Origin of the sequence: Streptomyces fructofermentans (assembly GCF_014651055.1) — a bacterium.
Taxonomy (GTDB): Bacteria; Actinomycetota; Actinomycetes; order Streptomycetales; family Streptomycetaceae; genus Streptomyces; species Streptomyces fructofermentans.
In genome coordinates, this window is sequence record NZ_BMWD01000004.1 from 1 (window position 1) to 91,993 (window position 91,993).

A 91,993-nucleotide genomic window follows, 5' to 3' on the forward strand; every position below is an offset into this window, starting at 1 on the left:
CCCAGCGGGTGCTGGGGGCCCTCCGGCGTTCGTTTCTCGCGATCCCTCGGCGGGCCGTCCACGGCGGTCGCCGCGCGACTGCCGTGGCGGGTCCGCCCCGCCTGCCCCGTCAGGGGCCAGGGACCGCCACCCGGTGCTGCTCCGCCGCGGGGGCGGAAGCGGCCCACGACGCGCACGTCCGGGGCGTGGTCCCGGACGGCACGTTCACGCGTCGTCGCGGCGCAGCGTCGGCTTGAGGTCCTTGAAGCGGCCCAGCAGGCCGTTCACGAAGGCGGGCGACTCGTCCGTGGAGAACTCCTTGGCGAGCTGCACGGCCTCGTCGAGCACCACGGCGTCCGGGGTCGCGTCGACCCAGATCAGCTCGTAGGCGCCGAGACGCAGGATGTTCCGGTCGACGACCGGCATCCTGTCGAGCGTCCAGCCGACCGAGTACTGCGAGATGAGCTCGTCGATGCGCTTCGCGTACGTCGCGTAGCCCTCGACCAGCTCCATGGTGAACTCGCTCACCGGCGGCTGCCGGGTGTCGGACCGGGAGTGCCGGATCCAGTCCGCGAGGACCGTCGGGACGTCCACGCCGCGCTGGTCGCCCTCGAAGAGGATCTGGAAGGCGCGCTTGCGGGCCGTGTTGCGGGCAGCCACGGTTAGCTGTTCACCCGGCCGAGGTAGTCGCTCGTACGGGTGTCGACCTTGATCTTCTCGCCGGTGGTGATGAAGAGCGGCACGTTGATCTGGTGGCCGGTCTCCAGGGTGGCGGGCTTGGTGCCACCGGTGGAGCGGTCGCCCTGGACGCCCGGCTCCGTCTCCTGGATGACGAGCTCGACGGCGGCGGGCAGCTCGACGAAGAGCACCTCGCCCTCGTGCTGCGCGACCGTGGCGGTGAAGCCCTCGATCAGGAAGTTGGCGGCGTCGCCGACGGACTTCTTGTCGACCATGAGCTGGTCGTAGGTGTCCATGTCCATGAAGACGAAGTACTCGCCGTCCATGTACGAGAACTGCATGTCGCGCTTGTCGATCGTGGCCGTCTCGACCTTGACGCCGGCGTTGAACGTCTTGTCGACGACCTTGCCGGAGAGCACGTTCTTCAGCTTGGTGCGCACGAAGGCCGGGCCCTTGCCGGGCTTGACGTGCTGGAACTCGACGACGGACCAGAGCTGGCCTCCGTCGAGCTTGAGCACCAGGCCGTTCTTGAGGTCGTTCGTGGAAGCCACGGTTGCGGAATCTCCTGGACTGACGTGGACGACCCGGGCGCACGCGCGCCGCTCCATGAGCTAGAGCGCGAGCAGTTCCTTGGTCGTGATGGTGAGTAGCTCGGGTCCGCCGTCCGCCTCAGGGCGCACGACGAGCGTGTCATCGATCCTGACACCGCCCCGGCCCGGGAGGTGGACCCCCGGTTCGACGGTGACCGGCACGCAAGCGTCCAGTTTACCCATGGCCGCGGGGGCAAGCTGCGGGTCCTCGTCGATTTCGAGCCCGACACCGTGCCCGGTCAGTACGGGAAGGCCTTCCGCGTACCCCGCCGAGTCGAGGACCTGGCGGGCCGCGCGGTCCACGTCACGGCAGGCCGCACCGGGTACGAGCGCCTCGCGTCCGGCGCGCTGGGCGGCGAAGACGAGGTCGTACAGCTCGATCTGCCAGGCGGCCGGCGAGGTGCCGATGACGAAGGTGCGGCCGATCTCGCAGCGGTAGCCGTGGTACGAGGCGCCCAGGCAGACGGAGAGGAAGTCGCCCTCCTCCACCCGCCGGTCGGTGGGCCGGTGGCCGCGGCGCCCGGAGTGCGGGCCCGTACCGACCGAGGTGACGAAGGCCGGGCCGTCCGCGCCGTGGTCCACGAGCCGGCGTTCGAGTTCCAGCGCGAGGTGGCGTTCGGTGCGGCCGACGAGGATCGACTCCAGGAGTTCGCCGAGCGCCTGGTCGGCGATCTCCGCGCCGATGCGCAGGCAGGACACCTCCTCCTCGTCCTTGATCACACGCAACTGCTCGACGGCCGTCCCGAGGCTGCCGATCCGCAGTCCCGGCGCCACCGAGCCGATCGCCCGGTGCCGGGCCACGGTGAGGTGGTGCTCCTCCACGGCGAGCGAGTCGGCGCCCTGCCCCTCGGCGAGGTCCGCCGCGGCCACCGCGGGGTCGCCGCCGGGACTCGGCAGCTCGTGCACGCGCAGGCCGTCGTCGGGGCGGACCTCGGCGAACGGGTTCTCGGGGGGATTCCCGCAGACCAGCAGGTCCTCGCCGCTGCCCAGCAGGAGCACCGCGCCCAGCGGCGCGACGCCCGCGAGATAGCGGACGTTGGCGGGGCGGGACACCAGCGCTGTCGCGCTGCCTCCCGCGGTACACCGCTCCCTCAGCCGCTCCCGGCGGGCCGCGTACACCTCTGACATGACCCGAGCCTACGAGCGCGGGCCGGAAACCGCCGGTTCAGCGGGGCCGACCGGGCGGCGCGACGGCCCCCGGGGGCCCCGGCAGCACCCGTTCGAAGGCCGGACCGGTACCCGCGCGGCGGGCGCCGGGGCACGTCACCACTGCGGCGGGCTCGCGATCGACCGGGCCAGCACGTCGTCCAGCACGCGTGCCGTGGTCGGCACGTCGAGCTGCGAATTGTCGATGATGGGCAGGCCCGATCCGTACCAGCCGGCCATCCGGCCGTGGATGCGGGCGACTTCCTCGTCGCTGAGGCGACGGTTCCCGGAGCGCTCGGCGTTGCGCTCCAGGACTATCTCCAGGCCGGGCAGCAGGACGACCGGCAGGAGGCCGGGACCCACGTGCCGTTTCCAGCCACCGAGGCCCACCACGGGCCGGTCGGGGAAGACAGCGTCGTCGAGGATGCAGGAGATGTTGTTCGCCAGGAAGTTGCGGGCCGCGAAGCCGCACGTGCGGCGGGCGAGGCGGTACTGCGCCTCCGAGTGGTCGTTCCACCCCGACTGCGGGTCCGCGAAGCCCGAGCGCACCCATTCGCGTACGTCGTCCAGGCTGATGTGCGCCGTGGGCACCCGGCGGTGGTCGGCCCAGAACTTGGCGACGCTGGTCTTGCCGGCGCCGGCGGGGCCGATGAGCAGCACGGCGAGCGTCGTGGACGTCGGGTCGGGCGTGCCGGTCGCGGGCGGCGCGCTCGGCATCGGGACGGGCCCGCCCGGCGGCAGCTGCACATGGCCGGTGGTGTCCGGGGCGGGCGGCTGGGGGACGTGCTGCGGGACCGCGTGGTGGGGCGCCGGCGCGTGGCCCGGGGGGTGCGGGACGGCGGGCCCGACCCCGGCTCCCGCGAAGCCCGGCGGCGGGCCCGCGGGCTGATGCGGAGGGGGACCCGGGTGGGTGCCCGGGTGGTGCGGTCCCTGGTGTTGTGCGGCCGCCGGCCAACCTGCGGCCGGTCCGTGCCCCGGCTGATGGGGCGGCGGCAGCGGAGACCCCACTGCGTGCTGCATCCGGTGCCACTCCGTCTCGTACAGGCGATGGGCCTGGCAGCGGGCACCTGCCCCGCTCCCTACCGAACGGTACCGTCCCCGGCTGTCGTTTGGTGAACGGCCGGGGACGGCCCGAAGTGCCCGTCCGCGGGCGGCACATCGGCAGGAATGCGGGTTGTCGGGACTATTCGGCCACTTCGCCGTAGGCGGCGAGGAGCACCGCCGGGTCGGGCCCCTCCAGGACGGTGGGCTTGGCCAGTCCGTCGAGGACGATGAAGCGCAGGAGGTCGCCCCGGGACTTCTTGTCGACCTTCATGTTCTCCAGGAGCTTCGGCCACTGGTCGTAGCGGTAGCTCAGCGGCAGCCCCACGGACTCCAGGATCGTGCGGTGCCGGTCGGCGGTCGCGTCGTCCAGGCGGCCGGCCACGCGGCCCAGTTCGGCCGCGAAGTGCATGCCGACGGCGACCGCGGCGCCGTGCCGCCACTCGTAGCGCTCGTTCTTCTCGATGGCGTGCGCGAGGGTGTGCCCGTAGTTGAGGATCTCGCGGAGCCCGGCCTCCTTGAGGTCGGACGAGACGACCTCGGCCTTGACCCTGATGGAGCGCTCGATCAGCTCGGCGGTGTGCGGGCCGGCCGGTGTACGGGCGGCCTGCGGGTCGGCCTCGATGAGGTCGAGGATCGCGGGGTCGGCGATGAAGCCGGCCTTGATGATCTCGGCGAGGCCGGAGACGAAGTCGTTGACCGGCAGCGAGTCGAGCGCCGCCAGGTCGCAGAGCACCCCGGCGGGCGGGTGGAACGCGCCCACGAGGTTCTTGCCCTCGGCCGTGTTGATGCCGGTCTTGCCGCCGACCGCGGCGTCCACCATGGCCAGCACGGTCGTCGGGATGGCGATCCAGCGCACCCCGCGCAGCCAGCTGGCCGCGACGAAGCCCGCCAGGTCGGTGGTCGCCCCGCCGCCCACGCCGACGATCACGTCGGTGCGGGTGAAGCCGGACTGGCCGAGCGCCTTCCAGCAGTACGCGGCGACCTCCGCGGTCTTGGCCTCCTCGGCGTTGGGCACCTGGATGGCGACGGCGTCGTAGCCCTGCCCGGCGAGGTCGGCGCGCAGCGCGTCGCCCGTCTCGGCGAGGGCTTCCGGGTGGATCACCGCGACCCGCTTGGCCCGCTCGCCCACCAACGTGCCCAGTTCGCCGAGCAGTTGGCGACCGACGAGGACCTCGTACGGCTCGCTGCCCGCTGTGCCGCCGACGTGGATCCGCGTCACTGCCTCGCTCATGCTTCCTTCAACTCCAGTGCGTCGAGGACCGCCGCGGCGACCTCTTCGGGGGTGCGGCCGTCGGTGGGCACCACGGCCTGGGCGACTTCGGTGTAGAGGTGGCGGCGGGCCTCCATGAGGTCCCGCCACTGCCGGCGCGGGTTGACCGCGAGCAGCGGCCGGGCGGTGTTGAGCCCGGTGCGCTTGACCGCCTCCTCGACGTCCATGGAGAGGTAGACGACGGTGTGTCCCGCGAGGAGCGCGCGGGTGTCCGGGTCGAGGACCGAGCCGCCGCCGAGCGCGAGGACGCCGTCGTGCTCGGCCAGCGCGCGGCCGACCGCCCGCTTCTCGATCCCGCGGAAGGCGGGCTCGCCCTCGTCCACGAAGATGTCCGCGACGGTACGGCCCTGCTCGGCCACGATGTCCTCGTCGGTGTCCCGGTAGCCGCAGCCCAGGCGCTCGGCGAGCAGCGCGCCGACGGTGGACTTGCCGACGCCCATCGGGCCGACCAGCACCACCCTCGCGGGGCTCACCGGACGACCAGGTTGTCGAGGTACGAGCGCACGTTGCGCCGTGTCTCGGGCACGCTGTCGCCGCCGAACTTCTCCGCCACCGCGTCGGCCAGGACCAGCGCGACCATCGCCTCGGCGACGATGCCCGCGGCGGGCACCGCGCACACGTCGGAGCGCTGGTGGTGCGCCTTGGCCGCCTCGCCGGTCGCCACGTCGATGGTGGCCAGTGCGCGCGGCACGGTCGCGATCGGCTTCATCGCGGCACGCACCCGCAGGAGTTCACCGGTCGTCAGACCGCCCTCGGTGCCTCCGGAGCGGCCCGAGGAGCGCGTGATGCCGTCCTCGGTCCGCACGATCTCGTCGTGCGCCTGGGAACCGGGCACCCGGGCCAGTTCGAAGCCGTCTCCGACCTCGACTCCCTTGATCGCCTGGATGCCCATGAGCGCCGCCGCCAGCCGGGCGTCCAGCCGCCGGTCCCAGTGCACGTGGGAGCCGAGCCCGACCGGCACCCCGTACGCGAGGACCTCGACCACACCGCCCAGGGTGTCGCCGTCCTTGTGGGCCTGGTCGATCTCCGCGACCATCGCCTTCGACGCGTCCGCGTCCAGGCAGCGCACCGGGTCGGCGTCCAGCCTCTCGACGTCGGCGGGGACCGGAAGGACGCCGTACGGCGCCTTCGCGGCGGCCAGCTCGACGACGTGGCTGACGATCTCGACGCCGGCCGTCTCCTTGAGGTAGGAGCGGGCCACCGCGCCGAGCGCGACGCGCGCCGCCGTCTCCCGCGCGCTCGCGCGCTCCAGGATCGGCCGGGCCTCGTCGAATCCGTACTTCTGCATCCCCGCCAGGTCGGCGTGGCCGGGGCGCGGCCGGGTCAGCGGGGCGTTGCGCGCCTGCTCGGCCAGGATCTGCGGGTCCACCGGGTCGGCGGACATGACCTGCTCCCACTTGGGCCACTCGGTGTTGCCCACCATGACCGCGATCGGGGAGCCGAGCGTGAGACCGTGCCGGACGCCGCCCAGGAAGGTGACCTCGTCGCGCTCGAACTTCATGCGTGCGCCGCGTCCATAGCCGAGGCGCCGCCGGGCCAGGTGGTCCGCCACCATCTCCGTGGTGATCGGCACGCCGGCGGGAAGTCCCTCCAGCGTCGCGACAAGTGCGGGACCGTGGGACTCCCCCGCGGTCAGCCAGCGCAACCTGCTCAACGGTGCTCCTCATGCTCGCGCCCTGGTACTGCTGCCTTTGCGTACGCGAGTCCTCGCGTACGGCGACGGCGGTACCGGGTGCGCGGCCCTGGCCCGCCACTCCCGATCCTCCCACGTCCTCGCCCGTGGCCCGGCCGCCGGTCCATCAGACGGACGCGCCGGGCACGGACGGACCGGGCCGTCAGGTCGTGGCGTCGTCCCGGCGGGCAGCCTCAGGCGCGTACGCGCCCAGGTGGTCGGCGCCGCGGCCCTGTCCGTACTGCGCGGCGGCGTGGACGGGCCGTCCCTGGCGCACCGCCCGGCGGTACTCGAGTTTGCGCTTCAGCTTGAGCCCCCAGCCCGCGAGGACGGCGAGCACCACGAGAGCGAGGACGGTGAACTGCACCCAGTCCGGCAGGAACTTGAGCACTCCCTCGAATATCTCCGACTTCCACGACGCCAGCGTCACATGCATGGATCAGCCCCCCGGCTCTCCCCGCTCCGCTCCCTGCGGAACCGAAGCGGGATCCTAGCGTCCCGCCAGCGCCTTCTCGCCCGCGGTTCGCATGGCGAGCAGCGGGGCCGGGGACAGGCCCGTCATCTGCTCCACCTGGAGGACCGCCTGGTGCACGAGCAGGTCGAGACCGCTGACGACGGCGCCGCCGTACGCGGACCAGCGCGCCGCGAGCGTCGTGGGCCACGGGTCGTACAGGACGTCGAAGAGCGTGGCGGGCCGCTCGGGAACCGCCGGGGCGAGCGCGTCGGTGGCACCCGCGGGGGTCGTCGCGACGACCAGTGGGGCGGTGAGGGCGCGCTCCGCCCGCGACCAGTCCTCGGTGCGCACCTCGATGCCGAGCCGCTCGCCCCACTGCCGCATCTGCGCGGCCCGGGCCTCGCCGCGGACGTACGCGACGACCTCGCCGGTGCAGATCCTGGCGAGCGCGGCCAGCGCGGAGGAGGCGGTGGCTCCCGCACCGAGCACGGCGGCCGAGTCGACCTGCTCGATGCCCCGCTCGCGCAGGGCGGCGACCATGCCGGGGATGTCGGTGTTGTCGCCGAGGAGGCGGCCGTCCTCGGCCCGTACGACGGTGTTCACCGTCTCGACGGAGGCCGCGGTCCCGCTGATCCCGTCCAGCAGCGGCAGGACCGCCCGCTTCAACGGCATCGTGAGCGACAGCCCGGCCCATTCGGGGCCGAGTCGCGCGATGAACTCGGGGAGTGCCGCCTCGTCGACCTCGAACCGATCGTAGGACCAGTTCTCCAGACCGAGTTCGTCGTACGCGGCGCGGTGCAGCACCGGGGAGAGCGAATGCGCGATCGGTGATCCGAGTACGGCGGCTCGGCGGGCGTCAGCCCGAACTGTCATTGAACTTTTCCTTGAGCCTCAAGAATTCGTCGTGGGTCTTGGCGAATTCGGTCTTGTTCACACCGTCCGTCGCGACGAAGTAGATCCAGCCGTCCTTCGTCGGACTCAGCGCCGCGCGCAGGGCCTTCTCACCGGGATTGCCGATCGGCCCGGGGGGCAGACCGCGCTGGGTGTAGGTGTTGTACGGGTCCTGGTTGCTGTTGATCTCGGACTCGCTGATGTCGATGTTGCTCTTGCCCGTCAGATAATTGAAGGACGAGTCGAACTGGAGCTTCTGGTTCGTCTCCGTGTTCGTGGGCTTGAGGCGGTTGTAGACGACCTCGGACATCTTGCGGAAGTCCTCGTTGGTCTTCCCCTCGGCCTGGACGAGCGAGGCCACCGTCAGGAGCTCCAGGGGACCGTCGAGGTCGAGCCCCTTGGCCTTCTTCTCCAGCCCGAACTCCTCGTACTTCTGCTTGGAGAGGTCGACCATCTCCTTGAGGACGTCCTTGGGCTTCATGCCCTTGGCCGCGGGATAGCTGGAGGGGTAGAGGAATCCTTCCAGCGGATCCTTGATCTCCTTGTTGTCGTTGGCCCAGTCGGGCAGCCCGAGCGTCGGCCATTCCTTGTCCGCGACCTTCTTGGTCGTCCCGGACTTGAGGCCGAGCCGCTTGTCGATCTTCTTGTACACCGCGGCGTTGCGCTCGCCCTCGGCGATGATCAGGTTGTCGCGGCTCTTGGGGCTGAGCATGAGTTCGACCGCGCTCGCCGCCGACATCTCCTTCTTGAGGAGATAGGTCGCGGGCTGGATCGTGTCACCTTTGGGGTTCTGGGCCTGCGCGGCCACGAAGGCGTCCACGCTCTTGACGACCCCGGCCTCCTTCAGGAGCTGGCCGATCACATAACCGGTGGCGCCCTTGGGAACCGTGATGCTGACACTCGCGCTCGTGCCGTCGCCCGCGAAATCCGGCGCCGAGCCGAAACGATTCTGATAGAACTGGTAGCCGAAATAGCCGACCCCGCCGATGCCTCCCGCGAAGACGAGGGTCACGACCAGGCAGGCGCAGCCGCTGCGGCGCTTCTTCTCGCCCTTGCCGCCTTTGCCGCTCTTCCCGCTCTTTCCGTTCTTCCCGCCCTTGCCGCGCCGGCGGCTCTGCGGGTCGTCGTCATCGTCGAACTCGTCGTCGTCCTCGTCGCCACCCGCGAAGAAGGCGTGCTCGCCCTGGTCGGGACCCGGGTCCCAGTCCGGCTGCGGTTCGGGCTCGGCACGACGGCGGCTCGGCGGCTCGGGCGGCGGGTAGGCGTCGGGCGTCCGGTAGTAGTCGGGCTGCTGCTGCCCGTACGCGGCGGCCTGGCCCCCGTACGGGTCGTTCGGATCGACGCCGTACGGAACCTGGGGCTGCTGGGGCTGCTGCTGGTTCTGGTCCCAGCCGCCGTTGTACTGCTGGCCGCCCTGGCCGCCGTACTGCTGCGGATGCTGACCGCCGTACTGCTGCTGGTGCTGGCCGCCGTACTGCTGCTGGTCCTGGGTGTACTGCTGCTGCCCCTGGGCATACTGCTGCTGCGACGGGTCGTATCCGGACTGAGGGCCGGTGCTCCAGTCGTTGTACTGCTGCTGTTGCTGCTGCGAGGGGTCGTAGTTCTGCTGCGGCTGCTGCGGGTAGTGCTGCGGCTGGCCGCCGTAGGGGGACTGGGCCGCCTGGGCCTCCTGTCCTCCCCATCCGCCGTCCCCGTACAACGGGTCCTCGGGATGCCACGGTTCGGAGCCTGGGCCCCGGCCATACTCAGTCATCGATCCCCTAGAGCCGCGAGGCGGGCGGCCGCCGGTTCATGCGGCACGGCACCCGTCCGCCTCTCTCCTGTGCGGAGGCTATTCGAACACGACCGCATCGCGCGGAACGTTACCGTACCGCGATCAGATGACCACTTCGACGCCCTCGCCGGGAGAGGTGCCCGACGCCCGTTCGGACTCCAGTGCCTGCTGGAGGATGATCACGGCCGCGACCTGGTCGATGACCGACCGGCCCTTCTTGGACTTGACCCCCGAGGCCCGCAGTCCCTGGCCGGCCGTCACCGTGGTCATCCTCTCGTCCACGAGACGCACCGGAACCGGCGCGATCCCCCGGGCGAGCACCTGGGCGAATGCGCGGACCTTGACCGCCGCGGGGCCCTCGCCCCCCTTGAGGGAACGGGGAAGCCCCACGACGACCTCGATCGGTTCGTACTCCTCGACGAGCTGCCGCAGGCGCCGCTGGGCCGCCGGGACGTCCCGGCCGGGCACGGTCTCGACCGGGGTGGCGAGGATCCCGTCGGGGTCGCACGAGGCGACCCCGATACGGGCGTCCCCGACGTCGATGGCGAGCCGGCGGCCGCGGCGCATGACCCGCTCGCCCCCGCTCACTTGGCCGACTCGGCCACGAGGCGCTCGACGGCGTCGACGGCCTCGCCGATCGCGGCGGCGTTCTGACCGCCGCCCTGGGCCACGTCCGGCTTGCCGCCACCGCCGCCACCGAGGGTCTTGGCGGCCGTACGGACCAGTTCACCGGCCTTGAGCCCGCGCTCGCGGGCGGCCTCGTTGGTCGCGATGACCGTCAGCGGCTTGCCGCCCACCGTGGTGAACAGGGCGACCACGACGGCCCGCCCGCCCTGGATGCGGCCGCGCACGTCGAGGACCAGCTTGCGCAGGTCGTCGGCGCTCGTGCCGTCCGGGACCTGGCCGGTGACGAGGGCGACACCGTGCACGTCCTTGGCGGCACCCGCGAGACCGGCGGCGGCCTGCAGGACCTTCTCCGCGCGGAACTTCTCGATCTCCTTCTCGGCGTCCTTCAGCTTGCCGAGCATGGCGGAGATCTTCTCCGGGAGCTCCTCGGGACGGCCCTTGAGCAGTTCCTGGAGCTGGGCGACGACCGTGTGCTCACGGGCGAGGAAGTTGTAGGCGTCGACACCCACCAGGGCCTCGATGCGGCGCACGCCCGAACCGATCGACGACTCGCCGAGCAGCTTCACCAGGCCCAGCTGGGCGGTGTTGTGGACGTGCGTGCCGCCGCACAGCTCCTTGGAGAAGTCGCCGATGGTGACCACGCGGACCCGCTCGCCGTACTTCTCGCCGAACTCGGCGATGGCGCCCTGCTTCTTGGCCTCGTCGATCGACATGACCTCGGCCTGGACGTCCAGGTCGCGGGCGAGTACCTCGTTGATCTTCTGCTCGACGTCCGTCATCACGGCCGTGGGCACGGCGGCCGGGGAGCCGAAGTCGAAGCGGAAGCGGCCGGGCTGGTTCTCGGAACCGGCCTGGGCGGCCGTGGGGCCGAGGGCGTCGCGCAGGGCCTGGTGGGTGAGGTGCGTGGCCGAGTGCGCCCGGGCGATGGACGTACGGCGGCGCACGTCGATGACGGCCTGGGCGCCGGCTCCGACGGTCACCTCGCCCACCTGGACGACACCCTTGTGGACGTACACGCCCGGGACCGGCTTCTGGCAGTCGCGGATCTCGATCACGGCACCGGAGTCCACCTTGATGCGACCGGTGTCGCCGATCTGGCCGCCGCCCTCGGCGTAGAACGGCGTGCGGTCGAGGACGATCTCGACCTCGTCGCCCTCGGTGGCGGCGGGCGAGGACACACCGTCGACCAGGATGCCGACGATCGTCGACTCACCCTCGGTCTGCGTGTAGCCCACGAACTCCGTCTCACCGGCGGCGTCGGCGATCTCGCGGTAGGCGCCCATGTCGGCATGGCCGGTCTTCTTGGCCCGGGCGTCGGCCTTGGCCCGCTCCCGCTGCTCCTTCATCAGGCGCCGGAAGCCGTCCTCGTCCACGGACAGGCCCTGTTCGGCGGCCATCTCCAGGGTGAGGTCGATCGGGAAGCCCCAGGTGTCGTGGAGCAGGAAGGCCTTGTCGCCGGTGAGGACCGTGCCGCCGGCGGCCTTGGTGTCCGTGACGGCGGTGTCCAGGATGTTCGTGCCGGCCTTGAGCGTCTTGAGGAAGGCGTTCTCCTCGGCGACGGCCACGGTCTCGATGCGCTTGCGGTCGGAGACGAGCTCCGGGTACTGGCGCCCCATCATGTCGATCACGACGTCGATGAGGTCCTGGACGACCGGGCCGGTGGCGCCGAGCAGGCGCATGTTGCGGATGGCGCGGCGCATGATGCGGCGCAGCACGTAGCCGCGGCCCTCGTTGCCCGGGGTGACACCGTCGCCGATGAGCATCACGGAGGTGCGCATGTGGTCGGTGACCACGCGCAGCGCGACGTCGGAGTCCTTGGCGGCGCCGTACTCGACGCCCGTGAGCGCGGTGGCCTTCCGGATGACCGCCATGGAGGTGTCGATCTCGTACATGTTCTGCACGCCCTGCAGAATCATGGCGAGGCGTTCCAGGCCGAGGCCGGTGTCGATGTTCTGGCTCGGCAGGTCACCGAGGATCTCGAAGTCCTCCTTCGAGGTGCCCTCGCCCCGCTCGTACTGCATGAAGACGAGGTTCCAGATCTCCACGTACCGCTCGTCGTTGACGGCCGGGCCGCCCTCGGCGCCGAACTCGGGACCGCGGTCGTAGTTGATCTCGGAGCACGGCCCGCAGGGGCCGGGGACGCCCATGGACCAGTAGTTGTCCTTCTTGCCGAGCCGCTGGATGCGCTCCTTGGGGACGCCGACGACCTCGTGCCAGATGCGCTCGGCCTCGTCGTCCTCCAGGTACACGGTGATCCAGAGCTTCTCGGGCTCCAGGCCGTAACCACCCTTGTCCTGGGGGCTGGTCAGCAGCTCCCAGGCGTACTTGATGGCGCCTTCCTTGAAGTAGTCCCCGAAGGAGAAGTTGCCGCACATCTGGAAGAACGTGCCGTGCCGGGTGGTCTTGCCGACCTCCTCGATGTCCGGCGTGCGGACGCACTTCTGCACGCTGGTGGCGCGGGAGAACGGCGGCTTGACCTCACCCAGGAAGTAGGGCTTGAACGGCACCATGCCGGCCGGGACCAGGAGGAGAGTCGGGTCGTCCGCGATGAGCGACGCCGAAGGGACGACGGTGTGCCCGCGCTCCTCGAAGAAGCTCAACCAGCGGCGACGAATCTCGGCCGACTCCATCAGTGGTCCTCATTCCGGTTGTGCGAGTACGTCGACCTCTCGACGTACGTCGGGTTGGTGCGGTACTTCGGGTCGTTGCGGTTCTCGATGGCTGCGACGCGGCGGGGGGCCGGGAGTTCGGGGTTCTCGTTGATCCCGAGCGCCTCGCCCAGCTCCGCCTCGCGCTGCGCCATGCCGTCGCGGACGTCGAGTGCGAAGTCCTTGAGCCGGTGGCCCGCCTCGATCGCCTTCTCGGCGGCCTGTGCGGCGAGGCTCTCGGGCGTCAGCTTCCGGAGCTTGCGGTTGACCTTGGTGGTGGCCCACACGCCGGCGGCTGCGCCCGCGGTGAACCAGAACGTACGGCGGAACATCGCTGCGTCAGTCCTTCTTCCGCTTTCCCCGTCGCGCCGACGGGACGGTGCGGCCCACGATGACGGTACGCCGCGCGGGCCTTGCGGGCACGTCCTCCCGGCGGCCGCCGAGGGCCCGGCGCACGCCGTAGCCGAACGCCGCCACCTTCACGAGCGGGCCCCCGAAGGTGGAGGCGACGGTCGTGGAGAGGGCCGACGCGTTCGACGTGACCTCCTGGACGTCCGACGCGATGGCGTCGACCCGGTCGATCTGCGTCTGCGCGGACCGAACGGCCGAGGAGGCGTCCGCGAGGAGCGGGACCGCCTGTTCGGTCACGTCCGCCACGAGCTTGGTGGTCGCCCTGAGCGTCTGGGCCAGCCTCGCGAGAGCAACCGCGAGGAAGGAGACCAGGATCGCCCAGAAGACGGCCACCAGGATTCCGGCCACCTCGCCACCGGACACTGCGCACCCGCTCCCTGGATCGTGCCTCACCATCGAAAAGTCGTCCCCCGAGCCTATCGCGCCGGGGCCGCGGCTCCGTACCGGATTACCGCCCGCCCGCGGCCGGGCCGCGGGAGCCGATTGTACGGAGTGCTCACGGATAAGTACGCTCCGTTGCCCATGCGACGTTCTCAGCGCCCCGGCAGGGGGACGGGCGGCCACCGGGCCGGAAACCTGCCCCTGGAGCTCAACGCGTTCGTGGGCCGTTCCGCCGAACTCTCGCGGTTGGGCGCGGCGCTCGGCTCGGCGCGGCTGGTGACGGTGACCGGCACGGGCGGCGTCGGCAAGTCGCGGCTGGCCGTCCGGGCCGCCGCCCGGACCCGGCCGCGCGACGGCGTGTGGCACGTGGACCTGACCGCGGTCCGCGGGGAGGAACTCGTCGAGTACGAGGTCGCCGAGGCCCTGGGGCTCACGGACCACACGTCACGGCCACCGGGCCGGGTCCTGCTCGACCACCTCCGCGAACGTCAACTCCTGCTCGTGCTCGACGGGTTCGAACACCTGGTGGACGCCTGCGCACGGATGGTGGTCGAACTGCTGCGGCAGGCGCCGGGGCTGCGGGTGCTCGCCGTGGGCAGGCGGCCCCTCGCGGTGCAGGGCGAGCGGCTGTTCCCGCTGGCGCCGTTGAGCCCGCGCGAGTCGGCCGAGTTGTTCGCCGACCGCGCGGCCGCGAGCGTGCCGGGCTTCGCGCTCCACGAGGGCAACCGTGCGGACGTGTACGAGCTGTGCCGGCGGCTCGACGGGATCCCGCTCTCCGTCGAACTCGCGGCGGGGCGGCTGCGGGCCCTGTCCCCCGCACAGTTGCTGGCCAGGCTCGACGACCGCTTCCGGCTGCTCGTCGGCGGGGCGCGGGACGTCCCTCCCCGCCACCAGGCCCTGCGGACGGCGATCGGCTGGAGCCACGAGCTGTGCACGCCCGAGGAACGGCTGCTGTGGTCGCGGCTCTCGGTGTTCGCGGGGCAGTTCGACCTGGAGGCGGTCGAGTACGTGTGCGGCGGGGACGGTCTGCGCCCCGACAACACCCTCGACGTGCTGGGCGAGTTGATCACGCAGTCGGTGGTCACCCGGGCGGAGACCCCCGCCGGGGTGCGCTACCGCATGCTGGACACGGTCCGCGCCTACGGGGCCGAGTGGCTGGCGGCGGCCGGTGACTCGGGGCGGCTGCGGCGCAGGCACCGCGACTGGTACATGGGCCTGGCGACCTGGTGCGAGCTGGACTGGTTCTCGCCCAGGCAGCGCGAGGTGGCAGCGCGCGTGGACGCGGAACTGCCGAACCTGCGGTGCGCGCTGGAGCACTGCCTGACCGAGCCGGAGGGCGGGCATCTGGGCCAGCACCTGGCGGGCACGCTGTGGTTCTACTGGGTCGGCTGCGGCCGGCTGTCGGAGGGGCGGCACTGGCTGGAGCGGAGCGTGGCCCTCGACAGCGACCACGAGCGCTCGCGCCTGAAGGCCCTGTGGGTGCTGGGATACGTGTCGGTCCTCCAGGGCGACTCGTCGACCGCGCTCGGCGTGCTCGACGAGTGCCGGCAGGCCGCGGAACGCAGCGGCAACCCCACCGCGGTCGCCTACGCCGAGCACCGCACGGGCTGTCTCGCGCTGGTCACCGACGACATGCCCCGCGCCGAGGCGCTGCTGCGCTCGGCGCTCGACCGGTACCGCGACATCGGCGAACTCAACAGCAACGTCCTGATGGGGCAGGTCGAACTGGCGATGGCACTGGCCTTCCAGGGCGATCTGCCGGGCGCGGTGCGGCTGTGCGAGGACGTGCGGCGGGTGTGCGCGGACCACGGGGAGCGCTGGTCGCTGGCCTACGCGCTCTACGTCCTGGCGTACGCGGCCTGGAGCGAGGGCGATCCGGCGAGGGCGCGCGAGCTGCTCGTCGAGTGCCTGGACATCAACCACGTCTTCCACGACCTGCTCGGCACCGTGCTGGCGGTGGAGCTCCTGGCCCTGGTCACCGTCGCGGAGGGGGACGCCGCCGAGGCCGCCGTGCTCCAGGGGTCCGCGTCCCGCATGTGGCCCTCGGTCGGCCTGCCGCTCTTCGGCTCCGCGTACTACAACGCCCCGCACGAGCAGTGCGAGGCGACGGCCCGCCGGCAGTTGGGCGACGAGCGGTACGACGAGTGCGTCAGGGCGGGGGCCCGGCTCGGCCGGCAGGCGGCCGTGGGCCGGGCCCTGGGGCGTGCCGGGCCGCGGCCGCCCGGCGCGCTGCCGCCGCCGCGGACCCCGCCGGCTCCCCCCGGAACGCACGAACCCGCCGCCTCGCCCACCCGGAAGGGCGGCGAGACGGCGGGCTGACGCGCAGGTGGTGCTACGTCCGCCGGATGATCAGCGGGCGTAGTACTCGACGACGAGCTGCTCGTCGCAGATCACCGGGATCTCCTTGCGGTTCGGCTCACGGTCCAGGCGGAAGGCCAGGGCGCGGAGGTTCACCTGGAGGTAGCGCGGGGTCTCGCCGTCGGGGGCGAAGCCGCCCTCGCGGGCGACCTGGAACAGCGGCTTCTCGCGGCTGCGCTCGCGGACCATCACGACGTCGTCGGGACGGACACGGAACGACGGCTTGTCGACCTTGCCGCCGTTGACCTCGATGTGGCCGTGGACGACCATCTGGCGGGCCTGGTAGATCGTGCGGGCGATGCCCGAACGGAGCACCAGCGCGTCGAGACGACGCTCGAGCTCGATGACCAGGGCCTCACCGGTCTTGCCCTGCGTCTTGGCGGCACGCTCGTAGGCGCGGACGAGCTGGCGCTCGGACACGTCGTACTGCGCGCGCAGACGCTGCTTCTCGAGCAGACGGACCTTGTAGTCCGAGTTCTGCTTGCGGCCGCGGCCGTGCTCGCCCGGCGGGTAGGGGCGGGCCTCGAAGTACTTGACGGCCTTCGGGGTCAGCGCGATGCCGAGGGCACGCGACTTCTTGACCTTGGGGCGGGACTGGTTCGGCATGAACCAAACACCTCATGTTTCTGATGCGAATACGGCTTCACCAGGGTTAGAGGAGGTCGCATCCGCAGCCAGGGAAAACCCCGCGGGTCCGGTCGGTCGAACCCGCTGGGCAGCCGCCCCTGGTCTGGGCACTTACGTGCAGCACGCGAGTGGCCCACCGACCGTTTCCCGGAGGTCCGGGAGGGTGGTGGGCTGCCCGCGACACCTTCGACGGTGCGCGACGCTCCTGGAATCCTCGCCCGGGGGCGGGGCTTCCGGCTGGATGTCCCGTTCTGGTGGTGCCGACCGGAGCCGGACACGGGACGCAGCGCTTCGGGGAGTCTACAGGGTGGTCAGGACCCCCCACGACCGAGGCGCTTCCTGGTCCACTCCACCGCGTCCGCGTAGCGCGCCTCCGCGCCGTGCCGGGTCGGCGTGTAGTACTCGCGGTCCTTGAGCTCCTCGGGCGCGTACTGCTGGGCGGCGATGCCCTCCGGCAGGTCGTGCGGGTACACGTACCCCTGGGCGTGGCCGAGCTTGGCCGCGCCCTTGTAGTGGCCGTCGCGCAGATGGGTCGGCACCGGGCCCGCGTGGCCCTTGCGCACGTCCTCCATCGCGGCGCCGATGGCCGTGGTCGCGGCGTTGGACTTCGGAGCCAGGGCGAGGGCGATCGTGGCGTGGCTGAGGGTGAGCGCGGCCTCGGGGAAGCCGATCATGGCGACGGCCTGGGCGGCGGCGACGGCGATCGGCAGGGCGTTCGGATCGGCCAGGCCGATGTCCTCGCTGGCGGAGATCATCAGACGGCGGGCGATGAACCGGGGGTCCTCGCCGGCCTCGATCATCCGCGCCAGGTAGTGCAGCGCGGCGTCCACGTCGGAGCCGCGGATGGACTTGATGAGGGCGCTCGCGACGTCGTAGTGCTGGTCGCCGTCGCGGTCGTACTTCACCGCGGCGCGGTCGACGGTCTCCTCCAGGGTCCGGAGGGTGATCTCCGGTTCGCCCTTGTCGAGGGCGGAGCCCGCCGCGGCCTCCAGGGCGGTCAGGGCGCGCCGGGCGTCGCCGCCGGCGATCCGCAGCAGATGCTCCTCGGTGTCCTCGGGGAGGGTGACGGCGTCCTTGAGACCGCGCTCCCCGGCGAGCGCCCGGCGCAGCAGTGCCCGCAGGTCGTCGTCGGTGAGGGGTTCGAGGGTCAGCAGGAGCGAGCGGGACAGCAGCGGGGAGATCACCGAGAAGTACGGGTTCTCGGTGGTCGCCGCGATGAGCGTCACCCAGCGGTTCTCCACGGCCGGGAGCAGCGAGTCCTGCTGGGCCTTGCTGAAGCGGTGGATCTCGTCGAGGAAGAGGACGGTCTCCTTCCCGAAGCCGCCGGAGGCGCGGCGGGCGCCCTCGATGACCGCGCGGACCTCCTTGACGCCCGCGGTGATCGCGGACAGCTCCACGAAGCGCTTGTCCGTGGCCTTGGAGACCACGTAGGCGAGGGTCGTCTTGCCGGTTCCCGGCGGGCCCCAGAGGATCACCGACGACGGGCCGGCCGGGCCGCTCCCCGTCTCACCGACGAGCCGGCGCAGGGGTGAGCCGGGCTTCAGCAGATGCTGCTGGCCCACTACTTCGTCGAGGACGCGCGGACGCATCCGCACCGCCAGGGGGCTGCTGGACGGGTCCTTCTCCTGGCGTTCTTCTGCCGCGGCGGTGAACAGGTCGGGCTCCACCGGAAAAGCCTATGTCACGCCACTGACAGTGCCGCCGGCCCCGGGGTTCCCGGGGCCGGCGGCACTGTCAGTGGCGTGGTCGGGCTCGTGCTTCAGCTCGTCCAGAAGTCCCACCAGCGCGTCAGGATCAGCATGCCGATGATCCCGATGTGCAGGACCGGCGGGACCCAGGCGAACTCGTCCAGGAAGCCCTTCACCCAGCGGGGCGCGGGCAGATGGCCGTTGCGGACGTTGTACGCGGTGGCGTACCAGAACATGAGGATCGTGGCGACCCAGGCGAGGCAGCACCACAGGCACAGCGAGTTGATGTTGTAGAGCGACTGGTACTGGAGCCAGGTGACGAACCCCACACCGAACAGGGTGCCCGCGTTGAAGGTCAGCCAGTACCAGCGGGGGAAGCGGGCGCCGGCGAGCAGGCTCACGCCGACGCACACGACGACGGCGTAGGCCACGAGCCCGAGCATCGGGTTGGGGAACCCGAAGGCGGAGGCCTGCTCGCTCTTCATGATGTTGCCGCACGAGACGACCGGGTTCAGGCTGCAGCCGGGCGTGAAGTTCGGGTCCTCCAGCAGCTTGAACTTGTCCAGAGTGATCACCCAGGACGCCAGCACGCCCGCCGCTCCCGTGATCACCAGCAGCAGGGCGAACGCGCGGCCGCCGCCCGAGGCGCGCGGGACCGCGGAGCGGGCCTGGTCGGTGGGGACGCCTTCCCTGACTGTCGTCTTGCTCATCACGCCGTTTCCGTAGCTTGAGAGGGCTTTCCGGGCACGGTCATTGTGCCGCACACGCGCGCGTGTCCACCGTTCGATGGACATAAGGAAGTACGGAGCGGGCGCCCGGAGACGCCCGCTCCGGCGGGCGGCCGGCGGCGGTGTGCGCACGTCCGGCGCGACGCGCGGCACGTCGGACGCGTCCCGGCGGCCGGTGGACGCGGGCCCTGCCGTCACCGGCCGTCCCGCCGTTTCGCCCGAAAGGGGCGGACGCTCGAACGCCGGGCGGGCCCGGGACTCCGGGCCCGCCCGGCGTTCCGGGACCGGGGGGACGAGAGGACGAGAGGGCGACAGGCCGGCAGGCCGGCAATCCGGCAGGCCGACGATCCGAAAGGCCGCCGATCCGAGCAGGGGCGACCGGGAAGCCGGGGCGGCCCGGGGCGACGCTGCCCGCCGGGACCGGGAGGACCCGGCCGGCGGACGGCGGCGCGGGCCCGCCTCAGCCCAGGCGGACCTCGAGTTCGGCCACGATCTCGTTCGCGCCGACGGCGACCTGCTCGCCGGACTCCATGTCCTTGAGCTGGACGACGCCCTCGGCGAGGTCGCGCTCACCGGCGACGACGGTGTAGCGGGCACCGCTGCGGTTGGCGTTCTTCATGGCTCCCTTGAGCCCCTTCGCGCCGAAGGAGAAGTCCGCCGCGATGCCGAGCCTGCGCAGCTCGGTGACGACACCGAACAGCACGCGCCGGGCCTCCTCGCCGAGGGGCACCGCGAACACGCTGGTGGACGCGGGGAGTTCGAGCGAGACTCCCTCGGCCTCCAGCGCGAGGACCGTGCGGTCGACCCCGAGGGCCCAGCCGACGGACGGCAGCGCGGGGCCGCCGATCATCTCGGAGAGCCCGTCGTAGCGTCCGCCCCCGCCCACGGCGGACTGCGATCCCAGGCCGTCGTGGACGAACTCGAACGTCGTGCGCGTGTAGTAGTCGAGCCCCCGGACCAGCTTCGGGTCGTCCTCGAAGGAGACGCCCGCCGCGGTGATCAGCTCGCGGACCTCCTCGTGGTACGCCTTGCACGCGTCGCACAGGTAGTCCCGCAGCAGGGGTGCGCCCACGAGCTGCTTCTGGACGTCGTCCCGCTTGTCGTCGAGGACCCGCAGGGGGTTGATGTCGGCCCGCCGCAGCGTCTCCTCGTCCAGGTCCAGTCCGTGCAGGAACTCCTGGAGCGCGGCCCGGTACACGGGACGGCACTCCTTGTCCCCCAGCGAGTTCAGCAGGATGCGGAACTCGCGCAGCCCCAGCGACCGGTACGCCTGGTCGGCGAGGATGATCAACTCGGCGTCCAGCGCGGGGTCCTCGGCACCGATCGCCTCGGCGCCCACCTGGGAGAAGTGGCGGTAGCGGCCCTTCTGGGGGCGCTCGTAGCGGTAGTACGAGCCGGAGTACCAGAGCTTGACCGGGAGGTTGCCCGCCTTGTGCAGGTTGGCCTCCAGCGCCGCGCGCAGCACGGAGGCGGTGCCCTCGGGACGCAGGGCGAGCAGGTCGCCGCCCTTGGTCTCGAAGGCGTACATCTCCTTGGTCACGATGTCGGTGGACTCGCCGACCCCGCGCGCGAACAGCTCGACGTTCTCGAAGCCGGGCGTCTCGATGTAGCCGTAGCCGGAGTTGCGCAGCGGGGCGGCGATCGCCTCACGCACCGCGAGGTACTTCGCGCTGTCCGGCGGGATCAGGTCGTACGTGCCCTTGGGGGCCTTGAAGGTGCTCACGAAGATCTCTCGTCACATTCCTCGTCGAGGAGCCCCGGGGGCTCCGCGTCCTTGGCTGCCCGCCGCCACCTGCCGCAGGTACGGGTTGGCGGCGCGCTCCTGGCCGATGGTCGTCTGGGCGCCGTGGCCCGACAGCACCACGGTCGAGTCGTCGAGCGGCAGGCACACACGGGCCAGCGAGCCGAGCATCTCGTCCATGTCACCGCCGGGCAGGTCGGTGCGTCCGATGGAGCCGGCGAACAGCAGATCCCCGGAGAAGAACACGGACGGGATCTCCGCGGTCTCGGGCATCCGGAACGTCACCGACCCCTTGGTATGCCCGGGGGCGTGCGCGACGGAGAACTCCAGGCCGGCCAGTTCGAGTGCGGTGCCGTCGGCCAGCTCGCGGACGTCGTCCGGCTCACCGACCGTCAGCTCCCCCATCAGCGGCATCCCGATGGACCGGCCGAGCGCCCGCTCCGGGTCGCTCATCATGTAGCGGTCCTCGGGGTGGATCCACGCGGGCACGTCGTGCGCGCCGCACACGGGGACGACCGAGGCCACGTGGTCGATGTGGCCGTGGGTGAGGACGACCGCCACCGGCTTGAGCCGATGCTTCGCGAGTGCCTCCTCGACGCCTTGCGCGGCCTGGTGGCCGGGGTCGATGATCACGCACTCCTCGCCTGCGGCGGGGGCGACCAGGTAGCAGTTGGTGCCCCAAGCCCCGGCGGGGAACCCGGCAATGAGCACGTTCGTCCTTCGGTCTGTCGTCAGGGGGGAATGGTCGAGCTGCGGCTCAGAGCCTACCGGCGCTGCCGGAACCACAGCGAACCCATATACGGTACGGGGCACACGCAGGCGGTCGGCTCACAAGACGCACGCGTCCCTTCCGACGTACGAGACGCATGAGGAGATAACCCGGTGGTCACCCAGGAACAGCGGCGGCGTCAGCTCGCCCGGGAGAAGTTCTTGCGGCAGCAGCAGCGGCGTACCGCCGCTCGGCGCAAGGCACACACGCGCAACGCGGTGGTCGCGTCGGTCCTCGGCGTGGTCGTCGTCGGCAGCGTGGTGTCGTACGCGACCGGGGTCTTCAAGAACGACGACAACAAGTCCGACGCGGCGGCCCAGGCCTCCCCCAGCCCCTCCGCGCCCAGCAAGGCTCCGGACCCGTGCGAGAAGCCCGCCGCGGGCAAGGTGAAGTCGCTGAGCTACAAGAAGGAGCCGGCGATCACGATCGACAAGTCGGCCTCCTACACGATGAAGCTGCAGACGACCTGCGGCGCGATAGACATCGACATGCCGGCCGCGAAGGCCCCGCACACCGTCAACTCGTTCGGCTTCCTGGCGGGCAAGGGCTACCTCGACCACACCAAGTGCCACCGTCTGACGACGAACGGCATCTACGTGCTCCAGTGCGGCGACCCGAAGGGCACCGGCATGGGCGGGCCGGGCTACACGATCCCGGACGAGAACCTCAAGGACAAGCGCCTCAAGGGCGATGTGTACCCGGCGGGCACGGTGGCGATGGCCAACCAGTACAACGCGCAGACGAAGGAAGGCCGCGACAGCGGTGGCAGCCAGTTCTTCCTGGTCTACCAGGACAGCCCGCTGCCGCCCAACTACACGCCGTTCGGCACGATTTCCGACTCGGGCATGAAGGTGCTCAAGAAGATCGCGGGCGCCGGGGAGAACACCGGGCAGGGCGACGGAGCGCCCAACGCGACGGTCGTGATCGACAAGGCGACCGTGACGAAATCCTGACCCTCCGCGGACAAACTTCGGTCGCGCGGGATGCGGACAGCCGCCCCGCCGGTCGCCTATGTTGGCCGTGACGAAACTGTGGACGATGCCCGGGGGCAAAGCAGCCCCACGCAGGCATCATGTGGAGGAGGCGCTGTGAGCAGCGACCCGTGGGGCCGCGTCGACGAGACGGGGACCGTGTACGTGCGTACGGCCGACGGCGAGCAGGTCGTCGGTTCCTGGCAGGCCGGAACCCCCGATGAGGCACTGGCCTACTTCGAGCGCAAGTACGAGGGCCTGGTCGTGGAGATCGGCCTCCTCGAACGACGAGTGAAGACCACCGACCTGTCGGCGAAGGACGCCCAGGTCGCCATCGACCACATCCGCCAGCAGGTGGACGCGCACCACGTGGTCGGCGACCTGGAGTCGCTGCGGGGCCGGCTGGACAAGCTCGTCGAGACGGTCGACGCACGCCGTGAGGAGCGCAAGGCCCAGCGGGCGAAGCAGTCCGACGAGGCGCGGCACGCCAAGGAGGCGCTGGTCGTCGAGGCGGAGGAGCTGGCGCAGTCCGAGCAGTGGCGGGCGGCCGGCGAGCGGCTGCGCGCGCTGGTGGACACGTGGAAGGGCCTGCCGCGGCTCGACCGCAAGTCCGACGACGAGCTCTGGCACCGCTTCTCGCACGCGCGCTCGGCGTTCTCCAAGCGCCGCAAGGCGCACTTCGCGTCGCTGGACGCGCAGCGCGAGGAGGCCCGCAAGACCAAGGAGAAGCTGGTCGCCGAGGCGGAGTCGCTGTCCGGCTCCGCGGACTGGGGTCCGACGGCGGCGCGCTACCGCGAGCTGATGGCGGACTGGAAGGCCGCGGGCCGGGCCCAGCGCGAGCACGAGGACGATCTGTGGAACCGCTTCCGCGGCGCCCAGGACGTCTTCTTCGCGGCCCGCAGCTCGGTCTTCGCCGAGCGGGACGCGGAGCAGTCGGAGAACCTCAAGCTCAAGGAGGAGCTGGCCGAGGAGGCCGAGAAGCTCGTCCCGGTGCAGGACCTGAAGGCGGCCAGGGCCGCCTTCCGCTCGATCAACGAGCGCTGGGAGGCCATCGGCCACGTGCCGCGTGACGCGCGCCCGAAGGTCGAGGGCCGTATGCACGCGGTGGAGCGGGCCCTCCAGGAGTCCGAGGAGGCCGAGTGGCGCCGTACCAACCCTGAGGCGCGGGCGCGTGCCGAGGGGCTGACCGGTCAGCTGCAGGCGGCCGTGGACAAGCTCCGCGGCCAGATCGAGACGGCGCGCTCCGCGGGCAACACCGCGAAGGCCGACAAGCTCCAGCGGGAGCTCGACGGCCGTCAGGCGCTGCTGGACCAGGCCCTGAAGGGCCTGCACGAGTTCGGCGGCTAGTCCGGGCCGGTTGCACGCGATGGGGCTCCCGTACGGACCGTACGGGAGCCCCGTCGCGTGCGGGTCCGGTCGGCCGGACCGCCCGGCGACTCAGGCCTCGGACGGCCTGCGGGCCGAGGTGACGCGGTAGACGTCGTAGACGCCCTCCACTCCCCTGACCGCCTTCAGGACGTGGCCCAGGTGCTTCGGGTCGCCCATCTCGAAGGTGAAGCGGGACGTGGCCACCCGGTCGCGGGACGTCTGGACGGCCGCGGACAGGATGTTGACGTGCTGGTCCGACAGGACCCTGGTGACGTCGGACAGGAGCCGGGAGCGGTCCAGTGCCTCCACCTGGATGGCGACCAGGAACACCGAGGACTGGGTGGGCGCCCACTCGACGTCGAGGATGCGCTCCGGCTCGCGGGACAGGGAGTCGACGTTCACGCAGTCGCTGCGGTGCACCGACACCCCGCTGCCGCGCGTCACGAACCCGATGATCGGGTCACCCGGGACGGGCGTGCAGCAGCGGGCCAGTTTGACCCACACGTCGTCGACGCCCTTGACCACGACGCCCGGGTCGGCGTTCGACCGGCGCTTGCGGCTGCGGCCGCGCGCGGGCGGGATGCTCTCGTCGATCTCCTCGCTGGCGGCCTCCTCGCCGCCGAGGGCCTGGACGAGCTTCTGCACGACGTTCTGCGCGGCGACATGGCCCTCGCCGATCGCCGCGTAGAGCGACGAGATGTCGGGATAGCGCATCTCGTGGGCGAGCGTGACCAGCGAGTCGCCGGTGAGGATGCGCTGGATCGGCAGGTTCTGCTTGCGCATGGCGCGCGCGATGGCGTCCTTGCCCTGCTCGATCGCCTCGTCGCGGCGCTCCTTGGAGAACCAGGCCCGGATCTTGTTGCGGGCACGCGGGGACTTCACGAATCCCAGCCAGTCGCGGGAGGGGCCCGCACCGGCCGCCTTCGAGGTGAAGACCTCCACCAGGTCGCCGTTGTCGAGGGTCGATTCGAGCGGTACGAGCCGCCCGTTGACCCGAGCTCCTATCGTGCGGTGGCCGACCTCGGTGTGGACCGCGTAGGAGAAGTCGACCGGTGTCGCCCCCGCCGGGAGCGCTATGACGTCGCCCTTCGGCGTGAACACGAAGACCTCGTTGCGCGACAGGTCGAAGCGCAGCGACTCCAGGAACTCCCCCGGGTCCTCGGTCTCCTTCTGCCAGTCGAGGAGCTGGCGCAGCCACGCCATGTCGTTGAGGTGGTCGTCCTTGCCGGTGCTCCTCGGCGCGTCCGAGCGCACCTTGGAGGCGCCGGCGACGGCCTCCTGCTTGTACTTCCAGTGCGCGGCGATGCCGTACTCGGCGCGGCGGTGCATGTCGAACGTGCGGATCTGGAGCTCGACCGGCTTGCCGTTCGGACCGATCACCGTGGTGTGCAGCGACTGGTACATGTTGAACTTGGGCATCGCGATGTAGTCCTTGAACCGGCCGGGGACCGGGTTCCATCGCGCGTGCACGGTGCCGAGCGCCGCGTAGCAGTCGCGGACGGTGTCCACGAGGACGCGGATGCCCACCAGGTCGTAGATCTCCGCGAAGTCGCGGCCGCGGACGATCATCTTCTGGTAGACGCTGTAGTAGTGCTTCGGGCGTCCGGTGACGGTCGCCTTGATGCGGGCCGCGCGCAGGTCGGACTGGACCTCGTCGGTCACTATGGCGAGGTACTCGTCGCGCTTGGGGGCGCGCTCGGCGACCAGGCGCACGATCTCGTCGTACATCTTGGGGTAGAGGATCGCGAAGGCGAGGTCCTCCAGCTCCCACTTGATGGTGTTCATGCCCAGGCGGTGGGCGAGCGGCGCGTAGATCTCCAGGGTCTCGCGCGCCTTCTTCTCCTGCTTCTCGCGCTTGAGGTAGCGCATGGTGCGCATGTTGTGCAGCCGGTCGGCGAGCTTGATGACCAGGACGCGCGGGTCCTTGGCCATCGCCACGACCATCTTGCGCACGGTCTCGGCCTGCGCGGCCTCGCCGAACTTGACCTTGTCCAGCTTGGTGACGCCGTCGACCAGCAGGGCGACCTGGTCGCCGAAGTCGGTGCGGAGGGTGTCGAGGCCGTACTCGGTGTCCTCGACGGTGTCGTGCAGGAGTCCGGCCATCAGGGTGGCCGGGTCCATGCCCAGCTCCGCCAGGATGGTCGTCACGGCGAGGGGGTGCGTGATGTACGGGTCGCCGCTCTTGCGCTTCTGTCCGCGGTGCCAGCGCTCGGCGACCTGGTAGGCGCGCTCGACCTGCCGGAGCGTGGACGTCTCGATCTTCGGGTCGTTGCTGCGCACTATCCGCAGCAGGGGCTCCAGGACCGGGTTGTACGGGTTGGAGCGCTGGACTCCGAGCCGGGCCAGCCGGGCGCGCACACGGTTGGAGGAGCCGCCGCCGGAGCGGGGCGGCTGACCTGCCGCGGGGCGGGGGGCGGGCGAGGGCGCCGCGGCGGCCGCGGTCCGCTCGGGAGCGGCCGGCCCGGGGCGTGACTGCTCAGCCGCCTTGGCGCCGGCCGCGGCCTCGGGCGACCCGTTCTTCACGGGTGGCGCGGGCGTGCCCGCGGGCGGCGCGGGCTTGTCGGGCTTGGCGGCGATGAGTGGCTGGGCCTCGTCTGGCAAGAGGGCTCCTCGTGCGCGATCCGGGTCCTCGGTCGGGTGCCGGAGATCCCATGGTAGCGAGCCCGGGCTCGCGGCTCGCCTTCGGCTGCTGGGACCACCGTCCACAGGAGAAACGCGAGAGGCGGGCTCCGGATTCCTCCGGAGCCCGCCTGCGCGGTGTCCTACGGGTCCCGGGCGGCGCCGGGCGGGCGCCGCCGAGGGTGCTCAGAGAGCGAGCAGGGCCTCCAGCGGGGCGCCGTCGAGGCTCGGCTCCAGGCGGGCGCGGCCGCCCAGGAAACCGAGCTCCATGAGTACGGCCACACCGGCGACCTCGGCGCCCGCCCGGCGGATCAGCCGGAGCGAGGCCTCGGCGGTGCCGCCGGTGGCGAGGACGTCGTCGACGACCAGGACGCGGTCTCCCGCGTTCAGGTCCTCGGCGTGCACCTCGATCTCCGCGGAGCCGTACTCAAGGTCGTACGCCTGCGACAGGGTCGCGCCGGGGAGCTTGCCCGCCTTGCGCACGGGGATGAAGCCGAGCCCGGCGCGGACGGCGACCGGAGCGCCGAGGATGAAGCCCCGGGCCTCCAGGCCGACGATCTTCGTGGCGCCGGTGCGGACGCTGATCCCGGCGAGTGCGTCGGTCAGCGCGGCGAAGGCCGCCGGGTCCGCCAGGAGCGGCGTGATGTCCTTGAACACCACGCCCGGCTCCGGATGGTCGGGGACGTCGCGGATGCAGCTGAGCAGCAGCTCCTCGACGCCGCTCATCGGCGCCTGCCCCGGGTGCCCCGGCCCCGGCCGGACGGCTGGGCGCGCTGGCCGCGCGGTCCGACGACCGCGGGAGTCGCGTCCTGCGGGTCCTCGTCCTCGTCGTACGCGTCCTCGGTGTACGGGGTCTCCAGGGACTCGCCCTTGGCGGCCGCGGCGGCCCGCTTGGCGAGCACGCGCTTGCGCAGCGCCTTGATCTGCGGCTCGCGCTCCTTGAGGTCGGCGACGAGCGGCGTGGCGATGAAGATCGAGGAGTACGCACCGGCCGCGAGGCCGACGAACAGCGACAGCGAGATGTCGTTGAGCATGCCCGCGCCGAGGACACCGCCGCCGATGAACAGCAGGCCGGCGACCGGGAGCAGGGCGACCACCGTGGTGTTGATGGAGCGCACCAGGGTGCCGTTGATCGAACGGTCGGCGATCTCGCTGTACGTCCAGCGGGTCTGTTTGGTGATGTCCTTCGTCTGCTCCTTGAGGCTGTCGAAGACGACCACCGTGTCGTAGAGCGAGTAGCCGAGGATCGTGAGCAGGCCGATCACCGTGCCCGGGGTGACTTCGAAGCCGACCAGGGCGTAGATGCCGACCGTGATGGTGATGTCGTGGATCAGGGCCACGAGGGCCGCCGCGGCCATGCGCCACTCGAACGCGATGGCCAGGTAGATCACCACGAGGACCATGAAGATCGCCAGGCCCTGCCAGGCCTTGTTGGCGACCTGGTCACCCCAACTGGGACCGACCAGGTCGGCGTTGATCTTCTCCGCGTCGACCTTCAGGTCCTCGGAGAGGGCCTGCTTGATCTGGTCCGACTTGCCGGTGTCGATGCCGGCGATCTGGATGCGCAGTCCACCGTTGCCGAGCTTCTGGACGATCGCGTCGTGGCCGGAGGCCTCTTCCGCGTACTCCTCCGCCTGGCTCACCGAGATGCTGGTCTTCTCGGTGGTGAAGACGGCGCCGCCCTGGAACTCGATGCCCATGTTCAGACCGCGCACCGTCAGGCCGAGGATGGCCGTGATGGTGATCAGGATCGAGACGGCGTACCAGATCTTGCGCTTGCCGACGAAGTCGTAGCCGATCTCGCCGCTGTGGAGCCGGGCGCCGAGGGTGCCGAGTTTCGACATCTCACGCCTCCTTCGTGTCGACGGGGGCGGACACGCGACGGGTGCGGCGCAGAGGCGGCTTGGCGCCCAGTCGCTTCGGGTCGAGGCCGGACCAGCTGTGGCCCTCCGCGAAGAACTTCTTGCGGGCGAGGATCGTCATCAGCGGCTTGGTGAAGAAGAAGACGACGACCACGTCGAGCAGGGTGGTCAGACCCAGCGTGAAGGCGAAGCCCTGGACCTTGCCGACGGTGACGACGAACAGCACCGCGGCGGCGAGGAACGACACGAAGTCGGAGACCAGGATGGTGCGCCGGGCGCGGGGCCAGGCCCGCTCGACGGCGGGACGCAGGGTGCGGCCCTCGCGGATCTCGTCCCTGATGCGTTCGAAGAACACGATGAACGAGTCCGCCGTGATGCCGATCGCGACGATCGCGCCGCAGACGGCCGGCAGGTTCAGCGCGAAGCCGATGGTCGGGCCGAGCAGCGCCATGATCACGTAGGTCATGACCGCGGAGACCAGCAGCGAGGCGATGGCGACGATCGACAGGCCGCGGTAGTAGACCACCAGGTAGATGATGACCAGGGCCAGGCCGATGGCGCCGGCGATCAGACCGGCTTCGAGCTGCTCGCCGCCGAGGGCCGCGGTGACGGTGGTGACGCTCGCCTCGGTGAAGGTGAGCGGCAGCGCGCCGTACGACAGCATGTTGGCGAGGTCCTGCGACTCCTGCTGGTCGAAGCTGCCGGAGATCTCGGCGCTGCCGCCGGTCAGTGCCTGGCTGACGTACGGGTCGGAGACGACCTCACCGTCGAGCACGATGGCGAACTGGTTCTGCGGGGCCTGGTTCTGCGCGAGCTTGCCGGTGATGCTGGCGAACTTCTTGGACCCCTTGTCCGTGAAGTCCATGGTGACTTTCCAGCCCGCGGCACCCTGGGTGTCGAACAGGGCCGAGGCCTTGTCGACGTCGGTGCCCTCGACCTCGGCCGGGCCGAGGATGTACTTCTGCCACTGCCCCGAGCCGTTCTGGCCGCAGGCGACGGTCGGGTCCTCGGCCTTGGCGCCGTCACCGGCCTTCGCGCGCTCGGTCTTCTTGGTGCAGTCGAGAGCGGTGTACTCCGCCTGGAGCTTCGCGGTCGCCGGGTCCGCGCTCGCGGACGGCGCGGGGGCGGAGGCCGAGGCGTCCGGGGCGCTCGGCGTGGGCGTGGGGTCGGCCTTCAGCGCGTCGGTGACGGCACGGCCCTGGGAGGTGGCGCTCGCCGAGGGAGTCGCGGAGGAGGACGAGGTCGCCTTGTCCTTGTCGGCTTCCTTGCCGGTGTCCTTGTCGGAACCCGTGGAGGCGCTGCTGGAGGCACTGGGCGAGGGGGTGGCCGCCGGGTCGGCGCCCGACACCTCGGTCGCCAGGACGGGGCGGAAGTAGAGCTTGGCGGTGGTGCCGACCTGGTCCCGGGCCTGCTGGGAGTTCGTCCCCTTGGGGATGTTGACGATGATGTTGCTCTCGCCCTGGGTCTGCACCTCCGCCTCGGAGACGCCCAGACCGTTGACACGGCGGTTCATGATGTCGACCGCGGTGTTCATGTTGGTCTTGTTGATCGCGTTCTTCTGACCGGGCTCGTTCTTCGCCTGGAGCGTGATGCTCGTACCGCCGGCGAGGTCGATGCCGAGTCGCGGCGTCGTGTGCCCGGACGCGAACATGCCACCGGTGAGCGCCACAATGGCGATGAGCATCAGGGCCAAGGTGCGCCCCGGCCTGCTCTGGGCGCCCTGCTTTCGGCCCTTCTTGGGTGCTGCCACCTTCTCGTTCTCCCTCTTCGTCCGCCCGGTCTCTCACGTACCTGCGCGGACGGGCATGAATTGGTGTAGGGGAACCGCGCGGAGCCGCACGTACCGGGACCGCGGTGCGCGAGCGGCGCATCGCGCGGTCACCGGTCGTGGTTACTTCGCGTCGGCCTCGCCGTCGGACTTCTTCAGCTCCGCGCCTTCGACCTTCTTCGGCTCGGCGTCGGCGGCGTCGTCCGCCACGTCCTTCTTGCCGAGGTCGATGGGCTGGTCGTCGGAAGCGGCGGCGGGCGCGTCGGTCCCGGTGAGGGAGGAGGCGTCGTCCGGCACGATCGGCGCGTCCGAGGCCGGGACGACGGACTCGTCCGACTTCAGGTCGTGCTCGACGCCGTGGACGATGCGGTTGTACTCGTCGTCGCTGAGGACGGCGCCGATGGCGTTCTTCGCGAAGAGAAGGTCGACGCCCGGGCCTGCGTCAAGGAGGACCGTGTCCTCGTTGACCTCCTTCACCGTCGCGTACATGCCACCGATCGTGCGGACGCCGGAGCCGGGCTGCATGTCGTTGCGCATCTGCGCAGCCGCTTGCTGCTTCTTCTTGGCCGACCGGGTCATCAGGAACATGGCCCCGATGAGCACGATGAACGGGAGGAGGGTCACGAGACTCACGGGTCGGAACTTCCTTCATTCGACCGCGATGGTGAGCGGCCTGATGGATGGGGGTATGTGCGTCGCCGACAACGGCGGCATCGGCGGAGTCTAAGCGAGTCCGCACTCATGGAACAACGCTCAGCATCGCACCGGGGTTCCTGAGCTCGCGAGCCTCCTCGCCGTCACGCCCCGAACAGGTCCTGTTGTCCGTTTCCACCCGCCGGCCCGGGCGGCGGGGCGAGGCCGAGATGGGTCCACGCTGCCGGTGTGGCCACCCGGCCGCGCGGCGTACGGGCCAGCAGCCCCTCGCGGACGAGGAAGGGTTCGGCGACCTCCTCGACCGTCTCGCGCTCCTCCCCCACGGCGACGGCCAGGGTGGAGAGACCGACCGGACCTCCGCCGAAGAGCTTCAGCAGGGCCTCCAGGACACCCCGGTCGAGGCGGTCCAGACCCCGGCTGTCCACTTCGTACACCGCGAGGGCGGCCTCGGCGATGTCCCGGGTGATGACGCCGTCCGCCTTGACCTGCGCGTAGTCGCGCACACGGCGCAGCAGCCGGTTGGCGATGCGCGGGGTGCCCCGGGAGCGGCCGGCGATCTCGGCGGCTCCCCCGGTGTCGATCTCCACGTCGAGCAGGTGGGCGGAGCGGTGGATGACCCGCTCCAGCTCGGGGGGCTCGTAGAACTCCATGTGGGCGGTGAAGCCGAAGCGGTCCCTCAGCGGGGGCGGCAGCAGGCCCGCGCGCGTGGTGGCGCCGACGAGGGTGAAGGGCGGGAGTTCGAGCGGGATGGCGGTGGCGCCGGGGCCCTTGCCGACGATCACGTCGACCCGGAAGTCCTCCATCGCCATGTACAGCATCTCCTCGGCGGGCCGGGACATGCGGTGGATCTCGTCGAGGAAGAGCACCTCGCCCTCCTGGAGGGAGGAGAGGATCGCGGCGAGGTCGCCCGCGTGCTGGATGGCCGGGCCACTGGTGATCCTGATGGGCGCCTCCATCTCCGCGGCGATGATCATCGACAGCGTGGTCTTGCCCAGCCCGGGGGCGCCCGAGAGCAGCACGTGGTCGGCGGTGGCGCCCCGCGCGCGTGCGGCGCGCAGGACCAGGTCGAGCTGTTCGCGGACCTTCTCCTGGCCGATGAACTCGCCGAGGTCCTTCGGGCGCAGCGCCGCCTCGACGGCCTGCTCCTCACGCTCGGCGGACGCGCCGACGAGCCGCTCGGCGGTCGCTTCGTCGGTCGTGTCGTCCCAGTTCACTGTGCCTCTCCTCGCTGTGATGCTCTGCGTCGGCCGTGTCGGCCCTGTCGGCCGCACGGGCTCTCGTGGCTCTCGTGGCTCTCGTGTCGCTCTCGTAGATCTCGTAGATCCCGTGGATCTCGTGGCTCCGGTCGATCTCGTGGATCTCCGGCCGGCTCGACCTCGTCGGCGTCCGGGGTTCCGGGGGCCGCCCCGGGATGACACAGCATGCGGTGTGCCTCGCGGTGCGGCGGGTCCGGGTCGGACCGGGCAGACCGAGTGGGGGGCCGTCGGGGCCCGCACGGGCGCGGGGCGGCGCCCGGGCGGGTCCTCTAGCGCGCTCTGTTGAGGGTCTGGAGCGCGGCCTTCAGCAGGTGGCCCACCTGGGGTGCCCCTTCGGCGGCCTCGGCCTGCGGGGCGACCGCCGCGACCGCCTCATCGGCCTCCCGTGTCGCGTACCCGAGGCCGATGAGCGCGGCGTGCAGCTGGTCGCGCCAGCCTGCCGTGACGGAGGTGCCGATCGCGGGGCCGCCGGTGCCGAGGGGCTCGCCGAGCCGGTCCTTGAGCTCCAGGAGCAGCTTCTGGGCGCCCTTCTTGCCGATGCCGGGGACGGCCATCAGGGACTTCTCGTCGGCGGTGGCCACGGCCCGGCGCAGCGCGTCGGGGCTGTGCACGGCGAGCATGGCCTGCGCCAGCCGCGGGCCGACGCCGCTCGCGGTCTGCAGCAGCTCGAAGGTCTGCCGCTCGTCCTCGTCCGCGAAGCCGTAGAGCGTCAGCGAGTCCTCGCGCACGACGAGCGAGGTGGCGAGTCTGGCCTCCCGGCCGGCCCGCAGTCCGGAGAGCGTGTTGGGCGTGCACTGGACGGCGAAGCCGATGCCGCCCACCTCGACCACCGCGGAGTCGGGGGCGAGCGCGGCGACCTGGCCGCTGACGAAGGCGATCATCGGGTGACCTTCCGTACGGAGAGCTGGGCCTGGCGGTGCGCGGCGTGCGCCTGCTGGAGGCGGTTCAGCGCCGGGGCGCGCCAGATGTGGCAGATGGCGAGGGCGAGGGCGTCCGCCGCGTCGGCGGGCTTGGGGGGCGCGTCGAGCCGCAGCAGCCGCGTGACCATGGCACCGACCTGGGCCTTGTCGGCGCGGCCGCTGCCGGTGACGGCGGCCTTGACCTCACTGGGCGTGTGCAGGGCCACGGGCAGCCCGCGCCGGGACGCGCAGAGCATGGCGACGGCGCTGGCCTGGGCGGTGCCCATCACCGTGCGCACGTTGTGCTGGCTGAACACCCGCTCCACGGCCACGAATTCGGGCCGGTACTCGTCGAGCCACTGCTCGATGCCCTGTTCGATCGCGACGAGGCGGTGTCCGATCTCCGCGTCGGCGGGCGTCCTGACGACTCCGACGCCGATCATCGTCAGGGGCCGTCCCGCGACTCCCTCGACGACCCCGACACCGCACCGCGTCAGCCCCGGGTCCACGCCCAGTACGCGCATCCCGCCCCTCCTTCGCTCACCTGTTTGTGCAGGCTATCGGCTCGCACCGACAACGCGCGGACGGGCCGACGGGAGCGTGTCCCGTCGGCCCGTCCGTGGAGACCGGTATGAGCCCGCGTCAGGCGTCGACCTTCTCCATGACCTCGTCGCTCACGTCGAAGTTGGCGAAGACGTTCTGCACGTCGTCGCTGTCCTCGAGGGCGTCGATGAGCTTGAAGATCTTCCGGGCACCCTCCTCGTCGAGCTCGACCTGCATGGTCGGGACGAAGTTGGCGTCGGCCGAGTCGTAGTCGATCCCGGCCTCCTGGAGCGCGGTGCGCACCGCGACCAGGTCCGTGGCCTCGGACAGGACCTCGAAGGACTCGCCCAGGTCGTTGACCTCCTCGGCGCCCGCGTCGAGCACCGCGCCGAGGACGTCGTCCTCCGACAGCTCGCCCTTGGGGACGATGACGACGCCCTTGCGGTGGAAGAGGTACGACACCGAGCCGGGGTCGGCCATGTTCCCGCCGTTGCGGGTCATGGCGACGCGGACGTCGGAGGCGGCCCGGTTGCGGTTGTCGGTGAGGCACTCGATCAGGACCGCGACACCGTTGGGACCGTAGCCCTCGTACATGATCGTCTCGTAGTCGGCGCCACCGGCTTCGAGACCGGCTCCGCGCTTGACCGCGGAGTCGATGTTCTTGTTCGGGACCGAGCTCTTCTTGGCCTTCTGGATGGCGTCGAACAGCGTCGGGTTTCCGGCCGGGTCGGCCCCACCGGTACGGGCCGCGACCTCGATGTTCTTGATCATCTTCGCGAAGAGCTTGCCGCGCTTGGCGTCGATCACGGCCTTCTTGTGCTTCGTCGTAGCCCATTTAGAGTGGCCGGACATCTGCCTGTCTCCTTCGCGTTACCCAACTCTTTACGAACCCCAGAGATCCTACAAGGACTCCGGCGTCCGGTACGCGCGCACCATGTCGACGAAAAGCGCGTGCACCCGGTGGTCGCCCGTCAGCTCGGGGTGGAACGAGGTGGCGAGGGCGTTGCCCTGGCGTACGGCGACGATGTGGCCGCCGTGCTCCGCGAGCACCTCGGCCCGCGCTCCCACCGACTCGACCCAGGGGGCCCGGATGAAGACGCCCTCGACGGGCTCGCCCTCGACGCCGCGCACCGCGACCGACGCCTCGAAGGACTCGTTCTGACGTCCGAAGGCGTTGCGGCGCACGATCATGTCGATGCCCCCGACCGTCTCCTGGCCCGAACGCGGGTCGAGGATCTTGTCGGCGAGCATGATCATGCCGGCGCAGCTTCCGTACACGGGCATGCCGCCCCGCACGCGCGCGCGAAGGGGCTCCATCAGGCCGAAGAGGACGGCCAGCTTGGAGATGGTGGTGGACTCGCCGCCGGGGATGACGAGTCCGTCGACCTCGGCGAGTTCCTCGGGGCGCCGCACCGGCCTGGCCACGGCGTCCGCCGCGGCCAGGGCGATGAGGTGCTCCCGTACGTCGCCCTGGAGGGCCAGGACCCCGATCACAGGAGTGCTCATACGGCTACCAGCCGCGGTTGGCGTAGCGCTCGGTCTCGGGGAGGGTGTCGCAGTTGATGCCGACCATGGCCTCGCCGAGGTTGCGCGACGCGTCCGCGATGATCTTCGGGTCGTCGAAGAAGGTGGTGGCCTTCACGATGGCGGCGGCACGCTTGGCCGGGTCGCCCGACTTGAAGATGCCGGAGCCGACGAAGACGCCCTCGGCGCCGAGCTGACGCATCAGGGCGGCGTCGGCGGGGGTGGCGACACCGCCGGCGGAGAAGAGGACGACCGGCAGCTTGCCCAGCTCGGAGACCTCCTTCACCAGCTCGTACGGGGCGCGCAGCTCCTTGGCGGCGGCGTACAGCTCGTTGTTGTCGTAGCCGCGCAGCCGGGCGATCTCGTTCTTGATCTGGCGCAGGTGGCGGACGGCCTCGACGACGTTGCCGGTGCCGGCCTCGCCCTTGGAGCGGATCATCGCCGCGCCCTCGGCGATGCGGCGCAGGGCCTCGCCGAGGTTGGTGGCACCGCAGACGAAGGGGGTCGTGAAGGCGAACTTGTCGGAGTGGTTCACCTCGTCGGCGGGCGTGAGGACCTCGGACTCGTCGATGTAGTCGACTCCGAGGGACTGCAGGACCTGGGCCTCCACGAAGTGGCCGATGCGCGACTTGGCCATCACCGGGATGGAGACCGCCTCGATGATCTCCTCGATCATGTTCGGGTCCGACATCCGGGCCACGCCGCCGTCCTTGCGGATGTCCGCGGGCACCCGCTCCAGCGCCATGACGGCGACCGCGCCGGCGTCCTCGGCGATCTTCGCCTGCTCGGCGTTGACCACGTCCATGATCACGCCGCCCTTGAGCTGCTCGGCCATGCCGCGCTTCACGCGCGCGGTGCCGGTGGCAGGGGTGTCGGTGGGCTGGGCGGTGTGGGAGAGCGTGCTGGACACGGGTTGACCTCACTGGGTGGAAGAGGGTTTCTGCAGACACCGAGGAAACGCCCGCGGACCAGTCCACAGCAAGGGCCAATGGAGAGCCGGTGGCTCATTTTCCTCCGCGGTGGCCACGTTTGCCGTGGTCAGGGAGGTGTCACCGGTGCCGCGGGGCACGTCCGCGCGGTCGCAGGCGCGCGCGTGGATCCCCCGCGCGGCGGCGACGCCCCGGTGCGTGCGCCCGACGGGCGGTCCACGCCGGGCGGATCCGCGCGTACGCCCCGCGTCCACATGTCCGTACGCGCCCGTACGCGTTCCCGGTCGCGCGGCCCGGGCCCGCGCCGACCGGGCCCCGCCGGGCCGCCGTGAAGCTCAGCGTGCGGGGGTCACGTCCCCGGGCGGTCCGCCAGGGCCGTCGGCGGCTCGTCGTCCATCTCGAAGGCGAGCGGGAACGGCGCGTGCCCGGCCAGCCGGAACCAGCGCACCGTGCGGTGCCGGCGCAGGGCCCGGGCCGCGCGTACGGCGTCGTTGTGGAAGCGCCGTGCCATCGGCACCCTGCGGACGGCACGGGCGAGTTCGCCGGCGGCGTCCTCACCGCCCGGGGCCGCCCGGACCGCCTCCATCTGCTGGGCCTCACCGAACACGGCCCGCAGCGCCTGGCTGAGGTCGCTCTCGGCGACCTCCCTGTTGTCCTCCTCGGCCTGCCTGGCCGCGTGCGCCGCCTCGTAGAGCACGATCGAGGCGGCCGGATCGAGCACCCCCGCGGTGGCCAACTCCTGCGCGACCGAGGCCCGCCGGAGCAGTTGCGCGTCGAGTGCGGCCCGCGCGGCGTCGATCCGCGAGTGCAGCCGGTCGAGGCGCCCCGCCGTCCAGCTCAGGTAGAGGCCGATCGCCACGAGGGCGACCACGATCCAGATCAGTGTGGAGGTCACGGGCGCACAGGCTACCCGTGCGCTCCGGCGCGCCGCCGCGCCCGCCCGGGCGCCCGGGCTCTCCCGCGGTCCGCCGCGACGGCCGCCGTCGCACCCGCCGTCAGCGGCCCCGGCCACGCGGCACAGGCCCGCAGCATCCGCCCGCACACCCGCCGGGAAGCCCTCTCGCCCGTACGGGCAACCGCCCTCCCGCGCACCGGAACCAGGCGGGACGACCCGTCGCACCGGCCCGCCCGGACCGCGCGCACCCGTACGGGACCAGTCCTCGCTCCGTACGGGAGCCGCCCGGGCGCACCTGGCGACGGGGCCTTTCGTCAGGGCTCCGCAAGTCCTCGGCCGACGCCGGAATCGGCCCGCGCGCGTACGGCCGGGACGGCCCGGCGCAGGGCACCCGCCGCGGACCGCGCATCTGTCCGCGCGACGGCCTCAGGGCCCGGTCGGCGGCCCGGCGGCCGGGTCGGCACCCGCGTCCAGCACCGTGAACCTCATGGAGACGATGTCCACCGGTACGGCCTCGATCCGACGGCCCGTCCGTTCCTCGATCAGCCGTGCCACCGCGAAGAGCCTGACGCGCTCCTCGGGCGTGTGGGCGGGGAAGGTCGTCCGGCCGCTCCCGGCGAGGCGTGCCCCGATCTCGGCGGCGAACACCGCACGGCAGCGCCGCTCCTCCTCGTCCGTCAGCGGTGTCGTCCCGCCCTGGCCGGGAACATCGCCGATCACGTGTATTTCCCGCACGCCGTCGCCTCTCTCAGTCCCGGGCCAGCCCGAACCGGGCCAGCAGCCCGCCCGGCTCGTCGGGTTCGTCGGCGGCGACCGCCGCGGCGCCGTCGGTGACCGTCTCGTACACCGACAGGATGTCCGCGCCCACCGTCGACCAGTCGAAGCGGCGCACGTGCGCGCTGCCCCGCTCGCGCAGCTCCGCGCGGCGCTCCGGGTCGCCGAGGAGCCGTACCGCCGCCGCGGCCAGCGCGTCCGCGTCCTCGTTGGCGAACAGTTCGCCCGCCGCGCCCTGGTCGAGGACCTGGGTGAACGCGTCGAGGTCGGAGGCGAGCACGGGCGCACCCGCCGACATGGCCTCGACCAGGATGATCCCGAAGCTCTCGCCGCCGGTGTTGGGCGCCACGTACAGGTCGACGCTGCGCAGGAACCGCGCCTTGTCCTCGTCGCTCACCATGCCGAGGAACTCGACCCGCGGACGCAGTTCCGCGGGCAGCTTCTCGACGGCCTCCACCTCGTCGCCTCGCCCGGCGACCAGGAGCCGCGTGCCGGGCCGTTCGGCGAGGATCCTCGGGAGCGCCTTCATGAGCACCGGCAGGCCCTTGCGGGGCTCGTCGATGCGTCCGACGAAGCCGATCGTCCCGCCCTGCCACTCGGGCCTGGGCTCGGCCCGCGCGAAGAAGTCGACGTCGACGCCGTTCGGGATGACGACCGCGTCGCCGCCGAGGTGCTCCACGAGCGTGCGCCGCGCGTACTCGCTCACCGCGATCCGCGCGCTGATCTTCTCCAGCGCAGGCTGGAGGATCGGGTACGCGGCGATCATCGCCCGCGAGCGCGGGTTCGAGGTGTGGAACGTGGCGACGATGGGTCCCTGCGCCGCCCAGCAGGCCAGCAGGCCGAGCGACGGCGAGGCCGGCTCGTGGATGTGGATCACGTCGAAGGTGCCGTCGTGCAGCCAGCGCCGCACCCGCGCCGCCGAGAGGAACCCGAAGTTGAGGCGGGCGACGGACCCGTTGTAGGGCACCGGGACGGCCCGGCCGGCCGAGACGACGTACGGCGGGAGCGGTGTCTCGTCGTCGGCGGGGGCGAGCACGGAGACGTGGTGCCCGAGCCCGATGAGGTGGTCGGCCAGGTCCCGGATGTGGAACTGGACTCCCCCGGGGACGTCCCAGGAGTACGGGCAGACGATGCCGATCCTCACAGCCGCTCCCCGTCGGAGGTCGCGGCCGTCCCGGCGGTCGGCGCGGTGCCGTCCGGCTCCGGACGCGGCGGCGCCTGCGCGGTGTCGGGGCGGGGCTCCAGGTCGGAGAGCCACAGGCGCTGCAGCATGTGCCAGTCCTCCGGGTGGTCGGCGATTCCGGTGGCGAAGGCGTCGGCCAGCGCCTGTGTCATGACAGACGTCTTCTCGGCCCGGGTACCCGACTCGGGTACGTCGACGGGCGGGTGGACGCGGCCCCGCATGACGGGCGACTCGTCGTACCAGAGCGTCACCGGCAGCAGGACCGCGCCGGTCTGCTGCGCGAGCAGGGCGGGGCCGGCGGGCATCCGGGTCGCGCCGCCGAAGAACGAGACCTCGACGCCGGAGGCGGACAGGTCCCGCTCGGCCACCAGGCAGATCAGCCCGCCCGCGCGCAGCCGCCGGGCCAGCGTGCCGAACGCGGTGCCGCCGCTGTGGGGCAGCACCTCCATGCCGAGCCCCTCGCGGTAGGCGACGAACCGGTCGTACAGCTTCTCCGGCTTGAGGCGCTCGGCGACCGTGGTGAACGGCGTCTCCAGCGCGGTGGTGACCCACGCCCCCGCGAGGTCCCAGTTGCCCAGGTGCGGCAGCGCGATGATGACGCCCCTGCCGGTGGCGAGGCCGTCGGTCAGGTGGTGGATGTCGGCGGGTTCGAACCCGCCCCTGATGCGGTCCTCGCTCCACGCGGGGAGCCGGAACGACTCCATCCAGTAGCGCAGGTACGACCGCATGCCCGCCCTGGACAGCTCGGAGAGCCGCTCGGGCGTCGCGTCGGGCAGCACGCGCGCGTAGTTCGACTCCAGGCGGCGTACGCCCTTACCCCGCCGCTTCCAGGCGATGTCGGCGATCGTCCGGCCCAGACGCACCGCGACGGGCTCGGGAAGCTTCTTGACGGCTCCCCAGCCCGCGGCGTACGCCATGTAGGTCAGATGGTCCTTGAGACCGCTCACGACGTGGCCTCACTGCTGCGCGAGGCGTTACCCGAGGGGGTCCCGCCGGGCTGCGCGCCCTCCGGGGCGGCGTCGGCCTCGGCGGACTCGCGGCGGACCGTGACGACGCGCTGGACCAGCGTGACGACACTTCCGACGGCCACGATCCACAGCGCGATCGGCAGCAGGACGTCGATGCCGGGCACCCCGAACGCGTGGAGGCCCGCGAGGCCCGCCGCGACGAGCGAGATGACCAGCCGCTCGGCGCGCTCGACCAGGCCGTTGACGGCGACCGGCAGCCCGATCGACTCGCCGCGGGCCTTGGTGTACGACACCACCTGGCCGCTGGCCAGGCAGAAGATGGAGACGGCGCACAGGACGTTGTCGTCGCCGCCGCCCGCGTACCAGAGTGCGAAGCCGCCGAAGATCGCGCTGTCGGCGACCCGGTCGAGCGTCGAGTCCAGGAACGCGCCCCAGCGGCTGGTGCGGCCGAGCTGGCGCGCCATGTTGCCGTCGACGAGGTCCGAGAACACGAACAGCGTGATGACGATGGTGCCCCAGAAGAACTCGCCGCGGGGGAAGAAGACCAGCGCGCCCGCCATCACTCCGGCCGTGCCCAGGAGCGTGACCGTGTCGGGGCTGACCCCCCGACGGATGAGAAACGCGGCGAACGGTGTGAGGACACGCGTGAAGAATGCACGCGCGTACTTGTTCAGCATGGCCTTCCCGAGGGTCGGTGTGGCCGCGCGGCCCCTGCTGGCCACCGGCTGGCCCATCGTAGTCACGCGTGCGCGTGTGCGACGGTCGGGCACCCGCGCCCCGTGTCACGTCCTGGTGACATCCGGGGGACGGCGGGATCGCGTCCGTTGTATGGACGCGCCGTGACGCGAGTGCAAAGCTCGAAGGCACCGCGGGCGTCGCCGGAGCCGCCCCTGCGTGCGCCTCCGCGTGTCCGCGCCCACAGTGACCTCACCGTGTACGGGAGGCAAGTCCATGGGCGACAAGGCGAACGCACACCCCGGAGCCGCCGGCAGGGCTACGGCGGCCGACCACCCCGCGTCCGTACGGAATGTGGTGCTGGTCGGCCACAGCGGATCGGGCAAGACGACTCTGGTGGAGGCTCTCGCGCTGACGGCGGGAGCGGTGAACAGGGCGGGCCGCGTGGAGGACGGCGGCACCGTCTCCGACTACGACGAGATCGAGCACCGGCAGCAGCGCTCGGTGCAGCTCTCCCTCGTACCCCTCGAGTGGGACGGGTACAAGATCAATGTTCTGGACACTCCCGGATACGCCGATTTCGTCGGCGAGCTGAGGGCCGGTCTGCGCGCCGCGGACGCGGCCCTCTTCGTCGTCTCGGCCTCGGACGGCGTCGACGGCTCGACCCGCATGGTGTGGGAGGAGTGCGCGGCGGTCGGGATGCCACGGGCCATCGTGGTCACACACCTGGAGTCGGCGAGGGCCGACTTCGAGGAGATGACCCGCATCTGCGCGGAGGCGTTCGGCGGCGACGACCCCGACGCGGTACTGCCGCTCTACCTGCCGCTGCACGGCCCGCAGGCACCCGACGGGCACGCGCCCGTCACCGGGCTGACCGGACTGCTGTCGCGGAAGCTGTTCGACTACTCGACCGGTGAGCGCAAGGAGTCCAAGCCGGGCCCCGAGCAGCTCCCGCCGATCGAGGAGGCCCGCAACCGGCTGATCGAGGGGATCATCGCCGAGAGCGAGGACGAGGGACTGATGGACCGCTACCTCGGCGGCGAGGAGATCGATTTCAAGACACTCGTGGAGGATCTGGAGCGGGCCGTCGCGCGCGGGACCTTCTTCCCGGTGCTGGCCGCCGCGCCCGCGGCGGAGGGCGCCCGCCAAGGCCTGGGCACGGTGGAACTCCTCGAACTGATCACGGGCGGCTTCCCGACCCCGCTGGAGCGCGCGGCGCCGACCGTCACCACGCCGGACGGCCGCGCCCGCGAGGTGCGGGCCTGCGATCCCGACGGGCCGCTGGTCGCCGAGGTCGTGAAGACCGCGTCCGACCCCTACGTCGGCCGGGTGTCGATGGTCCGGGTGTTCTCCGGGACGCTGCGCCCCGACGCGACGGTGCACGTGTCCGGGCACGGGCTGGCCGACCGGGGCCACGAGGACCACGACGTCGACGAGCGGGTGGGTGCCCTGTCCGCGCCGTTCGGCAAGCAGCAGCGGCCCCTGACCCACTGCATCGCGGGAGACCTGGCGTGCGTGGCCAAGCTCGTCCGCGCCGAGACGGGCGACACCCTGTCCGCCAAGGACGATCCGCTGCTCATGAAGCCGTGGGAGATGCCCGACCCGCTGCTGCCGCTCGCCATCCAGGCGCACAGCAAGGCCGACGAGGACAAGCTCTCGCAGGGGCTGGGCCGGCTGGTGGCCGAGGACCCGACGATGCGGCTGGAGCAGAACCAGGACACCCACCAGGTCGTCCTGTGGTGCCTCGGCGAGGCCCACGCGGACGTCGCCCTCGAACGGCTGCGCAGCCGGTACGGGGTCCAGGTGGACGTGGTGCCCCACAAGGTGTCCCTGCGGGAGACGTTCGCCGCGGGGGCCGCGGGGCGCGGCCGCCACGTGAAGCAGTCCGGCGGCCACGGCCAGTACGCGATCTGCGAGATCGAGGTGGAACCGCTGCCCGGCGGCTCCGGCATCGAGTTCGTGGACAAGGTCGTCGGCGGGTCCGTGCCGCGCCAGTTCATCCCCTCCGTCGAGAAGGGCGTGCGGGCCCAGGCCGCCAAGGGCGTGGTCGCGGGGTACGCGCTCATCGACGTGCGGATCACGCTGGTCGACGGCAAGGCCCACTCGGTGGACTCGTCGGACGCCGCGTTCCAGACGGCCGGCGCGCTCGCCCTGCGGGAGGCGGCGACCGACGCGCGGATCCACCTCCTGGAGCCGGTCGCCGAGGTGACGGTCCTGGTCGGCGACGAGTACGTGGGCGCCGTGATGAGCGATCTGTCGGGCCGGCGCGGCCGGGTCGTGGGCACCGAGCAGGCGGGCGGCGGCCGGACCCTCGTACGGGCCGAGGTGCCGGAGATCGAGATCGGGCGGTACGCGGTCGACCTGCGCTCGCTCTCGCACGGCACCGCGCGCTTCGGCCGCACGTACGCGCGTCACGAGCCCATGCCCGCGCAGGTGGCCGAGAGGCTCCACGCCCGGACCGCGGGCACGAGGTAGGGCTCGGCCGCGCGGGCCACCGGTATGCGGTAGGGCGCCGCCCGGTCCCCGGGTACGCGGCAGGGAGCCGCCGCGCAAACCGCGGGACGCGGTAGGGCTCCGGGCCGGGCGGCCCGGAGCCCCGTACGGCGGCGAGACCCGGCACGTCCGGGGCCACCCGGCAGTCCGGGGCAGCCGGGCGCCGACGCCGGAGCCACAAGCCGTCGGGGCCGCCAGGGGCGTCGGGGTCACGGACGGTCGGGGCAGCCAGGGCCGTCAGGGCCGGAGCGGTCGCGGTCACGGGGCCCACCGGTCCCGTACGGCCCGACCGGTCCCTGCGGTGCCGGGTGGACCCACGGCCCGCACCGACCCCCGGGGGTCTCGCCGATCCCGTGGGGCCCGACTCTCCCGTGGGGCCCGCCGATCCCGTGGGGGCCCGCGGGTCCTGCGAGGCCCACGGGTCCCGCTGCGGAGCGCGGCCCCACCGGCACCACCGGCCACGGGACCCACCGCCGCGAGCGGACCTCCACGCCGGGGCAGGGGCAAGGGCAGGGGCCTCCTCGGCGGGGCCCGCACGACGGACAACCGCGAGGCGATCCGCCCGGCGCGGCGAACCCGGCGGGCCTCCGCGCGGCGGCCGACGGGTCGACGGCCCGCCGATTCTGGCGAGTTCGGCCCTCCGGCGACAAGGACCCGGCGAACGGGCCGTACGGCACCGGGCGGCGCCGTGACCACCGGGAGCGCCTTGGCCCGTCCGCCGACACACGGCGCTCCCGGCCGATACCCTGAGTACCTGATCAAGACGATGACCTGATCAACAGGTGTGCGGAGCACGGAAGTCGGGAAAAGCCGCAGCAGCGGAGCACGGCGGCGATGGGGGCGGCAGTGGCGGACGACGCATTCGATTTCAGGCCCGGGGCACAGGTCCCGCTCTCGGGCTCCGCGGGACAGACGGCGGCGACCTTCGCGCTGGCCTCGGCGGCGTACCGGGACAGTCCCGTCGACAAGATCCTCGAGGCCAACACCGAGTGGCACGAGTCGAAGGTCGCTCCGGGCCGCGCCTGGGCGACGATCTTCAAGCCGAACCTGGGCGAGGCCTTCTCGCGCGCGGTGCAGCTGCGGATGCTGGGCGGCGGCCGGAAACCGCTCATCCAGTCGTTCGGCACCGATCCGCAGGCCGTGGTCGAGCACTGCCTCGCGGCGAACCGCATCCGCAAGGAACGCGACAGCTGGCTGACGGCCGTGATGGCGCTGACCGGCATCATCTTCCTGCCGGGCCTGATCGTCTGGCTGCTGGTCTTCCAGATCCGCCGGACGGTCGCGAAGTCCGAGGACAAGCGGGCCGGCGCCCTCGCCACCACGCTCCTGATCGGGGTGGCCGCGCTGGCGGTGCTTTTCCTGGTCAAGATGCCGTTCACCGGGTTCTGGGCCTGGTACGCCCGCGCGGCCGTCGTCGCGCCCGTGCTCGGCTGGCTCTGGGCGAAGCAGATCTGCGAGCGCACCGCGGGCGACCTGCGGGAGCGCTGGAGCAGCCTGCTGGCGGGCGGCGGCATCGGAGCCAAGATCCCCGAGGCGGTGCCGGGCAGCCCCGGCGAGACGGCGGCGGAACGGCTCCGCCAGGGCCTGGCCCGGCTCGGCGCCGAGCAGCAGTCCAACTCGGTCTTCTACGCGGGCCCCAAGGGAATCCTCGGGATGGGCACGCGCTGGGGGAGCTGGCAGCTCGCCGAGGAGCTGACGCAGGCCGATCCGGGCAAGGAGATCCACCCGTTCCGCAGCTGGGACGTGATCCGGTCGATCCACGACAAGCTGCGCATGCTGGAGCGCGGCCCGCTCAACACCGGCGGTTTCCCCGCGCCTTCGATCAAGCACTGGGTGGTCACCCCCGTCGGCGAGAACGCCAAGGCGGTGTCCAGGCCGGGCGGTACGGACGTGGACGCGTACCAGGTCAAGTCCCACGCCATACAGGAGATCTGCAACAAACAGCAGTTCGGCAGCGGTGACCGCCACTACCTGGGTGTCCAGTGGACGCTCTGGGACGGCCAGTTGGTCATCACGATGCTGATCACGGTGACCGTGCTCCACGAGACCCTCCGCATCGAGGTCACCGGCCACGCGCTGGGGCCCGTGCACTCGCTCTTCACCAGCGCGCCCGAGGCCAAGGTGAAGGAGGTCGCCAAGACCGTCAGGTTCTGGGAGACCCGTGAGCAGAAGCTGCCGCTGGTCGACGCCGACGAGGTCGTACGGCTCGCCGTGCGCGCCCCGTTCACCTGGTATCCGCCGGTCCTCGACTGGCTCGGCGGCAAGCTGGTCCTGCCGGAGCCCTTCGGTCTGCGCCATGCCTGGGCGGCCCAGCCGTGGCGGCACCGCTTCATGGCCGACGACGCCCTGCGGGCCGCGACGCCGGTGCTGCGGGTCGTGCACGCCGCCGCGATCCGTGTCCTCGACGACAACGGCGTGGACACCGAGAAGTTCGGCAACCGCTCGTCGTTCCTGAGCACGTCCGTCCAGGACGCCTCACCGAGGAAGGCCGACGTGTACGACGCCTGAGGCACTCGCGCGAGGGGGGCGCCCGCGTGGTCTCCCCCTTGCGCCCGGGCCGGGGTGCCGGGACGGGCCCGGGCCGTGCGGGCGCGCACGAGGGAGGCCCGGACGGACGGCGGGAACCCGGCCGCGGACTCAGTCGGAGGCGCTCAGGCGGAGGGCCACGCGTCCGCGAGCATCTTGCGGGTGTCGGCGAGCAGTTGGGGCAGCACCCGCGTGTGTCCGACGACCGGCATGAAGTTCGTGTCGCCGCCCCAGCGCGGGACGACGTGCTGGTGGAGGTGCGCGGCGATGCCCGCTCCCGCGACGGAACCCTGGTTCATGCCGATGTTGAAGCCGTGCGCCCCGGAGGCGGCGCGCAGGGCGGTCATCGCCTGCTGCGTCAGCGCGCCGAGTTCGGCGGTCTCCGGGACGGTGAGGTCGGTGTAGTCCGCGACGTGGCGGTAGGGCACGACCATCAGGTGCCCGCCGTTGTACGGGTACAGGTTGAGCACCGCGTAGACCTGCTCGCCGCGCTTGATGACGAGGCCGTCCTCGTCGGATTTCGCCGGGATCGAGCAGAAGGGGCAGCCGTCGTCGGCCCCGGGGCCGGTGGGCTTGTTCTCCCCCTGGATGTACGCCATGCGATGAGGCGTCCACAGGCGCTGGAACGCGTCCTGCGTCCCCACTCCGATCTGCTGCTCCGGCTCACTCGTCATGTCATGCAGCATATGGCTTCGCCCGTTCGCGGCGTGTCGCCGGGTACCGCGTCGAACGGCCCGCGGCCCCCGCCCCACCGCCGGAGGGCCGCGGCGGCAGCACTGGAGGGCCGGGCAGGTACCGCGCGACGCCATTGCCGGTGTTCCGCGGGAAGCCCGCGCCGGGGCCCGTGAGGACCGCGTCACACCCTTCCCGGACGGCCGCACAGGGCGCTCGGACCGGAGCGACCGCCGACAAGCCGACCACCGCCCCTTACGCCCCGTACCCCCGTACGCCCCGTACGCCTCATGCACCTCATACGCCCCGCACACGGCCGGGCACACCCCGTACATCTCGTGCGCCCCGCTCACCCCGTGGGCCTCGCCCTGCCCACCTGGTGCGCCCCACGCCCCGCGCCGCGCACCTCGCACCTCGCACCCCGCACCCCGCACCCCGCACCCCGCACCCGCGAACAGGGCCACCGCCCCGTACCGGCTCCGGCGGCCGGAACCCGCGGTGCCGTCCGTCTGCGGCAACGGGAAAGGCCCCCGGGAGCGTGTGCTCCCGGGGGCCCCGCCTGCCGTGCGTCAGACCTGCGTGCGCTCCTCGACGACCTTCGCGATCTTCGCGATGGCCTCGTCGAGCGGAATCCCGTTCTCCTGGGAGCCGTCGCGGTAGCGGAAGGAAACGGCACCGTTGGCCATGTCCTCGTCACCCGCGATGACCATGAACGGGACCTTCTGCTTCTGGGCGTTGCGGATCTTCTTCTGCATGCGGTCGGACGACGAGTCGACCTCGACCCGCAGGCCCTTCCGCTTCGCCTCGGCCGCGAACGCCTGGAGGTACTCCACGTGCGCGTCGCCGATTGGGATGCCGACCGCCTGGACGGGCGCCAGCCACGCCGGGAACGCGCCCGCGTAGTGCTCAAGGAGCACGGCGAAGAAGCGCTCGATGGAACCGAAGAGCGCACGGTGGATCATGACCGGCCGCTGCTTGGAGCCGTCGGGGCCGGTGTACTCCAGGTCGAAGCGCTCCGGCAGGTTGAAGTCGAGCTGCACGGTCGACATCTGCCAGGTGCGACCGATGGCGTCCTTGGTCTGGACGGAGATCTTCGGGCCGTAGAACGCGGCGCCGCCCGGGTCCGGGACCAGCGGGAGGCCCTGCTTCTCGGCCACCTGCCGCAGCGTCTCGGTGGCCTCCTCCCAGATCTCGTCCGAGCCGACGAACTTCTCCGGGTCCTTGGTGGACAGCTCCAGGTAGAAGTCGGTGAGGCCGTAGTCGCGCAGCAGGTTCAGGACGAAGGTGAGCGTCTTGTCGAGCTCGTCCGCCATCTGCTCCTTGGTGCAGTAGATGTGCGCGTCGTCCTGGGTGAAGCCCCGGGCACGGGTCAGGCCGTGCACGACGCCCGACTTCTCGTACCGGTACACGGTCCCGAACTCGAAGAGCCGCAGCGGCAGTTCACGGTACGAACGGCCGCGCGCGTCGAAGATCAGGTTGTGCATCGGGCAGTTCATGGGCTTGAGGTAGTAGTCCACGCCCTCGTCGAGCTGCATGGGCGGGTACATGCCGTCGGCGTACCAGTCCAGGTGGCCCGAGGTCTCGAAGAGCTTCCCCTTGGTCGCGTGCGGGGTGTAGACGAACTCGTACCCCTCCTCCTCGTGCCGGCGGCGCGAGTAGTCCTCCATGACCCGGCGGACGACACCGCCCTTCGGGTGGAAGACGGCGAGGCCGGAGCCGATCTGGTCCGGGATGGAGAACAGGTCCAGCTCGTTGCCCAGCCTGCGGTGGTCGCGCTTCTCGGCCTCGGCGAGGAAGTCGAGGTGCGCCTTCAGCTCCTCCTTGGAGGGCCACGCGGTGCCGTAGATGCGCTGGAGCATCGGGTTCTTCTCGCTGCCCCGCCAGTACGCGGCGGCGTTGCGCATCAGCTTGAACGCCGGGATGTTGCGGGTGGTGGGCAGGTGGGGACCGCGGCAGAGGTCCTTCCAGCACAGCTCGCCGGTCTTGGCGTCGAGGTTGTCGTAGATGGTCAGCTCGCCGCCGCCCACCTCGACGTCCGCGCCGTCGCTCGCGTCCTGCGCGGCCACGGAGCCCTTGATGCCGATGAGCTCCAGCTTGTACGGCTCGGCCGCCAGCTCCTCGCGGGCGTCCTCGTCGGTGACGACGCGGCGCGAGAAGCGCTGCCCGCGCTTCTGGATCTCCTGCATCTTCTTCTCGACGGCCTTGAGGTCCTCGGGCGTGAAGGGCCTCTCGACGTCGAAGTCGTAGTAGAAGCCGTCCTTGACCGGCGGGCCGATGCCCAGCTTGGCCTCGGGGAAGAGCTCCTGCACGGCCTGGGCCATCACGTGCGCGGTGGAGTGCCGCAGGATGTTGAGGCCGTCCTCCGAGGAGATCTCGACGGGCTCGACGGTCTCGCCGTCCCGGACCTCGTACGCGAGGTCCTTGAGCTCGCCGGCCACGCGGGCCGCCACGATGGTGCGCTGCCCGGCGAAGAGCTCGGCCGCCGTAGTGCCCGTCGTCACCACGCGCTCTTCCCGCTCGGAATCGCGTTGGATGACCACACGGACGTCTGACACCGGACTCTCCTGCCTGAAGGTGGGCGCGCCGCCACTCGCGTGCGCAGACCCGAATCGTACCGAGCCGGGGCCTCCGACCGCGAAACGGTTTGCCCGCCGGCCCGATCCCCCGGCCCCCGCAGGGCTCCGCGCGGCCCCGCACATCCCTCGGAGGGCCGCCAGGACCGCCCCGGAGGACCGTCGGACGCCTCCGGAGGAGTTCCGGGTCCCGCCGCGGCACCCCGTCGGCCGCTGCGGCCCCGCCTCGTCCACCCGTACGGCCGCCGCGCTCGGCCCCCGGCGATCCGCCGTCCCCCGCCACGGCTCGGCACCCGCCCCGCTCCGGCGGACCGGGGCGGGTGCCCGGCGGGCCGCCCGGCCGTCCCGGCGGAGGCCTCTGCTCGTACGCGGCCTCGGCGCCCCCATGCGCGCCTGGGCGCTCCGGCACGGACCGCACCCGACGGCGGCCCCGGCCTCGGCACCCGCCGCCGCACATGAGAGCCGCAGGAGCCGCCAGGGCCCCTGCCGCACATGACGGCAGGTCGCCGGTCATCGGTCGCCGGTCTCCCGTCTCCGGCCCAGGGGGTCGCCGGTGACCGGGCAGGGCCTTCCCGGCCGCGCGGGGTGGTGCGACCCCGGGGCCGCACCGCCCGAGCCCTGGCCGCCACCGCCCGTCCCGCCGTGCGCGAGCACTCCCGCCGACGGCCTCCGAGGGCCCGCGGTGCGGGCCACGGCCCATGCGTACGCCCCGCCCGACGGACCGGCGAATCCGGCGCACTTCGCCGCCGGGCCGCTGAACTGCGGATACCCGCACCTCCGTCGCCCCCTGTCCGCGTACGACGCAAACAGCCCGGGTATCACAAAAGGGGCAGGGGGCGGCGCGTCAACTGCCGAGGGTGAATGAGGAGTTGTTTGCTTATGACGTGCTGGTACGAGGGACCCCTGGCCGCGTTCGGAACCGGGACGACGGGTGCGGACGTCGAGACCGACCGGATCGTGTCGGCCGCTGTCGTCGTCCAGGACGCCCGCGGCAGCCGGCCACGCGTGCGTCGCTGGCTGGTCGATCCGGGGGTGCCGGTGCCCGAGGGGGCGACGGCACTGCACGGGCTGACGGACGACCATCTCCACCGCAACGGCCGCTGGCCGTCGCCCGTGATGGACGAGGTCGTCAGGGCGCTGGCCGAGCAGAGCGCGGCGGGGCGACCGCTCGTGGTGATGAACGCCCCCTTCGATCTGACGCTCCTGGACCGGGAGTTGCGCAGGCACCGGGCGTCCGGCCTCGACCGCTGGTTCGAGAACGCGCCGCTGCGCGTGCTCGATCCGAGCGTCCTGGACAGCCACCTGGACCGCTACCGCAAGGGCCCGCGCACACTCACCGACCTGTGTGCGCACTACGGCGTGGAGCTGCGGGGAACGCACGACGCCGCGGTCGACGCACTGGCCTCCCTCGAACTCGTACGGGCCGTCGGGAGCCGTTTCGCGACCCGCATGGAGCGGCTCTCACCGGCCGAACTGCACACCCTGCAGGCCGGCTGGCACGCGGCCCGGGCGCGCGGGCTCCAGGCCTGGTTCGCGCGCGGCGGCGCGGAGGAGTCGGGCGATCCGGCCTGGCCGATGCGCCCGGGGCTGCGGGCGGCGGCCTGAGCCGCACCGCGCGGAAGCGCACAAAAAGGCCGGTCCGTCTGGGACGGACCGGCCTTTCCCGGTGGGCGATACTGGGTTCGAACCAGTGACCTCTTCGGTGTGAACGAAGCGCTCTCCCACTGAGCTAATCGCCCGGGAACGCACCGAACAATACAGGTCTTCGTGCGGTTCCTTCAAACCGCTTCACGGCTCGCGCGCGGGGCCGCGTCGCAGTCGTCCGGCCAGCCCCCGCCGCCCCGCGCGCATCATCAGGGCGTGGTTGGCGCGGAAGGCCGGTCTGCCGGGCACGGCCAGCCGCCGCAGCAGCGGCTTGGTCACCCGTACCTCCTGGTCGTACATGGCGCGTGTCGCCGGCCCGTCGGACGTGAGGGTCCACCGGGCCCAGCCGTCCACGTCCCCGGTCATCGCGATCTCCAGGACCCCGGCCGCCGGGTCGCGGCGTGTCTCCCGTGCGGTGAGGACCAGGTCGTAGGGCAGCACGGAGCGGATCCGCAGGAGACCGGTGCGCTCGTCGATGGGCGTCACCTCCCGCACCTGGGGCCACCATTCGGGGTAGTGCTCGGCGTCGGCGAGCGCCTCGTAGACGTCGTCGAGGGGCGCGGCGATGCTCCACAGGCTGCGGAAGCGGTAGTGCGTCCAGTCCTTGCGCGTCATGCCCCGAGTCTGCCGGTCCGCGGTCCCGCCGCCCAGGACCCGGCGCGCACCCGCATGCCCGGCCCCGGACACCCCCATCGCCCCCCACCGGCCTCTCGGCTCCCACCGGCTTCCCAGCTCCCACCGGCCTTTCGGCTCCCGCCCGTGCGGTGACCAGGTCCTGATCTGAGTAGCCGCTGAGTACGCGCGCTCATGCCGCGCGGAGTGACCGGAACCACACTCGCAGGCATGACGAACATTCCACCCCCGGCCGAGGAGCTGCGCCTCCTGGACCACGAGTTGCGGCAACTGGACGCGCGCAGGTCCCAGTTGCTGGTCCGCAGGGCCTGGCTGCTCGGCGTGCTCCAGGCGGCGGCCGTGCCGGCCGCTCCCGCACCGCGCGGCCGTCGGCCGGAAGCCGGCGCCCCCGGCGTGCAGAACGTCCTGCTGGTCCTCGGCGGTGTGCTCCTGACCGTCGCGGCCGTCGCGTTCACGCTGGTCAGCTGGGGCCACCTGGGGATCACGGGGCGGGCGCTCGTGCTCGGCGCGGTCACCGCCGCCGCGCTCGCCGTGCCCGTGCCGCTGCTGGCGCGCGGCCTGCGCTCGACCGCGGAGTCCGTCGCGGGTCTGGGGCTCGCGCTCACCGCGCTGGACGCCTACGTCCTCCATGAGGTGGCCTTCCCCGAGGTGGACGGCACGGCGTACGCGGCCGCGGCGACCGCGCTGCTCGCCGTGCTGTGGGGGGCGTACGGGATCTCCTCCGGCGCCCTTCGTCTGCCCCTGCCCGCCGCGACTGCGGCGGCCCAACTGCCGCTGCTGCTCTGGGTGGCGGCCGCGGACGCGGGCGAGCACACCATCACGGCGGCGCTGCTGGTGACGGCCGCGTTCGACACCGTGGTGGCGCTCCGGGTCTCCGCGCGGTCCGTCCGTGTCGTCGCCTCCGTCGGCGCGTACGGGGCCGGAGCCCTGGGCGCCCTCGCGGCGGGCCTGCTCTCGTGGGACGCGGCAGGGCCGAGCGCCGCCGCCCGTGCGGCGGCGCTCCTCCTGCTCGCCGCGGCCGTCGCGACGGCCGCCTCGTGGGCCGGCTCCGAGCGCGGGGCGGCGCCCTGGCTCGCACTGACGGGCGGGCTGCTCACCGTGGCGGCCGCCGGCGGCGTGCTGCGCGCGGCACTGCCCGGGGCGTGGACGGTCCCGGCCTGTCTGGCGGTCGGCGTCGCGCTCCTGGCGGCGCGCTCCGAGCGGCTGCCCACTGCGGTGCGCCGAGGTCTGCGGTGGGCCTCGGGGGCCGTGCAGGCCCTGGCCGTCGTCTGGGCCCTGCCCCTGGTCACGGTGGTGGTCCTGGGTCCCGCCGCGTGGGCGGCGCGGGTGTGGTCCGGCGCTCCCGCGGACGCCCGGGAGGCGGCGGTGGCCGCCGGCTCCTGGCCCACGGGAACGGAGACGGGCCCGCTGGTCCTGGCGGCGGTCGCCGCCGTCCTGGTGCTGTCGTCGCGGGGCGCCCCGTACCGCGCCTGGGCTCTCGGCGGTGCCGCCGCCGCGGCCTGGACCGCGGTGCTCGCCGTGCCCGCGACGCTCGAACTCCCTTATGCGGCGGCCCTGTCGGCGGAGGGGGTCCTCGTGGCGGCGGCCCTCGCGTCCGCGGTGTACGCGTCGGTGTCCCGGGCCGGGCGCGCCCCGGAAGCCGAGCGGGCGGGCGGAGAGGGCGGGGCCTCCTCCCCCGGCGGCGGCCGCGTCCCGTTCCTCCTGGCGCTCCCGCGCGGCGCGGCCGTCCTGGCGGCGACCGCCACTGCCGTCGCCACCTCTGTCCACCTCGCCGTCCTGGCGCTGGCGGCCGAGACGCCGACGCTCGTCGTCCTCGCGGTGCTGACCGTCCTGTTCGCGACGGCCGGGGTCCTGCTCGGGGACGAGCCGCGCGCGATCACCGCCGCCGCGTCCCTCGCGTACGCGGCAGCGCTGGCCTGCGCCGCGGGAGGGTCCCTGGGACTGGCTCCGCACCACACGGCCCTGCTGGTCCTGGCGGTCCCCGTCGCGGCGGCGCTGCTGGCCGCACGGCTCGGGGACGGCACTCCGGGCCGGGCCGTCGAGGTCACGGGAGCGGCCGCCGCGCTGCCGGCCGTGGGCCTGGCGGTCCAGGACCCGCCGGTGCTCGCCCTGGTCCTCGCGCTGTGCGGTGTGATCGCCGCGGGCACGGCGGTCCGCCCGGACCGCCGGTGGGCCGGGCACGCGGCCGCTGCCCTGTTCGTCCTGGCCGCCTGGGTGCGGCTGGCGTCCTGGGAGGTCGGCGCCCCCGAGGCGTACACGCTGCCGGTGACCGTGCCCGCCCTCGTCGTCGGGTTCGTCCGCAGGAGGCGGGACGGCCGGGCCTCGTCCTGGACGGCGTACGGGCCCGGCCTCTCGGTGACGCTGGTGCCGAGCCTGCTCGCGGCCTGGGGCGACCCGCACTGGCTGCGGCCCCTGCTGCTGGGGGCGGGCGCGCTCGCCGTGACCCTCGTGGGCGTACGCCACCGGCTGCGGGCGCCGATCGTGATCGGCGGGGGCGTGCTCGTCCTGGTCGCCCTCCACGAACTGGCCCCGTACATCGCCCAGGTCGCCGGCGCCCTGCCCCGCTGGGTGCCCCCGGCGCTCGCCGGTCTGCTGCTGCTCGCGCTGGGTGCCACGTACGAACAGCGTCTGCGGGACGCCCGGCGGGTGCGGGACGTGCTCGGCAGGATGAACTGACGCCCTGCCGCCCCGTGTCGGGGGCCGGGCCCGCCGCCCGGCCCCCGCCGCGTGTCCTACGGCATCCTGTCTCCGACGAGCGCCAGGTTCTGGATGGCCGCCAGCCCGTACAGGGCCGTCGTGTTGGTGCTCACCCAGGACGCCTCGGTGCCGGGCACCAGGCCGGTCGGACCCTCGACCTTCCTGGTGGACCAGTCCGTCGACTCCTTGTAGTCCCAGGTGTCGGCGCTGTCGTAGAACTGCCGCCACGCCCGGGCGGCCAGGTCGTCGTCGCCCGACTGCACGGCGGCGTACGCGTCCTGGCGCGAGTGGCCCTGGAAGAGCAGCAGTGTGCCGAAATTGGACCCGTAGCGCGCTGCCTGCTCCGCCTTGGTGGCGTTGAAGTAGCGGCAGTAGTCGAGCCACGCCGCCTTGAAGGCGGGCATGTCGACCTGGTCGATGAGTTCGGCGTTCAGCTCGACCAGGCCGAACATCGCCGACAGGTGCGAGACGCCGACGACGGGCTCGTCCGCGACGGCGAACCTGCCCGTGTCCAGGTCGTACAGGGCGCTGCCCTGCACGAAGCCGTTGGGCTGGGCAGCGATGGTCTCCATCGTGGACAGGACCCTGGCCCTCGCCTTCTCCCACTTGGGCCCGCGCCGCTCCCACTCGGTGAGCCAGGCGGAGACGAGGCCGCTCCAGTCGGTGCCGAAGCCGATGGACAGGGCGTTGCGGTCGGGCTCGTAGGGCTCGGTGCGGATCTTGCGGATGGGGTCGAGCACGAGGAAGGTCTCGTCGGAGTCGACGTTGGCGTGCATGAGGTCGCCGACCCGTTCGTCCGCGGTGAGGAAGTAGTAGTAGCGCCGGTAGGTGGTGTTGGCGATGCGCTGCTGCTTGGCGCTGTCGGCGTAGTGCTGGACGCCGTGCCGGGTGCCGAGGCCGGCCCACTGGCCCAGGTGGTACACGTCGACCTCGCCCGTGTGCCGGGTCATGGCCTCGGCGAAGCGGAAGATGTCGGCGCGCCCCGATCGCATGTACGCGAACCAGAGCCACAGGTCGGGCGACAGCTCGGAGTTGTCCCAGGCGTAGCCGCCGACGTCGTAGCACCACTGGTGACGGCTGGGATCGTAGGTGTGCATGATGTCGCCGTAGTCCCAGAAGCCGTACCAACGGCGCATCTCCACCTGGTCCTTGTAGTAGGTGAAGAGGAAGTCCAGGTGGTCCTCGATCTTCGCCTTGGCGGGGGTGGAGCGGTCCGGCTCGGAGAACAGGCCGCCGAACACCCCGGACTCCACGAGGTGCTTGGGCGGGGCCGCGAGCTGCGCCGGGGTGCGCACGGCGGCCACCTGCTCGGCCATGGCCTCGGCGCTCGGCGTCGACTCGTGCGCCCAGAAGAGGAGTTCGCTGGTGCGGGCGATGCCGTAGGGGGTCCCGAATCCGGGCTCGTAGTCCTCGTACGTGATGTTGAGGCCTTCGAGCTGTTCCGGGTACGTGTCCTGGCCCATGCCGTCGTGGTAGAAGCGCAGGTCCATGGGCTGCGCCTCCGGCGACCAGAGCCAGAGGGTGACCTCCGCCTCGTCGGTCTGCGCGTCGCGGATGTCGAGCTGGGCGGGGAACTTCTCCCAGAAGTCCCTCAGGCCGAAGGCGAATCCGCCGCTCGCGCCGCCCACGTAGCCGAAGCCGCTCGCCCGCCGGCCGCCGCCCGCGCCGATCCAGCCGTGCCCCTTCCTGGTGCGCTTGCGGACCGAGAAGCCGTCCGCGGAGAGCTGCGAGAGGGTGTAGTCGCCCCACTCGGGGATGTACTGGAGGCGGGTGGTGACCCGTTGGTCCCACGTCGACGGGTCGGGCAGCCTCCGGCCCTCGAACTGGGCCGTGCGCACGGCCGCGCCCGGGTCGCGGCGCAGACCGGTGACGCCCTTGACCGCCTCGCGCAGCAGCCCGGTCCCCTCGCCGCCGATACGGATGTGCCGGTCGTACGAGGGGTCGCGCAGGGGCACCTTGAAGCGGACTCCGATGCCGCGGATGAAGTCGCCGCCCGCCTTCCCGGGCTCCTGGGTGCCGTCGAAGGTGACGGTGTGCACCATACGGAAGGACTCGGCACCGGCGTAGAAGTAGAGGCGGACCGAGAAGGGCAGCCAACTCCGGCCGCCCCTGCGGTGCCTGCCGTCGACGCGGACGACCGCGCGGACCGGGCCTTCCTGCTCGACCTCGGTCCCGGCGACGACGCCGTCGAACCGCTCGTACTTCTCGGTGCCCTGGTCGCCGTCCTCGATCCCGGGCTGGCGCAGCAGCACGAGACGGCCTTCCCTCGCGATCTCGGTCGGGCCGCGCAGGACGGACCTCACGAGGGTGGAGCCGCCCCTGCCGAGCTTCACGGTGATGACACCGGTCGACACGGTGACGGTGCCGCCGCTTCTGTGGACGGTCACCTTCTTCGCTGGTGCGGCGGGCGCCCCCGCGGTGAGGGTGAGTCCTCCGCTGCCCGCCTCCGGCCCGACCGCGTGCGCGGTCCACTTCAGGGAGCCGTCGGGCCAGTAGCCGATCGGCCACGACTGGACGGGCACCTCCTTGCCGTCCGCGTCCGTGAGCGTGAACGTCCGGTCCTTCTCGTGCAGGCCCTTCGGCCAGGGCACGCCCACGGTCGAGCCGGGCGCGGCGCCGAGTCCGCCGTCCTCCAGCCAGTCCAGGGTCACGGGGTCCGCCGCCTTCGCGGCGGCCCCCGGCGCGGCCTGCGCGTGCTTCGCGCCCAGGGCCCAGCTGAACTGGGCGGCGGCTGAGGCGACGGCGGCCGCCTTCAGGAGGGACCTGCGGGGGATGGGGGACATGGCGGTTCCTTTCCGTGCGGGGAAGTCATCGGAAGGTCATGGGCATGACAGAACACAGTCGGCACGGGGACGGCGCGGGACGCCGGACCCGGACGCGTGGAGGACGCCGGTCAGCGGCGCCGGTCGCGCTCCTCCACCGCGAGCGCCGCCGCGGCGACGGCCCCCAGCACGGGGACCGCCAGCGGCGGCAGGAACCAGGCGGAGCAGGCCACCACGGCCAACCCGCCGACGAGCAGGAACGAGCCCGCGGGGTCGAGGACGGTACGGCGTGCGGCGGCTCCGAGAAGCCGCCGCCAGGACGCCCCGGGCTCCCAGGCGGCCGCCGCCCGCAGGCCCGCCACGGCCGCTCCGATCACGGCGGACAGCCCCACGGCCCCGACGAGCGGCCCTCCGGGGAGGCCCGCGCGGACGGCCTGCACGTCCACCCAGCCGACGAGGGCCGCGGCCCACCCGGCGGCTCCGACGATCCACCCGCGCCGCACGGCCGACCGGAAGTCGGCGGCGAACTCCCGCCAACCGCCGCCCACATGGGCCGTACGCCGGCGCAGGTGCCGCGAACCGGCGGCGAACGCGGCGGGAAGGGTGACCAGCGGGATCGAGGCGAGGGCGATCCACACCCCGGTGAGCAGGCACTCCGCGAACAGCGCGAACCGTTCGGCGAGGGCGGACTCGCGAACGGGCTGCGACGCGGAAGCCGTTCGAGCCTTCATGCGCGCCTCAGCCCTTCAGCCCGGAGGTCGCCATGCCGTCGATCAGGTAGCGCTGGAAGGCGAGGAAGAACAGCAGCACGGGCAGCAGCGCAACGAGCGACATCGCGATCATGCCGCCGTAGTTGGCGACGCCCTCCTGGTCGCGGAACATCATCATGCCCAGCGAGACGGTGTACTTGCCGGGCTCGTTGAGGTAGATCAACGGCCCCATGAAGTCGTTCCAGGCGTTGATGAACGTGAAGATGGCGCTGGTGATGAGCGCCGGGCGGCACAGCGGCAGCACGATCGACCAGTAGATCCGCAGATGCCCGCAGCCGTCGATGCGCGCCGCCTCGTCGAGCTCCTTCGGCAGGTTCCGCATGAACTGCACCATGAGGAAGACGAAGAACGCCTCGGTGGCGAGGTACTTGCCGATCAGCAGCGGCACATAGGTGTTGATCAGCTCCATCTTCTGGAACATCACGTACTGCGGGATCAGCAGCACGTGGTACGGGAGCAGCAGCGTGCCGATCATCAGCGAGAACAGCAGGTTGCGCCCGGCGAACCGGATGCGGGCGAAGGCGTACGCCGTCAGCGAGCAGGAGACCAGGATGCCGATGACCGAACCGAGCGCGTAGAAGAGCGAGTTCTCGAAGAACGTGGCGATCGGGATGTCGGCGATGCCGTCGGCGAGGCCCCTGAAGTTCTCCAGGATGGGAGCGGCCGGGAACAGTTCGAGGCTGCCGACGATCTCCCGGCTCGGCTTGAACGAGGCGCCGGCGACCCAGGCCACGGGGTAGAGGACGACCGCGAGGACCAGCAGGGAGCCCAGGTGCCAGGCGAGCGAACCGCCCCGCCGCCGGACGGGGTCGGCGCCGCGGCGCGGGGCGGACGGCGGCGCGAGCGGTCCGGTCCGGGCCTTCGACGCGGGGGTGGTGGTGCTCATCGTGCCGCCTCCTCGTAGTGCACCCACCGCTTCTGGGACCAGAAGAGGACCGCCGTCACCAGGGCCACGGCGAGCAGCAGCATCCAGGCCATCGCGGACGCGAAGCCCATCTGGGCCTCCTTGAAGCCCTTCTGGTACAGGTAGCAGGTGTAGACGAGCGTCGCGTCGGCCGGTCCGCAGGTGGCGTTGGAGACCACGTACGCCGATCCGAAGATCTGGAACGAGTGGATGGTCTCCAGCAGCACGTTGAAGAACAGCACGGGCGACAGCATCGGCAGGGTGATGCTCCAGAACCGCCTGAACGGTCCGGCTCCGTCCACCTCCGCCGCCTCGTACAGCTCCTTGGGCACCTGCTTGAGCCCGGCCAGGAAGATGACCATGGGAGCGCCGAACTGCCAGACGGTGAGCGCGACCAGGCTGTAGAGGACCCAGTCCGGATTGCCGACCCAGCCGCCCACGTCCCAGCCGAGGAACGACTGCGTACGGTCCACGACGGCCTCGTCCGAGAACAGCGCGCGCCACACGAATCCGACGGACACGCTCGCGCCGATCAGCGAGGGGGCGTAGAAGGCGGCCCGGTAGAAGGCCTGTCCCCGCCGGCTCTGCGCGAGCAGCAGCGCCACCCCGAGAGCCAGCAGCAGCTTGAGCGGGGTGCCGACGACGACGTACTTGGCCGTCACCTCCACGGACTTCTGCCACCGCGGGTCCTCGAACATCCGGGTGAAGTTGTCGAGGCCGATCCAGCGGGGGGAGCTGAAGAGGTTGTAGTCCGTGAAGGCGAAGTAGAGCGAGGCGGCCATCGGACCCGCGGTGAGCAGCAGGAAGCCCGCGATCCACGGCGACATGAAGAGGTAGCCGGCGAGGTTCTCCCGGCGGCCCCGCCGCCGGACCGCGGCGGGGGGACCGGGACGCCTCTCCGGGGCGTCCGGGGGAGAGTCCTTGATGAGCGTCGTCACGGCGGTTCCCATCAGGCGGCGAGGGCGGTCTTCGCCTCGGAGAAGAACTGCTTCACGGCGTCGGAGACCTTGGTCTTGCCCTGGGACATGTCCCCCGCGATGCGCAGGAACGCGGCCTCGACGGTGTCCGCGCCCGCGGGGTGCGGGGTGATGGCGCCGAGCACCCCGGCCGCGGCGACGTCCTCCTCGTACTGGGCGATCGCCTTGCTGGACGCGTCGGCCGGCCGGTACGCGTCGAACTGCTCGGTGGTCGCGAGGATGCCCCGGTCGTAGCCCATGATCCGGCCGACCTCGGGATCGTGCACCATGAAGTCGATGAATTGGGCGGCCTCCTTGGGGTGCTTGGTCCGCGCGGAGGCGCTCAGCATGAGCGAGGAGAGGTACTGCCCCGTCTCCTTGCCGTCGGTCGTCGGGATCGGCGCGAGCCCGTAGCTGCTGTCGCCCTCCGTCGCGTAGCGCACGGTGAAGTTGTCCCAGGTGAACTCGGAGCCCGCGTCGCCCGACGCCAGCGCCGACTTGGGCTTGAGCTGCTCGATCTTCTTCGGGTCGGTGATGATCCCTGCCTTGACGCGGTTGTACGCGTCCGTCCACCACTCCGTCAGATCGGCCTCGGCGAAACCGAGTCCGTCCTCGGTGAAGAACGCCTTCCCGTTCTGGCGCAGGAACAGGTCGTAGAGGTACATGATCCCGAAATAGCCGGTGTCGCCGGCCACCTTCTGGGTGTCGTGGATCTTCTTCAGGGCGGCGAAGTACTCGTCCCAGGTCCAGCCCTGTTCCGGCTTGATTCCGGCCTTGTCGAAGACCTTCTCGTCAATCACCAGCGACATGGTGTTGGAACCGACGGGGACACCGAGCTGCTTTCCGTCGACCTGCCCGACCTTCTCCACTCCGGCGCGGAAGTTGTCGAGATTCAGATTTCCGGCATCCACTTGGGACTTGAGGTCGAGAAGAACACCTCGCTTGTCGTACTTCCGGAGAAAGGTGACGGCGTTCTGGAATACGTCCGGCGGATTACCGCCCGCGGCCTGTGTCTGGAACTTCTCCCAAAAGGCCACGTAGTCCTGGAAGTCCGTCTTCACCTTGATCCTCGGATACTTCTTCTCGAAGAGCGCGACCGACTTGTTGATGCGCTTCGCCCGCTCCTCCGCACCCCACCAGGCGAAGCGGAGCTCCACCGAGCCGTCCCCCGCGCCGCCGCCGTCTCCCCCGCAGCCCGCCGTCGCGGCCAGCCCCAGCGCGGCCACCGACGCTCCGGCCGCCCTGAGGACCGTCCGCCTCTCAACACTCCCGTTTTCGCGCACAGTCGGGCCTCCCGTGACGTCGTCGTGCACTGTCGTGAATCGTTTCAAGTAAGCGCTTGCTGCCACAAGGTACGGAGGCCCCCGGCGGGCGTCAATGATTCGGACAGGAATTGATGTGAACGGGCTCGCCGCCCGCGTCCCCCCATCCGTGCCGCTCCTGCCGGGCCTCCCGGAGACCCCGCAGGCGGGGCGGTGCGGGTCGGCCCGCCGAACACCTCCGGCGCCCGGAACCCGTACGCCTCCGGGCCCGGAAGGACGGGGCGCGTGCGGAGTTGACGGAACGACAGATCCCGTCGGGCGGCGGCGAGCACGGGGTGCCCTCCGCAAGCGGGCTGCCGTCGGGAGGGGCGCCTTCAGGCAGGGGCGCTTCGGGAGAGGGTCACCTCGGCCCGGGGGCGCGGCTGCGGAGGGGCGCCGGTGGGAGAGGCTTCGACCCTCGGGGGACAGTAAGGGTTGGGGCAGGCTGCGGGGAAGCGGCACGTCTTCGCGGAGGGGCTTCGCAGGGGGCGGTGGGGGTCGGCTGCTGCGGGACGGACGCCGGGTTGTGCGCGAACACGAAGCGGGGGCGGGCCCGGGGCATGGGCGCCCGGAGGGCGAGGTCAGGGCCGCCGCGGCCGTGGATTGCTGGAAGGAGGGGGTGACGAAGGGGGACGCAGCGGAGTGGCTGCGAAGGCGTCACGGTGGCCTCGGCCGACTGGGGGCGCCGGAGGGCAAGGCTCGGGCTCCGGGCAGCGCGGCGGTGTGGGCGGCAGTACGGGCACGGGCGTCAACGGTCGAACGAGGGCCAGCCCCTGGGCGAAGACCGGCCGCAGGCTGGTCGCGGGTCCTGCCGCGGACCCGACGACAGGTCAGGAATAGGCCGGCCACCAGGGCGAACGCCGCTCGAGGCCGACCGCGGATCGGGTCGTGGCCCCGACCGCAGGCTCGCCCCGACCCGCCCGCCGCCTGACCACCCGCCCGCCACGGCCTCCGTTGCGCGCCGCCAGCCCGGCCCGAGGCCAGGTCGCCAGGGCCAACGGCAGCCGACCGCAGACCGGTCGCAGCCTGACCACCCACCTGCCACAGGCCCTGTCGCGGCCAGCCCGGCCGAGGCCGGGCCACCAGGGCCAATGGGAGCCGACCGCAGGCTCCTCGCGGCCCGTCGCCCGGGCGCAGGCCCCTGGCCGGATGACCGCGGGGTCACGGACCCTGCGGCGGACGGGCTCCGACTTCTCCCAGGTCCGGCGGGCAATCCCGTGTCGGGAATGACGGCCGGACGCCCCGCGGGCGCCGCCCGGATTCCGCCGGGAACCGGGCGGCGGCTCGTCCGCAGTCGGTCGCCCGGACGCGGGCGCCTGCGGGACGAGGGCGGGGTCGTGGCGTCTGCTGCGCATCCGACGGCCGATCTCGTCAGGCACCTCGCGGACCTGACGGTCGGCCCTTCGCGGAGTTTGCACCGGGCAGGGCGGGGGCCATCCACCACAGGGCCGATCACAGGCACGGGGCGAATCGGCACGCGGGGCAGCCGCGCACTCCGCGAGCTGCCGCCCGTCGAGGACCTCGGCGACGACCGCTACCGGGTGACCCGGACCCGGCCGGCAATCCCGTACGGGAATGGCGGCCGGGAGACCCGCGGACGCGGCCCCGGTTCCGCCGAGAAGCGGTCGCCGCCACGGGCGCAGGACCCGGCGGGACACGGCCAGAGCACGCCAGAGTCCGGCCACGGATCGAGGTCGCAGGTCAGGCGGCCGGAGCCGACCCGCGCTCATCCTGGCCCGGCCCGAGCCCTGGCCGCGAAGGAGCGGCGGAACCGGCACCGATGCCGACTCCGGTCCGGTCCGGTCTGGTCAGGTCAGGTCGCGGGACGGGCGGGGCGTAGCGGACCCCGCCCCGCCCCGCCAGAGCCGGTCAGCAGCCCATCGGGGGGACAGGCAGGCACCGGCCCCGGAACGGAAGCCGCAGATCAGCGGGCGGGGCCAGGCCGGAACCCGCAGGTACTCAGCCCCTCATCCCGGTGACGGGGCCAAGCACCCGCACGCCGCCGACGGCCCGCACCCGAGCCGACCCGACAGGACCGCACGAAGCCCGGCGGCGACCAGGGCATGAACGAGAAGCGGGCCGCCCGAACCGGTCGCGCGGCCCGGATCGCACCCGGCCGCCACGGGCCGGAACCGCCCCACCGGCCCCCAGTCCGGGGACCGCGCCCGCAGCTCACCGAACCTCGTGGTCCGAAGACCGGGAGCCGAGGCCCGGGAGGACGATCCGTCCGTCCGGCACACCGGAAGTAGCGAAGGGCCTGGTCGGAACTGGCCACGGCACACGACCGGAACCCCGCCACCGCCCCTCCCCAGGCGGACCGGCGACCTTCCCGCGGTCCGACACCCTCACACTCCGAGCCCCACCAACGCCCATCGCCGACCGGCCGACTGCCCACGGCCCACCACCCCCGGGCATAGGCCCCGCACGAAGCCCCGGGTCCGCCACCACCCGGGCACCCGAGCCCGAGACCCGGCCCCGTCCCCGCAGCACGCCCCTGCGCGTGGCTCACCGACCGGCCGACGCCGACGGCACGGCGCGGCCGCGCACGACCCGCCCCGGCCGGTCCCCCGTACGCCCGCAGGACGGGACGGACGCGGCGGGGCGGCAAAGGCACCGCAGCCGCCCCGGAAGCCTTCCGACGGGCTGCGGGAGGGGCCGAGGGCCGGAGGAGCCGGCGGAGAGGCATCCGCACCCGGAACACCCGGTCACGGCATCCGTGGGACACCACCCGTGGGCGGCGGGAGGCCGACGGCCCGAACCGCGCCCCTCGGCACGGCCCGGAAACGACGGAACCGGCCCGGTCCGCGTACTGCGCGGACCGGGCCGGTTCGTTGACCTGGTGGGCGATACTGGGTTCGAACCAGTGACCTCTTCGGTGTGAACGAAGCGCTCTCCCACTGAGCTAATCGCCCAGGTGCAGGAAGAAGATTACCCCATGTCAGGGGGTGCTTCCGACCGCCCCGCGAGCGTGCGCGGAGGTCACTGCTCGATGTTCCACGGCATCTCCAGGCCGAACTTCCAGACGTAGATCCCGCCCAGCACGACGATCACCGCCAGCCCGACGCTCGTCAGGATGATGTTCCGGCGCCGCACCCTCGGATCCAGCGCCTTCTGCGTCGCCTCGGTGACCTTGCGCTTCGTCCAGCGGAGCACGAGTTGTGCCCACACGAACTCGGTGGCCCAGATCGCCATGCCGCCGAAGATCACCAGCCAGCCCGGTCCGGGCAGCGGCAGCATGACGACGCCGGCTCCGACGACCGCGAGACCCACCACGAACACACCCACCTGCCAGCTCAGGTGGAGCGCGCGCCGCGCCTTGATGAATTCCGGCGCGCGGGATCCGAGCGCGGGCTCGGCGTTCGGCTCTTCGGCCGCCACGGCAACCTCCGCCGTTTCGTCACTCCCCGTATTCATACGACCAAACCCTACCCGACTGAATCCGGTCACCGAAATGGCCGTACGTCGCGAACGGGCACTCGGCCGGATGAGCGACATAAAGACACGCAAAACACTCAGAGGGGTTTACAACGGCACCGTAGGTGGCATGTCGATTTCGCCGACGTGCGAATCCCCGAGCGCACACTGAGCGAAAGGCCCTGGCGCTTATGAACACCACGGTCAGCTGCGAGCTGCACCTGCGCCTCGTTGTGTCGAGCGAGTCCTCACTGCCTGTACCCGCAGGACTGCGGTATGACACGGCCGATCCCTATGCCGTGCACGCCACCTTCCACACCGGAGCCGAGGAAACCGTCGAGTGGGTGTTCGCCCGCGACCTCCTCGCCGAGGGCCTGCACCGGCCCACCGGTACCGGCGACGTCCGAGTCTGGCCGTCCCGCAGCCACGGTCAGGGCGTCGTGTGCATCGCCCTGAGCTCCCCCGAGGGCGAAGCCCTGCTCGAGGCCCCGGCGCGGGCCCTGGAGTCCTTCCTGAAGCGAACGGACGCCGCCGTGCCTCCCGGCACGGAACACCGGCACTTCGATCTCGACACGGAGCTCTCTCACATCCTGGCCGAAAGCTAGGAAGAGCTCCGTACCAGGCCGCCCGGCGCCGTCCACTCGGGGAGACGGCTCGGGCTCAGACAACCGCATATGGGCACGTCCCGGCGCCGCCACCGCGATCACCCGCGAGGGCGGCGCCGGCATGTGCGCCCGCCGGCGCGCCGCCGACCGGATCACACCTCCACCCTTCGCCCCTCGCCCCCTCCCGCACGCGGTGCGCGACGATGGCATGTACACACAGTGACCGCATGACGTGTTCCCACCGGTCCGCGCGCAGGACGAAGGCCCTTCGCCCCGGGAGCCGCTAGCATCGGCCAGCATCGGCGGGCGTCCGCCCGACCCCCAGGCCAGGGAGCGAATGTGCTGATCACCCACGACACCCGGTGCGCGCTCGACACCGTGGTCGATCTGGTGAACACCGCACCGGAGGACGACACCACGGACGGGCTCGCGAGCATCGCGGCCCTGAACGATTTCGTACGGGCCCACCAGGTCAGCGACGTCGGGACGCTCTCCGAGCTGGACCTCTCGGCGGTGCGCAGGATCCGCGGGCGCTTCGCCTCGATCTTCGCCGCACCCGACGCGCGGGCCTCCGCCGTACTGATCAACGAGCTGGTCGCCGCGGCGGGCACCACGCCCCGGCTCACCGACCACGACGGCTACGACTGGCACGTCCACTACTTCGCACCCGGCGCGTCCATCGCGGACCACCTGGCCGCCGACTGCGGCATGGCCCTGGCGTTCTTCGTGGTGGCCGGCGAGCAGGAGCGGCTCCGCCGCTGCGAGGCACCGGACTGCCGGCGCGCCTTCGTCGACCTCTCCCGCAACCGGTCACGCCGCTACTGCGACAGCCGGACCTGCGGAAACCGACTCCATGTGGCCGCCTACCGGGCGCGCCGCAAGGAGGCGGCGGGCTGACGGAGTCCTCGGCGGGTGGCGCCAGGGACTCCGCGTACGGCTCAGAGCAGCAGCAGATCGTGCAGCGACGCCATGAGCAGCAGACAGCCGATCACCGCAAGGAAGATCATCAGCGGTGGCTGGGAAAGTGCGAAGAGACAACCCCGCCGCTCCTCGGGAGGAGCCACGGTGTCGCTCTGTGTTGTGTCCAGCATCTCGCGGCGATGATGACGCAGCCGCGACTCCCGGCGCGATCAACACGCCCGGATTATGGGGGAGTTCGCCGAAATCCGTGACACGGAGGTCCACGATCTGGGATGGGCGCGTACCGGGGCGCCTCCACGGGCCGCGGAAGCGGCCGCCCGCGGGGGCCGGACAGCTCCGCGGCGGCGACTGCGGCCGTCGCTCAGATGCCGTGCTTCTTCAGGATCGCCTCGATGTCGCTGAAGTCGTCCTTCGGCTGAGCGGCGCGGGGCTCGGCCGTCGGCCGGGCGGCCGGCCGGTTCGACGGGCCCAGTGAGGGCGCCGAGGCGGCGGGGGCCACCGCGTCGCGTTTCGCGGCCCTGGCGGCCCTGCGCTCCTTGCGGGTCCCGCCGCCGCGCCGCTCGACCGCGCGGGTGGTCAGGAACAGCAGCCAGGCCGCGCCCAGCACCCCGAAGCCCGCCCAGGCCGTCGGGCTGAAGGCCGTCTCGGCGGCCCACTCGACGGCGCCGGTCATCACCAGACCGAGCGGCACCAGGGAGTACGCGGCGAGTCGGGCCGCCGCGAGGAAGCGCTTGCGGTACGCGGTCACGGCGGCGATGCCCAGGCCCGCCACGGCCACGGCGGAACAGACGGTCTCGGCAATCATCCGGTCCTCCCGGCGGGCTGGGTCGGTCAGGGGCACTTCGTCCCTTCCATCCTGCACCGCTCCCCGCCCCGTGTGCCATGCCCCGGGCAGACCTCAGGGACATCTCCGGGTCGTGTCCTCCTCAGGGTCCGGTCCCCGCGCCGGTCCGGAGCCGGCCCGTAGCTGCCCGGCCGGTCCCTCCCGGACCCTGCCCGTGCGGACCGGGTGCGGCACTGCCGAGGGCTCCCGGTTGGGCCCCGGGTGCCCCGGCTGGAAGACTGGCCCCATGAACGACTCCACCTCCGCAAGCACCGCCGTCCCCGTCCTGGACGTCTGGTGCGAGCTCCAGTGCCCGGACTGCCGCAGCGCCCTGGACGACCTGCGTGCCCTGCGCGCCCGCTACGGCGACCGGCTGGAGCTGCGGCTGCGGCACTTCCCGCTGGAGAAGCACAAGCACGCGTTCGCGGCCGCGCAGGCCGCGGAGGAGGCGGCGGAACAGGGGCAGGCCTGGCCGTACGTCGAGGCGGTGCTCGGGCGGGTGGCCGAGCTGGACCGGCTGGGAGAGCCCTTCCTCGTCGAGGTGGCCCGCGAACTCGGTCTCGACGCCGAGGAGTTCGACACGGCGCTGATCGACGGCCGGCACATCCTGATCGTCGACGCCGACCACGCGGAGGGCAGGGCCATCGGCGTCACCGGCACCCCGACGTACGTCGTGGGCGGCGAGCGGCTGGACGGCGGCAGGAGCCAGGAGGGGCTGCGTGAGCGGATCGAGGAGATCGTGGACCGGCTGCTCGCCGAGCAGCCGGCCTGAGGCGCCCCGTCGCCGGGGCCCCGGATGCCTCCCTCACGATGCGCCCCGCCTGCGCTACAGCAGGCCCTTGTAGAGGTGGTGGGTGACCGTCCGGTAGCCGAGCGACTCGTAGAGGCGCTCGGCCGGGGTGTTGCCCGCGAACACGTTCAGGCGGATGCCGCTGTGCCCGGAGGCGAGGGCCCTCGCCTCGGCCAGCCTCATCAGTGAGCGGCCGTGCCCCCTCCCCCTGTGCCGTTCGTCGGCCTCCACGTCGTGGACGAACGCCCAGCCGTCCCGGGCCCCGAGCCACAGCATGCCGACCGGCGTTCCTCCGTGCTCCAGCACGGTGAACTCGGCGCCCTCGCTCGCGAGTCCGTCCGGCAGTGAAGTGGCGTGGTCCCGCGCGGACTCGGCGAGGGCCTCGGCCTCCGGAACTCCCCGCGAGATCCAGTCCCGCGCGTACTCGATCCTCGCGCGCTCCGCCCACAGCGTGAACTCGGCCCCGGTCATGGGGCGCCCGCGACTGCCCTCGGGCAACTCGGGCGGATTCCCGTCGAGTTCCTTCTGCATGAGGCGGTTGCGCCGCACGTAGCCGAGCGCCGATGCCAGCCGGAGACCGGCCTGCGCGTCAGCCGCGACGGACACCTCGATCCGTGTGCAGCCCCAGCCCCGCGCCACCTCCTCGGCGGCCAGGGCGGCCACCGCGCCCCGGCCGCGTCCGCGGTCCGCCGGGTCGATCCCCAACTCGCCGATGCGGGCGGCCTTCCGGCCCTCCCCCGAACCCGTGGCGAGGTGGACGGCTCCCACCGGACGGCTGTTCACGCACACGTTGTAGCGGCGCGACAGCGAGCCGTCGGCGCCGTGCTGAAGCGGCTCGGTCGGCCGCAGGGTCGTGGTCATCAGTGGAGTTGTACCCGTCCGGCGGGGCCCTCGTCATCCACCCGCGGCCCGGTCACGGGTCGAGGTCGTCGCCCGCCCGCTCCTCGAAGACCCGCATGGCCTTGGCGGTCACGGGACCGGGCGCGCCCGGCAGTTCGCGGCGGTCGACGAGGTGCACGGCCTGCACGTCGCGCAGGGTGGAGGTGAGGAACACCTCGTCGGCCCGCTCCAGGACGTCCAGCGGGAGGTCGGTCTCGCGGGCGCCCGTCCATTCGACGGTGAGGGCCCGCGTGATGCCCGCGAGGCAGCCGGAGGCGACGGGCGGGGTGTGGATCTCGCCGTCGAGGACGACGAAGACGTTGGAGCCCGTGCCCTCGCAGAGCCGGCCGACCGTGTTGGCGAACAGCGCCTCGGACGCGCCGTGTTCGCGGGCGCGGGCGAGGGCCACGACGTTCTCCGCGTACGAGGTCGTCTTGAGGCCGGTGACCGCGCCGCGCTCGTTGCGGGTCCAGGGCACGGTGATCACGGCGGTGGAGTCGGGGCGGCGGGCCGACTCGCCGAGCGCGACGACCAGGGTCGGCCCCTGGTCCCCTCGGTCGGACCCGAGCGGTCCGTGGCCTCCGGTGTAGGTGATCCGCAGCCGGCCGAGCGGTACGGGAACGGCTTCGAGCACGGCCGCGCAGGCCCGGCGGACCTCGTCGCGGTCGGGTTCGGGCAGCCCCAGCCCGCTCGCCGAGCGGGCCAGCCGGTCGAGGTGGCGGGTGAGTGCGAACGGACGGCCGTCGACCGCCTTCACGGTCTCGAAGACGCCGTCGCCCACGGTCAGACCGTGGTCGAAGACGGAGACGCGGGCGGACTCGATGTCCTGGAGCCCGCCGTCGAGCCAGAGCTTCACTGGAGATCACCTCGTGTGTACCCGCCGGGCCCGTTGCCCGGCATGCCGATCGGACCGGGAGCGCCGTCGGGGCCCTCCCCCGCCGGGAGACCGCGTACGGGGCTCTCCTCCCGGGCGTCGTACGCCTCCTGGTGGCGGCCCGACGCGACAGCGAGGAGCCTGGCCGCCTTCAGCTCGGTCTCCTCCCACTCGCGGTCGGGGTCCGAGCCCCAGGTGATGCCGGCCCCTGTGCCGAAGCGCAGCACCCCCTCGCCCCGGTCGATCCAGAAGGTGCGGATGCCGACGGCCAGCTCACCGGTCCCCCGGTCGGCGTCGACCCAGCCGATGCCGCCGCAGTACGGACCGCGGGGCGCGGTCTCCAGCGCCTCGATGATCCCCAGGGCACTCGACTTGGGGGCACCGGTGACGGAGCCGGGAGGGAAGGCGGCCGCGAGGAGTTCGGGCCAGCCCGCGTCCTCGCGCAGTTCGCCGCGGACGGTGGAGACGAGGTGGACGAGCCCGGGGTGCTTCTCGACGACGCACAGGTCGGGCACGGTCACCGTGCCCGTGGCGCACACCCTGCCGAGGTCGTTGCGGACCAGGTCCACGATCATCACGTTCTCGGCGTGGTCCTTGTCGAGCAGGTCCGCCTCGGTGCGGCCGGTGCCCTTGATGGGGCCCGACTCCACGGCGCGGCCGGTGCGGCGCAGGAAGAGTTCGGGGGACGCAGTGGCGATCTCGACGCCGTGTCCGGGGAGCCGCATCGTCCCGGCGTAGGGGGCCGGGTTGCCCCGGGCGAGCAGCGCGGTCAGCTCGTCCACGTCGGCGTCGGGGGCGACGGGCGCGGACAGGACGCGGCAGAGGTTCGCCTGGTAGACCTCGCCGGCGGCTATGTGCCGGCGGATGCGGCGCACGCCCGCCGTGTACGCGGCGCGGTCGAGCGACGACGTCCAGTCACCGGCCGCGGGGCCCCGCCACCGTCCCGGGACCGGGGCGGGTACGTCCTCGCGGCGCACGTCGGCGAATCGGGCGCAGACCAGGCGCCCCTCGAAGTCGGCGCTGACGGCCCAGAAACCCCGGGAGTCCAGTGCCGCCGGATCACTGGTGACGTCGAGCAGGCCGGTGGCGACGAGGCCGCCGAAACGGGCGAGAGCTGGGAGGTCGTGCACGGGGTCGAGTCTAGGACGGGCGACTCGCGGACGCCCGGGCCGTGTCCCGCGGCGGACGCGGGGCAGCACGCTGCACAAACGCGTTTTTGTGCTGGCACCGGAATCCGCTAGAGTTCAACACGTCGCCGGGACGTGCAAGCGCACCGGCACCGACAAGCGGACGTAGCTCAGTTGGTAGAGCGCAACCTTGCCAAGGTTGAGGTCGCCAGTTCGAACCTGGTCGTCCGCTCGCAGGAACGTGGGGATCTTCCCGAACCCCGCACTCCTGGTGGAGTGGCCGAGAGGCGAGGCAACGGCCTGCAAAGCCGTCTACACGGGTTCAAATCCCGTCTCCACCTCCAAGGACGATTAGCTCAGCGGGAGAGCGCTTCCCTGACACGGAAGAGGTCACTGGTTCAATCCCAGTATCGTCCACTGGATCCTTCGAGGATCCGGACCCGCGCGATTAGCTCAGCGGGAGAGCGCTTCCCTGACACGGAAGAGGTCACTGGTTCAATCCCAGTATCGCGCACGCATCAGGCACCACCAGCACGTCCCACCCGCGCGATTAGCTCAGCGGGAGAGCGCTTCCCTGACACGGAAGAGGTCACTGGTTCAATCCCAGTATCGCGCACCAGCCGAAGCCCCCGGCCGTCTCGTACGGTCGGGGGCTTCGTCGTCGGCTTCCGCCCGGCCCGCCTCGGCGGGCGGCCGGTCAGGAGGAGAAGAGCATGTGGCCGAAGCTCTTCTGGCGCTTGTGGCCGTAGTGGCCGCCGTGGCCGCCGTGCGGGGCGCCCCAGGCCGGCGCGGGGGCCGACGGGTACGCCTGCGGACCGGCCGGGGGCGGCGGCGCGGGCTGCGACCACTGGCCCTCCAGGCGGGTCAGCGACTCCAGCTCGCCGTAGTCGAGGAATATCCCCCGGCAGCCACTGCACTGCTCGATCTGGACACCATTGCGGTTGTACGTGTGCATCGGCGCATGGCACTTCGGACACTGCATGCTCGGCTCAACTCCTCGCCGGTCGGTACTGCTTCGTGTTTCGCCAGGACAGACACGGCCCGGCTTCGGTCGGTTGCACCTTACGTCGCGCATTCTTCCGCCAACTCGGGCGGTCGGGCGGCCATTCGGGCACATGCGTCGATCACGGACGTCTCGACCTCGTCCAACGGCCGCCGCGCGGCGGCCGACTTGGCCACGGCCAGGGCCGCGGTCTGCACGGTGAGCGCGCGGGCCGGAACGTCCAGGGCGGGCCAGGGGTCGGCGTCCGCGGGGACGGCCGGGCCGCCGGCCCGCCGGTACGCGGTGAGGAAGCGGGTCCACTCGTCGGGCGGCAGCAGGCCGCAGGCGAACCACGCGGCCGGGCGGGCCAGGTCCCAGGCGGGGTCGCCCGTTCCGAGGTCGTCGATGTCGATGAGCAGCCACGCCCCGTGCCGGGTCCGTACGAGCTGGCCCAGGTGGAGATCGCCGTGGCACAGCGTGCGCGCGTCCGGCATCGGGGCCTCGTCCCGTGCCCAGGCCGGCAGGGCCGCCCAGGCCCGCAGCACGGGAGCCGCCTCGGGACGGGGGCCCGCCGCCCGCAGCCGGGCGACGGCGCGGGCCGCCTTCGCCGGGCCGCGCATCGCCGGCAGGCCGGCCGGCAGGACCGACCCGGGGGTGCGGTGCAGGCGCGCCAGCAGGACGGCCACCGCCTCCCAGGGCGCGGCCTCGGGCGTCTCGCGGTCCACGGGGGTGCCGTACGGCCAGCAGGTGACCGGTCGGCCCTGCAGGTCGTCCGCCCGCTCGCCGAGCGGCGGCAGCAGGATGCCGCCGAGCCGGGGATGGGCGGCGACCGCCAGCCTCGCCGCGAGGTCGCCGCGGTCCGTGTCCGCCGCGTGCGCCTTCGCCACGGTGCCGGCGTGCCGTACGACGACTCCGTCGGGCCGGTCGGCCAGCACGGCCGCGCCCGTTCCGCAGTGGCAGGGCTCGCGCGCCGGATGGGCGGCGGCGCGCGCCCTCGCGGTGAGCGCGGACAGCACGTCTGCGGTCAACTCGGGTCCCCCTCGGTGGTACGTCGCCTGATGCCCCTGGAGCGTACGCAGACAGAGCAATGCCCGCGCAGCTCCCCAGCTGCGCGGGCATTCTTGCCGTCCGCCGCACCCCCGTCCCCACGGGGTTTCATGGCCGGATGTCCCCGCCCGGACCGCTCTTCCGGGCCTGGGACGCCGCTCAGCGTCCCAGCATCACGCCCACGGACGACGCCTGTGTGACCACTGCCTCCCAGCCGCCGAAGACGACTACGAGCAGGGTCGCCAGGGGGAGGACCATGGCCGTGGCCACCAGCGGGTGACGCCGGCCGGACCGGCTCGAACCGGACGCCGAGCCGTACAGCCTGCGTCCCTGCGCGCGGATCATGGTCCGCGGTGCCGTGTCCGCCATGGTCCCTCTCCTGACCGTTCTGTGGATGAGCCTGTGTGTCGTGTGTATCGGGCAGCGGCGGGTGTCTGACCTCGGGGGACGAGTGCTGCACCCGCCGCTTGAGCACAAATCTATGCGGGGGCCCGGTGCGGGTCGTCATGCCCTCGTACCTATTACCGGGCCTCCCGGAGGATGAGCGGTGACCTGCGGCCTACTCCCCTGGGTGGAGAAGGCGGCCTAGGTCTCGGGGGTTTCCCGGAGGGGGCGCCCGGTCTGTTCCGAGCTGTCCTCCCTCGGGACGGGCTGCTCCACGAGCGCGAGCACCCTGGTGGCCATGAACCGGGCGGTGCGCACGACGGATCCGCTGCGGGTGACTTCGCTCACTTCCACCACACCCCTGCGGACCGCCGTCTCCACCCTGCGGCCCGCGCGACTGGCCACCACCTCGTATGTGCGCGTCGTATCTCCGGCATCGACGACTATCTCCACGCGATCACCCTTCACGGGCCCAATCCCCCTTCTTGGACGGATGGTTGGGGATGCGCGCCGCTCAACACGGCGCGGCTTCCTCGCCCCCTGACCACCTTTCAAGTTTCCCATCCGGCACTGACAATCGATCGGTCCGCGAGGGCGCGGCCTCTGCGCGCGCCCGGCCGGGGAAACGTAAGCTGGGCTCGTCAAACGGACCGGGCAGCGGGGATGGACATGGCGATGATGCGCCTGAGGCGCGAGGACCCGCGTGTCGTCGGCTCGTTCAGGCTTCACCGACGGCTCGGCGCGGGCGGGATGGGCGTCGTCTACCTGGGCTCCGACCGGCGCGGGCAGCGCGTCGCGCTGAAGGTGATCCGCCCGGATCTGGCGGAGGATCAGGAGTTCCGGTCGCGGTTCGCGCGCGAGGTGTCGGCCGCACGGCGGATCCGCGGCGGCTGCACCGCGCGGCTCGTCGCCGCGGACCTGGAGGCGGACCGCCCGTGGTTCGCGACGCAGTACGTGCCGGGGCCGTCGCTGCACGACAAGGTCACCGAGGAGGGGCCGCTGCGCGCGGCCGAGGTCGCGGCCGTGGGCGCCGCCCTCTCCGAGGGGCTGGTCGCCGTGCACGAGGCCGGGGTCGTCCACCGGGACCTGAAGCCGTCGAACATCCTGCTGTCCCCGAAGGGGCCGCGGATCATCGACTTCGGCATCGCCTGGGCGACCGGCGCGAGCACGCTCACGCACGTCGGCACGGCGGTCGGCTCGCCCGGCTTCCTGGCGCCCGAGCAGGTGCGCGGCGCGGCCGTCACCCCGGCCACCGACGTGTTCGCGCTCGGCGCCACCCTGGCGTACGCGGCGACCCAGGACTCCCCGTTCGGGCACGGCAGTTCCGAGGTCATGCTCTACCGGGTGGTGCACGAGGAGCCGCAGCTCCACGGGGTGCCGGACGCGCTGGCCCCGCTCGTACGGGCCTGCCTGGCGAAGGACCCCGAGGAGCGGCCGAGCACGCTCCAGCTGTCGCTTCGGCTCAAGGAGATCGCGGCCCGGGAGGCGCACGGCATGGGCGACGCCCGGCCGCCCGCGCCGCGCGGCGACACCGACCGGCCGACCGGGCGGCTCGCCGGGAGCCACCCGGACCAGCGCACCCAGCGCCGCACGCAGGGCACTCCCCCGCCGCGCGACGGCGCCCCCTCGCGGTCCGGATCGCGTCCGGCGCCCTCGCGGGGCGGTTCCGCGCGGGGCGGTTCCGCGCGGGGCGACTCCACCCGGTCGGGCAACAGGCCCACGCCCCGCAGCGGGGCCGGCCGGCCCGGACCGCGGACCACTGGCACCGGGCGGCGGCCCGCCAATCCCCGGCTGCTGCGGCAGCGGCTCTTCGTGTTCGTCGTCGTGACGCTGCTCGTGGCGCTGGGCATCGCGGCGGCCCAGGGCTGCCAGGGGCCGTCGCGCGGGCTCGACGACGGCCGCTCAGGGCAGCATCAGGCGCACGCGCGGCCACCCGCCGGGGCGCCACCGGGCGGTCCGTAGTCCGGCGGGGACGCCGGTGTGACGGACTGACGGCATGGGCACCGTGTTCGCCGCGACGCCCGGCGGGCCTCAGAGCCGGGGGCGGCCCGTCGCCACGGCGTAGAAGGCGACGGCGGCGGCCGCGCCCACGTTGAGCGAGTCGACGCCGTGGGCCATCGGGATGCGCACCCATTCGTCGGCGGCCACCAGCGCCCGGGTGGAGAGGCCGTCGCCCTCCGCGCCGAGCATCAGGGCGACACGCTCCATGCGGTGCGGGGCGACCTCGTCCAGGGTCTTGGCCTTCTCGTCCGGCGTGAGCGCGAGCAGGCCGAAGCCCGCCTCCCGGACCGACTCCAGGCTCCGCGGCCAGGACTCGAGGCGCGCGTACGGGACCGAGAAGACCGCGCCCATGGAGACCTTCACCGAGCGGCGGTAGAGCGGGTCCGCGCAGTCGGGGGAGAGCAGGACCGCGTCCATGCCTAGGGCCGCGGCGCTGCGGAAGATCGCGCCGATGTTGGTGTGGTCGTTGACCGACTCCATGACCACGACCCGGCGGGCCGTCTGGAGCAGGTCGTCCGGGGTCGGCAGCGGCTTGCGCTGCATGGAGGCGAGCGCCCCGCGGTGCACGTGGTAGCCGGTGACCTGTTCGGCGAGCTCGGGGCTGACCGCGTACACCGGGGCCGGGAGTTCGTCGATGACGTCGCGCATGACGTCGACCCACTTCGCCGAGAGCAGCATGGAGCGCATCTCGTAACCGGCGTCCTTGGCCCGTCTGATGACCTTCTCGCCCTCGGCGATGAACAGGCCCTCCGCGGGTTCGCGCTTGCGGCGCAGTTCCACGTCGGTCAGGCCCGTGTAGTCGCGCAGGCGGGGGTCGGCTGGGTCCTCGACGGTGATGAGATCGGCCACAGGGTGATACTGCCTTGTCCTGGGTGTGGTGCCAACGGCTGGGAACAGGTTCGGGTTACCGGGGGTTACTCGGGGCGGGCGGGGCCGGTGCGGTCCGGGTTCGGGCCGTTCACGCCGACCACCTCTCCGATGACGATGACGGCCGGGGGCCGCACGTCCTCGGCGCGCACGGTCTCGGCGACCGTGGCGAGCGTCGCGTCGACCCTGCGCTGGGCGGCGGTCGTGCCCTCCTGCACGAGGGCCACGGGGGTGTCGGCCGCCCGGCCGCCCTCGACGAGCGTACGGGCGATGGCGCCGATCTTGTCGACGCCCATGAGCACGACGAGGGTGCCGCGCAGCTTGGCGAGGGCGTCCCAGTCGACGAGGGACCGCGGGTCGCCCGGGGCGACGTGGCCGCTGACGACGGTGAACTCGTGGGCCACCCCGCGGTGGGTGACGGGGATGCCCGCCGCGCCGGGTACGGAGATCGAGCTGGAGATGCCGGGGACGACCGTGCACGGGATGCCCTCCGCGGCGAGGGCCTGGGCCTCCTCCATGCCCCGGCCGAACACGAACGGGTCGCCGCCCTTCAGGCGGACCACGGACTTGCCCTGCTTGGCGTGTTCGACGAGCGCGTTGTTGATGGCCTCCTGGGCCATGTAGCGGCCGTACGGGATCTTCGCCGCGTCGATCACCTCGACGTGCGGCGGCAGTTCCGCGAGGAGGTCGCGGGGTCCGAGGCGGTCGGCGATGACGACGTCCGCCTCGGCGAGGAGCCTGCGGCCCCGGACCGTGATCAGGTCCGGGTCGCCGGGGCCGCCGCCGACGAGGGCGACACCGGGCGTGCGGGTGCGGTGGTGGGGCGCGACGAGGGTGCCGTCGCGCAGTCCCTCGACGACCGCGTCGCGGATGGCCGCCGTGTGCCGGGGGTCGCGGCCCTTCGCCCTGGTGGTCAGGACGGCCACGGTGACGCCCTCGCTGTGGCCCGTGGCGGGGGTCCAGGCGGTGGCCGCGTCCGCGTCGTCCGAGCGGACGCACCAGACGCGGTGGGCCTCCGCCTCCGCGGACGCCCCGGTGTTGGCCGCGTGGTCGCTCGTGGCGATCAGGGCGTACCAGGCGTCCGCGAGGTCGCCGTGCTCGTAGGGGCGCCTGGACCAGGTCAGCTCCCCGGCGTCCGCCATCGCCTCGACGGACGGGGTCGCCCCGGGGGACACGAGGTGGATGTCCGCGCCCGCGGCGATGAGTGCCGGGAGCCGGCGCTGGGCGACCTGCCCGCCGCCGAGGACCACGACGCGGCGGCCGGTCAGGCGGAGGCCTACGGGATAGGCGGGGTTTTCGGCCATGGAGGTGCGACTCCTCGTGCGGCGGTGGCGAGGCGGGGCCCTGCGCCTTCGGAGTGGCCCCTGACGTGCGGATTTTATGGTGCGGGGCGGCCCGGGTCCCGGGGTGGGTGGGATTTCTCTCCCCGCCCCGGTCCCTCGCCGAAACGGCGACGCCCCCCGGGGCCCGCGCCCGCGGGTCGGACACCTGTCCGGGACGCCCTTGCCGGGCGTCGGCGAGGGCGCCCCGGACCGGCGCCGCTACTTCTCGGTCACCCCGGCCGAGTCGAACGTCGCGACCTCGTGCATGGCGCGCGCCGCGCTCTGGACCACCGGCAGGGCCAGCAGGGCGCCCGTGCCCTCGCCCAGCCGGAGGTCGAGGTCGACCAGTGGGCGCAGGCCCAGCTTGTTCAGGGCCGCAACGTGGCCGGGTTCGGCGCTGCGGTGCCCGGCGATGCAGGCCGCGAGGACCTCGGGGGCGATGGCGCGGGCGACCAGGGCGGCGGCGCCGGCGCTCACCCCGTCCAGGATCACCGGCGTGCGCAGGGAGGCCCCGCCCAGGAGGAGGCCCACCAGCGCGGCGTGCTCCAGGCCGCCGATGGCCGCGAGGACCCCGATCGGGTCGGCCGGGTCGGGCCGGTGCAGCTCCAGCGCGCGGCGTACGACCTCGGTCTTGCGGGCCAGGGTCTCGTCGTTGATGCCGGTGCCGCGGCCGGTGACCTCCGCCGGGTCGCTGTCCGTGTAGACGGAGATCAGCGCGGCCGACGCGGTGGTGTTGGCGATGCCCATCTCACCTGTGATCAGGGCCTTGTTGCCGGCCGCCACCAGGTCGCGGGCGGTCTCGACGCCCACCTCGATGGCCGCCTTGACCTCCTCGCGGGTCAGCGCGGGGCCGGTCGTCATGTCGGCCGTGCCCGCGCGGACCTTGCGCGGCAGCAGACCGGGGGTCGCCGGCAGGTCCGACGCGACGCCCACGTCCACGACGCAGACCTCGGCGCCCACCTGGCCGGCGAAGGCGTTGCAGACCGCTCCCCCGCCGAGGATGTTGGCCACCATCTGGCCGGTGACCTCCTGCGGCCACGGGGTGACGCCCTGGGCGTGCACACCGTGGTCGCCCGCGAAGATCGCGACCGCGGCGGGCTCCGGGATCGGCGGCGGGCACATCCGGGAGAGCCCGGACAGCTGTGCGGAGATGATCTCCAGCATGCCGAGCGCCCCGGCCGGCTTGGTCATGCGCTTCTGGCGCTCCCAGGCCTCGCCGAGCGCCTTGGCGTCCAGCGGGCGGATGTTCGCGACGGTCTCCGCGAGCAGGTCGTGCGGCTCCTCGCCGGGCAGGGCCCGGCGCCCGTACGTCTCCTCGTGGACGACCCAGGACAGCGGGCGGCGCTTGGACCAGCCCGCCTGCATCAGTTCGGGCTCCTCCGGGAACTCGTCGACGTATCCGACGCAGAGGTAGGCGACCACTTCGAGGTGGTCGGGCAGGCCCAGCTCGCGGACCATCTCCCGCTCGTCGAAGAAGCTCACCCAGCCGACGCCCAGGCCCTCGGCGCGGGCCGCGAGCCACAGGTTCTCGACGGCGAGGGCCGAGGAGTACGGGGCCATCTGCGGCTGCGTGTGGCGGCCGAGGGTGTGGCGGCCGCCCCGGGTCGGGTCGGCGGTGACGACGATGTTCACCGGGGTGTCGAGGATGGCCTCGATCTTCAGTTCCTTGAACTGCTTCGCACGGCCCTTGGGAAGCGACTTGGCGTACGCCTCGCGCTGGCGCGTGGCCAGTTCGTGCATCGTGCGCCGCGTCTCGGCCGAGCGGATCACGACGAAGTCCCAGGGCTGGGAGTGTCCGACGGAGGGTGCCGTGTGGGCCGCCTCCAGGACGCGCAGCAGCACGTCGTGCGGGATGGGGTCGCTGCGGAAGCCGTTGCGGATGTCACGGCGCTCGCGCATCACCCGCAGCACGGCGGCACGTTCGGCCTCGTCGTACCCGGGTGCGGCGGGGCCGGTGGACTCTCGTGTCTCCGCCACGGCGACCGTGCTCTCTTCCTGCTCGGCGGCCCGGGTGTCCAGGTCCTCCGCCTGCTGTGCGTCGATCTGCTCCTCGGCGGGAGCCTCCGGTACGGGCACCGCCTCGGCCCCGGGGGCCTGCTCGGGCTCCCTCGGCGCGGGCAGGACGAGGAGCGGTTCCTCCTCGGGGGACGGCTCGGCGGCCACCGCGACGGGGTCGGCCTCCTGGCCGGGCGTGCCGTCCGCGGGCGTCCGCGGGAGCGGCGGCAGGGCCATCGCGTGCGGCGGGGTCGGCGCGAGACGCGGTCCGGTCGGCACCGTGCCGTCGACGGCCACGAACTGCCCGACGGGCTGCTCGGCCCGGTCGCCGGGAGCACCGGCGGCGTGGAGGTCGGCGGGTGTGTGCGGCTCGTCGCCGTGGAGTACGGCGGCCACGGCTGCGGGCTCCTCGGCCGGGGCACCGGTGACGTCCGGTTCCGGTTCGGCGTGGATGCCGGGGGCCTCGGGCCCGGCGGGCCCGGCGGCGGTTGCCGGAGCCTCGGCCGGTACGGCCTGCTCGACGACGGGGGCGGCGGGCGCGGCGAGGGCGCCGGCCGCGTTCTCAGGGGTCCGCGGGACGTCCGCGGGCGCCTCGTCGGCGATCCCGGTGAACGGGGCAGAGGGGTCCTGGAACTGCTGCTCGTCGCCCGCCGCGTGGACGGGGTGCGCCGCGTGGGCCTCGTCGGCGGCCTGCGGGGGCTCGGGCGCCGGGAGTCCGGCGCCGTTCGACGGGTGCTCGGGCATCGCGGCGGACGGCTCGACCGGGACGGCGTCCGGGTGCGGGCCCTGCGGGAACTCCGGGACCGCCTGGGCGCCCTCGGGAACCGGGAGGGCCTCGGGGGCACGGGGACCGTCGGGGGCCGGGAACTCCTCCGGTGCCCGGAACTCCCCGGGAGTCCCGAACTCCTCGGGGGTCCCGAACTCCCCGGGGGCCTGGGGGAAGAGCGAGCCGTCGGCGAGCAGCGGGGCCTGCGCGTAGTCCTGGACCGGGACCGGCTCGGGGGCCGCGGCGGGCTCCGGGGTTCCGGCCTGCTCCGGGTACGGGGAGACGTACACGGGTTCGGCGGCCCGCACGGGCTCCTCCGGGGAGGCCTGCCCGTACGCGGCGGGGCCCTCGGCGGCGGGGTCGGCGGCCTGCCGGGCCGGGACCGCCGGTTCGGCGGGAGCCTGCTGGGCGGCGGGGTCCTTCTCGCCGGTGAGGGGCGCGTCGGCGGTGTCGAAGGACTGCTCGGGGCCGCCGGCGTGGGCTCCCGCGCCCTGCGGAAAGACCGTTTCTGCAGCCGCCCCCGCCATGGCCACCTGGGCCACGGCCGGCGGCGCGACCTGCGTCCGGGCCTGCGCCCCCCACGGCGACGCGCCCTGCGGCGCGACCTCCTGGGGCACGTCGAGGTACTCGGGCCCTGCCACGGGCGGAGCGGTGTGCCGTACGGAGCCGGGGTGCACCGGCGCGCCCGCGGGACCGCGGTCGGCGAGGGAGCGCACCGGGCTGCCGGCGCCGTCCGGGGTCGGCGGGCCGAGGTGCAGCGGGCGGCGGGCGACGGGCGGCTGCGGGGCGGGCGTGGACATCCGGACGGCACTGAGGTCGACCGCGCCGCTGTCGCGGCCGGCCGTCTCGTGCGGACCGGGCTCGTGGACCGCCTCGACGACCGGGGCGGGGGCGGGCGGGGCGACTTCGTTGCCCCACGCTCCCTGGGCACCCGGGAGCAGCAGCAGGTCGTCGTCCTCGGCGGTGGTCTCGGAGAGGTAGGTGTACGCGCCGGGGGCGGGGACGCCCGGCTGCTCCACCATGCCTGCGTTCTCCGGCAGTCCCTCGCCCGGGACCTGGCCGGTGTCGGTCATGCGTACCCCTCGCCCATCGGTTAGTGCTCCTACGACCTGCTCGTCCGGAGCGGCGCACCGACCGCCCTCCATGAGAACGAGCACGCCTGCCGGGCGGCACGAACGACCGGTCGACAAAGCCATTGAGAGGCATTGTCCCGGTCGGTCCGCCACCGCGACAGGTTCATTTGCCACGGCCCGCTGTGGACTGCGCCACTCTGCGCAGCCTCCGGTTTCCGCCGTACCACACGCACCCCAAAACGGGTGGGTTTTCCGGACATTGACCGGCGGAATACCGGACAACCCGAGTGCGGTGCAACGATCGGCCAGCCTACCGCGCGCGGTACGACTACAGGATCACAGGGAGCGGTCGGGCAGCAGCCCGGTGAGCAGGAACGCGACGCTCCGCTCCTTCTCCGTCCAGGCGCGGGTGTCCAGCTCAACGGACTGCAGCAGGGCGCATTCGACCTGGTATCCGTGCTCCGCGAGCCCCCTGCCGACGAGTTCGGCGGTATCGCGTGTCGCGGCGTGCGTCACAATCCGCCGGGGCCTGCGGTCCGCGACGGCGGAGACCACCGCCGCGCCTCCGCCGCCGACGCGTACGACGTCCGGTTCGGGAAGGTTCTCCAGGATGTGCGGCGCGTTGCCGTGGGTGATCTGGAGCTGGACGCCGAAGCGGCGGGCGGTGGCCATGGTGCGGGCGCACTCGTCCGCGTCGCGGTCCACGGCGATGACGGCGGCGCCGAGGCGCGCCGCCTCGGTGGCGAAGGCCCCGCCGCCGCACCCGATGTCCCACACGAGGTCCCCCACGTGGGGTCCCAGGCGGGCGAGTTGGGCGGCGCGCAGCAGCTCGGTCTCGCCCTCCCCCAGGTCCCCGTAGACGCCGTCCGGCAGGGCCCAGCCGCGTGGTCCCGTGCCCGGGTCGCGGCCCGCGATCCAGCCGCCGCCCTCGGAGGGCGCCACGGGCCCGCCCATGACGATGACGACGTTCGGGTCGCGCCAGGTGTGGTCGGCGGCCTTGTCCGAGGTGAGGACCGTGACCCGTTCGCGCTCGGTGCCGAGTTCCTCGCAGATGACGAAGGTGCGGTGGACACCGTCGAGGAGCAGGCCCAGCTCGGCGGGTCCCGCTCCGGGCGAGGTGAGGACGGCGACCTTGGTGTGGGCGCGGCACACGTTCACCGCGCGGCGCAGCGTACGGGGGTGGGCGACGACCACCTGTGCGTCGTCCCAGGGCATCCCGGCGCGGGCGAAGGCGGCGGCCACGGCGGAGACCGCGGGGACGACCTCGACCTCCAGGCCGAACTCGGGGGCGCGCAGGGTGCGTACGACTCCGAAGAAGCCCGGGTCGCCGTCGGCGACGACGACCGCGGTGCCGCGGTGGGCGGCGATCCGGCGTGCCGCGAGGGGCACACTGCCGAGCCGGACGCGCTCGGCGCCGGCGGGCACCTCCGGAAGCTTCAGATGGTGCCCCGCGCCGGCCACCAGCGTGGCGGCGGCGAGGGCGGAACGTGCCGCGGCCGTCAGCGGCGAACCGTCCCAGCCGATCACCGTGACCCGGTCGGCCATCGTCGTCAGTCTCCTGGGGTCGTCGCAGGTCGTCGGGTGGGCGTGCGGCCGCCGGACAGGCGTGCGGAGGGAGCCCCGTGAGCGTACCCCGGCCGTGTCCCGTCGCGCGGGTGCGGGTCGGCGGCGTCCCGGCTCCTCGTGCTCGTGCCCCGGCGGTCGGTGTCGGGCCGTGTCCCGCGCCGGGCCGTGTCCCGCGTCGGGTCGCGCCTGGTCGGGTCGGGCCGCTCCGGGTCGGGGCGCGCGTGGCCCGGCTGCCGGGCCGGGCCGCCGGTGGGGCCCCGGGTCAGTTCCAGTCGGAGTACGTCGTGAAACCGCCGGAGTCGGCGAGCTGCTCGGCCACGCCCTCGATGTCCTCGGGGAGCAGGCTCCACACGATGAAGTCGGTCCGCGCCTCGGCCCAGTCGCCGTCCTCGGTGCGGGTGCGCGCTATGCAGGCACCGCGCAGGACGCCCTCGCTGATGCAGCCGATCTTCTGCGCGACCTGCTGGGAGGCCGTGTTGTCGGCCGCGGTGCGCAGCTCGAGGCGTTCCAGCTTCTGGTCGCGGAAGAGCCACTGGGCGGTCGCGAGGGCCGCCTCGGAGGCGTATCCCTCGCCGCGCGCCCAGGGGGCGACGATGTACGAGAGTTCGGTGGAGCGGACGTGCCAGTTCGTCCTGCCGAGCTGGATCACGCCGACCAGGCGCTGGGTGAGGAACTCCGTGACGGCCAGGTCGAGTCCGCGTCCGGCGGTGCGCTCGGTGGGCGCGTACTCGCTGATCCAGGTCCGCGCGGAGTCCTCGGTGAAGGGCTGCGGCACGGACGTCCAGGCGACGACCTGTTCGTCGTTCATCATCTCCGTGAAGGCGGGCACGTCGTCGTCCTCGAGAGGGCGCAGCACCAACCGCTCCGTGCTCAGGGAGATGTCGGGGAAGGTGTTCGTCATGCGCCGCTCCGTAACCATCAGGAACCGTCGGGCCTGCTGAACTGCCCAGCATGCAGCATGGAACCACCGAATCGCACCACGGGGCCCCCGCCCGCCGGCCCAAGTGCGCGGGAGCGGAACCGCCTTGGGAGGGCCGGGGCCACGTGAGCGCTGGTGAGACGCCGTCAGTCGCGCCCGACGGGCAGCACCGAGCCCTGGTACGTCTCCTCGATGAACTTCCTCACCTCGGGCGAGACCAGGAGTTCGGCGAGCTTCTCGACCCGCGGGTCGTCCTCGTCGCCCTTCCTGACGGCGAGGAGGTTCGCGTACGGGTTGTCCTTCGTGGACTCCAGGAGGACGGCGTCGTCGGCCGGGCTGAGCCCGGCGTCCTGGGCGTAGTTGTTGTTGATGACCGCGGCGGCCACGTCGTCGAGGGAGCGCGGCAGCTGGGCCGGTTCCAGCTCCTTGATCCTGAGGTGCTTCGGGTTCTCCGTGATGTCGGAGGGCGAGGCGGTGGTCCCCGCGCCCTTTCTGAGCGCGATGACGCCCTCGGAGGCGAGGAGTCGCAGGGCGCGGCCCTCGTTGGTGGTGTCGGCGGGCACCGCGACGGTGGCTCCGTCGACGAGGTCCGCGACGTCCTGGACCTTCTTCGAGTACACGCCCATGGGCGGCAGGTACGCCTTCACCACCGGGACCAGGCTGCCGCCGGTGGACCGGTTGAAGTCGTCGAGGAACGGCTCGTTCTGGTAGAGGTTCGCGTCCAGCGAGCCCTCCTGGAGAGCGGTGTTCGGCAGGACGTAGTCCGTGAACTCCTTGATCTCCAGGTCCAGTCCGTGCTCGGCGGCGAGGTCCTTCTCGATGAAGGAGAGGACCTCGCCGGCCGGGACGGCGGTGGCGCCGACGACGAGGGCGCCACCGCCGTCACCTCCGCCGTCCGTCGCGGAGCCGGAGCCGCACGCGGTGAGCCCGAGCCCCAGGGCGATGGCGGCCGCGGAGGCGGAGAGTACGGGCCTGCGCACGGGTGGCGGTCCTTGTCCGTGGGAGGGGCGGGTCAGAACGACGCGACGACGGAGCCGGCGTACGTGTCCTCGATGAACTTCTTGACCTCGTCCGAGGTGAGGAGCTTCGCCAGCTTCTTGACGCGCGGGTCGTTCTCGTTGCCCTCCTTGACCGCCAGGAAGTTGCCGTACGGGTTGTCCGTCGCGGACTCCAGGACCAGGGCGTCCTCGGCGGGCTTGAGGTCGGACTCGATCGCGTAGTTGCCGTTGATCACCGCGGCGTCGACGTCGTCGAGGGAGCGGGGCGTCTGGGCCGCCTCCAGCTCCTTGAACTCGAGCTTCTTCGGGTTCTTGACGATGTCGGCGGGGGTCGCCTCGTTGCCCACGCCCTCCTTCAGCGTGATGATTCCGTTGGCGTCGAGCAGCTTGAGCGCCCGCGCCTCGTTGACCGTGTCGTTCGGGACGGCGATCGTGGCACCGCTCTTCAGGTCACCGACCTTCTCGGCCTTGTTCGAGTACAGGCCGAGCGGCTCCAGGTGGACCGTGACGACGGGCACGATGTGGGTGCCCTTCTTCTTGTTGAAGTCGTCGAGGTACGGCTGGTTCTGGAAGTAGTTGGCGTCCACGGACCCGTCCTCGGTCGCCGTGTTCGGCGTGACGTAGTCGGTGAACTCCTTCACCTCCAGGTCGAGGCCGGCGTCCTTCGCGAGGTTGTCCTTGACGAAGTCGAGGATCTCGGCGTGCGGGACCGGGCTGGCGGCGACGACCAGCGGGCCGCTGGTGTCCGAGCCCTTGTCATCCTCCGCGCCGCAGGCGGTGAGGCCCAGGGTGAGGGCTCCGGCGGCGAGGACGGCAGTGGTGATCTTGGCGGTGTTACGCACGAAAAGTGCCTTTCCTTAAGGGTGGAGCGCCCCCGCGAAGGGTGTGCGGGGGAAAGGTGGGGAGAACAGGTGGACCGCGGAACGGGGGAACCGCGGGGTGTGCGGGCGGGCGTCAGGCGACCGTGTCGACGTCCGCCGCGAGCGGCTTCTTCGCCTTGAGCAGCCGCAGCCGGGGCGCGGGACCGGAGCGGCCACCGCGGCGGTCCAGGCTGCGGGCCGCGTAGTCGCCGGCGAACTGGATCGCGGAGATGACCACGGCCAGGATGCCGACGATGATCCACATCAGCTCGGTCTCGAAGCGCTGGTAGCCGTAGCGGATGGCCAGGTCGCCGAGGCCTCCGGCGCCGACGGTGCCGGCCATCGCGGAGTAGCCGATGAGCGCGACGATCGTGGTCGTGGTGCTGGAGATCAGCGACGGCAGCGACTCGGGCACGAGGACCTTGCGGACCACGGTCCAGACGTTGCCGCCCATCGACTGCACGGCCTCCACGAGCCCGCCGTCCACTTCGCGGACGGCCGTCTCGACCAGCCGCGCGAAGAAGGGGATCGCGCCGATCGCGAGCGGCACGATGGCCGCCTCACGCCCGATGGTGGTGCCGGTGATCCAACGGGTGAAGCCCATCAGCGCGACCATCAGGATGATGAACGGCATCGAGCGCGCCACGTTCACGATCTGCCCGATGACACGGTTGGCGAGGACGTTCTGCAGCAGGCCGCCGCGGTCCGTGAGGACCAGCAGGACACCGAGCGGAAGGCCGCCGACGATCGCGATGAGGGTGGACCAGCCGACCATGTAGAGCGTGTTCCAACACTCCTCGGACAGCAGGGGCTGCATCTCGGACCAGGTCACTTGGCACCGTCCTTCACCAGCACGCGCGCCTCGGCCGCGGCTCCCACGAGCTCGATCTGCAGGCCCTGCTCGCGCAGGAAGCCGATCGGCACGACGTTGTCCTCGTAGCGTCCGGGCAGTTCGATCCGCATCCGGCCGACCTGCCTGCCCGCGACGGTGTCCATCGCGGCGCCCAGGATCGAGATGTCGATGTTGTACGTCCGGGACAGCTGCGAGATCACCGGCCGGGTCGCCGCGTCGCCGTGGAAGGTGACGTCGATGACCGTGCGGTCCTCGGCCGAGGCGTCGCCGCCCACCGGGAACAGCGCGGCGGCCAACTCCGAGCCCGGGGTGGCCAGCAGGTCGCTGACCGTGCCCGACTCGACGATGCGGCCGTTCTCCATGAGAGCGGCCGAGTCGCACACGCTCTTCACCACGTCCATCTCGTGCGTGATGAGCAGCACCGTCAGGCCGAGCTGCCGGTTCAGGTCGCGCAGCAGCTGGAGGATGGAGCGGGTGGTCTCCGGGTCGAGCGCGCTGGTCGCCTCGTCCGAGAGGAGCACCTTCGGGTCCCCGGCCAGGGCGCGGGCGATGCCGACGCGCTGCTTCTGGCCGCCGGAGAGCTGGGCGGGGTAGGACTTCGCCTTGTCGGCGAGACCGACCAGGTCGAGCAGCGCCAACGCCTTGCGGGAACGTTCCTTCCCTGATGTGCCGAGGATTTCCAGCGGCAGCTCGACGTTGTCCTGGACCGTGCGCGAGGACACCAGGTTGAAGTGCTGGAAGACCATCCCGATGCGGCTGCGCGCCGCCCGCAGGTCCCGGCCGGCCCGCGGGCCTCGTCCGGCCAGCGCCGTCAGGTCCTGTCCCGCGACCGTCACGGTGCCTGCCGTGGGGCGCTCGAGGAGGTTGACGCAGCGGATGAGGGAGGACTTGCCGGCGCCGGACTGGCCGATGACGCCGTACACCTCGCCTTCGCGGACATGCAGGTCGACGCCGTCTAGGGCGGTGACCTCACGGCCGCGCGAACGGTAGACCTTCGTCAGGCCCGATGTCGTGATCACTGGGGATTCCGTCACTGTCGAGTGCAGGGCGTGGATGTGCCCGGGCACGGGTGCATTCGGTCGGAACGCGGCACGGTTCTCGCTGTGGCGATGGAACCGGGGGAGAACGTGTGCGCGGGGCGGGCTCAGTCGCGTACGCAAACGGCGTACGGGCGGACGTGAGCGCTCTCGCTTCGGGGCGCGAGGCCGTGAGTGGTGCGGGGGCCCTCTAGCAGGCGCACATTCGACACATACAGCGAGCACCGGGCGTCATGGTCGCCTCGGTCGCAAGGATGCGGCTGCTCGTCGTGGTCATGGGAAAAGTAAAGCAGACGTTCACACCTGAACAGGAACCGCTGTCCGCATGGCGGACAGCGGTGGACGCGGCTCAGTCCCCGACGGTGAGTTCCACTCCCCCGTCGGTGGCCAGTGCCGACACGGCCGACAGGTCCCCGACGACGACGTCCGCGCGCAGCTCGTCGGCACGGTGGGTTGTGGCCAACGCCACGGTGGTCATGCCCGCGGCCCGGCCGGCCCGGAGCCCGGCGGGCGCGTCCTCGAAGACGACGCAGCGGGACGGGTCCACGCCCAGCATGCGGGCGGCGAGCAGGAAGGGCTCGGGGTCGGGCTTGCCGCGCGTGATGTCGTCCGCGGCGATCAGCGTCTTGGGGTGGATGCCCACCTCGCCGAGGCGCGCCTCGGCGAGCCGGCGGGTGGCGGAGGTCACGACGGCCCAGCGGTCGGCGGGCACGGAGTCGAGGAGCGCCCTCGTGCCGGGCAGCAGGTGGACGCCGCCCGCGACGTCCTCGACCTCCAGCCGCTCGATGCGCGCGACCGCTTCGGCGACGCGGTCGGCGGGCAGCAGGTCGGCGGCTATCTCGGCGGCCGTGCGGCCGTGCAGCTCGACGCGGGCGAAGTCCTCGGCCGTGATCCCGTACTCCTGCGCCCAGCGGGTCCAGCAGCGGTACACCGACTCCAGGGACGAGACGAGGGTTCCGTCGTTGTCGAACAGCAGGGCTTCGGCTCGGATCTTCATGTCACCGACCCTACGGGGCACCCCGGGGGCGACCTCACCGGGCCATTTGGCCCGTAATAGGGTCGCCGCATGCTTGTAGCCCTGACGGTCGCGACCGCCGTCGCCGCGCTCGTGCTCGCCGCCTGGTGCGGCTGGGCCGCCTACCGCGACGAGCCGACGAAGGACTGGCACTTCATCGGCATGGCCGTGGTGTCGCTGCTCGCGCTGGTCCAGCTCGTGGTGGGGATCGTGCAACTGGCGCGCGGGGAGGACCCGGAGCAGGGCACGACGATCTTCGTGGCGTATCTGATCGGCGCCTTCGCCTGCGTTCCCGCCGTGGCCTTCATGTCGCTGGCCGAGCGCACCCGCTGGGGCTCCGCCACCGTCGCGGCCGGCGGTGTGGTGCTCGCCGTGCTCCAGGTGCGGCTCTACGACATCTGGGGAGGCTGACATGGCGGTCGACGGGAAGTCCCGGCGGACCCGGCTCATCGGCGGTCCGGGGATCCTGCTGGTCTGGCTGTACGGCGTGATGGTCGTCGGCGCGGTCTCCCGCTCGGCGGTGCAGATCGCAACGGAGTTCGACAAGGCGCCGCTCGCCTACTCGCTGTCCGCGGTGGCCGGACTCGTCTACGGCTTCATCACGTACTCGCTCGTGCGGGGCGGCGAACGGGCCCGCAGGGCGGCGCTGGTGTGCTGCGCCGCCGAGCTGGCGGGCGTGCTGATCGTGGGCACCTGGACGCTGGTGGAGCCCTCGGCCTTCCCCGACGCCACGGTCTGGTCGGACTACGGCATGGGCTACCTGTTCATTCCGGTGCTGCTGCCGGTGACGGCGATGTTCTGGCTGCGCGGGGCGCGGGCCCGGACCGCCGGCGCGGAGCGCGGCACCGCTCCCGGTCGGCGCGACCCGGCGGCCGAGCCGGACGCCTAGGGCGCGTCCGGCTCCGCGCGGGCCCCGTCCGCCGCGCTCGGCGAAGCATCCGACAGGCCTCGGACAAGCAGGGTCAGGCGCTGGCCGCGAAGGCGCCCGCGCGGGCGTCCTTCACGAGGGTCACCAGGCTCAGCCGCTCGTCCACGCGCTCCGTGGACACCCGCTCGTAGCCGTGCTTCCTGTACAGCCGCAGGTTGTGCTCGCTGCGGTGGCCGGAGAAGAGTTGGAAGGACTTGGCCGCGCCGCCCTCGGTGAGCCGTGCCTCGATGGCGTCCAGCAGGCGTCCGCCCAGACCGTGGCGCTGCATCCGCGGGTGCACGATCAGCTTGCCGATGCGGGCGGTCCCGTCGGCGTCCACCGTCGCCCGCACCGAGGCCACCACCTCCTCGCGGAGGCGGGCCACCAGTACGGTGCCGCCCGCGAGTTCCTCCTTGAGGGAGTCCAGGGACTGGGTGAGCGGCTCGATGCTGTAGTCGCCGTACAGCTCGGCCTCGGACTGGTAGCAGAGGAACTGCAGTTTGAGGATCTGTTCGGCGTCCTGCACGGTCGCCGCCGAGATGGTCACGCTCATGCCCATGTGTGCATGCCTCCCGCTCACCTGTTGGCCGGTTGTCCCTCACTCCTATCCCCGTGGTTCGCGGGCCGCAACCTCCGAGGTCAGCATTCGGCGCAGACATCCCAGGCATCTGGAACGTTCCGGACCAAGACTGCCCTGTGAGATACCCAACTCGCCTGCGATCTCCCGGTACGTGAGGTCCTGCGGGGAGAGCAGCGCCGCCAGCAGTCCGGGGCAGCGCCCGGGCAGCCGGCGCACGGCGGAGTGCAGTGCGCGGCGGCGGGCGGCGGCCAGCGCGAGCTGCTCGGGACCCCGCCCGCTGTCGTCGGCCGGATCGGATCCGTACGGCTGCTCGATGTGCGCGGTGTGCCGGGTGCGGCGCGCCTCGGAGCGGACGGCGCCGCGCAGCCAGGCGGCCGGGTCGGCGGGCGGACCCTCCGTGCCGAGGCGTTCCAGGAGGCGTACCCAGACCGCCTGTTCCAGGTCGCCCGCCTCGGTCCCGGACGCGTGGGCCTCCGCGGAGGCCTCGGCGACGAGCAGCGGACGCAGGGCGGCAACCATGTCGTGGGTCATGTGCGGCACGACGCGGCCGCCCCGGCGCGAGGTTGCCGGGGCGGCCCGCTGTCACTCCAACCGGGGCCCGGGGCGCAGCCGTTGACGGCCGGGCCGGCCCGCGGGCCGGCCGGCCCGATCGGCTCAGTCGTCGAGGAACTCCTCGCGGGCGAGGACGCCGGTGTCGGGGTTGTCGGTGAACACTCCGTCGATGCCGGTCGCGAAGTACGTCCGGAAGGCGCCGAAGGCGTCCCCGTAGCCGTCCGGGTCGGTGCCCCTGCGGAAGTTCGCGGGCAGGAAGGGGTTCTCGTTGCGCATCGTGTACGGGTGCAGGACGAGGCCCTCGGCGTGCGCGTCACGGACCAGCGTGGTCGGCGTCGTGAGGTTGCCTCCCGCGTCCCTCGGGATGACCAGGTCCAGGGTCGGGCCGATGCCCTGCGCGTACGAGGCGATCCACTTCAGCCCCTCGGGCTTGACGAGGTCGGCGACCGTACGCGGGTCCCCGCTCTTCACGAAGTCCCACGGCCGCGTGCTCGCCCCGGAGAGGAGCACCACGAGGGGGTTGCCGACCAGCCCGTCCAGACGCCGCACGCTGGTGGGCTCGAAGGACTGGAGGATGACGGGCGAGTTCTTGCGGTCCTTGCCGTGCCTGCGCAGCACCTTGGCGACCCGCTCCTCCAGGCCGAGGCCCAGTTCGCGGAAGTACGTGGGGTGCTTGAGCTCGGGGTAGATCCAGACCTGCCTGCCGCGCTTCCTGGTCTGCTCGTCCTGCCAGCGCAGCACCTCCTCGAAGGTGGGGATCTCCCAGCGGCCGTCGTAGAGGGTGTTGTGCGGGCGGTTGGCCGGGATGCGCTCCTTGGCCCGCAGCGTCTTCAGCTCGGCGAGCGTGAAGTCCTCGGTGAACCAGCCGGTGGTGGAGACGCCGTCCAGCAGCTTGGTGGTCCTGCGGTCCGCGAACCCGGGGTGCGCCGAGACGTCCGTCGTGCCGCCGATCTCCGGCTCGTGGCGGCACACGAGGTGGCCGTCCTTGGTCGGCACCAGGTCGCCCGCCTCGACGACGTCCGCCCCCAGGTCGAGTGCCAGCTGGTAGGAGCCGAGCGTGTGTTCCGGGCGGTAGCCGCTGGCCCCCCGGTGGCCGATGATCGTCGGCTTCGGCAGGCTCCGGTATCCCCCGCCGCCGTGCCGCGCGTCGGCCGCCGCCGTCCCCGGCAGCCCGAGGACGGCTCCGCCCAGCACCGCCGCCCCCAGCAGCGCGCGCCGCCCCGGCCCGATCCCGTCGCGTTCCTCGTCCGACCCCTGCGTCGCCATGAGCGCTCCTCCGCATAGTGCCCTGCACCTGTCAAAGCGGGACGATGGTAGGTGCGCCCGGGTGACGAAGGGGAGACCTGGGACGGAACACGCGGGTGACGCTGGATGTCGGATGGGACACGCGTGGTGACGGAGGGTCGGCCTCCGGTGCCGCGGGGGCGGGTGGCGGCGCGGCCGACACGCGGACGCGAACGGCGGGACGCACTTCCGCCGTTCGGCGGGTTGGTCCCGTGCGGGGCGGGTACCCGTCCCTGCGGCGCACCGCACCGCGCACACCGGCTCTCGCGGCCGCGGGCCCGGCGGGGAACGAGGCAGGACCCCGGTTCCGGCCCCGCCCGGCGCGACATCGGTCACATCGTCCCGGCCGGATGACAGGCGTGCGACGGGACGCCACCGCAGGTAAACAGTGGTCGACACCGCGTATCCACTCGGTGAACCCGATGTGCAAGACCCCGGGCGCCGCGAGTATCGTCCTCACCTGCACAGACTTATACCGAATCCCTTGACACCGGAGGGCCCGTTGTCCCGCTTCGCGCTCATCAAGGCAGTGCTCGGACCGATCATGCGCCTGATGTTCCGCCCACAGGTGGAGGGCGTGGAGAGGATTCCGGGCGACGGCCCCGTCATCCTGGCCGGCAATCACCTCACGTTCATCGACTCGATGATCCTTCCGCTGGTCTGCGACCGGCAGGTCTGCTTCATCGGCAAGGACGAGTACGTCACCGGCGAGGGCTTCAAGGGCCGCCTGATGGCCTGGTTCTTCACCGGCGTCGGCATGATCCCGGTCGACCGGGACGGTGCCAACGGCGGTGTCGCGGCCCTGATGACCGGCCGTCGCATCCTGGAGGAGGGCAAGGTCTTCGGGATCTACCCCGAGGGCACCCGCTCCCCCGACGGCCGCCTGTACCGGGGCCGCACCGGCATCGCCCGGCTCACGCTGATGACCGGCGCCCCGGTCGTGCCGTTCGCGATGATCGGCACCGACAAGCTCCAGCCGGGCGGCGCGGGCATCCCGCGCCCGGGCCGGGTCACGGTCCGCTTCGGCGAGCCGATGGAGTTCTCGCGGTACGAGGGCATGGACCGCGACCGCTATGTGCTGAGGGCCGTGACGGACTCCGTGATGACCGAGGTCATGCGGCTGTCGGGCCAGGAGTACGTGGACATGTACGCCACCAAGGCGAAGGCCGCGTAGGGGCGTTCGGCGCGGGGTGCTCCGGCCCTCCGCTCCTTGGCCCGGCGCTCCGCCGGCAGACCCGACCGTGGGGCCCCCCCCCC

80 protein-coding genes and 7 tRNA genes are annotated in these 91,993 nt (G+C 72.4%); 19 read left to right on the forward strand and 68 right to left on the reverse strand.

The window, feature by feature from the left end; genetic code table 11:
* Positions 1–204: 204 nt before the first annotated feature.
* The 14 genes from nusB to IE265_RS06915 all read right to left on the reverse strand — a co-directional run bounded on the left by nusB (position 205) and on the right by IE265_RS06915 (position 13,547).
* The gene (gene nusB / locus IE265_RS06850) at positions 205–639 is read right to left on the reverse strand and encodes a transcription antitermination factor NusB (RefSeq protein ID WP_190034477.1); all 435 of its coding nucleotides are present in this window, start codon (positions 637–639) and stop codon (positions 205–207) included.
* Positions 640–641: 2 nt separating this feature from the next.
* On the reverse strand, positions 642–1,208 hold the full coding sequence (gene efp, locus IE265_RS06855; RefSeq protein ID WP_190034478.1) for an elongation factor P: 567 nt from the start codon (positions 1,206–1,208) through the stop codon (positions 642–644).
* A 60-nt stretch (positions 1,209–1,268) separates the two neighbouring features.
* Positions 1,269–2,375: a M24 family metallopeptidase gene (locus tag IE265_RS06860; protein WP_190034479.1), complete on the reverse strand. Its 1,107-nt coding sequence runs from the start codon at positions 2,373–2,375 to the stop codon at positions 1,269–1,271.
* Positions 2,376–2,510: 135 nt separating this feature from the next.
* Positions 2,511–3,413: a Pro-rich N-terminal domain-containing protein gene (locus tag IE265_RS06865; RefSeq protein ID WP_190034480.1), complete on the reverse strand. Its 903-nt coding sequence runs from the start codon at positions 3,411–3,413 to the stop codon at positions 2,511–2,513.
* Between the two features lie 163 nt (positions 3,414–3,576).
* Entirely contained in the window at positions 3,577–4,668 is a 1,092-nt protein-coding gene (aroB, locus tag IE265_RS06870) for a 3-dehydroquinate synthase (RefSeq protein ID WP_190034481.1), read from the reverse strand.
* A complete protein-coding gene (locus IE265_RS06875) occupies positions 4,665–5,180 on the reverse strand; it encodes a shikimate kinase (RefSeq protein ID WP_190034482.1) in 516 nt (171 codons plus the stop codon). Before IE265_RS06875 ends, aroB begins: the two co-directional genes overlap by 4 nt.
* A complete protein-coding gene (aroC, locus tag IE265_RS06880; protein WP_190034483.1) occupies positions 5,177–6,361 on the reverse strand; it encodes a chorismate synthase in 1,185 nt (394 codons plus the stop codon). Before aroC ends, IE265_RS06875 begins: the two co-directional genes overlap by 4 nt.
* A gap of 181 nt (positions 6,362–6,542) precedes the next feature.
* Entirely contained in the window at positions 6,543–6,815 is a 273-nt protein-coding gene (locus tag IE265_RS06885; protein WP_229916075.1) for a hypothetical protein, read from the reverse strand.
* 54 nt (positions 6,816–6,869) lie between these two features.
* Complete coding sequence (locus tag IE265_RS06890) at positions 6,870–7,706, reverse strand: shikimate dehydrogenase (protein WP_190034484.1); 837 nt, start codon at positions 7,704–7,706, stop codon at positions 6,870–6,872.
* On the reverse strand, positions 7,690–9,477 hold the full coding sequence (mltG, locus tag IE265_RS06895) for an endolytic transglycosylase MltG (protein WP_190034485.1): 1,788 nt from the start codon (positions 9,475–9,477) through the stop codon (positions 7,690–7,692). Before mltG ends, IE265_RS06890 begins: the two co-directional genes overlap by 17 nt.
* 123 nt (positions 9,478–9,600) lie before the next feature.
* Complete coding sequence (gene ruvX, locus IE265_RS06900) at positions 9,601–10,065, reverse strand: Holliday junction resolvase RuvX (protein WP_190034799.1); 465 nt, start codon at positions 10,063–10,065, stop codon at positions 9,601–9,603.
* Between the two features lie 17 nt (positions 10,066–10,082).
* Complete coding sequence (gene alaS / locus IE265_RS06905; protein ID WP_190034486.1) at positions 10,083–12,755, reverse strand: alanine--tRNA ligase; 2,673 nt, start codon at positions 12,753–12,755, stop codon at positions 10,083–10,085.
* Positions 12,755–13,105, reverse strand: coding sequence for a DUF6167 family protein (locus tag IE265_RS06910; RefSeq protein ID WP_190034487.1), 351 nt, complete (start codon positions 13,103–13,105; stop codon positions 12,755–12,757). The genes alaS and IE265_RS06910 overlap by 1 nt, the downstream gene beginning before the upstream one ends.
* Before the next feature lie 7 nt (positions 13,106–13,112).
* Entirely contained in the window at positions 13,113–13,547 is a 435-nt protein-coding gene (locus tag IE265_RS06915; protein WP_190034488.1) for a DUF948 domain-containing protein, read from the reverse strand.
* Between the two features lie 159 nt (positions 13,548–13,706).
* Here IE265_RS06915 and IE265_RS06920 point away from each other — a divergent pair, with 159 nt between their 5' ends.
* Entirely contained in the window at positions 13,707–15,884 is a 2,178-nt protein-coding gene (locus IE265_RS06920) for an ATP-binding protein (RefSeq protein ID WP_190034489.1), read from the forward strand.
* A 30-nt stretch (positions 15,885–15,914) separates the two neighbouring features.
* Here IE265_RS06920 and rpsD read toward each other — a convergent pair whose 3' ends face one another.
* From rpsD to IE265_RS06945, 5 genes are all read right to left on the reverse strand, one after another.
* The gene (rpsD, locus tag IE265_RS06925) at positions 15,915–16,529 is read right to left on the reverse strand and encodes a 30S ribosomal protein S4 (protein WP_190034490.1); all 615 of its coding nucleotides are present in this window, start codon (positions 16,527–16,529) and stop codon (positions 15,915–15,917) included.
* 332 nt (positions 16,530–16,861) lie between these two features.
* Positions 16,862–18,217 carry a replication-associated recombination protein A gene (locus IE265_RS06930; protein WP_190034491.1) on the reverse strand — a complete coding sequence of 452 codons (1,356 nt, stop codon included), beginning with the start codon at positions 18,215–18,217 and terminating at the stop codon, positions 16,862–16,864.
* Between the two features lie 92 nt (positions 18,218–18,309).
* A complete protein-coding gene (locus tag IE265_RS06935) occupies positions 18,310–18,948 on the reverse strand; it encodes a vitamin K epoxide reductase family protein (RefSeq protein ID WP_190034492.1) in 639 nt (212 codons plus the stop codon).
* 478 nt (positions 18,949–19,426) lie between these two features.
* Positions 19,427–20,689 (reverse strand): histidine--tRNA ligase, encoded by a 1,263-nt coding sequence (gene hisS / locus IE265_RS06940; protein WP_190034493.1) that lies wholly within the window; start codon positions 20,687–20,689, stop codon positions 19,427–19,429.
* Between the two features lie 12 nt (positions 20,690–20,701).
* Entirely contained in the window at positions 20,702–21,418 is a 717-nt protein-coding gene (locus IE265_RS06945; protein ID WP_190034494.1) for an MBL fold metallo-hydrolase, read from the reverse strand.
* 171 nt (positions 21,419–21,589) lie between these two features.
* Here IE265_RS06945 and IE265_RS06950 point away from each other — a divergent pair, with 171 nt between their 5' ends.
* Both IE265_RS06950 and IE265_RS06955 read left to right on the forward strand, forming a co-directional pair.
* Positions 21,590–22,429, forward strand: coding sequence for a peptidylprolyl isomerase (locus tag IE265_RS06950; RefSeq protein WP_190034495.1), 840 nt, complete (start codon positions 21,590–21,592; stop codon positions 22,427–22,429).
* A 135-nt stretch (positions 22,430–22,564) separates the two neighbouring features.
* The gene (locus tag IE265_RS06955) at positions 22,565–23,794 is read left to right on the forward strand and encodes a DUF349 domain-containing protein (RefSeq protein ID WP_190034496.1); all 1,230 of its coding nucleotides are present in this window, start codon (positions 22,565–22,567) and stop codon (positions 23,792–23,794) included.
* Positions 23,795–23,884: 90 nt separating this feature from the next.
* On the opposite strand, the gene IE265_RS06960 is transcribed toward IE265_RS06955, so the two are convergent.
* From IE265_RS06960 to pgsA, 16 genes are all read right to left on the reverse strand, one after another.
* Positions 23,885–26,416 carry a RelA/SpoT family protein gene (locus IE265_RS06960; protein WP_190034497.1) on the reverse strand — a complete coding sequence of 844 codons (2,532 nt, stop codon included), beginning with the start codon at positions 26,414–26,416 and terminating at the stop codon, positions 23,885–23,887.
* A 204-nt stretch (positions 26,417–26,620) separates the two neighbouring features.
* Positions 26,621–27,160 (reverse strand): adenine phosphoribosyltransferase, encoded by a 540-nt coding sequence (locus tag IE265_RS06965; protein ID WP_190034498.1) that lies wholly within the window; start codon positions 27,158–27,160, stop codon positions 26,621–26,623.
* A complete protein-coding gene (gene secF, locus IE265_RS06970; RefSeq protein ID WP_190034499.1) occupies positions 27,157–28,278 on the reverse strand; it encodes a protein translocase subunit SecF in 1,122 nt (373 codons plus the stop codon). The genes IE265_RS06965 and secF overlap by 4 nt, the downstream gene beginning before the upstream one ends.
* A 1-nt stretch (position 28,279) precedes the next feature.
* On the reverse strand, positions 28,280–30,046 hold the full coding sequence (secD, locus tag IE265_RS06975; protein ID WP_190034500.1) for a protein translocase subunit SecD: 1,767 nt from the start codon (positions 30,044–30,046) through the stop codon (positions 28,280–28,282).
* A 141-nt stretch (positions 30,047–30,187) separates the two neighbouring features.
* Complete coding sequence (yajC, locus tag IE265_RS06980; protein WP_190034501.1) at positions 30,188–30,697, reverse strand: preprotein translocase subunit YajC; 510 nt, start codon at positions 30,695–30,697, stop codon at positions 30,188–30,190.
* A gap of 164 nt (positions 30,698–30,861) precedes the next feature.
* Positions 30,862–31,932, reverse strand: coding sequence for a Holliday junction branch migration DNA helicase RuvB (gene ruvB, locus IE265_RS06985; RefSeq protein ID WP_190034502.1), 1,071 nt, complete (start codon positions 31,930–31,932; stop codon positions 30,862–30,864).
* Between the two features lie 311 nt (positions 31,933–32,243).
* Positions 32,244–32,855 carry a Holliday junction branch migration protein RuvA gene (ruvA, locus tag IE265_RS06990; RefSeq protein WP_190034503.1) on the reverse strand — a complete coding sequence of 204 codons (612 nt, stop codon included), beginning with the start codon at positions 32,853–32,855 and terminating at the stop codon, positions 32,244–32,246.
* Positions 32,852–33,397: a crossover junction endodeoxyribonuclease RuvC gene (gene ruvC / locus IE265_RS06995; RefSeq protein ID WP_190034504.1), complete on the reverse strand. Its 546-nt coding sequence runs from the start codon at positions 33,395–33,397 to the stop codon at positions 32,852–32,854. The genes ruvA and ruvC overlap by 4 nt, the downstream gene beginning before the upstream one ends.
* 118 nt (positions 33,398–33,515) lie before the next feature.
* Entirely contained in the window at positions 33,516–34,268 is a 753-nt protein-coding gene (locus IE265_RS07000; protein WP_190034505.1) for a YebC/PmpR family DNA-binding transcriptional regulator, read from the reverse strand.
* Positions 34,269–34,316: 48 nt separating this feature from the next.
* Positions 34,317–34,922: a pyridoxal 5'-phosphate synthase glutaminase subunit PdxT gene (gene pdxT, locus IE265_RS07005; protein ID WP_190034506.1), complete on the reverse strand. Its 606-nt coding sequence runs from the start codon at positions 34,920–34,922 to the stop codon at positions 34,317–34,319.
* A 4-nt stretch (positions 34,923–34,926) separates the two neighbouring features.
* Positions 34,927–35,850, reverse strand: coding sequence for a pyridoxal 5'-phosphate synthase lyase subunit PdxS (gene pdxS / locus IE265_RS07010; RefSeq protein WP_190034507.1), 924 nt, complete (start codon positions 35,848–35,850; stop codon positions 34,927–34,929).
* 368 nt (positions 35,851–36,218) lie between these two features.
* Complete coding sequence (locus IE265_RS07015; RefSeq protein WP_190034508.1) at positions 36,219–36,764, reverse strand: LemA family protein; 546 nt, start codon at positions 36,762–36,764, stop codon at positions 36,219–36,221.
* A gap of 426 nt (positions 36,765–37,190) precedes the next feature.
* Positions 37,191–37,499 (reverse strand): hypothetical protein, encoded by a 309-nt coding sequence (locus IE265_RS07020; RefSeq protein WP_190034509.1) that lies wholly within the window; start codon positions 37,497–37,499, stop codon positions 37,191–37,193.
* 13 nt (positions 37,500–37,512) lie between these two features.
* Positions 37,513–38,682, reverse strand: a complete 1,170-nt coding sequence (locus IE265_RS07025) for a glycosyltransferase family 4 protein (RefSeq protein WP_190034510.1) — start codon at positions 38,680–38,682, stop codon at positions 37,513–37,515.
* Positions 38,679–39,638, reverse strand: coding sequence for a phosphatidylinositol mannoside acyltransferase (locus IE265_RS07030; protein ID WP_229916091.1), 960 nt, complete (start codon positions 39,636–39,638; stop codon positions 38,679–38,681). Before IE265_RS07030 ends, IE265_RS07025 begins: the two co-directional genes overlap by 4 nt.
* A 26-nt stretch (positions 39,639–39,664) precedes the next feature.
* On the reverse strand, positions 39,665–40,423 hold the full coding sequence (pgsA, locus tag IE265_RS07035; protein ID WP_190034800.1) for a phosphatidylinositol phosphate synthase: 759 nt from the start codon (positions 40,421–40,423) through the stop codon (positions 39,665–39,667).
* Between the two features lie 217 nt (positions 40,424–40,640).
* On the opposite strand from pgsA, the gene IE265_RS07040 reads away from it, so the two are divergent.
* Together IE265_RS07040 and IE265_RS07045 are read left to right on the forward strand one after the other, a co-directional pair.
* Entirely contained in the window at positions 40,641–42,839 is a 2,199-nt protein-coding gene (locus IE265_RS07040; protein WP_190034512.1) for an elongation factor G-like protein EF-G2, read from the forward strand.
* 852 nt (positions 42,840–43,691) lie between these two features.
* On the forward strand, positions 43,692–45,365 hold the full coding sequence (locus IE265_RS07045; protein ID WP_190034513.1) for an AbeC-like domain-containing protein: 1,674 nt from the start codon (positions 43,692–43,694) through the stop codon (positions 45,363–45,365).
* 143 nt (positions 45,366–45,508) lie between these two features.
* Here IE265_RS07045 and IE265_RS07050 read toward each other — a convergent pair whose 3' ends face one another.
* Together IE265_RS07050 and thrS are read right to left on the reverse strand one after the other, a co-directional pair.
* Positions 45,509–46,069: an HIT family protein gene (locus tag IE265_RS07050; protein WP_190034514.1), complete on the reverse strand. Its 561-nt coding sequence runs from the start codon at positions 46,067–46,069 to the stop codon at positions 45,509–45,511.
* A 555-nt stretch (positions 46,070–46,624) separates the two neighbouring features.
* The gene (gene thrS / locus IE265_RS07055) at positions 46,625–48,610 is read right to left on the reverse strand and encodes a threonine--tRNA ligase (protein ID WP_190034515.1); all 1,986 of its coding nucleotides are present in this window, start codon (positions 48,608–48,610) and stop codon (positions 46,625–46,627) included.
* A gap of 897 nt (positions 48,611–49,507) precedes the next feature.
* On the opposite strand from thrS, the gene IE265_RS07060 reads away from it, so the two are divergent.
* Positions 49,508–50,233, forward strand: coding sequence for a 3'-5' exonuclease (locus IE265_RS07060; RefSeq protein WP_190034516.1), 726 nt, complete (start codon positions 49,508–49,510; stop codon positions 50,231–50,233).
* 62 nt (positions 50,234–50,295) lie between these two features.
* On the opposite strand, the gene IE265_RS07065 is transcribed toward IE265_RS07060, so the two are convergent.
* Positions 50,296–50,367: transfer RNA gene (locus tag IE265_RS07065), tRNA-Val, on the reverse strand.
* Between the two features lie 49 nt (positions 50,368–50,416).
* Positions 50,417–50,887 (reverse strand): SRPBCC family protein, encoded by a 471-nt coding sequence (locus IE265_RS07070; RefSeq protein ID WP_190034517.1) that lies wholly within the window; start codon positions 50,885–50,887, stop codon positions 50,417–50,419.
* Positions 50,888–51,079: 192 nt separating this feature from the next.
* On the opposite strand from IE265_RS07070, the gene IE265_RS07075 reads away from it, so the two are divergent.
* Entirely contained in the window at positions 51,080–53,581 is a 2,502-nt protein-coding gene (locus tag IE265_RS07075) for an SCO7613 C-terminal domain-containing membrane protein (RefSeq protein WP_190034518.1), read from the forward strand.
* A 56-nt stretch (positions 53,582–53,637) separates the two neighbouring features.
* On the opposite strand, the gene IE265_RS07080 is transcribed toward IE265_RS07075, so the two are convergent.
* From IE265_RS07080 to IE265_RS07110, 7 genes are all read right to left on the reverse strand, one after another.
* Positions 53,638–56,385, reverse strand: a complete 2,748-nt coding sequence (locus IE265_RS07080) for an exo-rhamnogalacturonan lyase family protein (protein WP_190034519.1) — start codon at positions 56,383–56,385, stop codon at positions 53,638–53,640.
* A 110-nt stretch (positions 56,386–56,495) separates the two neighbouring features.
* Positions 56,496–57,095, reverse strand: coding sequence for a hypothetical protein (locus IE265_RS07085; RefSeq protein WP_190034520.1), 600 nt, complete (start codon positions 57,093–57,095; stop codon positions 56,496–56,498).
* A 7-nt stretch (positions 57,096–57,102) separates the two neighbouring features.
* Positions 57,103–58,020: a carbohydrate ABC transporter permease gene (locus tag IE265_RS07090; protein ID WP_190034521.1), complete on the reverse strand. Its 918-nt coding sequence runs from the start codon at positions 58,018–58,020 to the stop codon at positions 57,103–57,105.
* A complete protein-coding gene (locus IE265_RS07095) occupies positions 58,017–58,988 on the reverse strand; it encodes a carbohydrate ABC transporter permease (RefSeq protein ID WP_190034522.1) in 972 nt (323 codons plus the stop codon). Before IE265_RS07095 ends, IE265_RS07090 begins: the two co-directional genes overlap by 4 nt.
* Complete coding sequence (locus IE265_RS07100; protein ID WP_190034523.1) at positions 58,988–60,277, reverse strand: ABC transporter substrate-binding protein; 1,290 nt, start codon at positions 60,275–60,277, stop codon at positions 58,988–58,990. The genes IE265_RS07095 and IE265_RS07100 overlap by 1 nt, the downstream gene beginning before the upstream one ends.
* Before the next feature lie 2,855 nt (positions 60,278–63,132).
* Positions 63,133–63,207: transfer RNA gene (locus tag IE265_RS07105), tRNA-Val, on the reverse strand.
* 67 nt (positions 63,208–63,274) lie between these two features.
* Positions 63,275–63,709, reverse strand: coding sequence for a TIGR02611 family protein (locus IE265_RS07110; protein WP_190034524.1), 435 nt, complete (start codon positions 63,707–63,709; stop codon positions 63,275–63,277).
* Positions 63,710–63,900: 191 nt separating this feature from the next.
* Here IE265_RS07110 and IE265_RS07115 point away from each other — a divergent pair, with 191 nt between their 5' ends.
* Together IE265_RS07115 and IE265_RS07120 are read left to right on the forward strand one after the other, a co-directional pair.
* Complete coding sequence (locus IE265_RS07115; protein WP_003959770.1) at positions 63,901–64,314, forward strand: SsgA family sporulation/cell division regulator; 414 nt, start codon at positions 63,901–63,903, stop codon at positions 64,312–64,314.
* A gap of 339 nt (positions 64,315–64,653) precedes the next feature.
* Positions 64,654–65,211, forward strand: coding sequence for a CGNR zinc finger domain-containing protein (locus IE265_RS07120; RefSeq protein WP_190034525.1), 558 nt, complete (start codon positions 64,654–64,656; stop codon positions 65,209–65,211).
* Between the two features lie 41 nt (positions 65,212–65,252).
* Here IE265_RS07120 and IE265_RS07125 read toward each other — a convergent pair whose 3' ends face one another.
* Positions 65,253–65,405 (reverse strand): hypothetical protein, encoded by a 153-nt coding sequence (locus IE265_RS07125; RefSeq protein WP_190034526.1) that lies wholly within the window; start codon positions 65,403–65,405, stop codon positions 65,253–65,255.
* A 191-nt stretch (positions 65,406–65,596) separates the two neighbouring features.
* Complete coding sequence (locus tag IE265_RS07130; protein ID WP_190034527.1) at positions 65,597–66,040, reverse strand: hypothetical protein; 444 nt, start codon at positions 66,038–66,040, stop codon at positions 65,597–65,599.
* A 265-nt stretch (positions 66,041–66,305) separates the two neighbouring features.
* On the opposite strand from IE265_RS07130, the gene IE265_RS07135 reads away from it, so the two are divergent.
* Positions 66,306–66,830 (forward strand): DsbA family protein, encoded by a 525-nt coding sequence (locus IE265_RS07135; protein ID WP_190034528.1) that lies wholly within the window; start codon positions 66,306–66,308, stop codon positions 66,828–66,830.
* 54 nt (positions 66,831–66,884) lie between these two features.
* Here IE265_RS07135 and IE265_RS07140 read toward each other — a convergent pair whose 3' ends face one another.
* Genes IE265_RS07140 through IE265_RS07150 form a run of 3 tightly spaced genes read right to left on the reverse strand, consistent with a single transcriptional unit; the run spans position 66,885 to position 69,731 of the window.
* Entirely contained in the window at positions 66,885–67,709 is an 825-nt protein-coding gene (locus tag IE265_RS07140; protein ID WP_190034529.1) for a GNAT family N-acetyltransferase, read from the reverse strand.
* 52 nt (positions 67,710–67,761) lie between these two features.
* Positions 67,762–68,583, reverse strand: a complete 822-nt coding sequence (locus IE265_RS07145) for an aminotransferase class IV (protein WP_190034530.1) — start codon at positions 68,581–68,583, stop codon at positions 67,762–67,764.
* Positions 68,580–69,731 carry a chorismate-binding protein gene (locus tag IE265_RS07150; RefSeq protein ID WP_229916077.1) on the reverse strand — a complete coding sequence of 384 codons (1,152 nt, stop codon included), beginning with the start codon at positions 69,729–69,731 and terminating at the stop codon, positions 68,580–68,582. The genes IE265_RS07145 and IE265_RS07150 overlap by 4 nt, the downstream gene beginning before the upstream one ends.
* 156 nt (positions 69,732–69,887) lie before the next feature.
* Between IE265_RS07150 and IE265_RS07155 the strand changes: the two genes are divergently transcribed.
* From IE265_RS07155 to IE265_RS07175, 5 genes are all read left to right on the forward strand, one after another.
* Positions 69,888–69,960 (forward strand) — tRNA-Gly (locus IE265_RS07155).
* A gap of 38 nt (positions 69,961–69,998) precedes the next feature.
* A tRNA-Cys gene (locus IE265_RS07160) sits at positions 69,999–70,072 on the forward strand.
* 1 nt (position 70,073) lies between these two features.
* Positions 70,074–70,145: transfer RNA gene (locus tag IE265_RS07165), tRNA-Val, on the forward strand.
* Positions 70,146–70,170: 25 nt separating this feature from the next.
* A tRNA-Val gene (locus tag IE265_RS07170) sits at positions 70,171–70,242 on the forward strand.
* Positions 70,243–70,272: 30 nt separating this feature from the next.
* Positions 70,273–70,347: transfer RNA gene (locus tag IE265_RS07175), tRNA-Val, on the forward strand.
* A 78-nt stretch (positions 70,348–70,425) separates the two neighbouring features.
* On the opposite strand, the gene IE265_RS07180 is transcribed toward IE265_RS07175, so the two are convergent.
* The 4 genes from IE265_RS07180 to IE265_RS07195 form a co-directional block, all read right to left on the reverse strand.
* Positions 70,426–70,710, reverse strand: coding sequence for a TFIIB-type zinc ribbon-containing protein (locus tag IE265_RS07180; protein WP_190034531.1), 285 nt, complete (start codon positions 70,708–70,710; stop codon positions 70,426–70,428).
* An 80-nt stretch (positions 70,711–70,790) separates the two neighbouring features.
* Positions 70,791–71,738, reverse strand: coding sequence for an aminoglycoside phosphotransferase family protein (locus tag IE265_RS07185; protein WP_190034532.1), 948 nt, complete (start codon positions 71,736–71,738; stop codon positions 70,791–70,793).
* Positions 71,739–71,916: 178 nt separating this feature from the next.
* Entirely contained in the window at positions 71,917–72,126 is a 210-nt protein-coding gene (locus IE265_RS07190) for a hypothetical protein (RefSeq protein ID WP_190034533.1), read from the reverse strand.
* A gap of 216 nt (positions 72,127–72,342) precedes the next feature.
* A complete protein-coding gene (locus tag IE265_RS07195; RefSeq protein ID WP_055511046.1) occupies positions 72,343–72,609 on the reverse strand; it encodes a DUF8836 family protein in 267 nt (88 codons plus the stop codon).
* Positions 72,610–72,804: 195 nt separating this feature from the next.
* Here IE265_RS07195 and IE265_RS07200 point away from each other — a divergent pair, with 195 nt between their 5' ends.
* Positions 72,805–74,103: a protein kinase domain-containing protein gene (locus tag IE265_RS07200; RefSeq protein WP_190034534.1), complete on the forward strand. Its 1,299-nt coding sequence runs from the start codon at positions 72,805–72,807 to the stop codon at positions 74,101–74,103.
* Between the two features lie 69 nt (positions 74,104–74,172).
* Here the strand turns inward: IE265_RS07200 and IE265_RS07205 are convergent, their stop codons facing one another.
* The 10 genes from IE265_RS07205 to IE265_RS07250 all read right to left on the reverse strand — a co-directional run bounded on the left by IE265_RS07205 (position 74,173) and on the right by IE265_RS07250 (position 87,395).
* The gene (locus tag IE265_RS07205; RefSeq protein ID WP_190034535.1) at positions 74,173–74,991 is read right to left on the reverse strand and encodes a TrmH family RNA methyltransferase; all 819 of its coding nucleotides are present in this window, start codon (positions 74,989–74,991) and stop codon (positions 74,173–74,175) included.
* A 65-nt stretch (positions 74,992–75,056) separates the two neighbouring features.
* Positions 75,057–76,313, reverse strand: a complete 1,257-nt coding sequence (gene cobA, locus IE265_RS07210) for a uroporphyrinogen-III C-methyltransferase (protein WP_190034536.1) — start codon at positions 76,311–76,313, stop codon at positions 75,057–75,059.
* A gap of 237 nt (positions 76,314–76,550) precedes the next feature.
* Positions 76,551–80,165: a nicotinate-nucleotide--dimethylbenzimidazole phosphoribosyltransferase gene (gene cobT, locus IE265_RS07215; RefSeq protein WP_190034537.1), complete on the reverse strand. Its 3,615-nt coding sequence runs from the start codon at positions 80,163–80,165 to the stop codon at positions 76,551–76,553.
* A gap of 336 nt (positions 80,166–80,501) precedes the next feature.
* Complete coding sequence (gene cbiE, locus IE265_RS07220; protein ID WP_190034538.1) at positions 80,502–81,710, reverse strand: precorrin-6y C5,15-methyltransferase (decarboxylating) subunit CbiE; 1,209 nt, start codon at positions 81,708–81,710, stop codon at positions 80,502–80,504.
* 283 nt (positions 81,711–81,993) lie between these two features.
* Positions 81,994–82,632, reverse strand: a complete 639-nt coding sequence (locus IE265_RS07225; RefSeq protein ID WP_190034539.1) for a GNAT family N-acetyltransferase — start codon at positions 82,630–82,632, stop codon at positions 81,994–81,996.
* A 164-nt stretch (positions 82,633–82,796) separates the two neighbouring features.
* The gene (locus IE265_RS07230; RefSeq protein ID WP_190034540.1) at positions 82,797–83,630 is read right to left on the reverse strand and encodes a MetQ/NlpA family ABC transporter substrate-binding protein; all 834 of its coding nucleotides are present in this window, start codon (positions 83,628–83,630) and stop codon (positions 82,797–82,799) included.
* 32 nt (positions 83,631–83,662) lie between these two features.
* Positions 83,663–84,490 (reverse strand): MetQ/NlpA family ABC transporter substrate-binding protein, encoded by an 828-nt coding sequence (locus IE265_RS07235; RefSeq protein ID WP_190034541.1) that lies wholly within the window; start codon positions 84,488–84,490, stop codon positions 83,663–83,665.
* Between the two features lie 112 nt (positions 84,491–84,602).
* Positions 84,603–85,340: a methionine ABC transporter permease gene (locus IE265_RS07240; RefSeq protein WP_190034542.1), complete on the reverse strand. Its 738-nt coding sequence runs from the start codon at positions 85,338–85,340 to the stop codon at positions 84,603–84,605.
* Positions 85,337–86,380 (reverse strand): methionine ABC transporter ATP-binding protein, encoded by a 1,044-nt coding sequence (locus tag IE265_RS07245; RefSeq protein ID WP_190034543.1) that lies wholly within the window; start codon positions 86,378–86,380, stop codon positions 85,337–85,339. Before IE265_RS07245 ends, IE265_RS07240 begins: the two co-directional genes overlap by 4 nt.
* Positions 86,381–86,747: 367 nt before the next feature.
* Positions 86,748–87,395: an HAD family hydrolase gene (locus IE265_RS07250; RefSeq protein ID WP_190034544.1), complete on the reverse strand. Its 648-nt coding sequence runs from the start codon at positions 87,393–87,395 to the stop codon at positions 86,748–86,750.
* A 69-nt stretch (positions 87,396–87,464) separates the two neighbouring features.
* On the opposite strand from IE265_RS07250, the gene IE265_RS07255 reads away from it, so the two are divergent.
* Positions 87,465–87,824, forward strand: a complete 360-nt coding sequence (locus tag IE265_RS07255) for a hypothetical protein (protein WP_190034545.1) — start codon at positions 87,465–87,467, stop codon at positions 87,822–87,824.
* Position 87,825: 1 nt separating this feature from the next.
* Positions 87,826–88,302, forward strand: coding sequence for a hypothetical protein (locus tag IE265_RS07260; RefSeq protein WP_190034546.1), 477 nt, complete (start codon positions 87,826–87,828; stop codon positions 88,300–88,302).
* A 73-nt stretch (positions 88,303–88,375) separates the two neighbouring features.
* On the opposite strand, the gene IE265_RS07265 is transcribed toward IE265_RS07260, so the two are convergent.
* The 3 genes from IE265_RS07265 to IE265_RS07275 form a co-directional block, all read right to left on the reverse strand.
* Positions 88,376–88,879 carry a GNAT family N-acetyltransferase gene (locus IE265_RS07265; protein ID WP_190034547.1) on the reverse strand — a complete coding sequence of 168 codons (504 nt, stop codon included), beginning with the start codon at positions 88,877–88,879 and terminating at the stop codon, positions 88,376–88,378.
* Between the two features lie 45 nt (positions 88,880–88,924).
* Positions 88,925–89,431: an RNA polymerase sigma factor gene (locus tag IE265_RS07270; RefSeq protein ID WP_190034548.1), complete on the reverse strand. Its 507-nt coding sequence runs from the start codon at positions 89,429–89,431 to the stop codon at positions 88,925–88,927.
* 123 nt (positions 89,432–89,554) lie between these two features.
* Positions 89,555–90,718 carry a glycerophosphodiester phosphodiesterase gene (locus IE265_RS07275; protein ID WP_190034549.1) on the reverse strand — a complete coding sequence of 388 codons (1,164 nt, stop codon included), beginning with the start codon at positions 90,716–90,718 and terminating at the stop codon, positions 89,555–89,557.
* Between the two features lie 502 nt (positions 90,719–91,220).
* Here IE265_RS07275 and IE265_RS07280 point away from each other — a divergent pair.
* Entirely contained in the window at positions 91,221–91,910 is a 690-nt protein-coding gene (locus IE265_RS07280; protein WP_190034550.1) for a lysophospholipid acyltransferase family protein, read from the forward strand.
* The last annotated feature ends 83 nt before the right edge of the window (positions 91,911–91,993 follow it).

Coding starts and splice junctions, on each gene's coding strand:
- IE265_RS06860 (WP_190034479.1), bottom strand. CDS start 2,375: ATGTCAGAGGTGTACGCGGCCCGCCGGGAGCGGCTGAGGGAGCGGTGT.
- IE265_RS06865 (WP_190034480.1), bottom strand. CDS start 3,413: ATGCAGCACGCAGTGGGGTCTCCGCTGCCGCCGCCCCATCAGCCGGGG.
- aroB (WP_190034481.1), bottom strand. CDS start 4,668: ATGAGCGAGGCAGTGACGCGGATCCACGTCGGCGGCACAGCGGGCAGC.
- IE265_RS06885 (WP_229916075.1), bottom strand. CDS start 6,815: ATGCATGTGACGCTGGCGTCGTGGAAGTCGGAGATATTCGAGGGAGTG.
- IE265_RS06890 (WP_190034484.1), bottom strand. CDS start 7,706: ATGACAGTTCGGGCTGACGCCCGCCGAGCCGCCGTACTCGGATCACCG.
- mltG (WP_190034485.1), bottom strand. CDS start 9,477: ATGACTGAGTATGGCCGGGGCCCAGGCTCCGAACCGTGGCATCCCGAG.
- ruvX (WP_190034799.1), bottom strand. CDS start 10,065: ATGCGCCGCGGCCGCCGGCTCGCCATCGACGTCGGGGACGCCCGTATC.
- alaS (WP_190034486.1), bottom strand. CDS start 12,755: ATGGAGTCGGCCGAGATTCGTCGCCGCTGGTTGAGCTTCTTCGAGGAG.
- IE265_RS06910 (WP_190034487.1), bottom strand. CDS start 13,105: ATGTTCCGCCGTACGTTCTGGTTCACCGCGGGCGCAGCCGCCGGCGTG.
- IE265_RS06920 (WP_190034489.1), top strand. CDS start 13,707: ATGCGACGTTCTCAGCGCCCCGGCAGGGGGACGGGCGGCCACCGGGCC.
- rpsD (WP_190034490.1), bottom strand. CDS start 16,529: ATGCCGAACCAGTCCCGCCCCAAGGTCAAGAAGTCGCGTGCCCTCGGC.
- IE265_RS06935 (WP_190034492.1), bottom strand. CDS start 18,948: ATGAGCAAGACGACAGTCAGGGAAGGCGTCCCCACCGACCAGGCCCGC.
- IE265_RS06965 (WP_190034498.1), bottom strand. CDS start 27,160: ATGAGCGGCGTCGAGGAGCTGCTGCTCAGCTGCATCCGCGACGTCCCC.
- secF (WP_190034499.1), bottom strand. CDS start 28,278: ATGTCGAAACTCGGCACCCTCGGCGCCCGGCTCCACAGCGGCGAGATC.
- ruvA (WP_190034503.1), bottom strand. CDS start 32,855: ATGATCGCCTTCGTCAGCGGCCAGGTCGCCGCGCTCGCCCCCGACTCC.
- ruvC (WP_190034504.1), bottom strand. CDS start 33,397: ATGCGCGTACTGGGCGTGGACCCGGGGCTGACGCGGTGCGGTGTCGGG.
- IE265_RS07000 (WP_190034505.1), bottom strand. CDS start 34,268: ATGTCCGGCCACTCTAAATGGGCTACGACGAAGCACAAGAAGGCCGTG.
- pdxT (WP_190034506.1), bottom strand. CDS start 34,922: ATGAGCACTCCTGTGATCGGGGTCCTGGCCCTCCAGGGCGACGTACGG.
- IE265_RS07030 (WP_229916091.1), bottom strand. CDS start 39,638: ATGGCGTACGCCGCGGGCTGGGGAGCCGTCAAGAAGCTTCCCGAGCCC.
- pgsA (WP_190034800.1), bottom strand. CDS start 40,423: ATGGGCCAGCCGGTGGCCAGCAGGGGCCGCGCGGCCACACCGACCCTC.
- IE265_RS07040 (WP_190034512.1), top strand. CDS start 40,641: ATGGGCGACAAGGCGAACGCACACCCCGGAGCCGCCGGCAGGGCTACG.
- IE265_RS07045 (WP_190034513.1), top strand. CDS start 43,692: ATGGGGGCGGCAGTGGCGGACGACGCATTCGATTTCAGGCCCGGGGCA.
- IE265_RS07050 (WP_190034514.1), bottom strand. CDS start 46,069: ATGCTGCATGACATGACGAGTGAGCCGGAGCAGCAGATCGGAGTGGGG.
- IE265_RS07060 (WP_190034516.1), top strand. CDS start 49,508: ATGACGTGCTGGTACGAGGGACCCCTGGCCGCGTTCGGAACCGGGACG.
- IE265_RS07070 (WP_190034517.1), bottom strand. CDS start 50,887: ATGACGCGCAAGGACTGGACGCACTACCGCTTCCGCAGCCTGTGGAGC.
- IE265_RS07075 (WP_190034518.1), top strand. CDS start 51,080: ATGCCGCGCGGAGTGACCGGAACCACACTCGCAGGCATGACGAACATT.
- IE265_RS07080 (WP_190034519.1), bottom strand. CDS start 56,385: ATGTCCCCCATCCCCCGCAGGTCCCTCCTGAAGGCGGCCGCCGTCGCC.
- IE265_RS07085 (WP_190034520.1), bottom strand. CDS start 57,095: ATGAAGGCTCGAACGGCTTCCGCGTCGCAGCCCGTTCGCGAGTCCGCC.
- IE265_RS07090 (WP_190034521.1), bottom strand. CDS start 58,020: ATGAGCACCACCACCCCCGCGTCGAAGGCCCGGACCGGACCGCTCGCG.
- IE265_RS07095 (WP_190034522.1), bottom strand. CDS start 58,988: ATGGGAACCGCCGTGACGACGCTCATCAAGGACTCTCCCCCGGACGCC.
- IE265_RS07110 (WP_190034524.1), bottom strand. CDS start 63,709: ATGAATACGGGGAGTGACGAAACGGCGGAGGTTGCCGTGGCGGCCGAA.
- IE265_RS07115 (WP_003959770.1), top strand. CDS start 63,901: ATGAACACCACGGTCAGCTGCGAGCTGCACCTGCGCCTCGTTGTGTCG.
- IE265_RS07125 (WP_190034526.1), bottom strand. CDS start 65,405: ATGCTGGACACAACACAGAGCGACACCGTGGCTCCTCCCGAGGAGCGG.
- IE265_RS07130 (WP_190034527.1), bottom strand. CDS start 66,040: ATGATTGCCGAGACCGTCTGTTCCGCCGTGGCCGTGGCGGGCCTGGGC.
- IE265_RS07135 (WP_190034528.1), top strand. CDS start 66,306: ATGAACGACTCCACCTCCGCAAGCACCGCCGTCCCCGTCCTGGACGTC.
- IE265_RS07140 (WP_190034529.1), bottom strand. CDS start 67,709: ATGACCACGACCCTGCGGCCGACCGAGCCGCTTCAGCACGGCGCCGAC.
- IE265_RS07180 (WP_190034531.1), bottom strand. CDS start 70,710: ATGCAGTGTCCGAAGTGCCATGCGCCGATGCACACGTACAACCGCAAT.
- IE265_RS07190 (WP_190034533.1), bottom strand. CDS start 72,126: ATGGCGGACACGGCACCGCGGACCATGATCCGCGCGCAGGGACGCAGG.
- IE265_RS07200 (WP_190034534.1), top strand. CDS start 72,805: ATGGACATGGCGATGATGCGCCTGAGGCGCGAGGACCCGCGTGTCGTC.
- cobA (WP_190034536.1), bottom strand. CDS start 76,313: ATGGCCGAAAACCCCGCCTATCCCGTAGGCCTCCGCCTGACCGGCCGC.
- cobT (WP_190034537.1), bottom strand. CDS start 80,165: ATGACCGACACCGGCCAGGTCCCGGGCGAGGGACTGCCGGAGAACGCA.
- cbiE (WP_190034538.1), bottom strand. CDS start 81,710: ATGGCCGACCGGGTCACGGTGATCGGCTGGGACGGTTCGCCGCTGACG.
- IE265_RS07225 (WP_190034539.1), bottom strand. CDS start 82,632: ATGACGAACACCTTCCCCGACATCTCCCTGAGCACGGAGCGGTTGGTG.
- IE265_RS07250 (WP_190034544.1), bottom strand. CDS start 87,395: ATGAAGATCCGAGCCGAAGCCCTGCTGTTCGACAACGACGGAACCCTC.
- IE265_RS07255 (WP_190034545.1), top strand. CDS start 87,465: ATGCTTGTAGCCCTGACGGTCGCGACCGCCGTCGCCGCGCTCGTGCTC.
- IE265_RS07260 (WP_190034546.1), top strand. CDS start 87,826: ATGGCGGTCGACGGGAAGTCCCGGCGGACCCGGCTCATCGGCGGTCCG.
- IE265_RS07265 (WP_190034547.1), bottom strand. CDS start 88,879: ATGGGCATGAGCGTGACCATCTCGGCGGCGACCGTGCAGGACGCCGAA.
- IE265_RS07270 (WP_190034548.1), bottom strand. CDS start 89,431: ATGACCCACGACATGGTTGCCGCCCTGCGTCCGCTGCTCGTCGCCGAG.
- IE265_RS07275 (WP_190034549.1), bottom strand. CDS start 90,718: ATGGCGACGCAGGGGTCGGACGAGGAACGCGACGGGATCGGGCCGGGG.